86 protein-coding genes and 1 pseudogene are annotated in these 115,343 nt (G+C 62.7%); 49 read left to right on the plus strand and 38 right to left on the minus strand.

Annotation, left to right across the window (positions count from 1 at the left end; all coding sequences use genetic code 11):
* Positions 1 to 182 precede the first annotated feature (182 nt).
* From A9762_RS05520 to A9762_RS05530, 3 genes are all read right to left on the minus strand, one after another.
* Positions 183 to 737 (minus strand): hypothetical protein, encoded by a 555-nt coding sequence (locus A9762_RS05520; protein ID WP_069341040.1) that lies wholly within the window; start codon positions 735 to 737, stop codon positions 183 to 185.
* 200 nt (positions 738 to 937) lie between these two features.
* The gene (locus tag A9762_RS05525; protein WP_371442488.1) at positions 938 to 2,275 is read right to left on the minus strand and encodes an MFS transporter; all 1,338 of its coding nucleotides are present in this window, start codon (positions 2,273 to 2,275) and stop codon (positions 938 to 940) included.
* 151 nt (positions 2,276 to 2,426) lie between these two features.
* Positions 2,427 to 3,308 (minus strand): oxaloacetate decarboxylase, encoded by an 882-nt coding sequence (locus tag A9762_RS05530; protein ID WP_069341041.1) that lies wholly within the window; start codon positions 3,306 to 3,308, stop codon positions 2,427 to 2,429.
* Between the two features lie 257 nt (positions 3,309 to 3,565).
* Between A9762_RS05530 and prpR the strand changes: the two genes are divergently transcribed.
* Positions 3,566 to 5,575, plus strand: a complete 2,010-nt coding sequence (gene prpR, locus A9762_RS05535) for a propionate catabolism operon regulatory protein PrpR (protein ID WP_069341042.1) — start codon at positions 3,566 to 3,568, stop codon at positions 5,573 to 5,575.
* A gap of 146 nt (positions 5,576 to 5,721) precedes the next feature.
* Positions 5,722 to 6,564, plus strand: a complete 843-nt coding sequence (locus A9762_RS05540) for an AraC family transcriptional regulator (RefSeq protein WP_069341043.1) — start codon at positions 5,722 to 5,724, stop codon at positions 6,562 to 6,564.
* Here the strand turns inward: A9762_RS05540 and A9762_RS05545 are convergent.
* Entirely contained in the window at positions 6,546 to 7,364 is an 819-nt protein-coding gene (locus A9762_RS05545) for a class I SAM-dependent methyltransferase (protein WP_069341044.1), read from the minus strand. The two genes, A9762_RS05540 and A9762_RS05545, sit on opposite strands and share 19 nt — an antisense overlap.
* Positions 7,365 to 7,627: 263 nt before the next feature.
* On the minus strand, positions 7,628 to 8,971 hold the full coding sequence (gene gdhA / locus A9762_RS05550; RefSeq protein ID WP_069341045.1) for an NADP-specific glutamate dehydrogenase: 1,344 nt from the start codon (positions 8,969 to 8,971) through the stop codon (positions 7,628 to 7,630).
* Positions 8,972 to 9,344: 373 nt separating this feature from the next.
* Between gdhA and fmdA the strand changes: the two genes are divergently transcribed.
* Positions 9,345 to 10,583, plus strand: coding sequence for a formamidase (fmdA, locus tag A9762_RS05555; RefSeq protein WP_069341046.1), 1,239 nt, complete (start codon positions 9,345 to 9,347; stop codon positions 10,581 to 10,583).
* A 25-nt stretch (positions 10,584 to 10,608) separates the two neighbouring features.
* A complete protein-coding gene (locus A9762_RS28010) occupies positions 10,609 to 10,947 on the plus strand; it encodes an FmdB family zinc ribbon protein (protein WP_083253666.1) in 339 nt (112 codons plus the stop codon).
* A gap of 86 nt (positions 10,948 to 11,033) precedes the next feature.
* On the opposite strand, the gene A9762_RS05560 is transcribed toward A9762_RS28010, so the two are convergent.
* Both A9762_RS05560 and A9762_RS05565 read right to left on the minus strand, forming a co-directional pair.
* Positions 11,034 to 11,711: a hypothetical protein gene (locus A9762_RS05560; RefSeq protein WP_139133103.1), complete on the minus strand. Its 678-nt coding sequence runs from the start codon at positions 11,709 to 11,711 to the stop codon at positions 11,034 to 11,036.
* 19 nt (positions 11,712 to 11,730) lie between these two features.
* Positions 11,731 to 13,044: a hypothetical protein gene (locus tag A9762_RS05565; protein WP_170836188.1), complete on the minus strand. Its 1,314-nt coding sequence runs from the start codon at positions 13,042 to 13,044 to the stop codon at positions 11,731 to 11,733.
* On the opposite strand from A9762_RS05565, the gene A9762_RS05570 reads away from it, so the two are divergent.
* The gene (locus A9762_RS05570; RefSeq protein WP_069341049.1) at positions 13,045 to 14,373 is read left to right on the plus strand and encodes a S1C family serine protease; all 1,329 of its coding nucleotides are present in this window, start codon (positions 13,045 to 13,047) and stop codon (positions 14,371 to 14,373) included.
* Positions 14,374 to 14,405: 32 nt separating this feature from the next.
* Here the strand turns inward: A9762_RS05570 and A9762_RS05575 are convergent, their stop codons facing one another.
* The 6 genes from A9762_RS05575 to A9762_RS05600 form a co-directional block, all read right to left on the minus strand.
* Positions 14,406 to 15,332 (minus strand): glyoxylate/hydroxypyruvate reductase A, encoded by a 927-nt coding sequence (locus A9762_RS05575; protein ID WP_170836189.1) that lies wholly within the window; start codon positions 15,330 to 15,332, stop codon positions 14,406 to 14,408.
* Positions 15,333 to 15,453: 121 nt separating this feature from the next.
* Positions 15,454 to 16,626 carry a PLP-dependent aminotransferase family protein gene (locus tag A9762_RS05580; RefSeq protein ID WP_069341050.1) on the minus strand — a complete coding sequence of 391 codons (1,173 nt, stop codon included), beginning with the start codon at positions 16,624 to 16,626 and terminating at the stop codon, positions 15,454 to 15,456.
* Between the two features lie 19 nt (positions 16,627 to 16,645).
* Entirely contained in the window at positions 16,646 to 17,965 is a 1,320-nt protein-coding gene (locus tag A9762_RS05585; RefSeq protein ID WP_240493457.1) for an MFS transporter, read from the minus strand.
* A 132-nt stretch (positions 17,966 to 18,097) separates the two neighbouring features.
* Entirely contained in the window at positions 18,098 to 20,716 is a 2,619-nt protein-coding gene (gene acnA / locus A9762_RS05590) for an aconitate hydratase AcnA (RefSeq protein WP_069341051.1), read from the minus strand.
* Between the two features lie 32 nt (positions 20,717 to 20,748).
* Positions 20,749 to 21,444 (minus strand): RraA family protein, encoded by a 696-nt coding sequence (locus A9762_RS05595; protein WP_069341052.1) that lies wholly within the window; start codon positions 21,442 to 21,444, stop codon positions 20,749 to 20,751.
* A complete protein-coding gene (locus tag A9762_RS05600) occupies positions 21,441 to 22,448 on the minus strand; it encodes a hydroxyacid dehydrogenase (RefSeq protein ID WP_069341053.1) in 1,008 nt (335 codons plus the stop codon). The genes A9762_RS05595 and A9762_RS05600 overlap by 4 nt, the downstream gene beginning before the upstream one ends.
* A gap of 110 nt (positions 22,449 to 22,558) precedes the next feature.
* Here A9762_RS05600 and A9762_RS05605 point away from each other — a divergent pair, with 110 nt between their 5' ends.
* Positions 22,559 to 23,458 carry a LysR family transcriptional regulator gene (locus A9762_RS05605; protein ID WP_069341054.1) on the plus strand — a complete coding sequence of 300 codons (900 nt, stop codon included), beginning with the start codon at positions 22,559 to 22,561 and terminating at the stop codon, positions 23,456 to 23,458.
* Positions 23,459 to 23,505: 47 nt separating this feature from the next.
* Here the strand turns inward: A9762_RS05605 and A9762_RS05610 are convergent, their stop codons facing one another.
* Positions 23,506 to 24,966, minus strand: a complete 1,461-nt coding sequence (locus A9762_RS05610) for an FAD-dependent oxidoreductase (protein WP_069341055.1) — start codon at positions 24,964 to 24,966, stop codon at positions 23,506 to 23,508.
* A 31-nt stretch (positions 24,967 to 24,997) separates the two neighbouring features.
* Positions 24,998 to 26,476 (minus strand): aldehyde dehydrogenase, encoded by a 1,479-nt coding sequence (locus A9762_RS05615; protein ID WP_069341056.1) that lies wholly within the window; start codon positions 26,474 to 26,476, stop codon positions 24,998 to 25,000.
* 363 nt (positions 26,477 to 26,839) lie between these two features.
* On the opposite strand from A9762_RS05615, the gene A9762_RS05620 reads away from it, so the two are divergent.
* Positions 26,840 to 27,589, plus strand: coding sequence for an electron transfer flavoprotein subunit beta/FixA family protein (locus tag A9762_RS05620; RefSeq protein ID WP_069341057.1), 750 nt, complete (start codon positions 26,840 to 26,842; stop codon positions 27,587 to 27,589).
* Positions 27,590 to 27,604: 15 nt separating this feature from the next.
* Positions 27,605 to 28,540 carry an electron transfer flavoprotein subunit alpha/FixB family protein gene (locus tag A9762_RS05625; protein WP_069341058.1) on the plus strand — a complete coding sequence of 312 codons (936 nt, stop codon included), beginning with the start codon at positions 27,605 to 27,607 and terminating at the stop codon, positions 28,538 to 28,540.
* 255 nt (positions 28,541 to 28,795) lie between these two features.
* Here the strand turns inward: A9762_RS05625 and gyrB are convergent, their stop codons facing one another.
* The 4 genes from gyrB to A9762_RS28445 all read right to left on the minus strand — a co-directional run bounded on the left by gyrB (position 28,796) and on the right by A9762_RS28445 (position 34,859).
* On the minus strand, positions 28,796 to 31,273 hold the full coding sequence (gene gyrB / locus A9762_RS05630) for a DNA topoisomerase (ATP-hydrolyzing) subunit B (protein ID WP_069341059.1): 2,478 nt from the start codon (positions 31,271 to 31,273) through the stop codon (positions 28,796 to 28,798).
* Between the two features lie 180 nt (positions 31,274 to 31,453).
* On the minus strand, positions 31,454 to 32,560 hold the full coding sequence (dnaN, locus tag A9762_RS05635; protein ID WP_046290265.1) for a DNA polymerase III subunit beta: 1,107 nt from the start codon (positions 32,558 to 32,560) through the stop codon (positions 31,454 to 31,456).
* 263 nt (positions 32,561 to 32,823) lie between these two features.
* Entirely contained in the window at positions 32,824 to 34,362 is a 1,539-nt protein-coding gene (gene dnaA / locus A9762_RS05640; protein ID WP_069341060.1) for a chromosomal replication initiator protein DnaA, read from the minus strand.
* A gap of 140 nt (positions 34,363 to 34,502) precedes the next feature.
* The gene (locus A9762_RS28445) at positions 34,503 to 34,859 is read right to left on the minus strand and encodes a hypothetical protein (protein ID WP_139133105.1); all 357 of its coding nucleotides are present in this window, start codon (positions 34,857 to 34,859) and stop codon (positions 34,503 to 34,505) included.
* A gap of 319 nt (positions 34,860 to 35,178) precedes the next feature.
* Here A9762_RS28445 and rpmH point away from each other — a divergent pair, with 319 nt between their 5' ends.
* From rpmH to mnmE, 5 genes are all read left to right on the plus strand, one after another.
* Positions 35,179 to 35,313, plus strand: coding sequence for a 50S ribosomal protein L34 (rpmH, locus tag A9762_RS05645; protein WP_010806664.1), 135 nt, complete (start codon positions 35,179 to 35,181; stop codon positions 35,311 to 35,313).
* 61 nt (positions 35,314 to 35,374) lie between these two features.
* Positions 35,375 to 35,812 (plus strand): ribonuclease P protein component, encoded by a 438-nt coding sequence (rnpA, locus tag A9762_RS05650; RefSeq protein WP_170836190.1) that lies wholly within the window; start codon positions 35,375 to 35,377, stop codon positions 35,810 to 35,812.
* A 78-nt stretch (positions 35,813 to 35,890) separates the two neighbouring features.
* Positions 35,891 to 36,247: a membrane protein insertion efficiency factor YidD gene (gene yidD, locus A9762_RS28015; protein WP_083253669.1), complete on the plus strand. Its 357-nt coding sequence runs from the start codon at positions 35,891 to 35,893 to the stop codon at positions 36,245 to 36,247.
* Positions 36,248 to 36,271: 24 nt separating this feature from the next.
* Positions 36,272 to 37,927 carry a membrane protein insertase YidC gene (gene yidC / locus A9762_RS05660; protein ID WP_069341062.1) on the plus strand — a complete coding sequence of 552 codons (1,656 nt, stop codon included), beginning with the start codon at positions 36,272 to 36,274 and terminating at the stop codon, positions 37,925 to 37,927.
* 107 nt (positions 37,928 to 38,034) lie between these two features.
* On the plus strand, positions 38,035 to 39,444 hold the full coding sequence (mnmE, locus tag A9762_RS05665; RefSeq protein WP_069341063.1) for a tRNA uridine-5-carboxymethylaminomethyl(34) synthesis GTPase MnmE: 1,410 nt from the start codon (positions 38,035 to 38,037) through the stop codon (positions 39,442 to 39,444).
* A gap of 42 nt (positions 39,445 to 39,486) precedes the next feature.
* Here the strand turns inward: mnmE and A9762_RS05670 are convergent, their stop codons facing one another.
* Complete coding sequence (locus tag A9762_RS05670; RefSeq protein WP_069341064.1) at positions 39,487 to 40,266, minus strand: DUF2076 family protein; 780 nt, start codon at positions 40,264 to 40,266, stop codon at positions 39,487 to 39,489.
* A 571-nt stretch (positions 40,267 to 40,837) separates the two neighbouring features.
* Between A9762_RS05670 and A9762_RS05675 the strand changes: the two genes are divergently transcribed.
* The 5 genes from A9762_RS05675 (at position 40,838) to A9762_RS05695 (ending at position 43,381) form a co-directional block, all read left to right on the plus strand.
* Positions 40,838 to 41,191: a hypothetical protein gene (locus tag A9762_RS05675; RefSeq protein ID WP_069341065.1), complete on the plus strand. Its 354-nt coding sequence runs from the start codon at positions 40,838 to 40,840 to the stop codon at positions 41,189 to 41,191.
* Between the two features lie 110 nt (positions 41,192 to 41,301).
* A complete protein-coding gene (locus A9762_RS28855) occupies positions 41,302 to 41,817 on the plus strand; it encodes a hypothetical protein (protein ID WP_069341066.1) in 516 nt (171 codons plus the stop codon).
* A gap of 105 nt (positions 41,818 to 41,922) precedes the next feature.
* Entirely contained in the window at positions 41,923 to 42,309 is a 387-nt protein-coding gene (locus A9762_RS05685) for a hypothetical protein (protein WP_069341067.1), read from the plus strand.
* A 214-nt stretch (positions 42,310 to 42,523) separates the two neighbouring features.
* A complete protein-coding gene (gene thpR / locus A9762_RS05690; protein ID WP_069341068.1) occupies positions 42,524 to 43,108 on the plus strand; it encodes an RNA 2',3'-cyclic phosphodiesterase in 585 nt (194 codons plus the stop codon).
* 57 nt (positions 43,109 to 43,165) lie between these two features.
* On the plus strand, positions 43,166 to 43,381 hold the full coding sequence (locus tag A9762_RS05695; protein WP_069341069.1) for a hypothetical protein: 216 nt from the start codon (positions 43,166 to 43,168) through the stop codon (positions 43,379 to 43,381).
* A 169-nt stretch (positions 43,382 to 43,550) separates the two neighbouring features.
* Here the strand turns inward: A9762_RS05695 and A9762_RS05700 are convergent, their stop codons facing one another.
* A complete protein-coding gene (locus A9762_RS05700; RefSeq protein ID WP_069341070.1) occupies positions 43,551 to 44,345 on the minus strand; it encodes an MHYT domain-containing protein in 795 nt (264 codons plus the stop codon).
* 448 nt (positions 44,346 to 44,793) lie between these two features.
* Here A9762_RS05700 and A9762_RS05705 point away from each other — a divergent pair, with 448 nt between their 5' ends.
* Both A9762_RS05705 and A9762_RS05710 read left to right on the plus strand, forming a co-directional pair.
* Entirely contained in the window at positions 44,794 to 46,359 is a 1,566-nt protein-coding gene (locus A9762_RS05705) for a DHA2 family efflux MFS transporter permease subunit (RefSeq protein ID WP_069341071.1), read from the plus strand.
* Between the two features lie 272 nt (positions 46,360 to 46,631).
* On the plus strand, positions 46,632 to 47,579 hold the full coding sequence (locus A9762_RS05710) for a DedA family protein/thiosulfate sulfurtransferase GlpE (RefSeq protein WP_069341072.1): 948 nt from the start codon (positions 46,632 to 46,634) through the stop codon (positions 47,577 to 47,579).
* 80 nt (positions 47,580 to 47,659) lie between these two features.
* On the opposite strand, the gene A9762_RS05715 is transcribed toward A9762_RS05710, so the two are convergent.
* Positions 47,660 to 48,115 carry a MarR family winged helix-turn-helix transcriptional regulator gene (locus tag A9762_RS05715; protein WP_069341073.1) on the minus strand — a complete coding sequence of 152 codons (456 nt, stop codon included), beginning with the start codon at positions 48,113 to 48,115 and terminating at the stop codon, positions 47,660 to 47,662.
* 647 nt (positions 48,116 to 48,762) lie between these two features.
* Between A9762_RS05715 and A9762_RS05720 the strand changes: the two genes are divergently transcribed.
* From A9762_RS05720 to A9762_RS05745, 6 genes are all read left to right on the plus strand, one after another.
* Entirely contained in the window at positions 48,763 to 50,466 is a 1,704-nt protein-coding gene (locus A9762_RS05720) for a ClcB-like voltage-gated chloride channel protein (protein WP_371442490.1), read from the plus strand.
* A complete protein-coding gene (gene mnmC, locus A9762_RS05725) occupies positions 50,463 to 52,481 on the plus strand; it encodes a bifunctional tRNA (5-methylaminomethyl-2-thiouridine)(34)-methyltransferase MnmD/FAD-dependent 5-carboxymethylaminomethyl-2-thiouridine(34) oxidoreductase MnmC (RefSeq protein ID WP_069341074.1) in 2,019 nt (672 codons plus the stop codon). Before A9762_RS05720 ends, mnmC begins: the two co-directional genes overlap by 4 nt.
* Before the next feature lie 537 nt (positions 52,482 to 53,018).
* A complete protein-coding gene (locus A9762_RS05730; protein WP_069341075.1) occupies positions 53,019 to 54,224 on the plus strand; it encodes a cation:proton antiporter in 1,206 nt (401 codons plus the stop codon).
* Between the two features lie 3 nt (positions 54,225 to 54,227).
* Entirely contained in the window at positions 54,228 to 55,361 is a 1,134-nt protein-coding gene (locus A9762_RS05735; protein WP_069341076.1) for a YbdK family carboxylate-amine ligase, read from the plus strand.
* A 1,434-nt stretch (positions 55,362 to 56,795) separates the two neighbouring features.
* On the plus strand, positions 56,796 to 57,437 hold the full coding sequence (locus A9762_RS05740; RefSeq protein WP_069341077.1) for a MarR family winged helix-turn-helix transcriptional regulator: 642 nt from the start codon (positions 56,796 to 56,798) through the stop codon (positions 57,435 to 57,437).
* Between the two features lie 173 nt (positions 57,438 to 57,610).
* Positions 57,611 to 58,063 carry an SET domain-containing protein gene (locus tag A9762_RS05745; RefSeq protein WP_069341078.1) on the plus strand — a complete coding sequence of 151 codons (453 nt, stop codon included), beginning with the start codon at positions 57,611 to 57,613 and terminating at the stop codon, positions 58,061 to 58,063.
* A gap of 31 nt (positions 58,064 to 58,094) precedes the next feature.
* Here the strand turns inward: A9762_RS05745 and A9762_RS05750 are convergent, their stop codons facing one another.
* A complete protein-coding gene (locus A9762_RS05750) occupies positions 58,095 to 58,400 on the minus strand; it encodes a 4a-hydroxytetrahydrobiopterin dehydratase (protein WP_069341079.1) in 306 nt (101 codons plus the stop codon).
* Between the two features lie 187 nt (positions 58,401 to 58,587).
* Positions 58,588 to 59,433 (minus strand): phenylalanine 4-monooxygenase, encoded by an 846-nt coding sequence (gene phhA / locus A9762_RS05755; RefSeq protein ID WP_069341080.1) that lies wholly within the window; start codon positions 59,431 to 59,433, stop codon positions 58,588 to 58,590.
* Positions 59,434 to 59,574: 141 nt separating this feature from the next.
* On the opposite strand from phhA, the gene A9762_RS05760 reads away from it, so the two are divergent.
* Positions 59,575 to 60,069, plus strand: coding sequence for an Lrp/AsnC family transcriptional regulator (locus A9762_RS05760; protein WP_069341081.1), 495 nt, complete (start codon positions 59,575 to 59,577; stop codon positions 60,067 to 60,069).
* Between the two features lie 46 nt (positions 60,070 to 60,115).
* Here A9762_RS05760 and A9762_RS05765 read toward each other — a convergent pair whose 3' ends face one another.
* Positions 60,116 to 60,631, minus strand: coding sequence for an FUSC family protein (locus A9762_RS05765; RefSeq protein ID WP_069341082.1), 516 nt, complete (start codon positions 60,629 to 60,631; stop codon positions 60,116 to 60,118).
* A 244-nt stretch (positions 60,632 to 60,875) separates the two neighbouring features.
* Here A9762_RS05765 and A9762_RS05770 point away from each other — a divergent pair, with 244 nt between their 5' ends.
* The 4 genes from A9762_RS05770 to A9762_RS05785 all read left to right on the plus strand — a co-directional run bounded on the left by A9762_RS05770 (position 60,876) and on the right by A9762_RS05785 (position 71,363).
* Positions 60,876 to 66,893 (plus strand): MG2 domain-containing protein, encoded by a 6,018-nt coding sequence (locus tag A9762_RS05770; RefSeq protein ID WP_069341083.1) that lies wholly within the window; start codon positions 60,876 to 60,878, stop codon positions 66,891 to 66,893.
* 147 nt (positions 66,894 to 67,040) lie between these two features.
* Positions 67,041 to 67,760 (plus strand): lysoplasmalogenase, encoded by a 720-nt coding sequence (locus A9762_RS05775; RefSeq protein ID WP_069341084.1) that lies wholly within the window; start codon positions 67,041 to 67,043, stop codon positions 67,758 to 67,760.
* 172 nt (positions 67,761 to 67,932) lie between these two features.
* Complete coding sequence (gene pbpC / locus A9762_RS05780; protein WP_240493459.1) at positions 67,933 to 70,170, plus strand: penicillin-binding protein 1C; 2,238 nt, start codon at positions 67,933 to 67,935, stop codon at positions 70,168 to 70,170.
* A 221-nt stretch (positions 70,171 to 70,391) separates the two neighbouring features.
* Positions 70,392 to 71,363, plus strand: a complete 972-nt coding sequence (locus A9762_RS05785; RefSeq protein WP_069341085.1) for a delta(1)-pyrroline-2-carboxylate reductase family protein — start codon at positions 70,392 to 70,394, stop codon at positions 71,361 to 71,363.
* A 117-nt stretch (positions 71,364 to 71,480) separates the two neighbouring features.
* Here A9762_RS05785 and A9762_RS05790 read toward each other — a convergent pair.
* From A9762_RS05790 to A9762_RS05815, 6 genes and pseudogenes are all read right to left on the minus strand, one after another.
* Positions 71,481 to 72,278: pseudogene (locus tag A9762_RS05790) on the minus strand (heme ABC transporter ATP-binding protein); the annotation flags it as partial.
* Between the two features lie 133 nt (positions 72,279 to 72,411).
* On the minus strand, positions 72,412 to 73,428 hold the full coding sequence (locus A9762_RS05795; protein WP_139133107.1) for an iron ABC transporter permease: 1,017 nt from the start codon (positions 73,426 to 73,428) through the stop codon (positions 72,412 to 72,414).
* Positions 73,429 to 73,741: 313 nt separating this feature from the next.
* Positions 73,742 to 74,626 (minus strand): hemin ABC transporter substrate-binding protein, encoded by an 885-nt coding sequence (locus tag A9762_RS05800; RefSeq protein ID WP_069341132.1) that lies wholly within the window; start codon positions 74,624 to 74,626, stop codon positions 73,742 to 73,744.
* Positions 74,627 to 74,673: 47 nt separating this feature from the next.
* Positions 74,674 to 75,783: a hemin-degrading factor gene (locus A9762_RS05805; RefSeq protein WP_069341088.1), complete on the minus strand. Its 1,110-nt coding sequence runs from the start codon at positions 75,781 to 75,783 to the stop codon at positions 74,674 to 74,676.
* A gap of 155 nt (positions 75,784 to 75,938) precedes the next feature.
* Positions 75,939 to 78,362, minus strand: coding sequence for a TonB-dependent hemoglobin/transferrin/lactoferrin family receptor (locus A9762_RS05810; protein WP_083253673.1), 2,424 nt, complete (start codon positions 78,360 to 78,362; stop codon positions 75,939 to 75,941).
* 434 nt (positions 78,363 to 78,796) lie between these two features.
* The gene (locus tag A9762_RS05815; RefSeq protein ID WP_044457521.1) at positions 78,797 to 79,258 is read right to left on the minus strand and encodes an Lrp/AsnC family transcriptional regulator; all 462 of its coding nucleotides are present in this window, start codon (positions 79,256 to 79,258) and stop codon (positions 78,797 to 78,799) included.
* A gap of 261 nt (positions 79,259 to 79,519) precedes the next feature.
* On the opposite strand from A9762_RS05815, the gene A9762_RS05820 reads away from it, so the two are divergent.
* The gene (locus tag A9762_RS05820; protein WP_069341134.1) at positions 79,520 to 83,125 is read left to right on the plus strand and encodes an indolepyruvate ferredoxin oxidoreductase family protein; all 3,606 of its coding nucleotides are present in this window, start codon (positions 79,520 to 79,522) and stop codon (positions 83,123 to 83,125) included.
* A 190-nt stretch (positions 83,126 to 83,315) separates the two neighbouring features.
* Positions 83,316 to 84,356 carry a tryptophan--tRNA ligase gene (gene trpS / locus A9762_RS05825; RefSeq protein WP_069341089.1) on the plus strand — a complete coding sequence of 347 codons (1,041 nt, stop codon included), beginning with the start codon at positions 83,316 to 83,318 and terminating at the stop codon, positions 84,354 to 84,356.
* 143 nt (positions 84,357 to 84,499) lie between these two features.
* Here the strand turns inward: trpS and A9762_RS05830 are convergent, their stop codons facing one another.
* From A9762_RS05830 to A9762_RS05860, 7 genes are all read right to left on the minus strand, one after another.
* On the minus strand, positions 84,500 to 84,910 hold the full coding sequence (locus A9762_RS05830) for a hypothetical protein (protein ID WP_069341090.1): 411 nt from the start codon (positions 84,908 to 84,910) through the stop codon (positions 84,500 to 84,502).
* A 67-nt stretch (positions 84,911 to 84,977) separates the two neighbouring features.
* Positions 84,978 to 86,120, minus strand: coding sequence for a hypothetical protein (locus A9762_RS05835; protein ID WP_069341091.1), 1,143 nt, complete (start codon positions 86,118 to 86,120; stop codon positions 84,978 to 84,980).
* 238 nt (positions 86,121 to 86,358) lie between these two features.
* Entirely contained in the window at positions 86,359 to 87,597 is a 1,239-nt protein-coding gene (locus A9762_RS05840; RefSeq protein ID WP_069341092.1) for an amidohydrolase family protein, read from the minus strand.
* Between the two features lie 67 nt (positions 87,598 to 87,664).
* On the minus strand, positions 87,665 to 88,945 hold the full coding sequence (locus A9762_RS05845; RefSeq protein ID WP_069341093.1) for an MFS transporter: 1,281 nt from the start codon (positions 88,943 to 88,945) through the stop codon (positions 87,665 to 87,667).
* A 247-nt stretch (positions 88,946 to 89,192) separates the two neighbouring features.
* Positions 89,193 to 90,095, minus strand: coding sequence for a LysR substrate-binding domain-containing protein (locus A9762_RS05850; RefSeq protein ID WP_069341094.1), 903 nt, complete (start codon positions 90,093 to 90,095; stop codon positions 89,193 to 89,195).
* A gap of 27 nt (positions 90,096 to 90,122) precedes the next feature.
* The gene (gene fumC, locus A9762_RS05855; RefSeq protein WP_069341095.1) at positions 90,123 to 91,514 is read right to left on the minus strand and encodes a class II fumarate hydratase; all 1,392 of its coding nucleotides are present in this window, start codon (positions 91,512 to 91,514) and stop codon (positions 90,123 to 90,125) included.
* 265 nt (positions 91,515 to 91,779) lie between these two features.
* Positions 91,780 to 92,655, minus strand: a complete 876-nt coding sequence (locus tag A9762_RS05860; protein WP_069341096.1) for a LysR family transcriptional regulator — start codon at positions 92,653 to 92,655, stop codon at positions 91,780 to 91,782.
* A 253-nt stretch (positions 92,656 to 92,908) separates the two neighbouring features.
* Between A9762_RS05860 and A9762_RS05865 the strand changes: the two genes are divergently transcribed.
* The 16 genes from A9762_RS05865 (at position 92,909) to A9762_RS05940 (ending at position 115,308) form a co-directional block, all read left to right on the plus strand.
* Entirely contained in the window at positions 92,909 to 94,417 is a 1,509-nt protein-coding gene (locus tag A9762_RS05865; RefSeq protein WP_069341097.1) for a CoA-acylating methylmalonate-semialdehyde dehydrogenase, read from the plus strand.
* Positions 94,418 to 94,527: 110 nt separating this feature from the next.
* Positions 94,528 to 96,186: a GMC family oxidoreductase gene (locus tag A9762_RS05870; RefSeq protein ID WP_069341098.1), complete on the plus strand. Its 1,659-nt coding sequence runs from the start codon at positions 94,528 to 94,530 to the stop codon at positions 96,184 to 96,186.
* A gap of 467 nt (positions 96,187 to 96,653) precedes the next feature.
* On the plus strand, positions 96,654 to 97,433 hold the full coding sequence (locus A9762_RS05875) for an ABC transporter ATP-binding protein (protein WP_069341099.1): 780 nt from the start codon (positions 96,654 to 96,656) through the stop codon (positions 97,431 to 97,433).
* Between the two features lie 8 nt (positions 97,434 to 97,441).
* On the plus strand, positions 97,442 to 98,218 hold the full coding sequence (locus A9762_RS05880; protein ID WP_069341100.1) for an ABC transporter ATP-binding protein: 777 nt from the start codon (positions 97,442 to 97,444) through the stop codon (positions 98,216 to 98,218).
* A gap of 85 nt (positions 98,219 to 98,303) precedes the next feature.
* Entirely contained in the window at positions 98,304 to 99,497 is a 1,194-nt protein-coding gene (locus tag A9762_RS05885; protein WP_069341135.1) for an ABC transporter substrate-binding protein, read from the plus strand.
* Positions 99,498 to 99,594: 97 nt separating this feature from the next.
* Positions 99,595 to 100,479, plus strand: a complete 885-nt coding sequence (locus A9762_RS05890) for a branched-chain amino acid ABC transporter permease (RefSeq protein ID WP_069341101.1) — start codon at positions 99,595 to 99,597, stop codon at positions 100,477 to 100,479.
* 10 nt (positions 100,480 to 100,489) lie between these two features.
* Positions 100,490 to 101,488 (plus strand): branched-chain amino acid ABC transporter permease, encoded by a 999-nt coding sequence (locus A9762_RS05895; RefSeq protein ID WP_069341102.1) that lies wholly within the window; start codon positions 100,490 to 100,492, stop codon positions 101,486 to 101,488.
* A 639-nt stretch (positions 101,489 to 102,127) separates the two neighbouring features.
* Positions 102,128 to 102,910: a TSUP family transporter gene (locus tag A9762_RS05900; RefSeq protein ID WP_069341103.1), complete on the plus strand. Its 783-nt coding sequence runs from the start codon at positions 102,128 to 102,130 to the stop codon at positions 102,908 to 102,910.
* 227 nt (positions 102,911 to 103,137) lie between these two features.
* The gene (locus tag A9762_RS05905; protein WP_069341104.1) at positions 103,138 to 104,283 is read left to right on the plus strand and encodes an ABC transporter substrate-binding protein; all 1,146 of its coding nucleotides are present in this window, start codon (positions 103,138 to 103,140) and stop codon (positions 104,281 to 104,283) included.
* Positions 104,284 to 104,540: 257 nt separating this feature from the next.
* Positions 104,541 to 105,038 carry a homoprotocatechuate degradation operon regulator HpaR gene (gene hpaR, locus A9762_RS05910; RefSeq protein ID WP_069341105.1) on the plus strand — a complete coding sequence of 166 codons (498 nt, stop codon included), beginning with the start codon at positions 104,541 to 104,543 and terminating at the stop codon, positions 105,036 to 105,038.
* A gap of 383 nt (positions 105,039 to 105,421) precedes the next feature.
* A complete protein-coding gene (locus tag A9762_RS05915) occupies positions 105,422 to 106,477 on the plus strand; it encodes a branched-chain amino acid ABC transporter permease (protein ID WP_069341106.1) in 1,056 nt (351 codons plus the stop codon).
* Between the two features lie 18 nt (positions 106,478 to 106,495).
* Entirely contained in the window at positions 106,496 to 108,292 is a 1,797-nt protein-coding gene (locus A9762_RS05920) for an ATP-binding cassette domain-containing protein (protein ID WP_069341107.1), read from the plus strand.
* Positions 108,292 to 109,038, plus strand: a complete 747-nt coding sequence (locus A9762_RS05925; RefSeq protein WP_046290218.1) for an ABC transporter ATP-binding protein — start codon at positions 108,292 to 108,294, stop codon at positions 109,036 to 109,038. The genes A9762_RS05920 and A9762_RS05925 overlap by 1 nt, the downstream gene beginning before the upstream one ends.
* A gap of 3,019 nt (positions 109,039 to 112,057) precedes the next feature.
* Positions 112,058 to 114,040 (plus strand): tRNA uridine-5-carboxymethylaminomethyl(34) synthesis enzyme MnmG, encoded by a 1,983-nt coding sequence (mnmG, locus tag A9762_RS05930; protein ID WP_069341108.1) that lies wholly within the window; start codon positions 112,058 to 112,060, stop codon positions 114,038 to 114,040.
* Positions 114,041 to 114,052: 12 nt separating this feature from the next.
* Positions 114,053 to 114,730, plus strand: a complete 678-nt coding sequence (gene rsmG, locus A9762_RS05935) for a 16S rRNA (guanine(527)-N(7))-methyltransferase RsmG (protein WP_069341109.1) — start codon at positions 114,053 to 114,055, stop codon at positions 114,728 to 114,730.
* 5 nt (positions 114,731 to 114,735) lie between these two features.
* Positions 114,736 to 115,308, plus strand: a complete 573-nt coding sequence (locus tag A9762_RS05940; RefSeq protein ID WP_240493458.1) for a lipocalin family protein — start codon at positions 114,736 to 114,738, stop codon at positions 115,306 to 115,308.
* Positions 115,309 to 115,343 lie beyond the last annotated feature (35 nt).

Here is a 115,343-nt window from a genome sequence, read left to right on the forward strand (position 1 = left end):
ATCTTGAGGGGGTAGTGGCGAAAGCTGTGCGAGTTCGAGTCTCGCCGTCGGCACCAAGGTTTCAGAAGGCAGAAGATCGAAAGGTCTTCTGCCTTTTTCGTTTACGGTGCGCCTCGCTAATGAGGATGAGGAGCGGGCGAACGGCGTTCCGGCCCATGCCGACCTGCACTCGTACACCACGCTCATCGCAGCATCTCGGCCTCACGCAGCAGCCGCTGCACCACCGGCCACTGCTCCCGCGCGAACATGCCCAGCCCGATACGCTTCCAGTTGCGCCTGACGGCGGCGCGGCCCTCGGGCCCATCCGTGAGCAGGCATTCCAGCGCCAGCGGCCGCAACCTCGCATCCAGACGGCCGAAGTAGAAGATCAGCAGATGGAACAGCGCATAACGGGGGTGAAGCGGGTGAGGCTGATGCGCCCCGGACAGTTTCGCCTGCCATCGCGCGACGAATGCCCGCCACTCCAGTGTGCCGCCACCGCGCCGAACGGCCTGACGCCAATGCGCCACGATGTCCTCGGACGCTTCCTCCGCGACGCCCAGGAATTCCGACTGAAACCGGAATGCCGTGTCGGGGTCCGGCGTCACGCACGGGAACGGCAGTTGTGCCGGTGGTTCGGGAATGTTGACGACCCCCTCGATATCCTGCGCAACCTCAGGCGTCGCACTCGCGCGCGACGCCTCCTCCATATCGGAAGGCGGCACAAGACTGATATCCGGAATCGACGACGGCAACATGAACGCATCTCCGCAGCACTGAGCTGCCTAAGGCCAATGAATTGCCCAAGATGCCACGCAAAGGCTGCCGCGCTTTGCGTTTCTGTGAGCCGGTTTCGTCATTCAGGGGAACGTCGGGAATCGGCATAGAAAAAGCGCAGGAAAGGACGCAAAACGTCCCCACCTGCGCCTGTCGCGTTGCGCGTGTCGAACCCGGCAAATCAGTCGAACTTGCGTCCGCGCGTCTCCGGCATCTTCAGATAGACGGCCAGTGAGATCGCCGCGCAGATCGTCACGTACCAGTAGAAATACGACTCGTGGCCGCTCGCCTTGAAGCGCAGTGCGACGAATTCCGTCGTGCCGCCGAGGATCGCCGTCGTGAGGGCATAGGGGAAGCCCACGGCCAGCGCGCGAATACGCGGCGGGAACAGCTCGGTCTTCGCGAGCATGTGCACCGACGTAAAGCCCGAGAGCATCACGAGACCGGCGAACGACAGCGCGAACGCCACCAGCGGGTCCTTGGTGTGACTGAGCGCGGTGAAAAGCGGCACGGAAAAGAGCGTGGTGCTCACGCCAAAGATCATCAGCACCTTGCGGCGGCCGATCACATCCGAAAGCAGCCCGAACAGCGGTTGCAGCGGCATGTACAGCAACAACGCAAGCGTGGAGACGAACGTCGACGACTCCTTCGACAGCCCGACCGAATTCACCAGAAACTTCTGCATGTAGACGGTGAACGTGTAGAACGCCACGGTGCCGCCGATGGTGATCCCGATGGCCAGCAAGATCTGACGCCAGTGCGCGAAGACCTCACGCGCAATCGACGTCTCACGTTTCTTCGCGCTGTCGACGAACGCCTCGCTCTCCGTCACGTTGCGACGCATGTACAGCGCAAACAGCGCCAGCACGCCGCCGAGCACGAACGGGATACGCCATCCCCAATGCTCGATCTGCTCGGCCGTGAGCAGCCAGCGCTGCATCACGAGCATCAGGCCCAGCGCGACGAGTTGCCCCGCCACCACGCTCACTTGCAGGAAGCCAAGGAAGAAGCCCTTGCGGTTCTCGGGCGCGACTTCGCTCAGATAGGTCGCGCTCGTGCCGTACTCGCCGCCCATCGACAGGCCTTGCAGCAGACGCGCCGCGATCAGCACGATCGGCGCGAAGATACCGATGGTCGCGTAGCCGGGTGTAAGCGCGATCATCATCGAGCCCACGCTCATCGCCAGCACCGACCCCGTGAGCGCCGCCTTGCGGCCACGACGGTCGGCGTACAGGCCGATCAACCAGCTACCCAGCGGACGTGCCACGTAGCCGACCGCCGCAATCGCGGCCGTATTCATCAGCTGGACGGTCGGGTTGTCGCCCGGGAAAAACGCCTTCGCGAAGTAGATCGAGAAGATGCTGTACGCGAGAAAGTCGTACCACTCGATCAGGTTGCCCGCGAGACCGCCCACGATGGAGCCGATCTTGACGGGCGCGCGCGTGGCAGTGGAGGTGGAGGTGCTCGAAATGTTGGGGGATTGACGTGCAGCTAGGGAATCCGAGGGGGGCGTCACAATCTGTCTCCAATACTTGTTGTTTGATGCCGTAATGCAGTGTTGCTGTACTGCGGCGATGCGGTGCTGCCGGTAACACCGGCAACGCGCGTGCTGTCGCGCGTTGCCGTCATGCGGGGTAGGACTTGCAGGGACTTGCGTTGGCGCTGGCCGCTCAGTCGGCGGCGTATTGCTTGTCGAGGGCGTCGTAGAACGGCTTGTTCACGAGACGCTGGCGCTCCGCGAACGGCACCACCAGCGACGGATCTTCGTCCAGACGTCCGTTATCGCGCAGCGTGCCCAGCGCCTTTTGCATGCCGAGAACGGCGCTTTGCAGTGCGGCGTTCGCGTACAGCACGATGCCGTAGCCCAGCTCGGCCAGACGCGGCTGCGATTGCGTCGGCGTCTTGCCGCCGATGACGATGTTGATCAATTGCGGACGATCGAAGAGCGCCGGCAGACGCTCGATGTCGGCCAGCGTCTCCGTCGCTTCGATGAAGAGGATGTCGGCACCGGCTTCGATGAAGCGATGGCCGCGCTCGATGGCGGCTTCGATGCCTTCCACGGCGGCCGCGTCGGTGCGCGCGATGATTTGCAGATTGCCGTCTTCCCGCGCATCCACGGCGGCGCGGATCTTGCCCACCATTTCGTCGGCGCCGATCACGGCCTTGCCGTTGAAGTGACCGCACTTCTTGGGCAACACCTGATCTTCGAACTGGATGGCGTCGGCGCCGCTGCGCTCCAGCACGCGCACCGTGTGACGCACGTTCAGCGCGTTGCCGAAGCCCGTATCGGCGTCGACGACGATGGGCAGCGAGACGGCGTCGCGCACGCGGGCGGTGTGCTCGGCGATCTCCGCCAGGCCGATGAACGCGAGGTCGGGCAGACCGAGCGACATGTTGGTGACACCGGCGCCCGTGAGGTAGAGCGCTTCGAAACCCGCGTCTTCGATGACGCGTGCCGAAAGGGCGTTGAAGGCGCCGGGGACGAGCAGGCCGCGGCGGGCCTCGACCTTGCGGCGGAATTCGGCGCGGCGTTGTGCGGTCGCGGTAGTCATGATGACGGTCTCCGTGTGAGTTATCGGTAAATGGAGACACTGTTCGCAATCTGCGTGCCAGACGGCCTTCGACTTGAGAATGCCGCGAAAATCGTCGCCAAATCATGCGCTTGTGCTGGGCGGTCTGTTTTCCACAGATGTGGCAGAATTCGCGAAACAGTATTTGAAACGTTTCATGAAACACATTTGAAACACATCGGAAACGGTGTTGTGAAACGTTCAAGCCGTGCCGTCAGAGCCGTTCGGAGACACCCATCATGCCCCCCAGCCATACCAGTGCGGAGCCGCCGCGTCGCGTCGCGCCCACCCCCATCGATCCTCGTGCCCGTCGCCCCGGTATTGCCCTCGTGAGCATCAGCCGCTTGCAGACGCTTTGCGAGACGGTCGCGCCGCGCTACACCGACCGCGCACGCTTCTATTCCGTGCGCGAGGGTTACGGCGCGGCAGTGGCAGCGTTGCAGTCGTATGTGGAGTCGGGCGCGGTCGACGTGGTGCTGGCCGCCGGTTCGAACGGCGCGTACCTGCGCGAGAACCTGTCGGTGCCGGTCGTGACCGTGAAGGTCAACGGCTTCGACGTGCTCAGTGCGATCACGCGCGCGACGACCACGTGGCCGGACCAGCCGCTGGGACTGGTGCTGCACGAGACCGTATCGCGCGAGCTGGACGATCTCGGCCAGTTGCTCAAGATCCAGATCCGTCAGCGCGCGTATCGCTCGGTGGATGAAGTGCAGGACGCCGTCGACACGCTCGCTGCGCAGGGCTGCAAGGTCATCATCGGTCCCGGCATGGCATGCGACTTCGCGCAGGAGGCGGGGCTCGAACACGTCTTCCTGTACTCCCTCGGCGCGGTGGAGGAGGCCTTCGAGCGCTCCGTCGAACTCGCGCGTGTGAGTCGTGAGAAGGAGTCGAAGCGCATGCGGCTGAATACCATCGTGGCGCACATGCGCGATGGCGTGGCGGCGTTCGACGAGAACGGACAACTGGAAGCGGTGAATCCCGCGATGTTCACGCTGCTGGATGTGGATGGCGAGCGCATCGCCACGCATGGCGCGCGTCAGTTCGAACTGACGCGCAAGCTCGGGCCGATGTTGCGGGAACTGTCGGAGAGCGGTGTTGCCATCGAGGAGCGTCTGGAACATATCGACGGCCGGGCATTCATCACGAGTTGCGTGCCGATCTACGAGCACGGCATGCGCTCCGGTGCCGTGGTCACGGTGCAGGACGCACAGATGGCGCAGCGCATCGACCGGTCATTGCGCACGACGCAGCGTCCCCGGCATCTCGTCGCGAAGCATGAACTCGCGGAGCTGGTCGGCGACTCGCCGCAGATCGAGAAAGTGCGGCGTCTTGCGCGAGCGGGCGCATCACACGACGCGACGGTGTTGCTGACCGGCGAGAGCGGCACGGGCAAGGAATTGGTCGCGCAGGGCATTCACAATGCGAGTGCACGGCGCGGCAATCCGTTCGTCGCCTTCAACTGTGCCGCGTTGCCGGAAGGGCTGATCGAGAGCGAGTTGTTCGGGCATGACGAGGGCGCGTTCACGGGGGCGCGACGCGGCGGGAAGGCGGGCCTGTTCGAGATCGCCCATACGGGGACGATCTTTCTCGACGAGATCGGCGAGATGCCGGCAGCGATGCAGAGCCGGTTGTTGCGCGTGTTGCAGGAACGCGAGGTGATGCGGCTGGGGTCGGGGCGTCCGGTGCCGGTCGACGTTCGCGTGATCGCCGCGACGCACCGGGATCTGAACGCACTGGTCGCAGAGGGACGCTTCCGTGCCGATCTCTATTTCCGTCTGAACCTGTTACAGGTGACGTTGCCGGCGCTGCGCGAGCGACGCGACGATATGCGTCTGCTGGCGCAAACGCTGCTGGCAAGAAACGCCGTGCAATACGGACTGGATGCGCGCGTGACGAAGCCTATCCTCGACGTACTCTCGCCGCTCTTCGATCGCTACGACTGGCCGGGGAACGTGCGCGAGCTGGAGAATCTGCTTGCACGCGCGGCGATCTACCTCGATAACGACGTCGTCGCGCATGCGCAAACACTGCATGAGGTATTTCCGGAGTTGGCGCGTCTGACGGCGACACGTTCGCCGGGCCGCGATACGCAGCGCGAGATCAAGGACGATGCCGGAGAGCGTCACGAAGCCGTCACGCGTGAGGTTGCCATTGCCGCGTTGCAGGCGGCGGGCGGCAATCGCGCGGCTGCGGCGCGCTCGCTGGGCATCAGCCGGACGACCTTCTGGCGATTGATGAAAGCCGGGTAGGGAAAGAGACGGCTGGTGTCGTCACATCTGGCGACGAGAAGCCGACGTCGAGCACTACCGTCAGTCCCCCGCCACCCGCGCAAGAACGATCAAATGGGTGTTACGGCGTCGCTCTATAGTCACGTCGACATGTTCTCGGGAAAGCTATGCATCCGGTTGCCAAAGCCCTCTGGTTTATTGAAGTCCGCCTGAGCGACGCACTGACGCTCGACCATATTGCCGAGGCGAGCGAGATGACTCGTTTCTCGCTCTCGCGCCTGTTCTCCGTCACGACGGGCTGGCCGGTGATGCGCTACGTTCGGGCGCGGCGTCTGACGCGGGCGGCTTATGCGCTGACGTCCGGTACGCCGGAAATACTCGGCGTGGCGCTCGACGCCGGCTATGGCTCTCACGAGGCGTTCACACGCGCGTTCACCGAAGCCTTCGGCATCACGCCGGAGCAACTGAGGGCGCGTCAACACCTTGCAGGTCTGACTCTCGTGGAGCCCCTTCGCATGAAAGACATCGAATTCATCCCCCTGTCCCCGCCGCGATTCGAAACCCCGGCACGCAAGCTCGTCGCCGGCCTGAGCGACCGGTTCACGTTCGCGACTAATGAAGGGATTCCGGCGTTGTGGCAGGCGTTCGGCCCTCACATCGGCCACGTTCCGGATCAAGTGAGCGACGAGACGTACGGCGTGTGCTGTAACCCCGATGGCGACGGCGGGTTCGAGTACATCGCTGGTGTCGAGGTGCATCGCAAGGACCGCTTGCCCACAACGTTTCGCTGCGTGGAAATTCCGTCCGTGCGCTATGCCGTGTTCGAGCACAAAGGCCATATCTCGACGATCCACAAGACCGTCTACACCATCTGGCACCAGTGGCTACCGTCGTCCGGATTACAAGCCGCCGACGCCCCCGACTTCGAGCGTTACAGCGCGGACTTCGATCCGGTGACGGGCACGGGGACGCTGGAGATCTGGATTCCTGTTCATGGCTTCACCGCGTAAGTCGCAACGAACGTCGCCATGAAGCGATCGATGACGAATCGCGGATTGGGTTGGTCGTCTTCGATAAAGCCCTTGAGCAGGAACCCCGCTTCGAGCTGTCCGCCGATCTGCTCGCTGAGGCTGTGACCGAAAACCAGTGCGTCGCCGTTGGCTTGCTTCGCGGCGAGGGCTTCAGGCGAGAGATCACGCACGTCCGAGTACGGCACTTTGAAGCGCGGGCGGATGATGCCTCGTCCTGCGTCCTCCGGGTTGCGGTCTGCGACGAACACCACCGGGTTGAAGAAGCTGCTCAGGAGGCGTCCGCCGGGTCGCAGCACGCGGAAACATTCGCGCCACACGGGACGGATGTCCGGCACGTATTGATTCGACACCGGATGGAAGACGATGTCGAACGTGCCATCGTCGAACATCGACAGATCGCGCATATCGCCTTGCCGGGTCGTTAGCGACAGACCGTCGCGACGCGCGACCCTGTCGTCTTGCGCGAGTTGTGCGGACGAGATATCCAGCACGGTGACGTCGGCGCCCGCTGCGCTCAGTACCGGGGCTTGCTGGCCACCCGCCGAGGCGAGACACAGGATTCGCTGGCCCCGGACGTCGTCGGGCAACCAGCCGACGGGGAGCTCGGAGGGCGTGAGATGCACGCCCCATTGGCCGTCGCGTGCGGCAGCAATGACTTCAGCGCTGACCGGGCGCGACCATTCGCATTGCGTCGCCGCCTGGCGATCCCACGCGGCGCGATTGTGTTCGATAACGTCGTCGGCGTCGTCGGAACCGAAAGGGGTGTTGGTTTCGGGCATGGTGTCTTCCTGATGGAATTGCGGAAAACTGCCTCTGGGAACGCGGTGCGCGCAATGATGTGACGAAGCCGACACGAGACGACGACGCAATGTGCAGTCGTCGTGTAATCGGTGAGGCTCAATCGTCGAAATGAAAAGCAATGCGCTCGCGTGACAGGCAGCGAGGGGACGTGATGCAAAAACGCATCCGGCATTACTTGTTCATTTCGACGGACTCCGGTGGGAGGGAAGGAATAGGGCGTATGTTACGCCGGATCGCTAGCTCAGATCACACCTTGCGCGAGCATCGCGTCGGCGACCTTGACGAAGCCGGCGACATTAGCGCCGTTGACATAGCTCACCGAGCCATCGGCACGACGACCGTGCTGCACACAGACTTCGTGGATGCTGCGCATGATGTCGTGCAGACGCGCATCGACCTCCTCGCGCGGCCACGAGATGCGCATGGCATTCTGGCTCATCTCCAGACCTGATGTCGCAACCCCGCCCGCATTGCTAGCCTTGCCGGGCGCGTACAGAATGCCCTTGCTCTCGAAGCGCTTGGCAGCCTCGTTGGTCGACGGCATGTTGGCGCCTTCCGCGACGCAGATCACGCCGTTCGCGATCAGCGTTTCGGCGTCGTCCGCATTGAGTTCGTTCTGCGTGGCGCACGGCAGCGCGACGTCCACCGGGATATTCCACGGACGCTCGCCCGCGAGGAACTTGACGCCGGTACGCTTGGCGTAATCGCTGACGCGTCCGTAGTGGTGGTTCTTCACGTCCATCAACTCAGCGAGCTTTTCGGTGGTGAAACCGTCTTCGTCGACGATGGTGCCGCTCGAATCCGAGACGGTCACGACCTTCGCGCCGAGCGCCATCGCTTTCTCCACGGCGTATTGCGCGACGTTGCCTGAGCCGGAGACGCTCACGCGCAGGCCGTCGAAGCTGCGGCCGGTTTTCTTGAGCATCTCTTCGGCGAAGTACACCGTGCCGTAGCCGGTGGCCTCGGGACGAATCAGCGAGCCGCCGAATGACAACCCCTTACCGGTAAAGACGCAATCGGCACGGTTGGAGAGCTTCTTCATCATGCCCGCCATGAAGCCGACTTCACGGCCGCCGACGCCGATGTCACCCGCCGGCACGTCCGTATCGCTGCCGACGTGACGGAAGAGTTCGCTGACGAAGGCCTGACAGAAACGCATGACTTCGCCGGGGCTCTTACCCTTCGGATCGAAATCGGAGCCGCCTTTACCGCCGCCCATCGGGAGCGTGGTGAGGGCGTTCTTGAACGTCTGCTCGAAGGCGAGGAATTTGAGGATGGAGAGATTCACCGACGGGTGGAAGCGCAGGCCGCCCTTGTACGGCCCGATGGCCGAACTGTGCTGGATGCGATACCCGCGATTGACCTGTACGTCGCCATGATCGTCGACCCACGAGACGCGGAACATGACGATACGCTCCGGTTCGACGAGACGGTCGAGCAAGCCGTGCTCGGCGTACTTGGGATGCTTCGATATAAACGGCCAGAGGCTCTCCATCACCTCCGTAACCGCTTGCAGGAACTCCGGTTGACCGGGATTGCGCTCGCCAGTGGCGCGCAGAAAGTCGTCAAGTGATTGATATTTCATCTCGGATGCCCATCGATGGTGCTTATTCTTGTACAGGGAAAGTATTTTGCACCAATTAGGATCGCGATATGATCTGAAATTATAAAAATCAGTGGAAACACGGTAGTTCGTGCTGTTATTTGACGTAGTGCGAAGTGTTTATGCTTTGAAAAATGCTTGCGTATGGATGTTGCTGGACCATCTCAGTTCGTCACATTTGTACGGAGCATGTCTGTATTTATCCGCTGTAGCAGCTTGCGTTCGTTGTGCGTTGTTCGTCTGTGTAGTTGATGTCAGAAGTTGCTCGAATACCTCTCTGTGTGAATCCGACGCCGCCCGGCGTCAATTGAATCGCTGGTGCCCCCCCACTGGCGTTTGTTACCAGGAGCGAGAAATGGCAGAAACTCTCATCAAAGTCGATCTCAATCAATCCGCGTACGAGAATGAGCAGGTGCATAACCGCTGGCATCCGGACATTCCGATGGCGTGCTGGGTAAAACCTGGGGACGACTTCATTCTCGAAACGTACGACTGGACCGGCGGCTTCATCAAGAACGACGACAGCGCAGACGACGTGCGCGACATCGATCTTTCCATCGTGCACTTCTTGTCGGGTCCTGTCGGCGTGAAAGGTGCGGCGCCGGGCGATTTGCTTGTCGTCGATCTGTTGGATATCGGCGCGAAGGCGGACAGCCAGTGGGGATTCAACGGCTTCTTCTCGAAGACGAACGGCGGCGGCTTTCTGACGGATCATTTCCCGCACGCACAAAAATCGATCTGGGATTTTCACGGGCTGTACACGAGTTCGCGCCACATTCCGGGCGTGAATTTCGCGGGGCTGATTCACCCGGGATTGATCGGATGTTTGCCGGATCCGAAGTTGCTGGAGACGTGGAACGCGCGTGAGACGGGACTGATTGCGAAGGAGCCGAACCGTGTGCCACCGCTAGCGAATCCGCCGTTCGCAGCGACGGCGCATATGGGGAAATTGGCGGGCGCTGCGAGGGAGAAGGCGGCGGCATCAGGGGCACGGACGGTACCGCCGCGCGAGCATGGCGGCAATTGCGACATCAAGGATCTGTCACGCGGGTCCAAGATTTTCTTCCCCGTGTATGTGGATGGCGCCGGGCTTTCCGTCGGCGATCTTCACTTCAGCCAGGGGGACGGCGAGATCACGTTCTGCGGCGCCATCGAAATGGCCGGCTGGGTGCATATGCGCGTGAACGTGATTAAAGGCGGAATGGAGAAGTACGGCATTCGTAATCCGGTGTTCCAACCGAGTCCGATTACGCCGACCTACAACGACTATCTGATCTTTGAAGGCATCTCCGTCGATGAGAAGGGCGGCCAGCACTATCTGGATGTGACGGTGGCCTATCGTCAGGCGTGCCTGAATGCGATCGAGTATCTGAAGAAGTTCGGCTATTCGGGCGCGCAAGCGTACTCGATTCTGGGATGCGCGCCGGTGCAAGGGCATATCAGCGGTGTGGTCGATATTCCGAATGCCTGCGCAACGCTGTGGTTACCGACGCAGGTATTCGACTTCGATATTCGTCCGAATGCCGATGGGCCGGTCCGTCATGTGAAGGGCGGCATCGACATGCCGTGTTCGCCGGATCCGGTGAAGTCCTGACACGCGACTCACGACGGAGACAGCAATGCCGATATACGACTTCGAATGTGCGACGTGCGGAACGTTTGCGGTAATGCGCCGGATCGCGGACCGCGATGCACCGTGTCATTGCCCGGACTGCGGGACGGAAGGCGCGAGAGTGATCACGGCGCCGGCGCTGGCGTTGATGGGAGGTGCAAGTCGCGCCGCCCATGCGACGAATGAGCGGGCTGCGAATGCGCCACGTCAGTCATCAGACGGACCGGCGGGAGGACACAGGGCAGGGTGCAGTTGCTGCGCGGGAGGGAAGGTGAAGCTCGCCGGGACGCAGTCGGCGAGTGGCATGAAACAACCTGCGGGGAGGCCATGGATGATTAGTCATTAGCCGTTTTGCGAGCGGTCGCTACGAAATGAAAAAGCTCCCGAGAGGAGCTTTTTCATTACTGGGTCTTTTGTTATCACCTCAGGCAACTACTTCAATCGATTCTCCGGTGTCTGTTGCGCGTTCCACCAAGCTTTCCATTGATCGGGGAACAGACACGATTCGAAATGGAATCGTCGAAGCGCGTACATGTCTTCATCCGTCTTCGCCTTATAGACCATCGGCGCGGCCATATCGATGAGGCGTTGCGGAAGGACTTCCTCCGTATTCTCGCGATACATCTTCGACACCATCAGCATCGCCTCGTTTTGCGAAAGGCCCTGCTTCTTTTTCGCGTTGAGGTAGAAGAGGACATCCTGGCGAAACAGGCAGATCGACGCATTGGTCAGATTTTTCTCTACGAGCACCTTCTCGCGATCCGTGCATTCGTAGAACTTCTCCGCTGCGAATCGCGGATAGTCTGAAAACCCCTCGCTCTGCACGCGCTTGAACAGATCGTCGATCAACACGATCTGCAAGGCGCCAACGTCCGGTCCCGCCAGTAGCGATGCCTTCGTGTCCTTGAATACGATCACCTGTCGGCCGTACCCCAGTGCGACGAATGCTTCCGACTCACATATCCTAAAACCGGGTTTTCGAATGAGGTTGTCCTCCGGCTTCGGCATTCGGAAATGAAGGGGCGAGTAGGCGAGCGAAGGTTGCGTGCCTCGGTGCGCGCATGCCGCGCAAAGCAGCACGAGCGTCATCACGATCATTAACCGCTTCATGTTGTCCTCGGAACGCCGCTCATTTGGCGGGTAGCAGACCATCCAGATCGTCGAGCTTCACGCGCGTATCCGTGCGGAGATTCGTGGTGTTACCACTTGGAGCAGGTGGCGATTCCACGCGAGTGACTGTCGGTGCTACCGCAGAATTCCGCGTAGCGGCAGGTGGCGGCGATTCGGGCGCATCGATCGGAGGAAGATCGGCCAGGGACGTCGACGGCAATGCTGGCAAGGTGGATTTCACCGCCGTTTCGCGCGGCTGCGGTGCCGGCTTCTCCTCGGCTGTCCGTGCAGGTGCAGGCGTCGGAGTCGGGGCCGCGCGTGTCGGCTGGCTCGGGATAGCAGATGTCGCAGGGAGACCGGGCTTGCCTGACGTGACCGGAGCGGTCCGCGCAGATGCGTCAGCACCCGCTGTCGCCGCCGACGGCACCCCCGGAAGCACGTAAGGCGATGGCGCGGGCTTGCCCGAAGCCACGGGTGCTGCGGGCACCTTCCCGGCACCGGACTCTGTGGGCGTGACAGTGACTGTCGGACGTTTCGGCAATCGATTGCCCGCGTCGAGCTGCGTGATCGGACAATTAGGGATGAGCCCGTCGATGATCAGTTGATTCACGATATCGACCGCAAAGACCGCGCCTCGCTCGGTCTTGGAAACGTAGAGCGTGCCAACGTGGTGGACCCGGAAAATGCCACGCCAGACCGTGACGTCGCGATCCATGTCGAACATGTTGACGCGGAAATCGACGCGTAGCGGCAGATTGCCGGTGACGACACCGCCATTGGGATCTATACGCAATGTCACGTCCGGTTGAAACGCACGAAGCTTCCGCTCCACCGGCGAGGTGTCGAGCATCAGGGCACGTATTTCACCGAAATCGCTTTTGATATTGCATGACGCGAGTCGTTGTTTGAGTTCGTCGCGAAAGCCGGCGGCAAAGTCGTCGCCAAAACGCATATCCCCGTCATAGATGACGAACATGCGATCGATGTGTGCTTTGTAGTCGGTTGCGCGTGTGCTGGTGATATCGGTCGGCGTAGCGCAGCCGGCAAGCAGGGCTGCTGCCGCCAGCGTCAGAGCAACACCTGCGCGGCTCATCCATTGCCGTGCAGTCCCGTGCGGCCCCATCCCCCGATGGTCTGCGTGTTTTCTTGTCATTGTCAGAACGTCTTGTTTTTGTGCGAAATAGCATACAGGAATCCGAGCTTTTGCAGGGCGTCCGGGCTTTGGGTACACTCTCGCGAACCGGGCGCCATCGCCGCAGGACTGACGACGAAGGCGCACAAGAACGATACAAATAAAAATGGGGGTCGGCGCTTCGCGCGGCGCTTTTCGCACATGCTCAAACGTCTTCTGGCCACAGCGCTGGCCGCAACCATCTGTGTTCCGGCACTTGCCCTGGATGCCGAAAAACTCTACGAAAAGACCTCGCCTAGCGTGTGGGTTGTCATCACATACGACCGCGACGGCAAGCGTCTGTCGCAAGGCAGTGCCGTCGTTGTCGCGCCACAGCGGCTCGCCACGAATTGTCATGTCCTGCGTAAAGCGTCACGCGTGGTCGTGCAGCGACGCAACACGAGTCATCGCGCTGCGCTGGAACTGGTAGATCCGGCACGGGATCTGTGCCAACTTCGGGTCGATGAAATGACCGCGCCCGCCGTCACGCGCGCCCCGATGAACACGTTGCGTGTCGGGCAGAAGGTCTACACACTTGGCAGCCCGAGCGGTCAGGAGCTTTCGTTGTCCGACGGCATTATCTCGTCGTTGCATCTGGATACGGACGAGCGCATTTCATTGATCCAGACCTCCGCACCGGTCTCTCCAGGATCGAGCGGTGGCGGGTTGTTCGACACCGACGGCCGTCTGATCGGTCTGACCACGGCCGTGCTTGAAGACGCCCGTCATATGAATCAGAACCTGAACTACGCCATTCCGGCGAGCTTCATCGACGAGTTGCCGTCGCGCAGTCGCGCAGCCATTGCGGCGCGCGAGACCGCCGATTCGCGTGCCGCCGCCGCGAAGCAGGTAGCCCAGGCTCGCGAGGCGGCAGCCGGCACATTGGGGGCACGGTGGGAGTACACGATTACCGACGGCTTTACCGGCGTAAAGAGTCGCGTTGCGATGGTCGTGGATCGCATTGACGGCGACAAGTTGTTCTACAACAACGGCGCTCGTGTGGAGCTGGCAGACGGCAAATTGATCGAGATGTCACAGCCCCAGCTTGGCGAAATCGACAATTCGATGCCTGCTGGCGGCTGGGTTCGCGCGGACGCCAAGCCGGGACAGGCCTGGACCATGAGCTACGCTTCGTTGGGCACGCAAGGCCGCTCACTGAAACTCAACGCACGCGTTGCCTCGCAGGAGTCGCTCGTCACGCCGGCGGGAACCTTCGACGTGCTGCGCGTCGAATACCACGGCGCATTGCTCGAAGTGCCGACGCGTAACCAGGGTCGTTCGATGCAGTCGACGCCCTACGACGCGACGATCTGGTACTCACCGCAACTCAACAAGGTGATCAAGATGCGTGCCTCCAGCATGAGCGCCTTCACGCAGATCAATGAAACCATCGAGTTGACGGCACTGCCCGGCGGGCAGCGCGTCGTCGCACCTCGTGCAACGACGCAGAACAATACGCCAGAGACATCCGGGCCGGTGTCTTCGCGGTAAACGGTGTGGGCTGACTGCGTTCGCAGCGCGGATTAATAAAGACGCTTTCGGTTGACGAGGCCAAGGGGTTCCAGCCCGCGTCGTACGCGCCGGATGTTGTCTACGGCAACGGCGGCGGCCGACATCGCCGACTGGGACGTCGCGATGTGTGGCGTGATTTCGAGGTGCTCTTGCGTCCAGAGCGGGTGACCAGGCGGCAGCGGCTCGACGGATGTCACATCCAGCAGTGCGCCCGACAATCGCCCACTATTGAGCGCTTCGCATAGATGCGGCTCATTGCAGTGCCCCCCACGTCCCACATTGATGACGCAGGCGTGCGGGGCCAATCGGTCGAACAACGTGTGATTCAGAATGCCGACGGTGTCGGGCGTGAGGGGCAGCGCGCAAATCAGGATGTCCACGCCATCGAGGAAAGCATCGATCTGCTCTGCACCCGCGAAGCACTGGATCGTTGGCAGGTCTTTCAGGCTCCGACTCCATCCACGAACATCGAAGCCGAAGCTGGCCAGCGCGGTGGCGCACGGCGCGCCCATCTCGCCCAACCCCATCACGCCGATGCGCCGGTTCTGCGCCAACACCCGCGCACGCTTCTCCCAGACACCCCGTGACTGGCTGTCGCGAAAACGGGGCAGATCACGGTGATAGCCGAGTACGGCAGCGGCCACATACTCGACGAACCCGGCCACCTGGTTGCGATCGATGAGGCGCGCAAGCGGAACGTGATCGGGGATCGGCGCCGAGATGAGGTGGTCAACGCCCGCGCCCAGACACTGCACCAGTTTCAGATTCGGAAAGCGCAGTGCTTCCTCAGGCGGTGCCCAGACGAGCAGCACATCCACATCGGCGGGATCGTCGACTTCGGGCCAGCACTGCACCTTTAGCTCGGGCATATGGTGACGCAAGGCGGGCAGCCATTCGTCGGGATTCTGGAATTCGCTGGAAAAGAGTGCGGTCGGCATGGCGTTGGACAGGTGAGGCGTCGCGGCCCGGCAAGGATGAGATCTCGCCAGGGCCGAACATGAAGCGCGAGCGACGAACGGTAGCGCTGGTAGCGTGGATATCGTCAGGGTATGCGGGAGGCTACTTCGCGCCCTGATGTTCCCGAATCGTTTTCGCAAGTGCCGCGATGCCGACATCGATCTGCTCGACGCTGGCGGTCACGAACGACAGGCGCATTGTCGCCGGATCCGGTGCGTTCGAGAAGAACGGGGACCCGGCGACGAACGCCACCCCGTTGTCGACAGCATGCGGCAGAAGCCGCCCGGCATCCATGCCCGAGGGTAGTCTGACCCAGAGGAACATCCCACCGGCGGGCTCGTTCCACGTGACGTCGAGCCTCGCCATCTCCCGTTGCAATGCGGCGAGCATCGTGTCGCGCTGGGCTTTGTAGAGCGCCCTGATGGACGGGATGTGGCGCTCCAGAAACCCGCTCTCCATCAGACGCGCCACCACGCGCTGATTGAAGTTGGGCGTGTGCAGATCGGAAGCCTGCTTGGCATGCAGCAGCTTGGGGAAGATCTCACGCGGTGCAACCAGATAGCCCAGTCGCAATCCCGGTGCGAGCACCTTGGAGAACGACCCCAGATAGACGCACCCTTCCGGGTTGCGGGCCGTGAGCGGCGCCGGTGGCGGGACATCGAACCACAAGTCGCCGTACGGATTGTCCTCGACGATCGGCACACCGGTGTCCTGCGCGCGGGCGACGAGATCGCGTCGGCGCGCTTCGCTCATCGTGCGTCCCGTGGGGTTCTGGAAGTTGGGCAGCGCGTAAAGGAATCGGGCACCGTCGGCTTTACTGGCGAAGTCGCGCACGTCAATGCCGTCGGCGTCGCTATTCACGCCCACGATGTCAGGCTCCATCGGTGCAAACGCCTGCAACGCGCCGAGGTAGGTCGGCGTCTCGACAAGCACGCGGCTGCCTTCGTCGATCAGGATTTTGCCCAGCAGATCCAGCGCCTGCTGTGAGCCCGTCGTGATCAGCACGTCGGCTGGGTTGACTTGCCACGGCAACGATGCGGCCACCATTTCGCGCAGCGGCTCGAAGCCTTCGCTGGCGGAGTACTGCAACGCGGCGCGACCGTCGTCACGCAACACGGCTGCGCAGCTTTCTTCGAAGGCTTCGAGGGGAAAAGTCGCCGCCGAAGGCCAGCCACCGGCAAAACTGATGATGCCCGGCTTCGCGCTGATCTTCAGAATTTCCCGAATGACGGAGGGGTTCATCCCGAGTGCCCGCCGTGCCTGAGTCCATGCCATGAGTGAAGTCCTCTGGATGTTATAGATTGCGTTGAGGTTTGGGTTGTGCCAGCGCGACGAATGCCCCCAGCACGAGAGATGCTGCAATCGCGTACATGCCCATGTCGGTGCTGCCGAGCGTGTCTTTGAACCAGCCGATGAGCCACGGACTGATGACGCCAGCAATGTTGCCGATGGAATTGATCATCGCGATACCGGCCGCAGCGGCAATGCCGGTCATAAACGTGGTCGCCAGACTCCAGAACACGGGCGACGACGCCATGATCCCCATGTAACCCGCCGTCAGAGAAGCAATCGCGATTGCCGGATTACCCACGCTCGTCGTCGAGACGATCAGCCCTATCGCACCGATCGTGCACGGGACGGCAATGTGCCAGCGGCGCTCGCCCATGCGATCCGAATGCGAGGAGTTCACGAGCATGGCGATGACGGTAAACAGCGGCGGTATCGATCCGAGCAGGCCGATGGTGGTCGTATCGAGAATGCCGCTTGCGCGAATGATGGTCGGCATCCAGAAGCCCACGCCATACAACCCCATACACAGGCCGAAATAGATGATGGCCAGCGCCCAGAGGCGCGGATTGCGAAACGCCCCTTTGACGTCGTGCGTCTGGTGCGCGCCCACATCGTTGGCGAGGTTGCGTTCGAGCACATGCTTCTCGGCGGCGGACAGCCAGCGCGCATCGGCAATGCGGTCGTCGAGCATGCGAAGCACGACGAAACCCAGCACGATGGACGGAATAGCTTCCAGAAAGAACATCCACTGCCAGCCTGCCCATCCACCCATTTTGTCGAAATGGGACAGAATCCAACCCGTGATCGGATTGCCGACTACCCCCGAGAGCGGAATGCCGATGATGAAAAGCGCATTGAAGCGAGCACGACGGGCCGCCGGGAACCAGTAAGTCAGGTAAAGAATGACGCCGGGGAAAAACCCCGCCTCAGCTACGCCCAGCAAGAAGCGAAGCACATAAAACTGCATTGGAGTACTAACCAAACACGTCGCACCTGAGACAATACCCCAGGTGATCAGAATTCGCGCGATCCATCGTCTTGCGCCCACGCGGTGCATGATCATGTTGCTCGGCACCTCGAACAGGAAGTAGCCGACGAAGAAAATGCCCGCGCCCAGGCCATACACGGTTTCGCTGAACTTCAGGTCGTCGAGCATCTGAAGCTTGGCGAACCCGATGTTGAAGCGATCGATGAAGGCCGCCATCAGACATAGGACCAGAAGCGGAACGATGCGCCGGAATACGCGCCCGTATAAGAGGGTTTCCTCATCCGGCGATACCGGAACGTTAATCGTGGTGTCTGCGTTGCTCGGGTGCATCTTCATGTCTCCATCTGCTTTTTATGTGGCGGGCGTGTCCCGAATGTCGGGCCGCCCGCTTTGCTTGGGGGCTTGCGTATGAAATCGACGGCAATCAACCGATATCGATTGCGATCGGGGGAATCAAAAAAAGCGACATCAACAAACGTGGTGCATCACCTTGGGCAGCAGACCGCCATGTTTGAGCCAGTTGACCTCAACGTCCGTTTCGATGTGTGCATGTAGCGCATAGCGCATGCGTGCGCCGGTCGCGCGCTGGACTTCGAGTACGACCGACCCGCCGACGCGCAGACCGGCTTCGACGCCGATGAGATCGAACGTCTCGGTGCCGTCCAGCGACAGCTCGACGTTGTCGGGCAAGGTGAGCGGCAGCACACCGAAGGCAACCAGATTCGTGCGATGGATGCGCTCGAAGCTTCTGGCAATCACGGCGCGGATACCGAGCATTCGCGTGACCTTGGCCGCCCAGTCGCGCGCGGAACCGGCACCGTAACCGCGTCCGGCGATGACGACGACAGGGACCCCACGCGCCGCATAGGTTGCCGCAGCGTCGTGGATCGGCATCGTGTCGTGGTCAGGCATCAGCCGCGTGATGCCGCCCTCGGTGCCCGGTACGAGCAGGTTGTGAATACGGGGATTCGCGAAGCCGCCACGCAGCATGACGTCGTGATTCAGTCGTCGTGCGCTGAAGCTTGCGAGGTTCGCTGCATCAACGCCCTGAGACAGCAGCCATCGACCCGCTTCCGATTCTGGCGAAATGCGCGACACCGGCGAGATGTGGTCGGTCGTCACGTTATCGCCGAGCAGCAGCAGCGGGCGCGCGCCGAGGATATCAGTCGACGCGAGCGGGCGGGTGAGGGCTTCCGACAGGAACGGCGGACGGCGGATAAATCCGGCATCGTCATCCCATGGATATCGGTCGGTCGACGGTGGCTCGATAGCGATCCACTGGGCCGGGCCGTCGAATGACGAACGACGGTTGATCTCGCTCAGTTCGCGCATATCGGTGGCGTCGAGCACTGCGTCAATATCGACGTCGCTCGGCCAGATGTCGCGCAGAAACACCGAACGCTGTTGTTCATCAACGCCGAGCGGTTCGCACGAGAGATCGATGCGCACGGTGCCGGCAATGGCGAGCGCGACCACCATCGGCGGCGACGCCAGATACGAGAGCTTGCATCGCGGGTGAATGCGCCCTTCGAAATTTCGGTTACCCGACAACACGGCCGCGACGGACAGATCCTGTTCGCGTATCTGCGTTTCGATGGCGTCGGCGAGTGGCCCCGAGTTGCCCATGCAGGTCATGCATCCGTGTCCGACGACATGGAACCCGAGCGCGTTGAGCGCGCTTTGCAGACCTGCGCGCTCCAGCATGCCGGAGGCCACACGCGAGCCAGGAGCAAATGACGTCTTCGTCCAAGCCGCGCTGCGCAGGCCGCGCGCGAGTGCATTTCGCGCAAGCAATCCGGCAGCCACCAGTGCCCTCGGGTTGGAGGTGTTGGTGCAACTGGTGATGGCGGCAATGACGACGGCGCCATGATCCAGAGCGCTGCTGCTCCCTCGCGATGGCGGCACCGTCGCGGTGAGACTTGCGAGTGAGAGCGCATCGTGCGGGCGACGTGGCCCGGCGAGCGTAGGCGCCACGCTCGCAAGGTCGAAATCGATGAGCCGGTGGAAGTGTGGCTCCGGATCGGATTCACAATGCAGCATCCATTGCGCATCGAGATACGCCTCGACGAGTTGCACCTGTGCTTGCGGTCGGCCCGTGGCACGAAGGTAATCGACGGTGCGTGCGTCGGCGGGGAAGAATCCCATCGTCGCGCCATACTCGGGCGCCATGTTGGCGATCGTCGCGCGGTCGGGAATCGACAGTGTGTGCACGCCCGGGCCGCAGAACTCGACGACGCGCAGCACGAGGTCGTGCTTGCGCAACTCGGCGGTGAGCGCGAGCGCCAGATCGGTGGCGAGAACGCCGTCGGCCAGCCGGTTGCGAAGCCGGACACCGACGACCTCGGGAATCTTCATCACGACAGGCTCGCCAAGCGCAGCCGCCGTGGCTTCCACGCCCCCCACACCCCAGCCGAAAACCGACAGCGCGTTGACCATGGTCGTGTGGCTGTCGGTGCCTAGCAAGGAATCGAAGCCAGCGATCTGCCGTCCGTCCGGCGCCTGCCTGACGGCAATCACGTCGGCGAGCACTTCCAGATTGAGTTGATGGCAGATGCCCGTGCCCGGTGGCACGACGCGCAGTCGCGGCATGCGTTGCTGAACCCAGCGCAAGAAGCGATACCGGTCGGCGTGGCGATGGAACTCCAGATCGAGGTTTTGCGCACTCGCTTGCGTCGAGCCCCAGTGATCGACTTCCACAGCATGATCAACGACGAGGTCGATAGGAATGCGGGGGCTGACACGGGTCGGGTCGGCTCCCGCTTTGCGCACTGCCTCGTCGAGCGCGACGAAGTCGGCGAGCACCGGCAATCCCGACGAGTCCTGCATCATCAGGCGGCCGGGGAAGAAGGACACGTCGACATCGGTGCTGCCTGCATGGGCGGCGGTGGCGAACGCGTGTATCGCGTCGGCGGTAATCACTGCGCCGTCTTCATGACGCAACAGATGCTCGGCGAGTACCCGCAGCGAGTAGGGCAGCGTCGAGAGCGCTCCCGCGCCGGCGGCTTGCGCTGCCGGCAGGCTGAAATGGAAAACGTCCGGGTGGCCGGGGACAGGCCGCAGGCACGAAAAGCTATCGACTGCTTTCATCTTGTTCTCTGAGGAGTGGGGCGCCGCGCGCTTCAGATGCGCAATCCTCGCTGGCGCAGCATGGCGTCGAAACGCTCGACATCCGAGTGGCCCGAAGCATTTTGCGCACGAATCCCCGCCTCGCGTTTGAGGTGAGCCTGCGCGGCGCTGAGCAGATCGGATAACCCATCGGGTGAAAGTGCGATGAGACCGTCTGCGTCGCCAAGAATCAAGTCCCCCGGATTGACGACCATGCCGCCCACAGCCACGGGAATGTTGATCATGCCCGGTCCGTCCTTGCTCGGCCCGCGATGCGTGTTGCCGCGAGCGAATACGGGCATGCCGGGCTCCGCCCACTCGAGCACATCGCGAATCGCACCGTCGACGATGAATCCCGCCAATCGGCGCGACACGGCCGTGGTGCGCATCAGGCCGCCGATCAGCGCTTGCGATACATCCGCGCCGCCGTCTACCACGATGACGTCGCCCGGCTGCGCCATGAGCATCGCCTTGTGGATCATGAGGTTGTCTCCCGGACGCACGCGCACCGTGACTGCCCGACCGCAAAGCACCTCGGTGAGATCGCGGTGATACGGACGCAGGCCGGTCGTGCCAAGGCTACGTCCCGAACAGTCACCGGCGACCGGCACGGGGATTGCGCGAAACGCGTCGATGAACTCGTCGGACGGTCCCGCCTCGCGCGGGTTGATACGGTAGCCCGTCGGCCAAATAAGAGATTCTTGCTTCATTGTGCTGATGCCTCGGAATGACAAAGGATTTCGGAACGAAGGGTTTCGGGATTCACACAGGTGCGTGCATCGGGCAGGTGGCCGCTCAGGAAGCCGAGCACGTTCTGCACCGCGCCGCTCGCCATCGAGGCGAGGGCGGCCGGCGTGGAGCCGCCGACATGCGGGGTGAGCACCACGTTCGGCAGCGCGAGCAGTGGGTTATCCGCTTCGATCGGCTCGCTGGCCGTCGTGTCGAGTCCTGCGGCGAAGAGCTTGCGAGTCGAGAGCGCCTCGATCAGCGCCGCTTCGTCAACGACTTCGCCACGCGCCGTATTGACGAGGATCGCGTCGGCGGGCAACAGCGCCAGTTCGCGTCGCCCGATCATCCCGCGCGTGGTGGCCGTGAGCGGGACATGCAGGCTGAGCACATCCGCGCGTGAGAGCAACGTGTCGAGATCGGGCACGATGGCGACGCCATCAAGCGTTCTCGCACCAGGAATCGCCGGATCGTAGGCTGCGACCTTCATGCCGATGGCCATGGCCGCGTGTGCGACACGCAGGGCGATCTGGCCGAAGCCGACCAGACCGAGTGTGCGACCGGCCAGCTCCACGCCATCCTGCGCGCGCGTCCAGCGTCCTGCACGCAATTCGGCGTCCATCCAGCCGATGCGTCGCGCGGCGGCCAACATGAGGCCGAGACTCATCTCGGCGACCGATTGCGCATTCGCGCCCGGCGTGACGTAGACGGGAATGCCGCACGCCGACGCAGCGGCGACGTCGATATTGCTGACACCCACGCCGTGCTTCGAGATCACCTTGAGCGTCGGGCACGCGCGAATCGCCTCCCCGGACAGCGTCACGGTACGGGAAATCACGGCGTCCACCGGATGAGTGCGCAGCCACCGTTCGACTTCGGTCGGGTCGTTAGCGTCGCGAAGAAAAAGCGTCGTGCAGCCGGCAGCATTCAGGCGGTCGACACCTGCCTTGGCGAGCCGGGGCGCAGTGACGAGGATGGTGTGAGTCATGTCTCTCTGGTCGAGTCGGGGGTGTGAATGATTGAAATTATTGACATCCCAAAACATGAAGTCCATTCTCTAATTTTTATCAAATGATGAATCAGAGTTATTGATTAGCCATGGATCTGCGCGACCTGACGTACTTCGAAACCATTGCCGAACTGGGGCATCTGGGCCGGGCCGCAGAGGCGTTGCATCGCACACAGCCGGCGCTCTCCAAATGCCTTCAGCGTCTCGAAGAAGAGTTGAATGCGGAACTCTTCGCGCGAGTCGGGCGGCGTATCGAACTGACCCCGATGGGCACGTTATTGCTTGAGCGCGCACGTCATGTACGGCGCACGATGGAGGAGACGACGCGCGAACTGAACGATTTTGCGAACGGCGCCATCGGGCATGTGCGTCTTGGCACGGCGGCGACGACGGCAGAATTTCTCCTGCCGCGCGTGAGTGAGGTGCTACTGCAAACGGCCCCCGAAATCACGATCGAATTGCAGATCGGGATGAACGACGTGCTGCATGAGCACCTGAGAGCCGGGCAACTCGATCTGGTCGTGGGGCCGATCGCGACGGGGCGCGACGGACTGATTACGTATCCGATCACCGACGATTCTGTGGTGGTCGTCGCCAGCCGCGAGCATCCGATTTTCAAGAGCGATGCGCCAGCCAAACGGCTCGCGGACTATCGCTGGATCTTGCCCGCGAAATCCGTCGCAACCCGTCAGTGGCTCGACGCCGCAATGGAGAAATTCGGGCTGCCGCCTGCCGTCGTTCAGATCGAGACGAATTCGATTTCGTTGCTGCCGCCGCTGATCGCCCGCACGGGACTGCTCAGCTTCGTGGCGCGCCGTAATCTGGGCAAGGGCAAGTTCGATACGCTGCTGCGCGAGGTGGATGCACCCTCACTCGTGATGAAACGCCAGTTCGGCGTGGCCTACCGGGCGCAGGGGTATCTCTCCCCTGCGTCCGTTTGCCTGCTCAATCTGCTGCGCACACGCGGCAGCGAACTGATGGACGGTTGAGCGGCCGTCTGCCGCCAAACGTCCTATCGCCTTGGCGCCCGATCACCTCAACGCTGCGAGGCGGCGATGTGCGTCGCAGCGAGGCGGCCGAACACCAGACCGCGCAGCACCGAGGTCGATCCCGTGTAGACCTGGTGATACAGCCCGACGGTTTCCCCGGCGGCATAAAGGCCCTGAATCGCCTTGCCGTCGTTGTCGAGCACCTGCGCATCGACATTGACTTTCACCCCGCCGAACGTGAAGCAGTTGCCGGAGATGATCGGGAACGCGTAGAACGGTCCGTTTTCGATCGGTGTTGCCCAGTTCGACTTGGGCGGCCACAGGTCGGTCGTTGCCAGACCATCGAGTTCAAGAGGCGAGTAGTGACCTTGCGTCGGACACGCTCGGTTGTACGCCTCGATGGATTCGAGCGTGGCGTCGAGCGGCAGCCCCAGTTTTCCGATCAGCGCAGACAGCGTCTCGGCCTGAACCGGCGGCACTTCGGAGCGGATGCTCGTCTTCCAGCGGGGAATCTCCTCCACGCGAGAATCGAAGATCACATAACTGATGCCTTCGTGCTGCTCTGCAATCGCACGCGTGATGTTGTCGTAACTGGCATCGCTGGCGCCGGGGGCTTCATCGAGAAAGCGGCGTCCCAGCTTGTTCACGAGCACACCGTACGGATAGATGAAGATCACCGCACCCGGCTGGCGCGAGCGCGGGTCGATGGGTTCCGAGTGATAGGAAGAGAAGTCGCCCGCAGGCGCGGCACCCGCGTCGAGCGCCATCGTGATGCCTTCGCCCTTGTCGTAATAGCCGCCGATGGCGACCGGCCGGATATAGCGCGCACGCGTGCCCATGTAACGCGTGAGCATTTCCGGATTTCCCTGATAGCCGCCGGACGCGAGAATCGTGGCGCGTGCGCGGATCTCACGGCGAACGCCTTGCGCGTCCGTGACCACGGCCCCTTCAATGCGGCCGTTTGCCGAGCGGATCAGGCCCGTGGCGGTCGTGCGGTAAAGCGTCTGCGCGCCGAGTTTTTTGGCCTCGGCTGCCAGACGCTCGATGATTGCGAGGCCGCCGCCCTGCGCGGCAATGCGCGTGGTGTGCTGCGTGAGGTGATAGATCGGCTGCGGTTCGAAGCGCAGTCCGAAACCCTTGAGCCATGAGACCGTGGGCGGCACCGATTCGGCAAAGCGCGAGATCACCTCGGGATCGGGCAGGCCGTGCGCCTTCACGTAAGCGGGCCAGTCGGCATAGGCGTCGCTCACTGCGTCGAGGACGTTCGGATCGAGGTTTGCGCCGGCGTTCAGGGCGAACTGCTCTTCGAAGTCGTCGGAAATCTCGCTGTCGTTCTTCATCCGCACGTAAGCCTCGGTCCAGCGGCTATTGCCACCGAACTCCGCTTCGACGGAGCGTTCGAGCACGATCACGCGCAGGCCCGCTTCGAGTGCGGTGACTGCGGCGGACAACCCGGCAACGCCACTTCCCACGACAAGCACATCGGCGACGTCAACGGCTTCGGACATAGTCTTCTCTACTGTGTTTTGCATGATCGTGTCAGCCGAGGATGAAGGGATTGGCACGATCGGGCTGCGTCGTGATCCACACGCTCTTGGTCTGGTAGTACTCCTTGAGCGCTTCGACGCCACCTTCGCGCCCGAGACCGCTCATCTTGTAGCCGCCGAAGGGTGTGGTGAAGCTGGTGCTGCGGTAGTTGTTCACCCAGACAGTGCCCGCACGAATGCGGTCGACGCAGTAGAACGCGCGATGCAAATCGCGGGTCCAGACAGCGGCAGCCAGGCCGAAATCGACATCGTTGGCGATGCGAATGGCGTCGTCCTCGTTCTTGAACCGGATCACCGAAAGCACGGGACCGAACACCTCCTGTTGCGCGATGCGCATGTCGTTGGTGACGTTAGTGAAGATCGTCGGCGCGATGAACTGTCCCTGCCCGAAGCCTTCGCCTGTGAGCGGGTGGCCGCCCAGCACGCAAGTCGCCCCGTCGTCCTTGGCCATCTGAATCATGCCCAGAATTTTTTCCCACTGCGGACGTGTCGCGATCGGACCGACCTGCGTGTCCATCTGCGAAGGATCGCCGATGCGGGCCTCCGACACCATGGCGATCAGGCGCTCGACGAAGGTGTCGTAAATGTTCTCCTGAAGCAGCAAGCGCGAGCCCGCCATGCAGGTTTGCCCGGAGGCGGCGAACACGCCGGAGACCGCGCCTTTGACCGCCTGATCGAGATCGGCATCGTCGAACACGATGTTCGGCGACTTGCCGCCGAGTTCCAGCGTGACTTTCTTCAAGTCTTCGGCCGCAAGACGATTCACGGCGCGCCCGCCAATGTCGCCGCCGGTAAAGGCGACCTTCGCCGTTAGACGATGTCGGACCAGCGGTTCGCCGACTTCTGCGCCATATCCGGTAACAACGTTCACGACACCGCGCGGAAAGCCAGCCTGCTCGGCGAGTTTAGCCAGTTCAAGCAGCGAGGCCGAAGTGAATTCCGATGGCTTGAGCACGATCGTGTTGCCGGCAGCGAGTGCGGGGGCCATCTTCCATGAAGTCAGCGACAGCGGCGAGTTCCACGGCGTGATCGCCACGACGACACCGAGTGGCTCGTACTTGGTGTAGTTGAACACGCCGGGCTTGTTGATCGGCACAACACTGCCGCCGATCTTGTCGGCGAGGCCGGCGTAGTAGTGGAACCACTGCGCGACATTCTTCACCTGCGAGCTGACTTCGGCGATCAGCTTGCCGTTGTCGCGCTGCTCGATCCGCCCGAGCCGGTCCGCATTCACTTCGATGAGATCGGCGAACCGACGCAGCAGTGCACCGCGCTGTGTAGCGCTCAGCCCGGACCACTCCGGCGACAGAAAGGCGCGATGCGCGGCTTCGACGGCGCGGTTCGCATCTTCGGCATTGCCGCGCGGAATTCGCGCCCAAACTTCACCGGAATACGGTTCGACGGTGTCGAACCACTCACCCGACGAGGGGGCGCACCACTCGCCATCGATATATAGCTGGAACTGCTCCATGGAATGTCTCCTGATGTGTCTTTCACGCGCGTACCGAGATCCGGGGCGACCTCGCGTGGCTGTCGTACGAATTGTGAAATAGGTCGATTTATTTCGTCCAATCGCCTGATTTTAATAATTGATAAATGCCAGGAATGAATTGGCGGCGAATGCGCGTATGGGTTCGAAAAATCGATATCTGTCAGTTATCAAACGATAAGTATTGTGAAATGGACATGATCGATGGCGTCGAACAGAATGGCCGCCGGCATGCGTTGGGCGGCGGTGGCGCGTCGGAACGCGTGGTCAGGCATGACACGAACCACGCGATATTCCCTGCGCTTCGTTTCGTGTGCCGTCCATTTTTCAGGAAGGAGGAGCGTAGTGAAGGTATTGACCGCAGTCAAACGCGTGGTCGACTACAACGTGAACATTCGCGTGAAGGCGGATGGCACTGGAGTTGACATCGCGAACGTGAAGATGTCGATGAATCCCTTCGACGAAATCGCCGTCGAGGAGGCGGTACGACTCAAGGAGGCCGGTGTCGCGACCGAAGTGGTCGTCGTGTCCGTTGGTGTTGCACAGTCGCAGGAAACCCTTCGCACTGCGCTCGCGATGGGGGCGGATCGGGCGATTCTTGTCGAGACAGCGGACGGCACGGAGCCACTGACGGTCGCGAAACTCCTCAAGGCAATCGTCGACAAGGAGCAACCGCAACTGATCGTGCTCGGCAAGCAGGCAATCGACGACGACGCCAACCAGACCGGACAAATGCTGGCGGCGCTGGCGGATCTGCCGCAAGCGACCTTCGCCTCGAAGGTGACGCTGGAGAGCGGCAAGGCGACGGTCGAGCGTGAAGTGGATGGCGGCTCGCAAACGCTCTCGCTCACCCTGCCGGCTGTCGTCACGGCGGACCTGCGACTCAACGAACCCCGCTACGTCACGCTGCCGAGCATCATGAAGGCGAAGAAGAAGCCGCTTGAGACGATCAGCGCGGAGGCGCTCGGGGTCGACGTCACGCCACGGCTGCAAACGTTAAAGGTCGCGGCGCCGCCAGCGCGGGCGGCCGGCCAACGTGTGGACGATGTGAAGACGCTGGTCGAGAAGCTCAAGACTGAAGCGAAAGTGCTGTAAAGGAGGGGGACCTACATGACGATTCTGATCATTGCCGAACATGACGGTGCTTCGATCAAGCCCGCGACGTTGAATGTCGTGAGCGCGGCTCAACAGATCGGTGGCGAGATTCACCTGCTCGTAGCGGGACATCAGGCGCAGGTCGCCGCGAGCGCCGCGGCGTCGATTGCAGGCATCGCGAGAGTGTTGCTGGCCGACGCGCCGCAACTCGTCGGGGAGCTGGCCGAAAATTTGGCGCAGACCGTGCTGAGCATCGCTGGCACTTACTCTCACTTGCTCGTATCGGCGACGGCGTTCGGCAAAAACCTGATGCCGCGCATTGCGGCAAAGCTCGACGTCGCGCAGATTTCCGAGATCACGGCGGTGCACGGCGCCGATACGTTCGACAGGCCGATCTATGCCGGTAATGCCATCGCTACGGTTCGCTCACGCGACGCCGTGAAGGCGATAACCGTACGCGCGACGGCGTTTACACCCGTGAGCGCGCAGGGCGGTAACGCGTCCATCGAGCGCATCGATGCGGCCGCAGACAGTGGCAAGTCGACGTTTGTCAGTCGGAATGAGACGGCACTCGACCGGCCGGAACTGACCAGCGCGCGTGTCATCGTCTCGGGAGGTCGCGGCCTTGGCAGCGACGAGAATTTCGCGCGCGTTCTCGAACCCCTCGCCGACCGGCTTCAGGCCGCGCTTGGTGCGTCCAGAGCCGCAGTCGATGCCGGGTATGTGCCGAATGACCTGCAAGTCGGACAGACCGGCAAAATCGTGGCGCCGCAGTTGTACATCGCCGTCGGCATCTCGGGGGCGATTCAGCACGTCGCCGGTATGAAAGATTCCAAGATCATTGTCGCGATCAACAAGGATGCGGAAGCACCGATTTTCGGCGTGGCGGATTACGCCATCGTTGGGGATCTGTTCTCGATTGTGCCGGAACTGGTGGCGGCTCTAGCGTAAGCGCTTCACCGGTGGGCGCACGCATCATCGCTCACCGGATTAACGCCCGCGACCTGCGCCCGGATGCCGACGGCAAATTAGAGAATCGTCGAAAAAGAAAAAGGCCTTGAACCAAGGCCTTTTTCTAGTTCTCGCCCCCATCACAGCATTACTGCTTTGGCATGGCGGTAGGTCAGTCGCTTCTACTTCGTCGTCAAGTCGTAAAACTGTGGCGCCAGTCGCACTTACTCTGGCGCGCTACGTCATCCGACTGAATCAAACATCAATATTCCCAGCCCGCAGCGCATTGCTTTCAATAAACGCGCGGCGCGGCTCAACATCGTCACCCATCAGCGTCGTGAAGATGCCGTCGGCGGCGATGGCGTCTTCGATCTGTACGCGGAGCAGGCGGCGGACCGTCGGGTCCATCGTCGTTTCCCAGAGCTGTTCGGCGTTCATCTCGCCCAGGCCCTTATAGCGCTGCTTCGAGACCTTGCTCTCCGCATCGGCCATCAGCCACTTCATCGCCGACTTGAAGTTCGTCACCGCTTGCGAACGCTCGCCACGCTTGATCGTCGCACCTTCACCGATCAGCCCCTTGAACGTCTCGGCCGTCTTCTGCAACTGCGCGTAATCCGCCGATTGCAGGAAGTCCGGATCGATCACGCTGACCTTCACGTTGCCATGATGACGACGCTCCACACGCAGCGACACCACCGGGTCCGCATTCTCGACGTCTTCCGTCACCGCCGTGATCGTGATCTCCGGCGCCAGCGGGTCATTGCTCAACGCCGCTTCCAATGCCGCCGCCGATTGCTTCGCAACTTCTTCGTTGGTCAGATCGATATCGACGCCCTCGGTCACCGCCGTCAGCACCGACGCCTCATACACGCGGCTCAGACGCTCGATCACGCCATCCGACAACTGATAGCTGCGCGTCAGTTCGCCCAGTGCATCGCCCGAAATCGGGGCCGCGCCCGTCGTCGGCACCAGCTCCGCGTTGTTCAGCGCCAGCTTCAGCATGTACTGACCCAGCTCGGACTCGTCCTTGATGTAACGCTCGTCCTTGTTGTGCTTGACCTTGTACAGCGGCGGCTGCGCAATGTACACGTAGCCGCGCTCGATCAGCTCCGGCACCTGACGGTACAGGAACGTCAGCAACAGCGTACGGATGTGCGCACCGTCCACGTCAGCATCGGTCATGATGATAATGCGGTGATAACGCAGCTTGTCGATGTTGTAGTCGTCCTTGCCGATGCCGCAACCCAGCGCGGTAATCAGCGTCACGATCTGCTCGCTCGAAATCAGCTTGTCGAAACGCGCCTTCTCGACGTTCAGCACCTTGCCACGCAGCGGCAGAATCGCCTGGAACTTACGGTCGCGACCCTGCTTTGCCGAACCGCCTGCCGAGTCACCCTCGACCACGTAGATTTCGCACAGCGCCGGATCCTTCTCCTGGCAGTCCGCCAGCTTGCCCGGCAGACCCACGCCGTCAAGCACGCCCTTACGACGCGTCATTTCACGCGCCTTACGTGCCGCGTCGCGCGCACGCGCCGCTTCCACGATCTTCGAGCAAATGATCTTCGCGTCGATCGGCGTCTCTTGCAGGAAATCCTCCAGCGCCTTCGCCACGTACTCTTCCACCGGCGCACGCACTTCGGACGACACCAGCTTGTCCTTCGTCTGCGACGAGAACTTCGGCTCAGGCACCTTCACCGACAACACGCAGGTCAGACCCTCGCGCATGTCGTCGCCCGTCGTTTCGACCTTGGCCTTCTTCGCGATCTCGCTCTCGGCGATGTACTTGTTGATCACGCGCGTCATTGCCGCACGCAGACCCGTCAAGTGCGTACCGCCGTCACGCTGCGGAATGTTGTTCGTGAAGCACAGCACCGATTCGTTGTAGCTGTCATTCCACTGCATGGCGACTTCCACGCCAATGCCGTCGCGCTCGCCCATCACGTGGAAGACGGTCGGGTGCAGCACCGTCTTCGACTTGTTGATGTACTCGACGAAGCCCTTCACGCCGCCACCGAACGCGAAATCGTCTTCCTTGCCCGTGCGCTGATCCGTCAGACGAATGCGAACGCCGTTGTTCAGGAAGGACAGCTCGCGCATGCGCTTGGCGAGAATGTCGTAGTGGAATTCGACCTTGCCGAAGATCGTTTCGTCAGCCAGGAAGTGCACTTCCGTGCCGCGCTTGTCCGTGTCGCCCAACACCTTGAGCGGCGACGTCTCAACGCCGTCGACCACCTCGATCTCACGGTTCTGCGGCACGCCACGGTGGAATTCCATGAAGTGCTTCTTGCCGTCGCGACGCACGGTGACCTTGAGGTACGACGAGAGCGCGTTCACGCACGACACACCCACACCGTGCAGACCGCCCGACACCTTGTAGCTGTTCTGGTCGAACTTGCCGCCGGCGTGCAGCTCCGTCATCACGATTTCCGCCGCGCTACGCTTCGGCTCGTGCTTGTCGTCGAACTTGATGCCCGTGGGAATGCCGCGACCGTTGTCCGTCACGGAAATGGAATTGTCCGCGTGAATGATCACGTGGATGTCATCGCAGTAACCCGCAAGCGCCTCGTCGATCGAGTTGTCCAGCACCTCGAAAACCAGGTGATGCAGACCCGTACCGTCCGACGTGTCGCCAATGTACATGCCGGGACGCTTGCGCACAGCCTCCAGACCCTCGAGGATCTGAATGGAGGCTGCACCATAGCCGCTTTCGGCCTGCTTTTGCTGTTCGCTCATGACAATCTTCCGGTTACTGCGTCATTTCTGACGAATTACTGCTTCATGACCTGCCGCCCCCCGAACGCTTTTGGCGCTCCGAAGGCCGCTTATCCCGCAAAAGGATAATTCTCTAGAAACGCCAAAGGGGCGCTCGGCCCCTTCGCGCATGTGTGACGGCGCGTATGGCGGACAAGCCGCTCAAATGCGCATCGGCATGACGACGTACTTGAATTCGTCGTTGTCAGGCAGGGTGATCAGCGCGCTCGAATTGGCGTCGCCGAGGCTGACCTTCACCTGCTCGACCTTGAGGTTCGACAGCACGTCGAGCAGATACGTCACGTTAAAGCCGATGTCCACCGACTCGCCCGTGTAATCGATCTCGATTTCTTCTTGCGCTTCTTCGTTTTCGGTGTTGTTCGCGCTGATCTTCAACTGGTTTTCGCTCACCAGGAAACGCACACCCTTGAACTTGTCCGACGTCACGATCGCCGCGCGCTGCAACGAACGATGCAGCTCTTCACGGCTGATCACGAAGCTCTTGTTGTAACCCTTCGGGATCACTCGGTTGAAGTCGGGGAACTTGCCCTCGACCAGCTTCGATACCAGCTCGACGTTCGCGAAACGGAACTTGACCTGGCTCGGCGCCACGTCGATCTGCACCGGATCGTCGATGTCTTCGAGCAGACGCTGCAACTCGAGAATCGTCTTGCGCGGGATGATCACTTCCTGACGTGCGAACTTCTCGCCCGCAATCGTCGTGTTGCAGTACGCCAGACGGTGACCGTCCGTCGCCACGGCTTCGATCTTCTCGCCCTCGACCACCAGCAGCATGCCGTTCAGGTAATAACGGATGTCCTGCTGCGCCATGGCGAAGTGCACCATGCCCAGCAGTTGGCGGAACGCACGCTGCGGCAGCGCGAAGCTCGCGGCGTAGTCGTTGGCCTCAGCCACCGTCGGGAAATCTTCGGCCGCCAGCGTCTGCAACTGGAAACGGCTCTTGCCGGCCTGCACCGTCAGACGCTTGTCCGACAGCGACAACGCGACTTCGGCGTCCGGCATGTTGCGAAGGATGTCGAGCAGTTTGCGCGCAGCCACGGTCGTCGCCACATCATCGGCGCCGGCACCGCAATCAGCGGTGGTCGTGATCTGCAACTCGAGATCGGTCGACAGGAAGGAAATGTCCTGTCCGTGCTTGCGAATCAGCAAATTGGCCAGAATCGGCAACGTGTGGCGACGCTCGACGATGCCACTCACAATTTGCAGCGGCCGCAGCAGATTGTCTCGTTGAGTTTTGACCAATTGCATATTTATCCTTCGTAGTAACTGTTAACGGGTGCCAGTTTCTGCTGAAAACCCGAAGATTCCCTTATCAATCAATCGCTTGCAGATGGGATAACAGGGCGGAAAACGCTGTGGACGAGCCGGGGACGCATTGTGCGCCGATCCGCTATTGTGCCCGAAAACCCCAGTTCCCCCCAAACCGCACCCAGCTTATCCACAGGGATCCGGGCAACCCCGCCCGACACCCTGCAAATTCGTTGGCTGTGACGCCAACCCCAACCGGTCCGTTACCCCTTGAGCGTCTGCTCCAGCACGTGCAACTCGTGGTTGAGCTGCGCGTCCTTGCCCCGCTCTTCTGCAATCTTGCGTACCGCGTGCAGCACGGTCGTATGGTCGCGTCCGCCGAACAGTTCGCCGATTTCCGGCAGGCTCTTCTGCGTCAGCTCCTTCGCCAGATACATTGCAATCTGCCGCGGCCGTGCAATATTGGCAGGCCGCTTTTTCGAATACATGTCGGCGACCTTGATATTGTAAAAATCGGCGACCGTCTTCTGGATGTTCTCGACAGAAATCTGACGATTCTGAACCGTCAACAGATCTTTCAACGCTTCCTTCGTCAGCTCGATCGTGATCTCGCGACCGTGGAACTTCGAGTACGCCAGGATCTTGCGCAGCGCGCCCTCCAGTTCACGGACGTTCGAGCGCAAGTGCTTACCGACGAAGAACGCCACGTCCTCCGAGAGCCCCACACCTTCGGCCTGCGCCTTCTTGATCAGGATCGCCACGCGCATTTCGAGCTCTGGCGGCTCGATGGCCACCGTGAGACCCGAATCGAAACGCGAAATCAGGCGGTCGTCGATGCCGGTGATTTCCTTCGGGTACGTGTCGCTCGTGATGATCACCTGCGCACGGTTCGCAATCAGCGCTTCGAACGCGTAGAAGAATTCTTCCTGCGTACGGCTCTTGCCCGAGAAGAACTGAATATCGTCGATCAGCAGCAGATCGAGCGAATGGTAGTAACGCTTGAATTCGTCGAAAGCCTTGCGCTGATACGCCTTGACCACGTCGGACACGTATTGCTCGGCGTGGATGTAGCGAATGCGCGGGTTCTGCTTCTCGGCCAGCAACTGGTTGCCGATGGCATGAATCAAGTGGGTCTTACCGAGACCGACACCGCCATACAGGAACAGCGGGTTGTACGACGTACCCGGGTTGTTCGCGACCTGAATCGCCGCGGCGCGGGCCAACTGGTTCGATTTACCCGTGACGAAATTGTCGAAGGTCAGCACTGGGTTGAGCTTCGAGCGCTCATAGATCGACTCGACTTCACCGACCTGAACCGGCTCCTGCGGCGTCACTCGCCAGTTGCGACGCACCGCCTCGGCTTCGCTCGCTTCCAGATCGGGACGCTCCCCGTCGAGCGACGCCGTATCGGCCGCATGACCACCCGCGACCGCGGCCTGCGCGGCAGCGGCGGCCGGGTTGGCACGCGCGACGCTCGTCGGCACGGGGGCCGGTGCGGCGCTCGGCGTCGGGGCAGGTGCCGGAGCAGGGGTCGAGGAGGGCACACGCAGACCAGCCTTCGGATCGAGGACGAACGTCACTTCGATCGGGGCGTTCCAGTAGTCCGACGCCATGGTCTGGATTCGCCCGGAGAACTGGCTTCTCACCCAATCCAGCTTGAAGCGGTTGGGCGCGCCGATCTTGAGCGTGCGCGCCTGTTCGTCGAAGTCGAGCGGCGCCAGCGGTTTGATCCAGGTGCGGAATTGCTGGGGCGTGAGCTCTTGTTCGAGACGGGTCGCGCAGTGTTGCCAGAAATCGTTCATGCAGCGTGTATCCAGGTGGCGCGGAGCCCATCCGACGACATCGGTCTGGCACTTTATCGCCCACTATCCGTTACATCAGATATGGGGACGAAACGTGCCAAACCAAGCGGTTTCCCTGTCCCGGACTGGATCGGGACGGGTCACCGGTAGAGGTCGAGTCGGACCAGCGGCGCATTGCAGATGTCCGGCAGGACGCGAACCATGGCGCTGCGTTCGGGTTCCATCTCGCGCGTGCGGCCGGCTCCTCCGGCGCGCGCAGACGACAAAACCCGGCGCGCTATCCACATGGCGACGTCACCGGTACTCTGCTGGGAAAAAAATTGATGGGGGATTTTACCGCCAAAGCGTCGGCAAAGCGAGTTATCCACAGGAATGCCCACAGCACGCGCATCTCCGGGCGGACGCACCGCGTTAACCCGCCTGCGTTCGCACGATGCCTGCGCAAATGCCCGGCAATTGCGACGATTTGCCGCGACGCCCGGGAAATCTGCCCACATTCCCATTTATCCACTGGCACAAAATGACGACACAGGCATTTCGAGCCATTATCCACAGCCTGGAGGCTGTCGAATGGCGTATCTGCGACAACCCGGGCGACGATCGTGCGCGGGCGCAGCGGGGGCGATGGCTAACCTATTGACACACAACGGAAAAGCCGATTAAATAGCGGGTTCGTTAGAAAGATAACCGGATTCCTATCCAACTCCCGACGGCTGGGATGCGCGTGAAAGTCCTTGAATTTGCAGGTTTTCACGGTGTCCTTGTGGCGTTTTACGATGCTGCTGCGCGGGAATTTTTTCACACAGTGAGTGCATCATGAAACGTACTTTTCAGCCTTCCGTGACGCGCCGCAAGCGCACCCATGGCTTCCTGGTTCGCATGAAGACCCGTGGCGGCCGCAAGGTCATCGCCGCTCGTCGCGCCAAGGGCCGTAAGCGCCTGGCCGTTTAATCGCGGTTCTCGGTCATACCGCGGTTTGCGCGTTAAGTCCGCAAGGCGCGAAGTCCCGGCTCTGGGGTTTCCCAAAGCCGCCAGACTTCTCAAAACGGATGAGTTTTCATCCGTTTTTAGTTTGCGCCCCCTGCGTCGCAGCGCGCACTTCGTGTTGTATATGCGCTGGCGCGAAGATGCGCCGGACACCTCTGCCGATGCCACGCCTCAAGAAGGCCGCATCGGCATTGTCGTCGGCAAGAAGCACGCACCGCGTGCGGTCACTCGCAATCTGATCAAACGTCAGGCGCGCGAGATGTTCCGCCAGCGTCGTGCGGCACTCGTCGGCTGGGATTTCGTATTGCGACTGACCCGGCGATTCGACAAGGGGACGTATACAGCGGCGGCGGCGCCGGTGTTGAACACACTGTGCCAGACCGAGTTCGCGCAGCTCTTCGACGCAGCCGAAAAGGCCGCCCGCAAGCGCCGCGCCTCCGACGACAAGACGGAAGGTAGTTAGTCCCCACACGGTAGCGCCCGACCCCGGGCATGCGCCGCCCTCCCGGCCACCTCGGCCGGATTGACAGGCGGAATCGAGATGCGAAGCGTGCTGTTGTTGCTCCTGCGCGGTTACAAGCTGGTGATCAGTCCCTGGCTGGGGAACCGTTGCCGCTTTCATCCGAGCTGCTCCGACTACGCACGCGAGGCCATCGTCGAGCACGGTGCCGGTTACGGCACTTATCTCGCGGCCAGGCGTCTATGCCGCTGTCATCCGTTTCACCCCGGCGGTTTCGATCCCGTACCGCCGGCTCGACACGTCTGTAACGTTCCCGATCAAAACGCTGATGGTGCCGACAAGGCCGCCGGAAACGACACGTCGCGAACCAGGCAGACGGTCTCGTCCGGGCCCGCGGCCGCATCGGCAGTAACGCGCCGCGCGCCGGGCCATTCCTGAGTTTCGTCCACCACGAGTTACCGCATGGACATCAAACGCACCGTACTCTGGGTCATTTTCGCGCTGTCTGTCGTGATGCTTTTCGACAACTGGCAACGCGCCAATGGCCATTCGTCGCTGTTCTTCCCGACGCCCGAGGCATCCGCCCCGGCGGCAACGGGCGCCAACCAGACGCCGGCTAACGACCTGCCGCAATCGGCCAACGCCGGCGCTGCCGCAGGCAACGCACCGGGTAACGCACCGGCTGCTGCCACCGCGCAGAAGGTTCGCATCACGACCGACGTCTACGAAGCCGACATCAGCACGCAAGGCGGCACGCTGTCGTTCCTGGCGCTCACGAAGTGGCCGGATGCCGACGAAGCCGACAAGCACGTCGTGCTGTTCGACAACACCCCGAGCCATCAGTACTTCGCTCGCACGGGTCTGATCGGCGGCGATTTCCCGAACCACAACGACATCTTCACGCTGGTGCCCGGCCCGACCACGATGACGGGCGACACGCTGACCGTGAAGTTCGAATCGCCGGTCAAGGGTGGCCTGCAACTGGTGCGTGCCTACACGTTCCATCGCGGCAGCTACGTGATCGACGTGTCGAACACGATCGTCAACAAGACCGACGCCGCCATCAAGCCGACGCTGTACATGGAATTGGTGCGCGACGGCCGCGAAATCAGCGGCGCGAAGTTCTCGCACACGTTCACGGGCCCGACGGTCTACAGCAGCGACGAGAAGTTCCAGAAGATCACGTTCAGCGACATCGACAAGGACAAGGCGAAGTACATCAAGCAGTCCAGCGATGGCTGGATCGGCATGGTGCAGCATTACTTCGCTACCGCCTGGATTCCGAAGGAAGGTGTCGCACGCGACAACTACATCGGCAAGCTGGACAACGGTCTGTATCGTGTCGGCGTGAAAGAGCAGCTCGCGAGCATTCCCGCGAATGGCAGCCAGACGGTCGATGCACGTTTGTTCGCCGGCCCGCAGGAAGAGCACATGCTCGAACAGATCGCGCCGGGTCTGGAACTGACGAAGGACTACGGTTACTTCACGATTCTGGCCAAGCCGCTGTTCTGGCTGCTCTCGAAGCTGCACGGACTGATCGGTAACTGGGGTTGGGCGATCATCGCCGTGACCGTGATCATCAAGCTGGTGTTCTTCCCGCTGTCGGCAGCAAGCTACAAGTCGATGGCGCGCATGAAGGAAATCACGCCGCGCATGCAGGCGCTTCGCGAACGCTACAAGAGCGATCCGCAGAAGATGAACGCCGCGCTCATGGAGCTGTACAAGACCGAGAAGGTCAATCCGTTCGGCGGCTGTATCCCGATCGTGATTCAGATCCCGGTGTTCATTGCGCTGTACTGGGTGTTGCTCTCGTCGGTGGAAATGCGCGGTGCGCCGTGGCTGGGCTGGATTCATGACCTCTCGACGCAGGATCCGTATTACATCCTGCCGGTGCTGATGGCCGTGTCGATGTTCATCCAGACGAAGCTGAACCCGACGCCGCCGGATCCGATGCAGGCCAAGATGATGATGTTCATGCCGCTGATCTTCTCGGTGATGTTCCTCTTCCTGCCGTCCGGTCTGGTGCTGTACTACGTGGTCAACAACACGTTGTCGATCGCGCAGCAATGGTCGATCAACCGAATGCTCGGGACCAAGAAGAAGGAAAAGGCGGCCTGACGATTGACGTCTGACCGTCTGAAAGACCTAGCCGCCCGCGAGTCTCTCGCGGGCGGTTTTGTTTGGTGCATGTCAAAATAAGCCACCGTTTTTCAACGAATCGTTCCATGAGCGTTACTGCCTCCACTACTGCCGTTGCAAGCGTCCCGATCGCTGCCATCGCCACCGCCCCCGGACGCGGCGGCATCGGCGTGGTGCGCGTGTCCTTCGGCAAGCATCGCGGCGACGCCGTGCAACGTGTCATCGCGCGTCTCGTCGGGCAACCGCTCAAGCCGCGTCATGCGTCGTATCTGCCGTTCCTCGACGGTGCCGGTGACGCCCTGGATCGCGGCATCGCGCTGTACTTCCCCGGCCCGAATTCGTACACCGGCGAGGACGTGCTGGAACTGCAAGGTCACGGCGGCCCGATCGTTCTGCAACTGCTGTTGCAGCGTTGTATCGACGAAGGGGCAGCGCTTGGGGTGCGTCTTGCCGAGCCGGGCGAATTCACGCATCGCGCGTTTCTGAACGACAAGCTCGATCTGGCGCAGGCCGAAGCGGTGGCGGATCTGATCGAAGCGAGCACCGAGGCGGCGGCACGTTCGGCGAGCCGGTCGTTGGACGGTGCGTTTTCGCGCGAGATTCATTCGCTGGTGGATCTGGTGATTCATCTGCGCATGCTCGTCGAAGCGACGCTCGATTTCCCGGAAGAGGAAATCGATTTTCTGGAGGCGGCGGACGCCTTCGGTCAACTCGAACGCATTCGCGCGCAGTTGGCGCAGGTGCTCTCGCAAGCACGGCAGGGTGCGTTGTTGCGTGAGGGGATCAACGTCGTGCTGGCAGGGCAGCCGAACGTCGGCAAGTCGTCGTTGCTCAACGCGCTGGCCGGCGCCGAGCTGGCGATCGTCACGCCGATTGCCGGGACCACACGCGACAAGGTGCAACAGACGATTCAGATCGACGGCATTCCGCTGCACATCATCGACACGGCGGGTTTGCGGGAGACGGAAGACGAAGTGGAGCGCATTGGCATCGCGCGTAGCTGGAGCGAGATCGCGAAGGCGGATGCGGTCCTGCATCTGCTCGATTCGCGCACCGGCATGACGCCCGAAGACGAAGTCATCGCGACGCAACTGCCGAAGCACGTGCCCATCGTGCGCGTGTACAACAAGACGGATCTGGCGGGTGAACCGGCGACGGTCTTGCCGGCGGAAGGCACGGCGCCGCTGGGCGTGCGCTTGTCGGCAAAAGGCGGGCAGGGGATCGACTTCCTGCGTGCGGAACTGCTCAGGATTGCCGGATGGCAGGCGGGTAACGAAGGCGTGTTTCTGGCGCGCGAACGGCATTTGTCGGCCCTTCGCGCGGCACGCGATCACATCGAGATGGCAGATGCGCATGCGCGTCAGAACGCAAGCGCACTCGATCTCTTCGCCGAAGAACTACGTCTCGCTCAGGAACAACTCAGCACGATCACCGGTGAATTCACTTCGGACGATTTGCTTGGCGTGATCTTCAGTCGGTTTTGTATTGGGAAGTGATATCGGCGCGAGTGCTATTCATGCACCCGCGCCGTTGGTCGCTCAAACGTAATTCGAATCGTCGTCGTAATCGCCGGTGTCCATCAGGCCGTCGTCGATGTTCGAGAAGTCCGAGTTCGACGTGTCGAGGAAGTTGTCGCTTCCGCTTCCACCACCATTTCCGCCGCCGTTTCCGTTCTCGTAGATCGTGTTGTTGATGATCGTCTCCGAGGGCATCATGCCGCCGCCCAATCCGCCCATCGCCGGTTGGCCGAAGAAGCCGCCGCCGCTGTTGCGGTGAAACAGACTCTCGATGCCCTGGAACAGGAAAGCGCCGCCGGCAACACCTGCCGCAGTCGTCGCGATGCTGCCGAGCGTGCTGCGAGCGCCATCGCCTAACCACCCCGAGCGTTGCGCGGGCGCAGCAGCCTGTGGAGCCGGCTGAGCCTGCGCAGGGGCTTGCATCTGCGTCGGAGCCGGATACGGAGCCGGTGCCGCACCCGCTCCAGCGTTGCCGTACACCGCCGCCGTCGGTGCCGCCCCCGCTGCATACCCTCCGTTCCCCGCGTTACCCCACGTGTTGGCCCCCCCGAGGAAGCCGTCGTGCGCACCGCCGCCCTGCGCCGACTGCAATTGCGATTGCAGCGTCGCGATCTGCGCACGTGCAGACACCAGTGCGTGATCGAGCAGCAATGCACGCTGCACGAGGAGATACGCCGCGTCCGGCTGACGGCGCACGGCATCGGCGATCAACGCCTCCGCCTGCTCGTCTTTGACGCCTGCCTGCGCTTGCGTAAGTTGAGTCAGAAAGCCCTGAAGTGTCTGCAATTCCTGCTGGTTCATGATGTGCCCCTGTGAGCGACGCGAGTGGTGCGAGCGATGCGTGTGATAAGTGTCATGCGCCTCGCACAGATGATGCAGCGGGTGCGAGTCACGAGGCCAGTGTGCGTCGGCAAGCTTAAGCGGATCTTAAGACGGCCGACCGTCATGTAACGACATGTAGCCGCTCGCGCATACCGCGGCGAAATGGCGTCGTCGGCGCAGCGACGGCGCGTCGATCGCATCCCCGTGATACGCCGCCGCCGACGTCGGAACGCACCGGCCCGCTGACGCTCAGTCCCCCTCGATGAAGGCACCTCAGACAGGAAACATCCACGCAAAAACGTAATGCTTTGAAACACTTCTAACAGGCGTCGTAATTGCCCGGCAGGGGTGTCAGGCCTAGACTCTGAGGCGTCAACTCCAGGGCGGCGTTGCGTCGACTCATGTCGAAATCGGTGTGCGACGATCTTCGTCGGACGGATGGATAGATGGCTTCCAACGCCATCGCACCGGTTTCACCCAACTCGCATTCGACGCTCGTCCGCGAGGCGGAATCCACCGCGTCCGGAGTTCGTTCTTCGAGGTCTGTGTCGTGAAACGTCTTCCTGTAGTCCTCGGCTTCGTCGCCGTGGCCGCCGCGATGGCCAGCAGCAGCGCCTTCGCCTGGCATAGCGGCGTGCGCGTCTGGGTCGGCCCCGGCTATTACCCGTATCCGTACGCTTATCCCTACGCCGCCCCCACGCCTTACTACGCACCGCCGCTCGTCGTCGTCCCCAGCCAACCGCAGCAATACGTCGAGCAACCGCAACCCGGCGCGCAAGACGATCAGCCCGGGGCGAGCAGCGACACCTGGTACTACTGCGACAAGGCCGGTGCCTACTATCCCTACGTGAAAACGTGTCCTGCCGGATGGCGCGAAGTGCCCGCGCAACCGGCGTCGAACTGATCGGGAGACACGTGATGTCATTCGAATCACCCATCCAATTGACCCGGCCTGTCGCGCAGACGCGAACGACGCCAACGACACATGACGCAACACCCGCGCGCCGCATCCGCATGCCGCGCCTCGTAGCCCCCGTCGCCATCGCGATCGCCGCAGCCACACTCGCTGGCTGTGTCGTCGTGCCCACCGGGCCGAGCCTGATGGCGCTGCCCGGTACGGGGAAATCGTTCGATCAGTTCCGTCAGGATGATTTCAACTGCCGCCAGTACGCCTCCGGCCAGAACGGCGGCATCAACGCCACCACGGCAGCCAACAACAGCGCCATCGGCAGCGCCGTGCTCGGTACCGCTCTCGGCGCTGCGGCCGGTGCCGCCATCGGTGGCGGCTCAGGTGCCGCCATCGGTGCAGGTGCAGGCCTGCTCGCAGGCGGCGCCGTGGGCGCCGGCAACGCGCAGTCGTCTGCATATCTGACGCAAAGCCGCTATGATCAGGCCTACGTTCAGTGCATGTATGCCTCCGGCAATCGCGTTCCTGTGCGCGGCGACATGGTGTCGTCGCAACCCGTTCAGCGCTATGCACCGCCGCCGCCTCCGCCCCCGGGCTGGAAGCCGCCGCCCGGCAGCTACTGATCCTGTAGCGACATTAACGATATTTGCGACATGATGGACGTCGGCCGACGTCGCCCCTGCGAGGCGAGCGTGCCGGCGTCTGCGTCTTCTCGCTCGAGATACCCGATGGCCCACAAGTCGACTGTCCGCGTTGCCCCCAATGCCCGTCCCATCCCCTCGCTCGCGTGGTTGCGCAAGTCGCTGTGGTGGATGCTTCCCGCCGTTTTCGTGACGGCACTGGCCGTCACACCGCACGCTCACGCGCAAAACACGCCTGCACCGGCGAACGGCGCCACGGGTGTTGGCGGATCGGCCCCGGCAGGCGGTGCGTCGGCATTCAACCCGACGGCCGACATCTCGCGCGCCGTCTCCCGTGACAGCGCCGATGCCGCCATCCAGAACAACTGGAACAGCATCATGCGTCCGCCCGTGCAGGCCAAGCCCGAAGAGAAGCCCGCCGACACGCCGCGTCGCGGTCGCCGTGGCATCACCCCGGGTATTTCGACGAACTGATCTGCGGCCAGTAACTGGCCTGGGCGACGGAGATTGCGTGGCGTGATGTCCGGGCAGCGCCTCGCACGGCATTGCCCCGTCTGAAGTTCTCCGGCGCCTGCACAACGCCGGCACAATCCATCGCGCCGATCCACTGCCGTTTGTCCGGCTGGAATTCGCCGGATCTCCCGCCTACTATGAGAATCATCAGCAGGATCCACTCCCTGGTGTTCTCATGCGACTCTTCCTTGCCTTGTGGCCCGGGCCGGGCGTGCGTGCGCAGCTTCACGACTGGGCCCGGTCGGCCCATGCGGAATGCGGCGGACGCGTACTTCGCGCCCAGACCTTGCATCTGACGCTCGCATTCCTCGACGAGGTCGACCCCGCACGTCTGCCAGTGTTGCTCGGGCTCATGCAGCGCACGCCGCTCGATCCATTCACGCTGACGTTCGATCATCTCGGTTACTGGTCCGACCGAAAGATCGTCTGGGCAGGCGCGCCGAGCGTGCCGGACAATCTCCTCGCCACACGCGACGCGCTGCTCTCGCAGTGGCGAGCGACCGGCGCACGCGTCGTGACGCAAGCGTTTCGTCCGCACATCTCCTTGTTGCGTCACGCGCGCCGTGCACCCTCCGATCTGTCTCCGCCGCCGCTGGTCTGGCAGTGCGATGGCTATGTGCTAGTCCATTCGGTACGCACGCCGCGCGGGCCGCATTACCGCGTGCTGGCTGAGCATCACGGCGGGCAACCGGAGGGCTTTTTCGAGACCTCACCCGAGAAATCGGTAATGCCGTCAACGCAATACGGTATAGTCGGATGACGATGCACCGGCCGGCCGGTCGGCGCATCGGTTTCTCGTCATTCGCAGGAGGCTCAAGTGCAAGTCGGATCGATCGTCAAATCCAATCACATCGCAGTGCCGCGTGGTGCCGTTGGCATCGTGACCCGTGTGCTGGGTCACATGGCGATGGTTAAGTGGTACGCCGGCCAACCCGGCGCGTCGCGCGAACTCAACACTGAACCGTTCGATATCGTCGACCTGATCGAAACAGGCGATGTCATGCCCATCAGCGGAAGCCCGATTCTGCACTGATCGTGGTGCAGCGTCGTCAGACGCTCTGAAAGCCTGACCCAACAAAACGCCGGCCCATCTTACGAGGGGCCGGCGTTTTGTTTTGCGGCGACGCGCAATGCGTTCGTTCAACGCATGCCGTACGCCAATTCCGAATTCCGCGAGATGTCTTACACGTAACCGCGACCGGTCAGACGTGTCCCGCCCGTTGACGCATCAGTGCGTCCAGACGCGCCGCCATGCGTTCGCGCCGCTTGCGCGAAGTGCGATACAGCAGCACGGCCATCGCCATCAGCACCACACACGCGATCACGAACACCCCGTACGGCAGCGTATCGCCCTGCAAGCGCAAACTGACCTGCGCGCGTGTCTCCGCTGTGCAGATGATCGTGCCCGCGCGCATGCCGGTGTAATGCATCCCGCACACGGCCACCGCCATGACCAGCGCCGCCAGCGCACGTTGCAGGCTGGTCTCCAGATGGAACGCCAGCCACAGCGCCACGCTCGCCGCCACGATGGCGATGAGCACCGAGAGCGCGATGATCGTCGTATCCCATTCGAAGTACGCCTGCGTGCGCACCGCACTCATGCCGAGATAATGCATGCCCGCAACGCCCAGACCCGCACCCACGCCGCCAACGGCGCATTGCAGTGCGTTTCGATACGGCGCCCGCGCGACGTACCAGAGCGCCAGTCCGGAGACGATCACTGCCAGCACGAGACTACCCAGCGTAGGCCAGAGCGAATAGGTGACGGGGAAGGGCATGCGTTGCGCGGCCATGCCGATGAAATGCATGCCCCAGATACCGATGCCCCCGAGCGCGAACGCCGCCACGATGACATAGCCGGCGCTGATACGTCCGTCCTCATCGCGAATCCGCGACGCGGCCACCAGCGCGACATAGGCACCCAGCGCCGATATCACGAAGGACAGCAGGACAAGGAACTCGCTGTAATAAAGGGGAACGACGCTACCTGGCTGCATGGGCTTATCCTGTGGTTTTTCTTTTCGCCGGACCGCCGTTGGGCGAAGGGACGAGAGTTTCTTATTTGAGCCTGCGAGACAACGGACGGCGTGACGACAGCACCCGTGGACAGCGACGCAGCATGGCAAACGTCGGGCGCTACGGGCGATTCAATCCTGCCGCCCCTACGGCGTCAAGAGGTAAAACCGTCTGGCGTTCGGCCCTTCCGGACGAATCGCCGCGGCCGTCGCTCAGCCCATGAACCGCCCCGGCCGCAAACCCTTACGGGACGCGTGATTCACGCAAGACGTGACGAGTTGCGAGACAGTTACGAGCGCATCCTGACGATTTAGAGACTCGCTTCCAAACCTGCGTCGCACAACGCGCGGGATGTGCGGCACCATCCGGGAAAGACATCGATCGTGCGGTGCCACAGGCGCCGGCCGTCATTTCAGGGAGACGCATCACATGGCAGACGCTGCCACCGCAACCTCCGCCGCCGCACCGACCGGTGCACCGCTCACCGGCGGGCGACTGGCCATTCTGACCGTCGGGCTCGCGCTCGGAACGTTCATGGAAGTGCTCGACACCTCCATCGCGAACGTTGCCGTGCCGACCATTGCCGGGAGTGTCGGCGTCTCGAACAGTCAGGGGACGTGGGTGATCAGCTCCTACGCGGTGGCCGCCGCCATTGCCGTGCCACTGACCGGATGGCTCGCAAGGCGCGTGGGAGAAGCGAAACTGTTCGTGCTCTCGGTCACGGCCTTCACGATTGCGTCGATGCTGTGCGGCCTTGCGCCCAACATGGAGTCGCTCGTCTTCTTTCGTCTGCTGCAAGGGCTTGTGTCCGGCCCGATGGTGCCGCTCTCGCAGACCATTCTGCTGCGCAGCTTCCCCGAGAAGAAACGCGGGCTGGCGCTCGGGTTATGGGCGATGACGGTGATCGTCGCGCCGATTTTCGGTCCCGTGGTCGGCGGCTGGATCACGGACAACTACACGTGGCCGTGGATCTTCTACATCAACGTGCCCGTCGGCCTGTTTTCGGCAATCTCATGCTTTCTCCTGCTGCGCGGTCATGAAACCAGGACGCAGAAGCTGCCCATCGATCTGATCGGACTTGCGTTACTGGCCATCGGCGTCGGCTCGTTGCAGATGATGCTCGACCTCGGCAAGGACCGCGACTGGTTCAACAACAGTCTGATCGTCACGCTAGCGATTACCGCCGCGATCTGCCTGTCGTTCCTGATCTTGTGGGAGCTGACGTCGGACAAACCGATCGTCGACCTCACACTCTTCAAGGATCGCAACTTTGCGCTCGGCGTCGTGGTGATTTCGTTCGGCTTCATGACGTTCTTCGCATCGGTCGTGATCTTCCCGCTATGGCTGCAAACGGTGATGGACTACACCGCCGGCAAGGCCGGGCTGGCGACAGCGCCCGTGGGTCTGCTGGCGCTCGTACTGTCGCCGATCATCGGGCAAAACATGAACCGGCTGAATTTGCGGGCGGTGGCGTCGTTCGCGTTCTTCGTCTTTGCCGGGGTGTCGTTCTGGAACTCGCATTTCGCGCTGAATCTGTCGTTTGCGAAGGTCATCGAGCCACGGCTGGTGCAAGGCATCGGGATCGCCTGCTTCTTCGTGCCGGTCACGACCATCACGCTCTCCAGCATTTCGGACGACCGCCTGGCGGCCGCCTCCGGTCTGTCGAACTTCTTCCGTACGCTTTCGGGCGCCATCGGCACGGCGGTCAGCACGACGATGTGGGAGGACCGCGCCATCTACCATCACGCGCGGCTCGCCGAACACGTCACCCCGTATTCGGATGCCACGACGAGCTACCTCGATCAGTTGCGCCAGGGGCTGGGGCTGGCGAACGGCGCCGATCTGGGCATGCTCAACGACCTGGTGACACGCCAGTCCTTCATGCTGGCGACGAACGACATCTTCCATTTGTCGGGGTACGTTTTCCTCGCGATGGCCGCGCTCGTCTGGCTGACCAGGCCGAAGCGGGGGGCGTCGGCGGCGATGGGGCACTGATGGCGCGTCAATGACCGGCTGAACGCTCGCCGGCCGTGCCTTTGGGTCGGGTGCGTCATTGGGGTCGCCGAATCGCGCGCTATCGGGACGATTGGGGCAGGTCACCGCCGCTTTTGAGGCGATCGTTCCAGAAAAGCAACAATACTTTTCGGCTTCACGGCTTCTGGCCGTCACAGCCCGGCAGTAACATGCAACATTGCGCGCCGACTGGCGCGCGTTCGTCGTCTGCGGCCACGCTTCGGCCAACCCTCATCCGCCAACAGGTACCCGGCATGTTGTTCGATATGATCGCCCGCTTCGGGCTCTGGCTCGTCTTCCTGAATATCTTCGGACAGGCGCTGGGGCTGCCGCTGCCGGCCTATCCCACGCTCATCGTGACGGCATCGACGTCGCTGTTCTCGCCGCTGCTGATCATCGCCCTTGCGGTCTTCGCCGCATTGCTCGGCGACGCGCTCTGGTTCCTCGCCGGACGTCGCTACGGTCACCACATCCTGCGTCTGATGTGCCGTCTGTCCATCTCGCCGGACACCTGTGTGAGCCGCACGGAAGGGGCGATCGGACGTCACGGCGTGCGCGTGCTGATGTTTGCCCGCTTCGTGCCGGGGCTTTCGGCGCTGTCGGTGCCGATGGCCGGGGCGCTCGGCGTGTCGTGGCGCACCTTCCTGCTGTACGACGCCATTGGCGCGGTGCTCTGGTCGGGTGTCGCCGTGGCGCTCGGTGTGGGCTTCGCGTCGCACATCGTGGCCGTGCTCGATGCGTTCGACACGCTCGGTCGTGGCGTGCTGTGGCTGGTGGTGCTGGTCTTCGCGCTGTACCTGCTCAATCGCTGGCTGAACCGTTACCGCCTGCTGCGTTCGCTGCGCATGGCCCGTATCGGCGTACAGACGCTAGAAGGCTGGATGAAGGACGAGATCACGCCGGTCGTGATCGACGTGCGCTCCGCCGCACGCCGCGCCGTCGATCCGTTCACGATTCCGGGGGCGCTGGCCATCGAACCGGACGAAATCACCGAGAAACTGCGGGATATCCCTCGCGATCGCCGCATCGTGGTGTTCTGCGCCTGTCCCAACGAGGTGACGGCCGCCAAATTGGCCCAGCAACTGCGTCAGCAGGGGTTTGCGGAAGTGCGCCCGTTGCTCGGCGGACTGGATGCTTGGCGTGATGCCGGTTACACCGTGGAGAAAATCGACGGGATGGAAATGCTCGTGCCCGCACACTGAGTTGTCGACGATGGCGCATTAGATTGCGCACAACTGAATGACGCGCGCTTTTCCGTATGGAAGCGCGCGTTTTCTTTTTCTCAGACGTCGGTGAGCGTATCGCGCAATTGCAGAAGCAGGTTGCGCAGCGTCTTTTGCGCGGTATCGGATTGCCCCGTGGTTGCTTGAATTTGCGCCGGCACCTGACGCGCCTCACGACGCAGACTCACGCCACGCGGCGTCAGGTCGATGAACACCTGACGCTCATCCTCTTCGCCACGACGACGCGTCAAAAGTCCCATGATTTCCAGTCTTTTCAGCAATGGCGTGAGCGTGCCCGAGTCGAGACCGAGACGCGCGCCCAACTGATTGACGGCGATATCGTCCTGCTCCCAGAGCACGACCATAGCGAGGTATTGCGAGTAGGTCAGACCCAGTCTGTCGAGCATCGGCTTGTGAGCCTTTGTCATCGCCAGCGATGCCGAGTACAACGCGAAGCCCAGTTGATCTTCCAGACGCACGGGCGATTTTTGTGCGGCCTTTTTGCTAACTACCATTCGGGTATTACGCTTGAGTTCCAATTTGATTGCGCGCCATTCTATTTCACCGCGTGGAATGTGACCAGCGATGTGATGGGGCGTTGAAGGTGTCCATGAGGGGCCGGGTGGGCGATGACTCGCAATACCCAAAGCCGGAAAGGCACACCGTCACCGGATTCGTACGGAGGATGGGCAAATCGGGGGGGTACCGGCGTCAGGCCGCGAACAAGCGCCATGCCACCAGCGGCCTGGCTGAAGGGCGGTACGTCCGCCATAGCGCCCAAAGCCCTCTCACAAACCCGCTTCAGGCCTCGAAATTTACCTTTATCTGAATCATGTTCAGAAATTGGCCGTCGCTCGGCCGTGTTTTGGGGGATCTCCAAAATCCACCTGACGTGAAAAATCGGGGCAATCCGGTAAGGCCAAAATCGACCACGAATCAACGACAGCAAATCGACATCGGACGATGCGCCGAAACCGCAACGATACTCCGACGAAAAATGCCTTACCTGAGCATTATTCAGTTTCTGCGGTCAATTTGATCGTCCGGCGGTGCGCTTTCAAAAAAAGGCGTCGGTCGATACCATGAGGCCCACTACGACAACAACCGCCTCCTATCCGTGTCAGCCGTGTCCGCCTGGGCCAAATTGCCCGTCGTCGTGTGGGTGCGACGTCAATTCGCGCCGAACACCTTGCAAATCACGTTGCTGCTGGCCGGCATCGTCGGACTGCTGGGGGCGTTGGCGACCGTCGCGTTCCGTGAGGCGCTCTCGGGTCTGCAATTTCTGCTCGCCGGACACCACAGCGGCATGGTCGAGCTGGCGCAGGACCTCAACTGGTGGCAGCGTCTGCTGCTACCGACCGCCGGCGGGCTCGTCGCCGGCCTGATTCTTCAGTACGCCTCGCTGTGGGTGCCCAAGAAGGGCTCCGACGACTATATGGAGGCGATCGCCATCGGCACGGGCGTGCTCAGTCTGCGGCAAACGCTAGTCAAGAGCCTGTCGTCGCTGTGCTCGGTCGCGTCCGGGGCATCGATCGGCCGGGAAGGGCCGATGGTGCAGCTCGCCGCGATGTTCGCCTCACTCGTCGGACGCATCCTGGCGTTCCCGCCCGAGCGCCTGCGTCTGCTGGTCGCTTGCGGCGCCACCGCCGGTATCACGTCTGCCTACAACGCGCCGATTGCGGGCGCGTTGTTCATCTCCGAGATCGTCTACGGCTCCATTTCGACGGCAACGCTCGGGCCGCTGGTCGTCGCATCGGTCATCGCCAACATCGTCATCCGCCAGTTCCTCGGCTACGACGCGGTCTATCAAATGCCGCGCTTCGACTTCGTCTCCGGCTGGGAAGTCCTGTTCTACATGGGCCTCGGCGTGCTGGCCGGCGTGCTCGCACCGTTGTTCCTGCGCCTGCTCGACACCGCCAAGGCGCGCTTCGGGGCGTTGCCCATCCCGCTGTTCCTGAGGCTCGCGCTCGGCGGCCTGATCGTGGGCGTGCTCTCGTTGCAAGTGCCGCAGGTCTGGGGCAACGGCTACAGCGTGGTGAACTCGATCCTGCACACGCATTGGGCCTGGCAGGCGCTCGCAATGGTGCTGGTGTTCAAGGTGCTGGCGACGGCGTCGTCCGCCGGGTCCGGGGCGGTCGGCGGGGTCTTCACGCCCACGCTCTTCGTCGGCGCTGCCCTCGGCAGCCTTTACGGCATCGCGATGAACGCTCTTGCCCCGGCAACGGCGTCGGTGGCGAGCAGTTACGCGGTCGTTGGTATGGGGGCGTTTCTTGCGGCCACGACGTACGCCCCCCTGATGTCGATTCTGATGATCTTCGAGATGACGCTAAGTTATCAGGTCGTCCTGCCGCTCATGCTGGCCTGCGTGACCGCCTATCTGACGGCGCACACGCTGCGCGCCGACTCGGTCTACGCGAAGTCGCTGCGTCGCAATCAGGTGGCTGGCCGCTGGTTGTCGATGACGGGCGAGGGCAGCGAGATGCGGCTCTCGTCGCTGGCCGTGGATAACAAGGATAACGATGCCGTCGTGAGCGCCGCCGACAGCTCGGATGCCATTGGCGAGCGCTTCGTCGACACCGGCTACCGCAACCTCGTGGTGCGCGCGCAGGATGGCCGTCTGATCGGCACACTCGACGCCGCCAGTTGGTGGCGACGTCAGGCGACAGGCAAACCCGAACTTTGGACGGAGATCGTCACACCCTGCAAGGCGCTCGACGGCGACATGGCGCTGGTCAGCGCGTTGCGCTCGGTGGGCAAGATGCACGCCGACTGGGTCCCCGTGACGGGCGCCGACGGCGAGTGGCTGGGCGTGGTGTCGCTGCCGGGGCTGATCGAAATCGTCACCGAAGAGCGGGGAAGCGAATGAGCCGCCGTCCGGGCAGCGTCCCGATCACACCGGCGCAGCCGTCCACGACGGAAGACGGCACCCCGTATTCAGACGCCTTCGAAGACGTCTATCACAGTACGGGCGGTGCGCTCGGCCAGGCGCGGTACGTCTTTCTCGGTGGCAATGGCTTGCCTGAGCGCTGGCGGGGGCGCGAGCAATTCGTGATCGTCGAGACCGGTTTCGGTCTGGGCCTGAATTTCCTCGCGACATGGGCGGCCTGGCGCGACGATCCCCAACGTCCCGCACAGCTGCACTTCGTGTCCGTGGAGAAATATCCGTTCCGTCCGCTGGATCTGCGCCGCACGCTCGAACCGATGCTCGTGCAGCCCGGCATGACGGAACTCGCGCCGCTGGTGCAACGGCTGTGCGACGTGTGGCCTTTGCCGGTTGCTGGCTGGCACCGGCTGGAACTCGCCCCGGGCGTAGTGCTGAGCGTGGGGTTCGGCGACGCGACCGATCTGTTGCCGTCGCTGCGCGTGGGGGCGGACGCCTTCTATCTCGACGGCTTCTCCCCGTCACGGAACCCCGACATCTGGACGCCGGAGATATTCAAGTCGCTCGGTCGGCTGGCGCGCGATGGAGCGACGCTGGCGACATACACCGCCGTCGGGCAGGTCCGACGCGATCTGATCGCCGCAGGCTTTCAGGTCATCCGTCATCACGGGTACGGGCCAAAACGCTCGATGCTCGCCGGGCCCTATGCGCCGCCGTACCGCATGCGCCGTTACGATCCGCCTGCTGCCCCCGTGCCACGGGCGCAGCACACGCGTGAAGCGATCGTCGTCGGCGCGGGGATGGCCGGGGCAGCGATGGCGCGACGCCTCATCGCGCGCGGCTGGCGCGTTCGGCTCTTCGAGCGGGCGCAAGCCCCGGGGACGGCGGCGTCTGGCAATCCCGCGGGCGTCTTCCATCCGCAACTCTCCGCCGATGACAACGTGCTGTCGCGCCTGACGCGCGCCGGTTTCCTCTACGCGCTCTCGCAATGGCGAACGCTCCCGGGCGGCCTGCCCGGACACGCCGACGGCCTGCTTCAGGTCGCCACGACCGACACTGAGGCGCAGGCGTTGCAGCAGGTCATGGAAGCTCACGCGTATCCGGAAGCGTATGCGAAGTGGGTCGACGTGGCGCAAGCGTCGGCGCTCGCCGGAGAAACGCTGGCCCACGGCGGAGTGTGGTATCCGGAAGGCGGCTGGCTCGCCCCGGCCATGTTGTGCCGCGCCGAGCTGGTGGCGTCAGGGCCGTCGCTGGACGCGCGCTATGGCGTGAGCGTCGAACGGCTGGCGCGACGCGAGGACGGCCGCTGGACGGCGTTCGACGACACCGGACGCGAACTGACCACCGCCGATGTGGCGATCGTGACGGCTGCCGACCTCTCGCAAAAGCTGCTGGCGCCGTATCTCGACCCGACGTACTTGCCAGTCAGACGGGTTCGCGGGCAACTGACGTTCCTGCCGCCCGACGCGCTGCCCGAGCTTCGTGTACCGGTTTGTGGCGACGGTTATGTCGCGCCATCGCTGCTGGGCGGCGCCGGTCCTATCACCGGGGCGACCTACGGGTTCGACGATCCCGCCGAGGAAGTCCGGCTCGCCGATCATCAGGCCAACCTGCGTCGGCTAGCCGCCTTGCTGCCCGCACACGCAGCGGCCTTTGGCGACGACGGACTCGCCAGTGAAAGCGCTGCCGCCGAGCTGGGCGGACGCACGGCCTTCCGGGCACTGGTCCCGGATCGTCTGCCGATGGCGGGACAACTACCGGATGTCGCGGCCATCGAGCCGCTGCGGCGACGTCTGTCCGGGGGACATCTGCGGGATCTGCCACGGTTGGACGGCCTGTACGCCAGCTTTGCGTTCGGTTCTCGCGGGCTGGTGTTCGCGTCGCTGTGCGCGGAGCTCGTCGCCAGCCAGATCGAAGGCGAACCGTGGCCGATCGGCAGCGATCTGGCCGACGCCATTGATCCGGCACGCTATCTCATGCGGGCGCTGCGAAAGGCCTGAGACACCTTAGGCGCCGAATGCCCGGGATGGCGTTGTCTCCAAGGCCTGCGGCCTTTTGGCTAAGTTCTCGCCAGGATCATCAGACGAAACCCCGTTCAGGCCGTTATTCGCGCCCTGTCGAAGCGGTAGCGCTACGGCTCAACACGTCCATTTTCTGAAAACGATGGACCGTCTCGATAAATTGAATCTGACCCTATAGCGGTACAAAGCCCGCCCCATGCGGGGGCGGCGCGCCCTACCGGCGCTTGCCCCCGTACTTTCTGGCTCCCCCGGCATTATCAGGGGCTCGAATACTGTCGACATCCCGGGTTCGCAGCGCCGGGGGCCGACTTCCCGCGACGTACTCCCCCGACATGCCCGTACGGCGGGCCTCCGGCCATCTCGACGACCGTTTGAAGGGCGTAAAAACCGAGTGTGGCAAAATGACCCCAACCCTTCGGGTCCGTCGCGCATTTGTCCTTCATCTGCAACCCCGCGCGCGACTTTCTTTCCTTTTCACCACTTGATGCGCCGTCAAGCGGCGCAAAGCGAGCATTAATGACGTCGGAACTGTCCCTTTTTCCGGGCTGGCCGCCGGCGCCCGATCCCGTTTTCTTCGCCGGGCTGGCATTGGTATTTGCCGGTCTCGCCGGGGAAATCTGTTTCCGGAGACTGCGCCTGCCGCGCATCACCGGTTACGCCGTGGTCGGGCTGGTCGGTGGCACCCTGGGTCTGTCTTCCATGCTGGACGCGCAAACGAGCGCGGCCATCCGGCTGCTGATCGACCTAGCGCTTGGCCTGCTGCTGTTCGAACTGGGCAGCCGCCTGAACCTGAAATGGATGCGGGCCAATCCCTGGATCATCGTCACGAGTGCGCTGGAAGCTTTGCTCACCTTCATCGCGGTCTACGCGGTCTTGCGTGTCTTCAGCGTGTCGCCGCTCACGGCGGTCCTTATCGCGTCCATCAGCATGGCGACGTCGCCTGCGGTCGTGATCCAGTTGAAGAACGAGTTGCGTGCCGAGGGGCAGGTGACGGAGCGTCTGCTGGCGCTAGCGGCGCTTAACAGCGTGTATGCGGTCGTGGCCGTCAAGCTGGTCTACGGCTGGATGCACCAGGCCTATCACTCCAGCTTCTGGGTCGTGCTGTTCCATCCGCTCTACCTGCTCATCGGCTCGATCGTGCTGGCGTTCGTGCTGGCCAAGGCCTGTAATCTGGTCTTTCGCAAGTTCGGTAGCCAGGACCATCACGCCTTCGTGATGCTCATCGGCCTGATCATGCTGATGGTCGCGCTGGTGCACATGCTCAAGCTGCCGAACTCGCTCACGCTGCTGCTCGCCGGGATCATCTTCCGGAATCTGGATGAGCGCCCGCAACTGTGGCCGGCGTACTTCGGCACGGCCGGATGGCTACTCGCCGTGGTGCTGTTCGTGCTGACGTCGCTGGCGTTTCAATGGGAATACCTGGTACTCGGCGGGTTGGCGGCGCTGGCGATCATCATCGTTCGCGGCGTAGCCAAGGTCGTGGGCACGGTGGCCGTCGCCCATCAGGCCGGTATCAGTTACAAGCAGGCCATCGCGCTCGGGTTGTCGTTGTGCCCGATGGCCAGTCTCGCGTTCGTACTCGTTGCCGACACGTACGACATCTATCCGCAGTTCGACCCGATGCTCAAGGCCGTGGTGATGTGCACCATCGCGTTGCTGCAACTGGCCGGCCCGCTGGTGGTCTATTGGGCATTGGCCCTTGTCGGTGAACGGAAGGATTAAGCCATGTCATTAGAAGCATTCATTCCCTCGAAGCCCTGCACCTTCGGGGTGGAGCTGGAGATGCAGATCGTCAATCGTCACGATTACGATCTGACCAAGGCGGCGGCTGACGTCATGCGGCTGGTCGCCAAGGAGTCGCATCCGGGCGATATCAAGCCGGAAATGACAGAAAGCATGATCGAGCTATCGACCGACATCTGTCATCACCACAGCGACGCGGTCTCCCAGCTCACGCGCGTGCGCGACGTGCTGGTGGCCGCGAGCGAGCAGCTCAACGTCGGGTTGTGCGGCGGCGGTACCCACGCGTTTCAGCGCTGGAGCGAGCGGACGATCTACGATTCGCCGCGCTTTCACTTTCTGTCCGAACTCTATGGCTATCTGGCCAAGCAGTTCACCGTTTTCGGCCAGCACGTTCACATCGGTTGCCCCGATCCGGACAGCGCGTTGTACCTCCTGCACGCCATGTCGCGTTACATCCCCCATTTCATCGCGCTGTCGGCCTCGTCGCCGTACGTGCAGGGGGTGGACACCGGCTTCCACTCAGCCCGTCTGAACTCCGTTTTCGCCTTCCCGCTGTCGGGTCGCGCACCGTTCGTGCTTAAGTGGTCGGATTTCGAGACGTATTTCGACAAGATGGTGAAGACGGGCGTTGTCGAGAGCATGAAGGACTTCTACTGGGATATTCGTCCTAAACCGGGTTTTGGGACGATCGAGGTCCGGGTGATGGATACCCCCTTGTCAGTAGGTCGCGCGGCCGCTATCGCCTGTTATATCCAGTCTCTGGCCCGCTATCTGCTCAACGAGCGTCCGTTCGAGCTCAGCGAAGACGATTATCTGGTTTACACGTTCAACCGCTTCGAAGCCTGCCGGTTCGGTCTGGAAGGCGCTTACGTGGATCCGCAGACCGGTGAGCGGTCGATGCTCGGCGATCACATTACCAAGACGCTGGAGCTCATCAAACCGCATGCAGCGGCGCTTGAAGCCGAAGGTGCATGTGAGGAGATTCGCCAGTTGGTGGCGTCCGGTAAAAACGACGCCGTGTGGCTGCGTGAGGTTCATGCCGACGCCAAATCGCTCAATGAGATGGTCCGGCAGCAATGCCTGCGATGGGCGGCACCCCCTGAACGTGCTTTGTAGCCCGATACCGGTCGTTAGGCGATCGGTGTGACGAAACCCCGCCTTGGCGGGGTTTTTTCTTGCCTGGAGGGTTTGTGTCGAGCGTTTTCCGGTGTTGTCGTCTGCGGTGACGCCGCCGGCTGGTTGTGCGGCACTCCACGGGATTCGCATCCGTTTCGTGCCGCTCTCGCGGGTATTGCCCGATCACAGCCCTTTCCCGAGGACTTCAGTGGGACAGATCACGCATCGCAAGCGCTGCGTTTTCCACTGTTCAGGACGACAGGGTTTTGCCGTTTTTGCGTCGCTCGTAGCAAGGTTTTAAGGTTTTAATAGGTTTACTGTATGTATACATAGTAGTAGTTAACAAAGGCAGCCAACTCCTGTGGATAACCACAGTTAACGTTGTGTAAACAGGAAGTTGCCGGATTGAGAACTGGATGGACAAACAGCGGGTATTCGAAGAACAACTCTGAACAGATTTTGACCCCTGTGGAAAGATTCGCGACTTATCCCGAACCCATGCACAACTAGTCCGATAACTTATCCAGAAAGTTATCCACAGGCGCCTAAATATTGTGCAAGACACCCCCGAAAACACGGTTTTGTGGATAATTTTGACGTTCTCGGACTGGTTGACCGGTTCGCGGCTACAATCGCGCCACGTTGTTTTCCCGACCTGCCATACGTGGTGTAAGAAGTGAATGATGTTGGTTTTGCTGACCGTAACGAGCGACAGCGTCCGTACCGTCAAATTTCTCAATTCGCGAGTCCCGAAGCGGCTGCTTTCGGACTCGCCGATCAGTTCTTTCCCTTTTTTCTCACGCGATGCGACTGCCGACGACTGACGACCGGCGGTTGTGTTTCAAATCATTTGCGTTCTGTCCGAAACGCAGGATGGTCTGCGAGCATTCGTCGCATCGCTCGAAACGCGCGGATGTCTCGAATATCAAGAGATTTTCATTGGGGACGTAACGGGGACGTTGCGCTCACGAAATGCATCGCTAAGGGCTACGAGCCGCGTCAGGTGAGGCTTTGCGAGACAGTTGAGAATTGGTGCGGGGTACGACGCGCTTCGATGCGCCGCGATGCGTTACACCAATTCAGTGAGCGGTGTAATTCGCATGGGATGCGAAATGATTTTTTCGGTGCGTCGCTGTGCCGCGCAAGTGCACAGGACACCAATATTTTGTAAACATCATGAGTAGGATTTGGGAGATCAGTACAAGAACTGATACGCCAAAATTAAACTCAGAACACACAATGGAATCGTGGTGGGGCGGCGCGTTCAACAGCGACTCGCCGTCGAGTATCGACACGGAAGTAGCTTAGGGTTTCCCCCGGGCGGGGCGCCAAAATATACGATGCACAAGGTAGAGACGTGTGATGCACCGCCCGTGAGTTCATTTGACAAGCTGTTTTATCGACGTATAGTTTTTAGAAATCCTAACGAAAATCATGGCTACCCCGACCCCACTTGATGAAGCGCTCTCCAAGCGCGTAACGGCAGGTTTGTTGCGCATGGGAACTGCGTTACGGAGCCACGCCTGGGAAGGCGCGGCACTGTCTGGATTGACGCCGACGCAGGGTGAGATTCTCACGCTCCTGCTCATGCGCGGCGTGCCGATGCGATTGGGCGAGATCGCGGAAGACGCCGCCCTGACATCGGCCACGGTCAGTGAGGCCGTGAGTACGCTCGAGAGCAAGGGACTCGTCGAAAAGCGCCGGGACGCCAACGACGGTCGTGCGCTGGCGCTGCGTCTGACCGCGAAAGGCCGAACGTCCGCCAAGCGGGCATCGCAATGGGCGAGCTTCGTGACGACGGCCGCCGATCTGCTGAGCGAAAAAGATCGGGCACAGCTGTACCGCATGCTCGTCAAGCTCATCTCCACGGCGGAAATTCGCGGCGATATGCCACAGCAGCGCATGTGTCTGACGTGCGAGCACTTCGAGATGTCGGCGCGTGGCAAAGGCACCTATCACTGCAATCATTTCAACACCACGTACGACGATTCGCGACTCGCGCTCGATTGCAATGCGCATGTCGAAGCTTCAATCGCCACGCGCAACAAAGTCTGGAAGCTCTACAGCAAGAGCTGAGCGACGGGTTGGCATTGGCACGCTCGGGCACGATGCCTGAGCGGCGCGAATCAGGGGGAGAACGTCATCCACGACCGGGTGACGTTTTTTTTCGTCAGGGGCTGTCACGCACATGACCGTCGCGTGCCTGTACACTGCGCTTTTTTGCATCCACGAAACCTCATCGCATAGAGATGGCAGCCAAGCGCAGAATCGAAGTCAGGAAGTCAGGCGTCCACGGAAAGGGTGTGTATGCGATCAAGCGACTCAAGAAAGGGGATCGCGTGATCGAGTACAAGGGCGAGATCATTTCGTGGCGCGAGGCGTTGCGTCGCCATCCCCACGATCCGGATCATCCGACGCACACCTTTTATTTCAGCCTGGAAGACGGCCGCTGTATCGACGGTAAGGTCGACGGCAACAATGCACGCTGGATCAACCACGCCTGCGCGCCGAACTGCGAGGCGCGGGAGGAAGGGGAGCGCGTCTACATCTATGCGATGCGCGATATCGAAGCGGGCGAAGAACTGTTTTACGACTACGGTCTGGTGATCGACGCCCGCTACACCAAAAAGCTCAAACGCGAATACGCCTGCCACTGTGGCAGCAAGGCCTGTCGCGGCACGCTGCTCGCGCCGAAGCGCTGAGCGCGTGAGGGAAGGAGCGCGACAGGAAGGATCAGCGCGACGTCCGGTCGCCGGCAAACTGGTCGATGGCCAGTGCCAGCTTGACGTCGCGCTCGGTCAGGCCTTCGGCATCATGGGTCGATAGGGTGATGTCCACGCGGTTGTAGACGTTGAACCACTCCGGGTGATGGTCCATCTTTTCCGCTTTGAGCGCGACTTGCGTCATGAAGCCGAACGCTTCGTTGAAGTCGTGAAACGTGAAGCTGCGCTGGATGGCGTCGCGGCCGACCACCTGGTGCCACTCGGGCAGCACTTCGGCCAGCGTGGCGCGTTCCTCGGATGTGAGTCGTGTTGTCATGGCATTCCTTTCAAGGCACTGTGAGACTCGACCATTGTTCCACAGGCTGGCGGTGCACGTGTGTCAGCGCTTTCCGATAGCGCGTGCCAAACCGGAAAAAGTACGTTCAGGCGCTGTCGAGGGTGCGCTGAATACGGTCGATGGACGTTTTTGGATGCGATGACCCGGAACGCTACGGGCCATGCCATCATGCCGGCAGCAGAATCCGCGCGTCGTCCGGCCGACGCGCGTTGGCCTCGAACGACGGCTGTGCGGCAAACGCCTTGAACAGTGCAGGCAGATCGGCACGCATGGCGTCGAACAACTGAGCAAAGTCGTCGATCACGAAGTACGTCTGCTGGAAGGTGTCGATGCGGTATTGCGTGCGCAGCACCCGTTCGAGCGAGAACCCGATGCGATTCGGCTCGCGCGACGTCAGCGAGAATTCGGTTTCGCCCCGGCTCGAGACGATGCCCGCGCCATAAATGCGAAGCCCGTCGCCGTCGCGCATCAAACCGAATTCGACGGTGTACCAGTACAGGCGCGCCAGCAGCGGCAGCGCACCGAGCGATTGCGCGAGCGTGCCGGCTTTGCCGTACGCTTGCATGAAGTCGGCAAACACCGGATTGGCAAGCAGCGGCACGTGACCGAACACGTCGTGGAAGCAGTCGGGTTCCTGAAGGTAATCGAGCTGGTCGGGGCGACGCATCCACCATGTGGCCGGGAAACGCCGATTGGCGAGGTGGTCGAAGAAGACGTCATCCGGCACGAGTCCGGGTACCGCCACGACCCGCCAGCCGGTTGCCGCCATCAGTTTTTCGTTCAGGCGTTCGAACTCGGGCACACGTCGCGCGTCCATGTCCAGAGCACGAATGCCATCCATGAAAGCATCGCAGACGCGGCCGGGCAACATGGCCGTCTGGCGTTCGTAGAGTTGCTGCCACACCGCATGATCGACCGCGCCGTACTGTTCGACGGGTTGATCGATGGTGAAGTCGGGGCGGGTCGAGAGACCTGCGTCGAATTGCTCCTGGAGCATGGCGGTAAGGGACATGATACGAACGACTCAATCAAGCGATGACAATGTTTGAAAGTGTATTGCGCATGTCACGCGAAATGGGCGCATAATGCGCCTGTGGTGAAAGTCGTTTGCATAAATTTCGCATAAAAATGTGATTTATTGCGGAGAATCGTCATGCTTGATCTGGATAGCTTCGATTTGGCCCTTCTGGACGCCTTGCAGAAGGAAGGACGGGCCACCCATCATCAGTTGGCGGAGCATGTGGCGTTGTCGGCGTCGCAGATCGGTCGACGCCTGCAACGGCTAGAAGCCGCAGGGGTCATCGAGGGGTATCGCGTGGTATTGCGGCCCGAGGCGCTGGGCCTGGCGGTAACGGCTTTCACGACGCTGCGCTTGCAGCACCATGGCGATCAGGTCATCGAGCGATTCCAGGCAGAAATCGATCTGCTGCCCGAGGTGCTCGAATGTCACGCGGTGGTCGGCGAGGCCGATTACCTGCTGAGGATCGTCGTTCCGGATCTGAACGCCTTGTCGGCATTTGTCATGAAGCGGCTGATGCAGGTGCCGGGCGTGGAGAACGTGCGCTCGAACATCGTGCTGAGCGCCTTCAAGCGCAGCAACGCATTGCCGCTGAGCTACCTGTCGAATAACCGGCCGGCGCAGCGCTGAGCGCAGGCGGCACTCGCCGCCTCGCTTTTCGGGGCACAGCGGACCGTTAGTCCTCCGGCATCAGCAGGGGCTTCACGTAGCGTCCGTAAATCAGCGACTGAATGAGTGCGACGGTGGAGCCGACCAGCACTTCAATCACGCGCAGCATGGCGAGGCTCAGTTCTTCGTGCAGGCCTTGCCCCTGTCCGCTGAGCGCCGCCGACATCAGAATCACCACCGTGGCCGGTCCGAGTCGCCAGTTCGCCGGATAGTTCTGCACCAGCATCGCGGCCAGCGTGGCGATCGTGATTCCCACGAGCATCGCCGCCAGTCCCGGCCCCATCACCAGCAAAACGATACACGCCACGATCGCACCGGTAATCGTGTTGATCGAGCGCGCCTTGAAGTTGCTGCGTGCCTGCAATGGATCCGGCTCAGTCACGATGATGAGCGAGATCATCGCCCAGTAGGGTTCGGGAAAGCCTGCTGCACGCAGGCCAAACCAGACGATCAGCGAGCCGCTGAGGATCTTCACCAGATAGACCAGCGCGTTCTTCTTGGGATGGAGAAAGGCGACGGACATGTGTGACGCACGCGGCGAATACGGAAAGACGCCAGTGTGACATAGGCGGCTTTCGCAGCCACGATTGTCGCGACATCGATACGACGATTGAGACGAATTCCGAGAGGATCGATCAGACGTTTCCGAGCGAGGCGGGTATCCCATCCCAAATATCGATTTCCGCCCTGATTCTGTTGGGAAACGGTTCGAAATGCCAAGGACCGCGGGTTAGAATCGCCTCACCAGAACCCGGGAGGAGTCCGGCATGCATAGCCGAACGCAACGCGTCTGGCCGGCTGCGCCGTTGGCGTGGGCGGCGCTTTGTCTAGGAATGGTTACGGTGTCGCCGGCGCAGGCCGCGCGCGTCGTGAGCGTCAGCCCGCAGGGCGAAGTTGCCAGTGTGAATCAGGTCGTCGTGAAGTTCGACGAAGCGATTGTGCCAGCCGGCGACCCTCGGGCGACAGCGCCTGCCACCGTCCGATGCTCGGACGCCACGCTCACGGGCGATGGCCACTGGCTCGAACCCAAGATCTGGGTCTATGACTTCAAAGACGCGCTGCCACCGGGGGCGAAATGCGCCGTCGAGATGCGCAGCGGTCTTTCCGCCGTGTCGGGTACGGCACTCTCAGGCACTACGAAATACGCATTCAATACCGGGGGGCCGGCCGTCTCGTCCATCCGCCCGTCGTACGGTCCCATCGACGAAAACCAGATCTTCATTCTCACGCTCAACGGTACGGCCGATCCGGCCAGTGTGCGTCAGAACGCGTGGTGCGAGACCGAAGGGGTAGGCGAGCGTCTCGGCGTGAAGTGGATCGAAGGCGATACGCGCACGGCGCTGCTCAAGCGATTCAATCTCGACAAGCAAGCGTCGCGCGTGGTGATGCTGCAATGCAATCGCACGCTCGCGGCGGGTGCGAAGATGCATCTGGTCTGGGGCGCCGGGATTGCGACGCCGTCAGGCGTTGCGACTCGGCAGGCACGCCGCTTCGAATATGAGGTTCGCGAGCCGTTCACCGCGAGCTTCAGTTGTGAGCGTGAGAACGCCAATGCGCCGTGCACGCCGTTGCGTCCGCTGCGTCTGTCGTTCAGTTCGCCGGTCGCGCGCGACATGGTGACCAAGATCCGCCTGCAAGGCGCAGACGCAGAGCGTTCGCCCAAGCTTGACGATTCGGATCGTTCGTCGAGCGTGAGCGGCATCACCTTCGAGGCGCCGTTCCCGGAGAAGGCCGAGCTGACGATTTCGTTGCCGAAGGGCTTCGTGGATGACAGCGGTCGCGCGCTCGATAACGCGAGTGAATTCCCGTTGAAGACCCGGACGGCGACGATGCCGCCGCTGGCCAAATTTGCGGCGGCGCCCTTCGGCATCGTGGAGCGATTTGCCGAGCCGGGCATGCCGCCGATGCTGCCTGTCACGCTACGTAAGGTCGAGCCGGCGCTACAGATCAATGGACTGGGCGTGGCGGGCGAGGGTGCGAACGGACGGACGCTGCAACTGCGGGTGGACGATGACGCCGACGTCATGACGTGGATGTCGCGCGTACGACGCTTCGACGAGACCACGATGACGCGCAAGCAGATTGCGCAAGAGATGCCGTCGATCTTGAGCGCGCCTGCGGCCAAGGACACGTTCGGCCCCAACGCCGCAGTCATCGTTGAAGACAAGGTCACGCGCTATGACACGCGAAGCCTGTCGCTACTCTCCGGCTTGCCCGGGGTTCAGGCGCTGACGTTGCCGGTGCCCAAAGAGAAGGATCCGCGTCCGTTCGAGGTCGTCGGCATTCCGTTCCAGAAGCCGGGGTTCTATGTCGTGGAGCTGGCGTCGCAATCCCTGGGGGCGGCGCTGTTAGGCAAGTCGTTGCCGATGTATGTGCGTACCACGGTGCTCGTCACGAACTTGGGTGTGCACTTCAAGATGGGGCGTGAGAACGCCGTGGCGTGGGTCACCACGCTCGACAAGGGCCAACCTGTCGCCAATGCCAAGGTGCGCGTGCTCGATTGCGACGGCAGCGAAGTGGCGTCGGCCGTGACCGACAAAACGGGCGTGGCGAAAATCGACAAGGCGCTCGAACGTTATCGCTATTGCCAGAAGACGGGGCGCTCCGGGTATTTCGTCGTCGCCCGCACGCAGGGGAACGATCCGGACATGGCGTTCGTGTCGTCCGACTGGGATCGTGGTATCGAGCCCTGGCGCTTCCATGTGCCGACCGATGGCGGCACCACCCCGACGATTCGTGCGCAGACCGTGTTCGACCGCATGCTGTTCCGCGTAGGCGAGACGGTATCGATGAAACACTTCATTCGTCAGGAAACGATGCAGGGGCTGGCGCTGCCGGCGAGCTTGCCGTCACAACTGACGATTACCCACCAAGGGTCCGGGCAGACGTACACGCAGCCCATCACGTGGCGCAACGGTCGGCTGGCAGAGAACACTTTCCAGATTCCCCAAGGCGCGAAGCTCGGCGAGTATGCCGTCACGCTGGACTACTCGGACAGCGATTCGCGTCCGAAGACCTATCCGCAATCGCTGGATGCAGGGCATTTCCGTGTCGAGGCTTTCCGTTTGCCGGTGCTGGCAGGTTCCATCGGCGTGCGCGACGCGGCCAAGTCGCCGCTCATCAACAAGACGGAAGCGCCGGTGAACGTGCAGGTGAATTATGTGGCGGGCGGACCGGCCGGTAATCTGCCGGTTCGTGTCTCGGCGCTCATGCGGGTACGTGACCTGACGTTCGATGGCTATGACGATTTCAGCTTCACGCCCTATCGTCCGCCTTCGGCGCAGTCGGGGGCTGACGACGACGATCAGGGCAATGACGAAAGCTCAGGTTCCAGCGATCAGAAGCTGGTGGCTGACAAGCAGCGACTGGTCCTCGACCGCAACGGCGCAGGCACGCTGACGCTCAAGGATTTGCCGAAGGTGGATCGTCCCAGTGATCTGGTGCTCGAAGCCAGCTTCGCCGACCCTAATGGGGAGATTCAGACGCTTCGTGGGAATGCCACGCTGTGGCCGGCCAATCTGATCACGGGCGTACGCAGCGAAAGCTGGGTGTCGGTGACCAACAAGCTGCCGGTCAAGGCGCTGGCGCTCGATCTGCAAGGCAAGCCGAAGTCTGGCGTGGCGATGGAAGTGCGCGCCGAAGCCCGTATCACGACCAGCAGCCGTAAGCGCATGGTGGGTGGGTTCTACGCTTACGACAACCGCACGGAGGTCAAGGATCTCGGCAAGGTCTGTAGCGGCAAGACGGATGATCGCGGCCAGTTGTCGTGCGACGTCTCGCTGTCACAGCCGGGAGAAATCACGCTGATCGCGCTGGCGAAGGACGAGAAGGGCAACCTGACCACGTCCACAACGGGCGTGTGGGTAACGGGCCGGGGCGAAGTCTGGTTCGGCGGCGACAACACCGACCGCATGGACGTGTTGCCGGAGCGTCGTGCCTACGAGCCGGGTGAGACGGCCAAGTTGCAGGTGCGCATGCCGTTCCGTTCGGCCACCGCGCTGGTTGCCATCGAACGTGAGGGCGTGATGGAGACGCGCACGATGGAAATCTCGGGGAAGGATCCGAACATTTCCCTCAAGGTCGATCCGACGTGGGGCCCCAACGTTTACGTCTCCGTGCTGGCAGTGCGTGGCCGTATTCACGAGGTGCCCTGGTATTCCTTCTTCCAATGGGGCTGGAAGCAGCCGCTGGAGTGGTTCCGCGCCTTCTGGTACGAGGGCCGTGAGTATCAGGCGCCGACAGGCCTCGTGGATCTGGGCAAGCCTGCCTACCGCTTCGGTCTGACTGAGTTGCGCGTGGGAACGGCGGGACAGCGTTTGACGGTGGACGTGAAACCCGATGCGCCGACGTACCCGGTACGCGGTCACGCGAAGGTGCGCATCAAGGTCACTCAGCCCGACGGCAAGCCGGTCGCCGCCGGCTCCGAAGTCGCGGTCGCCGCCGTGGACGAGGCGCTACTGGAACTGGCACCGAACACCAGCTGGAATCTGCTCGACGCCATGTGGCAGCGCCGCAGCTACAGCGTGACGACGGCCACCGCGCAAATGGAGATCATCGGCCGTCGACATTACGGTCGTAAAGCCGTGCCCGCCGGTGGCGGCGGCGGCAAGAGTCCGACGCGCGAGCTGTTCGATACCTTGTTGTTGTGGCAGCCACGCGTGGTGCTCGACGACAAGGGCGAGGCGACGGTCGATGTGTCGCTCAACGATTCGCTGTCGAGCTTCCGTATCGTAGCGGTGGCCGATGATGGCAAACCGGGCACGCAGGCGCTTGGCTGGTTCGGCACCGGCTCCGCCACCATTCGCTCCACGCAGGATCTGCAGTTGATCTCGGGATTGCCCCCGCTGGTGCGCGAGGGCGACAACTACCGTGCGCAGTTCACGGTGCGCAATACGACGCAGCACGCCATGCAGGTGCAGTTGACGGCTCGGGCGACGCAGTTGACGTTGGCGCCGCAGCGCGTCGATGTGCCGGCGGGCGAATCGCGAGAGGTGGCGTGGGAGGTCACTGCGCCGACCGGGCTGGCCGACACGCGCGCACAGCGGGTGCTGTGGGAGGTGAGTGCGCAGGCGCCCGCCGCCGGCGGCGCACCGGCGGCCAGCGACGCGATCAAGGTGGGCCAGGACATTCAGCCCTCATTGCCCGCCAGTGTGCAGCAGTCGGTGCTGATGCAGGTCGAAGGCAGTCTGACGCTACCGATGGCGCCGCCCGCCGGGGCGGTTGCCGACAGCACGGGCAAGCTGCGTGGCGGGGTGCGGGTCAACATGCAGCCGCGTCTGTCGCAAGGGTTGCCGGGCGTGAAACGCTGGTTCGAACTGTATCCGTATGCCTGTCTGGAACAGCAGGCGTCCAAGGCGCTCGGATTGCGTGACGTCGCCCAGTGGAAGCGGGTAATGGGCACGTTGCCGTCGTATCTCGACGAAGACGGCCTCGCGAGCTATTTCCCGCCACAGGAGGGCTTCGCGAATCAGGGCAGCGATACGCTGACCGCCTATCTGCTGGCGATGAGCAACGAAGCGAAGGCGCTCGATCCGTCGTATGCGCTGCCGGACGACGCGCTCGCCCGCATGGAAGACGGTCTGACGGCGTTCGTGGAAGGGCGCCTCACGCGACGCTTCTGGGCGCCCCGGGACGACCTGACGCTGCGCAAGCTCAGTGCGATCGAGGCGCTGTCTCGCTACGGTCGCGCCAACGCCCGCATGCTCGGCTCGCTCACCATCGCGCCGAACGACTGGCCGACGTCTGCCGTGATCGATTGGTACGCGATTCTGCAACGTCTGCCCGACGCGCCGCAGCGGGCCGAGCGCATGGCGCAGGCCGAGCAGATCCTTCGGGCGCGTCTGTCTTACCAGGGCACGCGCGTCGGCTTCTCGACCCAAGGCACCGACGGTCTCTGGTGGCTCATGGTCGGCCCTGAGACGAACGCCGCACGGCTCGCATTGCTGATGAACGCGAACCCGGCGTGGAAGGACGAGATGCCGCGTCTGGTGATCGGCCTGCTGGGTCTGCAATCGCGCGGTGCATGGTCGACGACGACCGCCAATGTCTGGGGTGGTCTCGCGGTGGATCGCTTCTCGGCGCGGTTTGAGCGCGATACGCCCACGGGGCAGACGTCGATCCAGTGGCAGCGCGACAACCAGACCAGCGGTGGCGTGCAAAGTGTTGACTGGGACAAGCTCAAGGCGGGCACGGTGCCGCCACCGGTGTCGTTGCCGTGGCTCACGAACGCCGCCGCCGCCGGGGCGGACAACGGGCGCGATGTGCTGCGTCTGGAGCAAACCGGTGCGGGTAAGCCTTGGGCGACGATCCAGAGTCTGGCCGCCGTGCCGCTCAAGGCGCCGTTCGCCGCCGGCTATCGCGTAACGCGCAGCGTTCAGGTGCAGGACGCCGCTGATCGCTCGGGCGACAGCTTCGTGCGCGGTGCGGTGTTGCGCGTGCGACTCGATATCGATGCGCAGGCGGACATGCGTTGGGTCGTGGTGAGCGACCCGTTGCCGGGCGGCGCGACCGTGCTGGGCGGAGGACTGGGACGCGATTCGGTGATCGCGACGCAGGGCGAGAAGAGCGAAGGGGCGATGCCGGCGTTCGAGGAGCGCGCGCAGGACGCCTACCGCGCGTACTACGACTATCTGCCGAAGGGGCAGCATCGGATCGAGTACACCGTGCGTCTGAATAACGTGGGCAAGTTCGCGACGCCGCCCACACGTGTCGAAGCGATGTACGAACCTGCGATGTATGGCGAAACCCCGAACGCGCCGGTGCAGGTCGTGCCCGCGAAGCCGTGAGGCGTGATGAGATGCACGGCGCAATTGATCCGACGAGCCGAGGTGCTGAGGCATTGAGGTATTGAGGTATTGAGGAAGCGATGACATGGACGACGAACGTGGATAGTGGCGAGATGAAGAGCACAGACGATCGGGAGAGGGACTGACATGACGTCGAACTTCTTTGCGCCGGCGGCGGCGCTGCCGCGCGAGGCACGCCGCTTCTGGTGGCTCGCCGCCATCGCGGGCACGGCCTATGCCCTCGCACTGCGAGGGGCCCCGTACGCGGATCAGGCCGTGGCGAAGGCGTTGCTGTGCGCGTTGCTGCTGTTCGCCGCGATGTACCACCAGGACCGGCGTGAGCGTGTCTGGTTGTGGGCGGCGCTGATCTTCTCGGGCGCGGGTGATGTGCTGCTCGCGATACCGGCGCTGGAACAGGGCTTCGTGATGGGACTCGGCGCGTTCCTGCTGGCTCATCTCGCCTACTTCGCCTTGTTCTGGCGCGTGCGTCGTCCGTGGGCGCAGGTGCCCGCGTGGCATCGAATCGCCATCGTCATCGTATGGATCGCTGCGGCGCTGTCGTATGCGATGTACTGGTCGGGCATGGGCGAGCTGAAAGCGCCGGTCGCGTGTTACGTCATCGTGCTGGCGATGATGGCGTCGGCGGCGCTGCTGGCCAATCTGCGCGGAGAGTGGGCGGCTGTCGGTGCGCTGCTCTTCACCGTTTCTGACGCCCTCATCGGCACCACACGATTCGTCGGCACGATTCCCGCGCAGGAGTACGCCATCTGGATTCTGTACGCGCTCGCACAATTGCTGCTCGTCGCAGGGATCATGGCCGTGCGCACACCGGGCGTGCCACGCGCGCCGCAGGAAGCTTCGCAGTGAAATCGCAATGAACGATCGGCAACGGATGAGGCGGATGGCCGAAGTACGCCGGGAGCGCGGCGAGGTCGTGCAGAGCGGCGTCAGTGACGTTGGCGAGATTGGCAGCGTTCGTCGTCGGCACCCTGTACGTCTCGCCTCTCATGCGGTGCTGAGCGTCGTGCTGTCGCTCGGCATGCTGGTGACGTCTGCACCCGCGCAAGCCGTACCGTCGTTCGACGAGGTGCGTCGGGACTGGCGCGCGTCGGACTGGATTCTGCTGGATCGTCGTGGCGAACCGTTGCAGCGGTTGCGGGCGGATATGCAGGCGCAGCGGGGCGATTGGGTGACGCTTGCCGACGTATCGCCCGCATTTCGTCAGGCGTTGATCGTCTCCGAAGACAAACGCTTTTACGAGCACAGCGGTGTCGACTGGCGAGGTGTGGCCGCCGCCGCATGGGGCAATCTCTGGCACTCGCGAACGCGCGGTGCCTCCACGCTGACGATGCAACTGGCCGGATTGCTCGACGACGATCTGCGCCCGAGTGTGCGCAATCGCTCCGTCACACAGAAGATCGGACAGGCGGCCACGGCCGTGTGGCTGGAGCGGCGCTGGCGCAAGGACCAGATTCTCGAAGCGTATCTGAACCTCGTGCCGTTCCGTGGCGAGCTGGTTGGTATTTCCGCGGTCTCGCAGACACTCTTCGGCAAACTTCCCGTCGGACTCGATGCCCGTGAGGCCGCCTTGGCTGTCGCGTTGCTGCGTGCCCCGAATGCGCCGGCGGCACGCGTCTCGCAGCGGGCGTGCGGCATTCTGAAGGAGATGGGACAGGCCGCCGATTGCAACGGGCTGGAAGGTTACACGCAGCTTGTGTTCTCGCGTCCGGCTAGCGTGATGACGACGCGAGACGCCGTCGATCTCGCGCCGCATCTTGCGCGTCGCGTATTCAGCGCAAGTCGTCCGCCAGCGGGCACCCGGATCGTCAGCACGCTGGACGCGAACCTTCAGCGCGTCGCGGTGAGCACGCTTCAGCAGACGTTGCGCGAGTTGAGCACACCGGGACGCTCGCGCAACGTGCAGGACGGTGCGATCGTGGTGATCGACAATGCCAGCGGCGACATTCTGGCGTGGGTCGGCTCATCGGGCGCAGCGTTGTCGTCTGCGGCGCAGGTGGACGGGGTGACGTCGCTGCGTCAGGCAGGCTCGACGCTCAAGCCCTTCCTGTACGCACAGGCGATTGCCGAGCAACGTCTTACGGCAGCATCTCTGCTGGACGATTCGCCCATCGACTTGCCGACGGGCGGAGGCCTGTACATTCCGCAGAATTACGACCGTCACTTCAAGGGATGGGTGAGTGCGCGCACGGCGTTGGGCTCATCGCTGAACGTGCCTGCCGTGCGAACGCTCGTGATGGTCACGCCGCGCCGGTTTGCACAGACGCTCGTCTCGCTGGGTCTGCCACTCACGCAAAGCGGCGATTACTACGGCTTCAGTCTGGCGCTCGGTAGCGCCGATGTCACGTTGCTCACGTTGACGAATGCCTATCGCGCGTTGGCCAATGGCGGTACGGCGAGCGGTACGAATGAACTGATGCCTGAGCGGATGAATGGGCATGCGATGTCGACATCCCGCTCACCTGCCGATGACGGCAAGTCCACGACGAAAAGTCGCGCCGGGAATACCGCACGCACCGCGGTCTTTTCCCCGCAGGTGAGCTTCATCGTGTCGGACATGATCGCGGACCGTCAGGCGAGAACGCGCACGTTCGGGCTCGATAGTCCGCTCTCCACGCGCTACTGGACGGCGGTGAAGACCGGCACGAGCAAGGATATGCGCGATAACTGGGCCGTGGGGTATTCGCGTCGCTATACCGTCGGGGTGTGGGTCGGCAATGCGGACGGTGCGCCGATGTGGGATGTCTCGGGCGTGTCCGGCGCGGCGCCGATCTGGCATCGGGTGATGGACTATCTGCATCGCCGCACCGCGAGTCTGCCGCCGGCGCCGCCGCCGGGCGTCGAGCATGTCGCAGTGCAGTATGCGGAGCATGTCGAACCCGCGCGCGAAGAGTGGTTCCTGCCGGGCACGTCGCAGCCGACGATTGCGCTGTCTGCGCTCGCGACGAAGGCGCCCAGTGGCCCGCTCTGGCGCATTGCCGGGCCGACTGACGGCACCATCGTCGCGCTCGATCCGGATATTCCGCCAGCAAACCAGCGGTTGTGGTTTCAGGTCGCCGCGGCGTGGCCTAAAGGGGCGGTCTGGCGGCTCGACGGCAAACCGCTCTCGGGCACCGCGCGTGTCGGCTGGTTGCCGTGGCCGGGGCGGCATACGCTCGAACTCGTCGACGCTACCGGCACCGTTCGCGACAGCGTGCGCTTCGAGGTACGCGGTGCGACCGTCAACGACGACAAACGCATGCGCAATGCGAGCCGCTGAGCGCATGTGCGCGATGTTGCGGGCGGCCTCATAAGCAAATTCCGTCGTCGCGTGTGGACGCCATGACACGAATTGTCACGATTAAATTTTGATGTGGCAGACGCGTTCTCACGATGCGCGCTACACTGAATTCAGACTTGGCAAAAAGCGTGACGCAATGTGACGACGACGAGTGAAAGCTCTGCCGCCGGTGGCGCACGCCCTGAAGCGGAGACATATCGATGATCACGCTGGATGCGCAGCAAACTGCGCAGTTGTTGCCCTATCCTCAGTTGGCCGATGGCATCGAGGCCATGCTCATGGAGATGCGCTCGGGCACGGCCCGCGCGCCTGAGCGTCTGCATTTTCCCCTGACCGAACCCGAACGCGGCCGCCGAGGTGGCGTGCTGCTCGTCATGCCCGCCGTCAATCGCGATGTGGCGATGACCAAACACATCACAGTGCATCCCGAAAACTGTCGTGCCGGAAAGCCGTCGATCATCGGCGAGGTGATGGTGTTCGATCCGCACACGGGCGAGCGTCTGATGTTGCTCGACGGGCCGACCGTCACGGGCCGCCGCACGGCGGCCGTCACGCTGTTCGCTGCGCGCAAATTCGCGCCGAGACCGAAGGGGCCGGTGTTGATCGTCGGTGCGGGCGTGCAGGCGAAGGCGCACCTTGAAGCGTTCGCTGCGGGCATGGGCACGCGGCACTTCATGATCTATTCGCGCAGTCCGGAGCGTGCACATGCGCTGGCGGACCATGCCGCAACGCTCGGTGTCGAGGCGACCGTCGTCGATGCCATCGAGCCGGTACTCAGTACGGTGAGCATCGTCATTACGGCCACGACCAGCAGCGAGCCGGTGCTGCCCGACGCCGACGTGATGCGCTGGCGCGACGACATCTTCGTGGCAGGCGTGGGTGCGTTTCGTCCCGACATGCGCGAGTTGCCGCCACAGTTGTGTCGCGACGCCGCCGTGCGCGGCACGCTGGTGGTCGATACGTGGGAGGTCAAGCACGAAGCCGGCGATTTGCTGCATGCAGCGATCGACTGGGGACGCGCGGCGCCGCTGATGGACGCGATCATCACCCCCGACCGGTTCCGTTCGAGCGGCCCCGTGCTCTTCAAGAGCGTCGGTTACGCGCTGTGGGATCTCGCCGCCGTGTTGTGCGCGCGCGCGAACGTGGCGAAGGATGGTATTCCGTCGGTTTGATGCTGGTGCGTTCGGCGGGGCACCGCGTGATCGGTCGTGATCCGCCGACTGACGCTGACTTATGCTGATTTATGCCGACTCAAGCGACTCAAGCGATCCAAGCGATCCAAGTGTGACTTACGCGGGCAATGCGAACGGCACGCCCGCCGACGCGCCGGTCATGGCGGCATGACCCGGCAGGCCCTGCGGCGTGATCACGTGCACGGGAAGCCCGAGCGTCGTCTCGATGAGATCGGCGCGCATCACTTCCTGAGGCGTGCCGGTGGCGAGTATGCGTCCGTCGGCGAGCAGTGCCATTCGGTCGGCATGACGCGCGGCAAGATTCACGTCGTGCACGATCGCCATCGCGCCGAATCCCCAGGACTTCGCCAGTTCTCGCGTGAGTGAAAGCAAGTGATGTTGATGAGCGAGGTCGAGCGCGGCGGTTGGTTCGTCGAGCAGGAGATAACGCGGTACGGACGGCGCCGTTGCGTTGTCGTCCGGCCAGAGTTGCGCCAGCACCCGCGCGAATTGCACCCGCGCCCATTCGCCGCCCGAAAGCGTCATCACGTCGCGATGCATCAGCGACAGTGCGCCAGCCTGCTCCAGCGCGAGCATGGCGATTTCCTCGTCGCTCCTGCCCTGAATCCCCGACTTTCCCGTCTTCGCTTTCGGAAACGGCAGCCGTCCCATCGTGACGATTTCGAGCGCGCTGAACGGGAACGACAACTGCGCCGTTTGCGGCAGCACGGCACGCAGTCGCGCGAGCGCCGACGTGGTGTATTGCGACAGCAATGCGCCGTTAAGCGTGATCGTGCCGCTCATGTGTGTGCGCGGCGGCAATGGTTCGCCGGCGAGTGCCTTGAGCAACGTGCTCTTGCCCGCACCGTTGCGTCCGAGCAGCACGAGCAACTCGCCGGGACGGATGTCGAGCGACAGGCCGTCGAGAACGGGGGATTCGGTGTGGGCGATCGTCAGGTCGTAGGCGCTAAGCATGGGGATGTCCGGGTGTCGTCGATGGACGGCGCTGAGTAAGGTCGTATGTCGTATGGGAAGGCCGGTCGGGTCGTTACAACCCGAACTGTCCGCGACGTCGCCACAACAGCATGAGGAAGAACGGCGCGCCGAGCAGCGCCGTCAGAATGCCCAGCGGCAATTCGGCGGGCGCGACCCAGGTGCGCGCGACGAGATCGGCGAGCAGCGTGAGAATCGCGCCGAAGAGCGCCGCCGCCGGGAGCACGGCGCGCGGGTCGGGGCCGACGACCAGACGCACGATGTGCGGCGCGATCAGTCCGATGAACCCGATCATGCCGCTCGACGCCACCAATGCGCCCACACACAGCGCGCAGGCCACCATCACGCGTCGTTTGACTGACTGCACGGCAACGCCCAGGTGCAGCGCCTCGGCTTCACCGAGCAACAGCGCATTGAGCGAACGGCACTGCGAGGCGAGTGCGACGATGCCCAGCGCGACAGGCCAGACGATCACCGCCAGCATCGACCACTGTGCGCCGCCGAGACTGCCGAGTGTCCAGAAGGTGAGGGTACGCAACTGCGTATCGTTGGCCAGATAGGTGAGCAGTCCGATGGCCGCGCCGGAGACTGCATTGATCGCGATACCGGCAAGCAGCAGCAACGGCAGGGCGAGACGCCCGCGTCCGGCGGCAAGACGGTAGACGAGTGCCGTGACGCCCAGCGCGCCGACAAACGCAGCCACCGGCAACATCCACAAGCCGAGCGACGCAGCGAGCGCCGCCGGCAGGAGCACGCCACCGAGCACGATGACACCCGCCGCGCCCAGCGCTGCGCCGCTCGCCACACCGATCAGACCGGGATCGGCGAGCGGATTGCGAAAGAGCGCCTGCAATGCCGCCCCGGCCGCGCCGAATCCTGCACCGACGAGTATGCCGAGCACGATACGCGGCAAACGGATCTGCAACATGACGTTGCGCGCCTGATCCTGCACGAAGTCACCTGTCGCCCCCCGGAACAGCGCAGCGATGGCCTCGCCGGGCGCGATGCGATAAGCGCCGCCGCACAGGGCGGCGAGTACGGCCGCCGCGAGCAATGCGACGAGCACTGTCATCACGATCCATCGTGGCGGACGCCGACGCGCCGCGCCCCTGTCGCGAGAATGACCGCGCGGACGATCTTCGTGACGACCCGGCGAACCGGCAGGTGCGCCGGAGGCGGTGGCGAGAGAAGACGAAACCGCGTTCGACGTTGGCGTCCGGTCGTGACTGGACGACAAAGGCTTTGGAATCGGAGGAGCGGCTGACATGGCGTCGTTCACTGGCGAATGGCTGGTTTTCAGGAGGATCGGCAGGGCGGCAGGGAGGGGATGTCACGAGGGGAGCCCGCGCAACATCCGTCGTCCCTGCACGCGCCTTCACACGCCGTTATGCGGCGTGCACGCGTTTGGCCAGATCGGCGACGGCCTGCGGCAGACGTGGGCCGAAGCCGAGCAAGTACAGCGCGTCGAAACTGACGACGCGCCGGGCACGACCCGCGGGCGTGTTCGCCAGCCCCGGCTGCGCGAGCAACGACGCGGTCGGATAGGCGGCAGACGGCCCCGTCGTGGTCGTGAGCAGCACGTCCGGCTGTGCGGCCACGGCAGCCTCTGCGGTGAGCGGCCGGTAACCGTTGAAGCCCCGCAGGGCGTTCTCGGCGCCGGCGTACGCGAGCATGGCGTCGGCGGCCGTGTCCTGCCCCGCCACCATCACCTGATTGCCGGTGTGACCGAGGATGAACAGCACACGGGGACGTCGCGCGATGCCATACGCTTCCTCCACCGTGCCGCGTGCTTGCGTCCAGTCGGACATGAAGCGTGCCGCCACCCGTGCGCCGTCGTCGCCCATCTTCAGCGCGTTGGCGACGCCGCGAATGTTGTCGCGCACGAGTTCCGCCGTGTAGCCGTGCCTGAAATGCTGCACCGGCACACCGGCCGCTTCGATTTGCGTCAGCACGTTCGGCGGGCCGGCTTCCGCACCGGCGAGCAGCAGGTCCGGATGCAAGGACAGCACCCCTTCGGCGGACAACGTGCGCAGATAGCCGATCTTCGGCAGCTTGGCAGCCGCTTCGGGATAGAGGCTCGTGAGGTCGTTGGCGATCACACGATTCTGCGCACCGAGCGCGTAGACGATTTCTGTCAGCGCGCCGCCGGCGACGATCACGCGCTTGGGGGCGTCTTTGGCGACCGCCGCCGTTGCCGCGTGGACGAGCGAGGTCGGCAACAGCGCACCGAGCCACGCGCTCGTCGCGAGCGTGGCGCCGCCGGTCAGCAGGGTGCGGCGCGATACCCGCGACCCGCCGCGCGCGTCGAAAGAGGTTTTCACGCCGAGGCCTCCGCAACACCTTGCGAGCCTTCCACGCGAACCAGCGCGGCGCGCCAGTCTTCGCGCTCGGCCTGACCCGGCTTGCGCTCGCCGAAGAACATGGCGATGACCATGCCCGAGGCGTCGAGCAATTCGAGCGACGAAACGATGCCGTCGGCGGTCGGCTTGCGCACGATCCATGCGGTATCGACGAGGTCTTCACGCAGATGCAGGTTGAAGCCCGCATCGAGGACGTTGACCCACGGGCCCATGACCTTGATGTTCTGCACCGGGCCGGTGTGGATCTGAATCATGCCGGCGTTGCCGACGAACACCATGATCGGCAGCCCGGTGCCGGCAGCGTCTTCTAGCAGGGCGCGCACCGAGGTGGCCGCTACGCGTCTGGCATGGCCTTCCGGCGCGAGGCGCAGCGCTTGCGAGCGCGAGACACCGTGGCGCTTGAGCATGTCGAAGAACTGGTGCGTGTCCGTCATCGCGAGCCAGTCGCGCTGGAATGCGGCGGCGTCGATGTCGCCGTCGGGCGTTTCGGTCTTGGGCGCATCGGCGGCTACGACGTGCTGGCCCGGCGTCTGATCGTCAGCACGGAAACGGGCCACGAGTGCCTCGAAGGCGGCCACGTCGCTGTGATCGCGCAGGAACATCTTGTGTACGGCGGTGCCGGATTTGTCGAAGAATTGCAGCGAGCGGCGCGGGCCGTTTTCCGCCGGCGTTTCGACGGCATAGCCGTACGCCCACTGGTGATAGAAGATGCGCAGGTCGAGGTCTTTGCCCAGACCCAGACCGATGGTGCCCTGGTGCGAGAGCTTCTCGTACGGACCGTCCTTCTCGTGCACGGCGGCATTGTTGCGCGTGAGCGCCATGACGCGCCCGAGCGCCGGCAGCGCTTCGACGATCTCGACGAATTCGGGGCGCAGGCGCACCACATGCTCACCGACGAAGGCCGCGACGGTCTCGCCTTCAGACACGCCGAGGGCGGCGGCGGCATCGCGATCGCGCAGGTTCTGTTCGGTCTTCACACGTTGGAATTCGCTGCGCAGACGGGTGACGTCGGCGAGCGCGGGGAATGCCGGGCGGGCGGCGGAGGTGGCGTTTTGAGCGGTCATCATGGCGATTCCTTGAAAGCGTGTTGGCTGGCGTTATGGGACATTGGCTAGCGGGCGTCGGCGGGCAGACAAACAGTGTGTGCAGCGTGAGAACAGGGCTTGATGCTGCATGTGTGTTGCGTACGCGCCGGCGCGGTTCCGATAATCGATCCTCGGGATCAGTACTGAAGCTTCAGGCTCACAGCCACGCTGCGGCCCGGTGCCGAATAGGCGTCCTTGACGGTCGAGTTATCGGCGAGGTTGCGAACGTCCGACCAGTTCCAGTACTTGCGGTCGAACACGTTGTAAATACCGGCATAGATCGTCGCGTTCTTGTTGATGTGGTACCCGCCCGAGAGGTCGAGCACGATCGACGACGGCGGGGCCCAGCAGTTCTGGTTCTGCTGCGTGCCTGCCGTACAGGACTTGGCGATCTGGCTTTGCGATTTGGCCGCCTGGAACATCAGGTCGGCCTGTGCGAACCACGTGCTGTTCGGCTCGTAACGCACACCCACGACCATCGAGAACGGGTTGATGGTGTTGAGCGGCTGGCTCGCGGCGCCGTCGTCTTCGGTCGTGCCGTGCGTGTAGGCCATGGCGGTGCGCAGGGTGATGCCTCCCTTGAGCGCCCATGCGGCACGGCCTTCCCAGCCTTGAATGTTGGCGCGGCTGAAGTTCACGTACTGGAAGATGAGCGGATCGCCCGGACGCCCGGAGCCGCTGATGTTCTGCTGCGAGATGAAGTTGCGGTACTTGCCCGCGAACACGGCGGTGCTGTACGTGACGGGGCCGAGCGTGGTCGCCAGACGGCCGCGCAGACCCAGCTCGACGGTATCGCTCGTCTCCGGCTTCAGGTTCGGGTTCGCGATCGACATGTAGCCGAAGATCGGGTTCGAGAAGCCGTTGTTGACCTGATCGGGCGTCGGCGTGCGGAAGCCGCGTGCGTACTGGACATACGGAATCAGCGACGGGGCGATCTCGTACATGATCGCCAGACGCGGCGAGAACGCGGAGTCGTTCGACGACGTGGGCTGCACCAGCTTGCCCGAACTCGTCTGCGAGACGTACAGCGGGTCGTTCTGCTTCGGCGACAGCCAGTAGGCGTCGTAACGAATACCCGGCGTGACCGTGAGCGCGCCATAGCGCATCTCGTCTTGCAGGAACGCGCCGAACAGCGTGTAGTCGGTGTCCGGGAATGCTTTGTTCGGGAACGATTCACCCACGCCCGGCACGGTGCCGTTGCGATAGCTGGTGACGTAGGCGAGGCTGGCGTCGGTGCCGTACACGAGCTTGTGCGCGAGCGGGCCCGTCTCGAAGTTGCTTTCTGCCTGCAACGAGCCGCCGACGGTGCGCTCCTTGTACGTGTTGTCGCGCGTACGGTCGCCCGCAGTGCGCTTCTCGTACGAGTACTGGCTGTTCTTGGCGTCCTGGAAATAGAGCAGGGCGTGCGCGTTCTGGATGTACGACTGCGACGCATCGGCGAAGTCGTAGTCGAGGCTCACGCGGTTGCGTTCGAGCCGGTCGCTCGTGTGCAGGCCGAGCGTCGTGGGCGGCGCGATGGCGGACAGCACGTCCGAGTCGGTGCGGCGGCGCACGTTTTCTGCCGTGAGCTTGAACGTCGAGAACGGTGTCGCCTTGAAGACGAGCTTGCCGAGCACCGAGTTGCCGTTGGTGTCCTGCGGGTTCGCCGTCGTGCGCGCGGTGCTCGCCGAATCGTTGGTGCCCTTGCCGTCGAGTTCGTGACCCTTGTTGCCGTCGACGATCAACATGCCCTGCCACTGCTCGCCGCCCCACGCGGCTTGCGCCGTCGTGCCGAAGCTGCGGTCCATCGAGTTGTAGTACGGACGCAGCGAGAAGTAGGTCGACTTGCCGAACACGTCGAGCAGGTCCTGCGGATCTTTGGTGAGGAAGTTGACCACGCCGGTAAGCCCGTCGCTGCCGTAAAGCGACGATGCCGGGCCGCGCAGGATTTCGATGCGGCGCAGCAGGTCCATGCTCATGTAGTCGCCACGGCCGGCTTCGAGTGGGCCGAACGAGTAGGAGGAGGGCAGGCGGATGCCGTCTTCGAAGAGCGCGACGCGGTTGCCTTCCAGCCCCCGCACGTTGATGCTCGAATTGCCGTCGCGACCACCGCCGGCGGCGGCCGACGCGGGACGATACGGCGCGCGGCGCACGGTCACGCCAGGCTCGTAGCGTAGCGCTTCCTTGATGTCCTGCGCCTGCTGCTCTTCGAGATCCTGATCGGTGATGACCGAAATGGACGCCGGTGTGCGTTCCGCTTCGGTCGGCGTACGGGTTGCCGTCACGTTCACCTCGCGCAAATTGGCTTCGGCGAGTTGCAGCGGAGCGCCGGGCGATGCTTGCGCGAGTTGAAGGGTCTGGACGGACTGGCCGGGCCTGGCGGGTTGCGCCGAGCCGTCGGCTGGCGCCTGTTGCGCGAAAGCGGCAGGCAGCCAGAACGCGGCAAACACCGCGCCGGCGAGCGGATGCAGACGCCGACGTGGCTCGGACGCACGCTGGCGTCGCGAGGCTCCGATTCGTTGCGCCTCGATGGAGAACGAATCGGTCGTGCCCGAATCCCCGATCTCCCGACGCGTAGACATGACAAAGGCGCGGCCCCCGCCGCTCGACGACTGCTTCACTGCTGGCTCCCAGTGCAAAAAACCCCGTTGCTGGCTGGCAAGCGCTCGTGGCAATCGGCGTGTCGGCAGCGTCTCTCGACGCTTCATTACACGCTGGCAGGCGCGGCTGGCGAAAAATCTTGCGCCACCGTGCCGTCGTGATTCGGCCTTGGGACGAAGAGCGTTGATTCGTTGGTTAAATGAGAATCATTTGCATTTTTAGCGAAGATTCTCCGTTCCGTCAAGTGAAAATGTGGCGCGTTGTCAACATATGGGAACCGATCGTAAGGATCTGCGAAACGATCGGTGCACGTTGAAGGCAGGGGCTGCGCAGGCTGTGATTCCTGCACGTCGGGCGGGCGCGACACGGTGGCCCATCGGGGTCGCCAGACCCCATGTCACAGCCACAATTGGCGTCAGATCGGCAGGCTCGTGTCGAACTTGATTTCCCGCAGCACGACGCTCGTTTTGACGTTCGATACCGCAGGCAGCCGGAAGATGTGTTCGTGCAAAAACGCGTCGTAGGCCTTGATGTCCGGCGCCACGATCTTGAGGATGTAATCCGCTTCGCCGGTCGTGCTGTAGCACTCGGTGACTTCAGGGCATGAGCGAATCTCGCGCTCGAACTGCTCGGTGCCGCCTTCCGTATGGCGCGTGAGCTGCACGTGCGCAAGCGCACACACGTGCAGGCCGAGCTTTTCGCGGTCGAGCAGCACCGTGTAGCGCTGGATCACGCCGCTTTGCTCCATGTCCTTGATGCGGCGCCAGCAAGGTGTCGCGGACAGGCCGACGTTTTCAGACAGTTCCTGCGCCGAGCGGCGTGAATCGATCTGCAACAGACGCAGAATCTGGCGGGCGAAGTTGTCGAGTAATTCCATTTTCCAAAACCGCCTTTTGCGAAATAAACGTTTCTTATTGTGCGCCAGATGGAGTGAAATAGTAAAAATCTTTCTCCTGCCTCCCCATACACTGCTTCCATAACCGACGTCGATCCGAGGCGTACCTGCGCATAACCATGCACTGCGCTCCAACGTCGAAACGAACAGAACAAACGCCCCCGAAGCAGTGCCGGCCAGTCGATTCCAGGAAGATGCGACAGGCCGGCGCGGGGGATCAGGAGATACCCGATGAATGCCCCCATGCGCGCCGCGCTCGCGACGCCGACGGCCAACCCCCTGGCCCATCCCGACTACCAGCTCTCCGACGCCCTGACGGCGCGCAGCGGCCAGATCTTTCTGACCGGCACGCAGGCGCTCGTTCGCATCCTGCTCATGCAGCACCAGCTGGACGCCGCGCGTGGCCTGAACACCGCCGGCTTCATCAGCGGGTATCGGGGCTCGCCGCTGGGTGGTGTGGACCAGCAGTTGTGGAAGGCGAAGAAACTGCTCGACGCGGCCAGCGTCAAGTTCCTGCCAGCCATCAACGAAGAACTGGGCGGCACGGCCGTGATGGGCACGCAACGCGTGGAAGCCGACCCGGAGCGCACCGTCGAAGGTGTATTCGGCATGTGGTACGGCAAGGGCCCGGGCGTGGACCGCGCGGGCGACGCGCTCAAGCACGGCAACGCCTACGGTGCGTCGCGTCACGGCGGCGTGCTCGTGGTGGCGGGTGACGATCACGGCTGCGTGTCGTCGTCGATGCCGCACCAGAGCGACTTCACGATGATGTCGTGGAGCATGCCGGTGCTCAATCCGGCAGACATCGGCGAGCTGGTCGAATTCGGGCTCTACGGCTATGCGCTGTCGCGTTTCTCCGGCGCGTGGGCGGGTCTCAAGGCCATCTCAGAGACGGTCGAGTCGCGCGGTACCGTCGACCTCGACAAGATCCGCACCGACTGGACCGAGCCGCTCGACTACGTCGCCCCGGCGGGCGGTCTGCACAACCGCTGGCCCGATCTGCCGAGTCTGGCGCTCGAAGCGCGTCTGGCGGACAAGCTCGACGCCGTGCGCGCCTTCTCGCGCGTGAACAGCATCGACAAGTGGATTGCGCCGTCGCCCGAGGCCGACATCGGCATCGTGACGTGCGGCAAGGCGCACCTCGACCTGATGGAGACGCTGCGTCGTCTGGACATCACCGTCGACGATCTCGCTGCCGCCGGCGTGCGCATCTACAAGGTGGGTCTGTCGTTCCCGCTGGACATGTCGCGTCTGGACACCTTCGTTGCCGGGCTGAAGGAAATTCTCGTGATCGAGGAGAAGGGCCCGGTCGTCGAGCAGCAGATCAAGCAGTACCTCTATAACCGCGCCACGGGCACGCGTCCGGTCGTGCTCGGCAAGACCGATGCCGAAGGCCGTGCGCTGCTCTCCGCGCTGGGCGAGTTGCGTCCGTCGCGCGTGTTGCCGGTGTTCGCCGAGTGGCTCGCGAAACATCGTCCCGCACTGGATCGCCGTGAGCGCGTGGTCGATCTCGTGGCGCACGAGATTCTGTCGAATGCGGCCGACGGCGTGCGTCGCGTGCCGTACTTCTGTTCGGGCTGTCCGCACAACACGTCGACGAAGGTGCCCGAGGGCTCCATCGCGCAGGCGGGTATCGGTTGTCACTTCATGGCGTCGTGGATGGATCGCGACACCACCGGCCTGATTCAGATGGGCGGCGAGGGCGTGGACTGGGCGGCGCATTCGCACTTCACGAAGCGTCCGCACGTCTTCCAGAATCTGGGTGACGGCACGTACTTCCACTCGGGCTTGCTGGCGATTCGTCAGGCGGTCGCGTCGAAGGCGAACATCACCTACAAGATCCTCTACAACGATGCGGTGGCGATGACGGGCGGGCAGCCGGTCGATGGCTCGATTTCGGTGCCGCAGATTGCGCGTCAGGTCGAAGCCGAAGGCATCGCCAAGCTCGTGGTCGTGAGCGACGAGCCGGAGAAGTACGTCGGTCATGAAGGGCAATTCCCGAAGGGCACGACCTTCCATCACCGCAGCGAACTCGACGCCGTGCAGCGCGAACTGCGCGACATTCCCGGCGCGACCGTGCTCATCTACGATCAGACGTGTGCCGCCGAGAAGCGTCGTCGTCGCAAGAAAAACGAATTCCCGAATCCGGACCGCCGTCTGTTCATCAACGAAGCCGTTTGCGAAGGCTGCGGCGATTGCGGCGTGGCGTCGAACTGCCTGTCGGTCGAGCCGGTCGAGACCGCGATGGGACGCAAGCGTCGCATCGATCAGTCGTCGTGCAACAAGGACTTCTCCTGCGTGAACGGCTTCTGCCCGAGCTTCGTTTCGGTCAAGGGCGCGCAGTTGAAGAAGGCGCTGGCGGCGGCATTCGATCAGGCGGCATTCGAGGGACGTCTGAACGCGCTGCCGGAACCGGTTGCGCTCGCAGGCGACGCGCCGTTCGACATCATGGTCACGGGCGTGGGCGGTACGGGCGTCGTGACGATCGGTGCGCTCATCACGATGGCGGCGCATCTGGAGGGCAAGAGCGCGTCGGTGCTCGACTTCATGGGCTTCGCGCAGAAGGGCGGTGCGGTGCTGTCGTTCGTGCGGTTCGCGAACACGCCGCAGGCGCTCAATCAGGTGCGTATCGACACGCAGCAGGCTGACGTGCTGCTCGCCTGCGACATGGTCGTCGGCGCGAGTGCGGATGCCTTGCAGACCGTGCGTCGCGACCGCACGCGGGTGGTCGTCAACACGCACGCGATTCCGAATGCGACGTTCGTGCAGAACCCCGATGCGAATCTGCATGCCGGCGAGCTGCTGGAGAAGATGCGTCACGCGGCGGGTAACGACAAGCTCGACGCCTGTGATGCGCAGGCGCTCGCCCAGCGTTTCCTCGGCGACACGATGGGCTCGAACATCATCATGCTCGGTTACGCGTGGCAACTCGGGCTGGTGCCGGTATCGCTGCAAGCGCTGCAACGCGCCATCGAACTGAACAACGTGGCGGTGCCGATGAACCATCTGGCGCTGGCCATCGGCCGTCTGGCGGCGGGCGATCCCGCTGCGCTGACGGAAACCACGGCCAAGGCCGCGCATGCGCCGATGCACGCGCCCGTCGCAGACGACATGACGTTCGACGCGCTCGTCGCCCATCGCGTGGACTTGCTCACGCAGTATCAGAGCGCGGCGTACGCGTCGCAATTCACGGCCTTCGTGAAGCGCGTGGCCGAGGCAGAGACGCGTGTGGCCGGTGCGCCGGGACGACTGTCGCGCGCGGTGGCGCAGCAGCTCTCGCGTCTGATGGCGTACAAGGACGAGTACGAAGTGGCGCGTCTCTATGCGCAAACGGCGTTCACCGACGCATTGGGCGAAACGTTCGAAGGCAAGCCGGGCAGCGACTTCCGTCTCGAGTTCCACATGGCGCCGCCGCTCATCGCGCGCGGCAAGGATGGCGGCGTACCGAAGAAGGTGACGATCGGGCCGTGGCTGTGGCCGGTGCTGCGCGGCATGGCGAAGCTGCGCGGCCTGCGTGGCGGTGCGCTCGACGTCTTCGGTTACACGCTGGAGCGCCGTATGGAGCGTCAGTTGATCGCGGACTACCGCACGACGCTGGAACGTGCGCTGGCCGGTCTGTCGGCCGACACGCTGGCGGATGCCATCGCGCTGGCTGACGCGCCGGCGAAGATTCGCGGCTACGGTCACGTGAAGCTGGCGAATCTGGCGATGGTCAAGCGTGTGGAAGCGACGATTGCCGGGCGTCTGGGCATCACCGCCGCCACGGGCGACGCTGTCGAACAGGCGCTCGCGCACGCCCGCAGCCATGGCAAATCGCTCAAGGGCATTCCGGTCGTGACGTCGCGCTGAGCTTTCGGCACAAACGTCGGCAATCCGCACGGGGGCTTCGGCCCCCGTTTCTCATGGTGCGGCGTGTCATGTGCGCCTCATGCGCGAGGTGGGAACGGCATGAAGCGGCATGAAGCGGGAGGGTTTCTGTACCGTCATCGGGCCGACGCGCTACCATTCGGGGTAGTGACGCTTGATTACGGAGAGGAAAATGAGTGTTTCGAAGGCGCCTGCGGATCGCAAGGTGATCCTCACGGGTGACCGTCCGACGGGCCCGCTGCATTTGGGCCATTACGTCGGTAGTCTGAAGAACCGTGTTGCATATCAGCACGAGTACAAGCAATTCATCCTGGTCGCCGACGCACAGGCGCTGACCGATAACACCGACGACGAAGGCAAAGGCCGCGACAAGGTGCATCGCAATGTCTCCGAGGTCGCGCTCGACTATCTGGCCGTCGGCATCGACCCGGACGTCACGACCATCTGCGTGCAGACGTGGCTGCCCGAACTGACCGAACTCACGTTCTATTACCTGAATCTGGTCACCGTGGCGCGTCTGGAGCGTAATCCGACCGTCAAACAGGAAATCAGCCTGCGTAACTTCGAGCGTGATATTCCGGCTGGTTTTCTCACGTACCCCGTGAGCCAGGCGGCCGACATCACGGCCTTCCGTGCCACGCTCGTGCCCGTCGGCGAAGACCAGTTGCCGATGATCGAGCAGACCAACGAAATCGTGCGCCGCCTCAATCGCATGGCGAACCGCGAGATCCTGACCGAAGCGAAGGCCCTCGTGCCGCCGATCGGACGTCTGCCGGGCATCGACGGCAAGGCCAAGATGAGCAAGTCGCTCGGCAACGTCATCAACATTTCCTCCACGCCGGACGAAATCCGTGCCGCCGTGAAGAAGTGCTACACCGACCCGCTGCACCTGAAGGTCGAAGACCCCGGGCACCTGGAAGGTAACGTCGCGTTCGCCTATCTCGACGCCTTCGACGAAGACAAGGAAGGCCTGCAAGCGCTCAAGGATCACTATGTGCGCGGCGGGCTGGCCGACTCGAAGGTGAAGGCGCGTCTGGAGGAGCGCTTGCAGGAAATGCTGCGTCCGATGCGCGAGCGTCGCGAGCAGTACGCGAAGAACCCGGACTATGTGTGGGAAATGCTGCGCGCAGGCACCGAACGCGCTCGCGAGACGGTCTCGCAAACGCTGGACGACGTGCGTTCAGTGTTCGTCACGCCGGGTTGGAAGAAGTAAGACGAAGTCGCTGCCATGGCGTAAGCCTGCGATGGCACCGGCGGTAACGTCATCAGCCGTTCGTGCCTCGATGTGATTTGCCTCCTGATGGATCGGAACGTTCTCCGATACTCAGGGGGCAATGCTTTTTTTGGGGCATCGATTCAGTGCGCCGCAGGGCTTTGCTTCACGGTATCGTGCGCGCCATTGCTGTCGCACAGGATCTGTCGCATCGTGGCCGCTTGAAGAACCGGCGATTGCGGCGATAGTGGCGAGGACGGTGCGGACGGTGAAGCACAGGCCGGCGCGTTGGCACTCGCGGACTTGCCGGATGGCTCACAGCTCACCATGTCCCCTTTGAAGTCTTTACCCTGTTCCCGCTCGGGAGAGGTGGGAGGCGATTCCTTCGTGCTGTCGAGCGCGCGAATCAATGCAGCCTGGTCCGCTTTGAGTTGGCGCACCCTCTCAAGCGCTAACGTCAACTTCGTGTTCAGATGCATGGCCCTCGCGCGCGCGGCGTAGCCCAGCCCCGCCGGCTGTACATAGTGGATCGGTGGTTCGGATATCTTTGGCATGACGGTCAGAGTCCTGTAAAAAATTTCGAGATGAGAGATTTGACGACCGATACCTTTGGGGGCGCGCTCATTTGTGTCGGGGTCGCTGGCTGCGGTTATCGACTTGTTGCGCCATCTCGTCCTGCATGTCGCCCAGCGTGTCGATTTCTTCGCTCAACGCGTCGATCTTGCCGGTGATGTCGGTCGTCTCCTTATCGGTTTCAAAGAGCTGTCTGGCGTTGATCTGCTGATTGAGCGTCTGATACAGATTGCGCACCTTGGTAATGCAGTTTGTAAGATCGGTCCAGCCTCGATTGCGCGGGTAGCCAACGACGTTGAAGATGCTGTGCGTCGTACTGAGAATGCCGACGAACGCAGCGGAAAACTTCAGCCCCAGGCCGAGTCCGAGTACGGCCGGAAGCAGCGGAGGGAGCATGACCGACGCGACACCGAGCGCAACCGTCAGCACACAGAGGATGACGAGAACGGAAATCTTCGTTTTCCAGTACCGGCGGTCTCGCGGCATGGCCGCCGTGGCTCGTGTGAGCGATCCATTGACGAGCAGCGTTGTGCTGTTCAGCAATTTTCCAACTTTCGCAAAGGCCTGTGCGACGACGCGCCGGTTTTTGAGAATTGCCACAGAAGACATCGGAACGCCGCGCTCGACCTCCTTGTGCTGTGTTTCCGCGCATTGCGCGGCTGCCAGCGCCGTGCGCATCAATTTGACGGTCTTGTCGATGTGACTGAGCGCGGTATGGGCCGCCAGCGCGTAAGGGGTCAATGCATCGACCGACGTCATCGATTTTTGCGAGCCGACGGTTCGCCACGTCCCCCAGGGCAACTGGCGCGAGCGGTAGATCTTCCGGATAGCGGTGTCGAAGTTCGTGATCAACGTGTCGATGCTGAGGATGTCGGTGGCGTTCTCGCGTAACGCGGTATCGACTTGCGCCGCGAGGTCGTTGATCGGGCCGAAGGATTCCGGCAACGACGTATCGCCGATATCGACGCATAGTGCCGCTCCCATGGATTGCCACGTCGTCGCCATCTCACCCAGTTCGTTCAGGATGGACTTGCGAAGCCCCTCCAGCGACGCGGCATCGTTACCGTCCTCCAGAGGTGTCACGTCTTGCTGCCGGACTTTCACGGCGTGCCAGTCGCTCAACGGTGGGGCGATGTCGAACCGCGAGGTGATGCGGCGTTCGGGGAAAAGGACGAGCGAAGCGATCGTCATGGCGGGCACCCTTTTTTCAGCCTCTATGAGGCGAGACTAGTCCTCTCGGTGTGTGCGTCGCTTTTACAATTTGCGCACGCTGCGTAGAGTCGATTCCCATGGGGACAGCACAAAAAAAACGCCACGATGTGCATGACATCGTGGCGTTTTTTCATCGTCCGACAGATCTGTCGCGCTTCGCGATAACCGTGGCCTTACCGTGAGGTGACCGCGGCGTTACTGCGACGCGATTGCGATTTCACGGCTGTTTTGCGACCTTGCCGTCCTTGAAGACCCAGCGAATCGCTTCGCCCTGACCCGTGAGCACGTCGATCGATTCGAGCGGGTTGCCGTCGACGACCAGCACGTCGGCCAGCGCGCCCGGCGCAATCACGCCGAGTTCGCCCACGCGATTCAGAATCTCCGCGCCGATCACTGTTGCCGAGCGCAGCGTCTCGGCGGCGCCGAGCACGTCGGCGCGAATCGTCAGCTCGTCGGACTGGTACTTGTGCATGTCGCCGAGCAGGTCCGAGCCGAAGCCCATCTTCACGCCTGCGTCACGATAGATCGAAAGCGACTCGCGACCCGCGCGTTGCACGCTCTCTACCTTGGCCACCGATTCCGGCGGCAGGCCGAGCGAGGCGCCATCCTTGGCCAGCGCATCGTAAGTCACGAGCGTCGGCACGACATACGCGCCTTTCTCGGCCATGAGCTTCGCCGTTTCAGCGTCGCACAGGTTGCCGTGTTCGATGGTGCGCACGCCGCAACGCACGGCACGTGCGATCGCCTTCGGCGTGTAGGCGTGGGCCATCACGTAGGTCTGTGCGGCTTCCGCTTCTGCGACGGCCGCGCGGATTTCGTCTTCCGAGTACTGCGTGTTGGCGATGGGGTCGACCGGCGAGGCGACACCGCCCGACGCCATCAGCTTGATCTGCGTCGCACCCTTCTGAATTTCTTCGCGCACGGCGAGGCGAATCGGATCGACACCGTCGACCACCCGGCCGATGGCGCCCGCACGGAACGCACAGGAGCACGGCTCCAGCGTGTCGCTACGCGGGCGGAAGTCACCGTGACCGCCGGTCTGCGAGAGCGCCTTGCCCGACGGGAAAATACGCGGGCCGGGAATCACGCCTTGCTCGATGGCCTGCTGCAGCGCCCAGTCGGCGCCACCGGCATCGCGCACGGTCGTGAAGCCGCGATGCAGCATGCCCTGCATGATCGGCAGCGACTTGAGCACGGTGAGCACGTTCGGCTGACTGGCGTTCGTACCGAGGTTCGGGTGCGAGGCGAGCACGTGCACGTGGCAATCGATCATGCCGGGCATGACGGTCTTGCCGGCGACGTCGATCACCGTGGCGCCGGCGACGTCGAGCGGCGTGGCGCTCACCGCCGTGATGCGGTTGCCTTCGATGACGACGTCATGGCGTTCGAGCAGACGGCCGGCGGCCGCGTCGAGCACGTTGCCGCCGCGAAGCAAAGTAACGGTCGTGGAGGACATGTGGGAATTCCTTGAGGAAAAAAGCACAAGGCGCGCCGGGAAAGGGCGCGCCTTGTTCAGGGGAAACTCAGGCCTTCGGGAGCGGCTTGACGAAGCGCGTGCCGACGAGGCTGATGGCGGCGGCGATGATCACGTAGATCGCCGGAGCCATGTTGCTGCCCGTACGAGCGATCAGCCACGTGATGATGAGCGCTGCGAAACCGCCGAAGATCGTCACGGCGAAGTTGTAAGCCACCGACAGACCGGTCGAGAGCACCTTCGCCGGGAACAGCTCCGAGAACGCGGCGAGAATCGGACCGGTGTAGCAGGCGATCAGCAGGCCGAACACGATCTGGAACGTGAGCAGCGAGTGCAGGCCGGGGGCGACGTTGATGTACGTGAACATCGGCCATGCGAGCACCAGAATCAGCAGTGCCGAACCCGACAGGAACGGACGGCGGCCGATGCGATCTGCCAGACGTCCCACCAACGGTGCGAACACGAGAATCATCGCGCCACCGACCATGCCGGCGGTGAAGCCGTCCGAGGCCGGCAGGTGCAGCACGCGCTGGGCATACGTCGGCATGTAGAACAGCAGCACGTAGGTGCAGATCGTCCACAGCACGACCATGGAGAAGCTCGCGAGCGTTTCCTTCGGGTACTGCGAGAAGACGTCGCGCAGCGGCGTGTCGGACTTCTCTGCTTGCTGGAACGTCGGCGTTTCGTCGATCTTGTTACGGATGTAGAAACCGACCGGGCCGATCAGCATGCCGACGATGAACGGCACGCGCCAGCCCCACGATTCGAGCGATGCCTTGTCGAGTTTGGTCGTCACGAACGTGCCCACCGCGGCGCCGAGCAGCACGGCAAAGCCGATGCTCGACTGAATCCATGCGGAGTAGTACGCGCGCTGATTCGGCGGTGCGTATTCCGTCAGGAACGCCGTGGCGCCGCCCATTTCGCCGCCGGCCGAGAAGCCTTGCAGCAGACGTGCGAGCACGATGATGAGCGGTGCGGCCAGACCGATCTGGTCGTACGTCGGCGCCAGGCCGATCATGGCGGTGCCCGCAGCCATTAGCAGGATGGTGAGCGAGAGCGCTGCCTTGCGGCCCACGCGGTCGGAGTAAATCCCGAGCACGATGCCGCCGACCGGGCGCATGAAGAAGCCCACGCCGAAGGTGGCGACCGCCAGCAGGAACGACGACAGGTCGTCGCCGGTGGGGAAGAACTGCTTCGCGATGATGGCCGCGAAGAAGCTATAGACGGTGAAGTCGAACCATTCCAGACCGTTGCCGATCACCGTCGCCACGATCGCGTGACGGCGCTGACGGGCCAGGTTGTCTTGAGGCACTGCGTAGGTCGCCTGCATCTGGGTCTCCCGGAGGATGGGTGGCGTCCGTTGCGTGTCTTGCGTTCACGTCATGCGGTAATACGCCTGCTTTTTTGTCGAATCACGTCTGTCGGCATGGCCGTGCGAGAGAAAGTCGGCCATTCCCGCTGACAAAACGTGCGCGGATAGGACAGAAAGTAGTTCAGACAAAATGACAGGCAAAGCGATAATTCCGCATGTTGCCATGCGTGCAGCGCATGGCAACTTTTGAAACGTTACGTAACCCCTATGATGGGAAACGAGTTTCCGAGTAGATCCAGTTGCGGAAAATTCGCGCTGCGGCATGCTCGTGACGCTCGGCAGGCCACACGAGGTAGTAACCGCCGCCCAGACTTGCCGTCGCATCGCACGCGGGCACGAGCAGGCCGGCGTCGAGACACGGATCGATCATGTGCCGCCAGCCCATCACCATGCCACCGCCTTCGATGGCCATCTGCACGAGCAGCGGATAGTAGTTCGCGCTGACCATGCGCGGGAACTTGGGGGCGTTCACGCCTTGCAGCTCGAACCAGTCGGGCCACGACATCCACTTGCGCTGGCCGTCTTCGATGAAGAGCAGCGTTTCGCCCACGAGATCGGCCGGTGCGAGCTGGCGTCCGTTCAGATAGGCGGGCGAGCAGACGGGGAAGACTTCTTCGTCGAAGAGACGTCGCCCGGCGAAATCGGGCGGCAGATCGTTACGGACGTAATACACGCCCAGATCGAATTCGGACGCGGAGAGCGACGTGATGCCGTCCTTCACGATCACGCGGATCTTGATGTCCGGATGCGCGGCGCGAAAGCGCATGAGTTGCGGCGTCATCCAGAGCACGGCGACGCCTGATGAGCACGCGACCGTGAGTTCCAGATCGCCACGGCGTTTCATGAGATCGGCCGTGGCTTCGGCGCATTCGCCGAGCAGACGCTGAATCTGCTCGGCGTAGCGTTGTCCGGCCACCGTCAGCCGCAGCGTGCGATGCTCGCGAGTGAAGAGCGCGCGCCCGAGAAACTCTTCGAGCTGCGCGATCTGCCGGCTCACGGCGCTTTGCGTGAGGTTGAGCTCCGCTGCCGCCCGGGTGAAGCTCGCGTGACGCACGGCGGCGTCGAACGCGATCAGGCAGTGCAGCGGCGGCAGGGGCGAGATAGGCATGCGGGCAGACGGTAGTGCGGTGCCCGATTACCGCTTGCCGACCATCTGCTCGGGACGAACCCACGCGTCGAACTGTTCGGCCGTGACGTGGCCGAGTGCGAGGGCGGATGCCTTGAGCGTGGTGCCTTCCTTGTGCGCCTTCTTCGCGATCTGCGCGGCCTTGTCGTAGCCGATGTGCGGGTTGAGCGCGGTCACCAGCATGAGCGACTCTTCGAGCAGCGAGCCGATGCGGGCGCGATTCGGCTCGATACCGATGGCGCAGTTGTCGTTGAAGCTCACGGCGCCGTCGGCGAGCACGCGCACGCTTTGCAGGAAGTTGTGGATGAGCATCGGCTTGAACACGTTCAGCTCGAAGTTACCCATCGAGCCGCCGACGTTGATCGCCACATCGTTGCCCAGCACCTGACAGCACAGCATCGTCATGGCTTCGCATTGGGTCGGGTTGACCTTGCCCGGCATGATCGAGCTGCCCGGTTCGTTTTCCGGGATCTGCAATTCGCCGATGCCGCAACGCGGGCCGCTGGCGAGCCAGCGCACGTCGTTGGCAATCTTCATGAAGCTGGCGGCCAGCGTCTTGAGCGTGCCGTGCGCATGGACGATGGCGTCGTTGGCGGCCAGCGCCTCGAACTTGTTCGGTGCGGTGACGAACGGCAGGCCGGTGTCGCGTGCGAGCGTGTCGGCGACCTTCTTCGCGAATTCGGGGTGTGCGTTCAGGCCCGTGCCCACGGCCGTGCCGCCGAGCGCGAGTTCTGCCACGTGCGGCAGCGCGTCGTTTACATGCTTCAGACCGTGATCGATCTGTGCGACCCAGCCGGAGATTTCCTGACCGAGCGTGAGCGGGGTGGCGTCCTGCAAGTGCGTGCGGCCGATCTTGACGATGTCGTCGTAGGCGCGCGCTTTCGCGTGCAGGGTGTCGCGCAGTTGATCGACGCTGGGCTTGAGGTGGTTCACGAGGGCGTCGAGTGCGGCCACGCTCATGGCGGTCGGGAAGACGTCGTTCGACGACTGGCCCTTGTTCACGTCGTCGTTCGGATGCACGAGACGCTCTTCGCCACGCACGCCGCCGAGCAGTTCGCTGGCGCGGTTGGCGAGCACTTCGTTCATGTTCATGTTCGACTGCGTGCCCGAGCCCGTCTGCCAGACGGCGAGCGGGAATTCGTCGTCATGCTGGCCGGCGATGACTTCGTCTGCCGCCTTGATGATGGCGTCGGCCTTCTTGGCGTCGAGCACGCCCAGATCCTTGTTGACCTCGGCGGCGGCGCGCTTCACACGCGCGAGTGCGCGCACGAGTTCGCGCGGCATCTTCTCAGTCGAGATCTTGAAGTTCAGCAGCGAGCGCTGCGTTTGCGCCCCCCACAAACGATCGGCAGGCACGGCAATTTCACCGAACGTATCGCGTTCCATTCGCACATCAGACATGGTCGACTCCTTGAGGACAGACTTAAATTCTAGAACGTTGACGAAGATCCGACACGGCACGTCGTTGGGGGGACGTGCCACGTCATGGGAATGATTTGCGAGGAAGTGGGCCTTTCTAATGTCTCGACTGCGCTGAATTCGAAGGCCTGAGCAGGCATGGATTATGCGCCGGATTGATGACGTGAGGGGGGCTGATTCGACATGGAAACCGGACGAAAGGCGTTGCGCCGCCCGCCATCGGGCGCCGTTCGCCCGATCCAGACGCTCAGGCCCAGACGGCCGCGACCAGTTGCAGGGCGGCTGCAATGGCGGGTTCGTCCCGGCGCGAAGCAAGTGTGACGAACGTGAGTTCGGTCGGCACGCTCACGCTGTCGGCAATCGCCAGACCGTGGGCGCGCGCTTCGCGCAGCGCGATCGAGTCGCGCACCAGCGATAGCCCGATGCCCGACTTCACCAGATCGAGCATCGACGGCTCCTGATCCACTTCCGCCACCTTGACGGGCGCAACCCCCGCCTCGCCGAACACGGCCGAGAGCAGACGGTTGTGGGCCGATTCCGGCGGTGTCCAGATCCACGGCAGTGCGGCGAGCTCACGCCATCCGCGCCGGGCGACACGTTCGCGCCATCCGGCGGGCGCAAGCACCTGATAGGAGAACGGGGTGAGCGTGATGGCGTGAAATCGCGCCGGGTCGGGCGTGCCGATATAGAAGCCGACGTCCAGCTCGTTGCGCGCCAACTGGTGCAGCACGTCGCCCGACATGCTGTGCCGCAGCGCCGTCTCGATGTGGGGATATGACTCCACGAGCCGCTTCAGAAAGCCGCCCAGACGCGTGAATTCGGGATCGAGGATGGTGCCGATGCGAAGGCGTCCGCGCACGGTTTCGCGCAGTGCACCGGCGGCCTGCTGGAAGTCGGACAGCGCGGCGAGCATGCGCTCGGCCAGCGGCAGCAGCGCCTGCGCGTCGCGGGTAAGTGCCAGCCCATGCGCCGTGCGGGTAAAGAGCGTCAGACGCAAGGCCTCCTGTAACGCCTTGACCTGGAGGCTGACCGCCGGTTGCGTCAGATGCAGGCGCTGGGCGGCGCGCGTGAGATTGCCCTCGTGGGCAATGGCGACAAAGGCACGGAGATGGGCGAGTTCCATGGAGGCGCGGTCGGCAGGGTCTGAGGCCCCCGGCGACGCCGAGGGATCAACATAAGGGAATCTTATATTGCTTTTGATAATTTCTCATTGGATTGCTTCGAGGTGCGGCAGTACGCTTGGGGCTCATCGTCGCGTGTGCCGGTAAGCGCATCGGTTGGAGAGCGAGGCAGAAAGTGGGACGGCAGACAGGCGCGACAGGGCGGCAAACGATGACCGAGCGGCGATCCACGTCGCCAAATTCAAAGGAACGAACATGAGCAATGCTGATATTCCCGTCGTGCAGCACGACATCGGTGGCCAACGAGTGGCCGGTGACGGCGAACGGTTCGCCGACGTCTTCAATCCGGCGCAGGGCACGGTCAGTGCGCGCGTCGCGCTGGCGAGCGTGCAGGACGTGAATGCCGCGGTGGCGGCGGCGAAGGCCGCGCTGCCGTCGTGGTCCGAGACGGCGCCGCTCAAGCGCGCCCGCGTGCTCTTCAAGTTCAAGGCGTTGCTCGACGAACATCAGGACGAACTCGCGCGCATCATCACGCGAGAGCACGGCAAGGTGTTCTCCGACGCGCGCGGCGAAGTCACGCGCGGCATCGAGATCGTCGAGTACGCCTGCGGCGCGCCGAACCTGCTCATGGGCAAGCACAGCGACAACATTGGCGGCGGCATCGACAACTGGCATCTGCGTCAGCCGGTCGGTGTGTGCGCGGGCATCACGCCGTTCAACTTCCCGGTGATGGTGCCGATGTGGATGTTCCCGATCGCGCTGGCCTGCGGCAACACGTTCGTGCTCAAGCCGTCCGAGCGCGATCCGTCCGCCAGTCTGCTGATCGCCGATCTGCTGCGCGAAGCCGGATTGCCCGACGGCGTGTTCAACGTGGTGCAGGGCGACAAGGTCGCCGTCGATGCGCTCCTGGCGCACCCTGATGTCGAAGCGCTGTCGTTCGTCGGCTCCACGCCGATTGCCGAGTACATCTACACGGAAGGCACGAAGCGCGGCAAGCGCGTGCAGGCGCTGGGTGGTGCGAAGAATCATCTCGTCGTGATGCCCGACGCGAATCTCGATCAGGCGGTCGACGCGCTGATCGGCGCGGCGTACGGCTCGGCGGGCGAGCGTTGCATGGCGATCTCGGTGGCGGTGGCTGTGGGGCAGGTGGCGGATCGTCTGGTCGATGCACTGGTGCCGCGCGTGAAGGCGCTGCGCGTCGGGCCGGGGGTGGACGACGCCTCCGAGATGGGCCCGGTCGTCACGGCGGCCCACAAGGCGAAGATCGAGGACTATATTGGGCAGGGCGTGAGTGCGGGCGCAACGCTTCTCGTCGACGGGCGCGGCCTCAATGTTCCGGGCCACGAGAAGGGCTTCTTCCTCGGTGGCACGCTGTTCGATCACGTCACGCCCGAGATGAGCATTTATCGCGACGAAATCTTCGGACCGGTGCTGGCGGTCGTGCGCGTGCCCGATCTGGCGTCGGCCATCGAACTGATCAACGCGCACGAGTTCGGCAACGGCGTATCGTGTTTCACGAGCGACGGCGGTGTGGCGCGCGCGTTCTCGCGTCAGGTGAAGATCGGCATGGTGGGCATCAACGTGCCGATTCCGGTGCCGATGGCATGGCAGTCGTTCGGCGGATGGAAGCGCTCGTTGTTCGGCGATCATCACGCCTATGGCGAAGAGGGCATTCGCTTCTACACGCGCTTCAAGAGCGTGATGCAACGTTGGCCGGACAGCATTGCGAAGGGGGCCGAGTTCACGATGCCGGTGGCGAAGTAAATCAAAAATGAACCCGTGCGGGGTGGCGACAGTCCACCCCACTCGGGTGCCGCACCAGAGCCGGCACCGCACCATGGCGAGTGCCGCGCCATCGACGGAGACATGCGGGAATGAGCAAGCAGGCGTTGCATACAGATAAGCCTTCAGACAAACAGGAGCGCTTCGATTACGTGATCGTCGGCGCCGGATCGGCCGGGTGCGTGCTCGCGAATCGTCTGACGCAGGACCCTGACGTTACCGTGCTGCTGCTCGAAGCGGGCGGCAAGGACGACTATCACTGGATTCACATTCCCGTCGGCTATCTCTACTGCATCGGCAATCCACGCACGGACTGGCTGTATCGCACGCAGGCGGAAGACGGCCTCAACGGCCGCTCGCTCGCCTATCCGCGTGGCAGAGTGCTCGGCGGCAGCTCGTCGATCAACGGCATGATCTACATGCGCGGGCAGCGCGAAGACTACGACGTGTGGGCCGATGCCACGGGCGACGATGGCTGGCGCTGGGACAACGTGTTGCCGCTCTTCCGTCGCAGCGAAGATCATTACAAGGGCAGCACCGAGTTTCACGGCAGCGGCGGCGAATGGCGCGTGGAGCAACAGCGGCTGTCGTGGCGCGTGCTCGACTCGTTTGCCGACGCCGCCGAGCAGATCGGCATTCCCCGGACAGACGACTTCAATCGCGGCGACAACTTCGGCATCGGCTACTTCGAAGTCAACCAGCGACGCGGCGTGCGCTGGAGTGCGGCGAAGGGCTTTCTGCGTCCGGCGTCGCAGCGTCCGAACCTGACGGTGATCACAGGCGCCAGCGTGAGTCGTCTGCTCTTTGACGGCACACGCTGCACCGGTGTGGCGTATCGCGGCGGCAACGAAGACTTCACGGCGCTCGCCAACGTCGAGACGATTCTCGCGGCGGGTGCGGTGAATTCGCCGCATCTGCTGGAAGTGTCCGGGATTGGCGACGGCGAACGGTTGCGCGGTTTCGGCATCGACGTGGTGTCGCACGTGCCGGGGGTCGGCGAGAACTTGCAGGACCATTTGCAGTTGCGCACGGTGTACAAGCTGCGCGGCGCGAAGACGCTCAATCTCACCGCGAACAGTCTGCTCGGCAAACTGACGATCGGCCTGCAGTACGCGTTCACGCAACGTGGGCCGATGAGCATGGCGCCGTCGCAACTCGGCGCATTCGCCCGCAGTCGCGACGATGTCGCACGTCCCGATCTGGAGTATCACGTGCAGCCGTTATCGCTGGAGAAGTTCGGCGAGCCATTGCACAAGTTCAATGCGTTCACGGCGTCGGTGTGCAATCTGCGTCCGACGTCGCGCGGTCACGTGCATCTGAGCTCACCCGATGCACGGGTCGCGCCGAGCATCGCGCCGCATTATCTGTCGACGGAAGACGACCTGCGTGTGGCGGCCGATGCGATCAAGCTCACGCGTCGCATCGTCGGCGCGCCGGCGTTCGCCCGTTACGAGCCGCGCGAGTATCTGCCGGGGCCGTCGTTTCAGAGCGATGACGACCTCAGGCGCGCGGCAGGCGACATCGGCACGACGATCTTTCATCCGGTCGGCACCTGTCGCATGGGACGTGATGACGACGCCAACGCGGTCGTCGATTCGCAACTGCGCGTGCGCGGCGTGCAGGGGCTGCGCGTGGTCGATGCATCGGTCATGCCGACCATCACCTCCGGCAACACCAACTCCCCGACGATCATGATCGCGGAGCGCGCCAGCGACATGATTCGTGCGGCACGCAAGGCGAGGGCGGCCTGAATCCCTTGTGATGCCGCATCGAACGATGTGACCGATATCGGGCGATTGCCTCAAAAACTTACGTAGTAATACCTAATGTCCCGGCAGGTGCGCGACGATAGCCGATCGATTTCGGCTATCGCGCGCCCGTTTGCGTGTGCCGCAAAAGCCTTGTCGCACAAGGGCTGCGCACAGGCTCGCCTCATGTGACCGAACGTTCTGCAATGCGTGTGCGCATGCGTGTTTCGAGGGGTGCGAAGCCTAGTGCAAATCCCAATGATCGCGTTGCAGCAAACCACACACAATAACGATTCCTTATGGGCGACCGAACCAAGAATTCGGCGCCCCATCGGGGAACGCGGGGCCTGCTGCCGACGACGCAAACCATAGCGTCACCGGTCTGCCTTGCGGTTGTCACAGACGATGATGCTCAGGCTTGCGGCATTCGCCCATGCTTCGCACCACCAACCAGGAATGTGGCAGGAGACATGGCGAACAACGATTTCATTCTCGAAACGCGCGGACTCACCAAGGAGTTCCGTGGCTTCACTGCGGTGAACGGGGTCGACCTGCGCGTCGCGCGCGGCACCATTCATGCGTTGATCGGCCCGAACGGCGCCGGCAAGACGACCTGCTTCAACCTGCTGACGAAATTCCTCGTGCCCAGCGCCGGGACCATTACCTTCAACGGTGAAGACATCACCCGCGAAGCGCCCGCGCAAATCGCGCGCCGCGGCATCATCCGCTCATTCCAGATTTCCGCCGTGTTCCCGCACCTCACCGTGCTCGAGAACGTGCGTATCGGCTTGCAGCGCAACCTCGGCACCGCGTTCCACTTCTGGAGCAGCAGCCGCACGCTTCGCCAGCTCGACGCCCGCGCGATGGAACTGCTCGCGGAAGTCGGCCTCACCGAATTCGCGCATACGCTTACCGTGGAATTGCCCTACGGGCGCAAGCGTGCACTCGAGATCGCGACCACACTTGCTATGGAGCCCGAACTGATGTTGCTCGACGAGCCCACGCAAGGCATGGGGCACGAAGACGTCGATCGCGTCACTGCGCTCATCAAGAAGGTTTCGGCAGGTCGCACGATCCTGATGGTCGAGCACAACATGAACGTGATTGCCGGCATCTCCGACACCATCACCGTGCTTCAGCGCGGCGAGGTGCTCGCCGAAGGGCCGTATCACGAAGTGTCGAAGAATCCGCAAGTGATGGAAGCCTATATGGGCACGGCGGAAGGCGAAATGCAGGGAGCCCACGGGTGAGGACGGCTATGTACGGTAACGGTGGCAATCAGGGTGGCGAGCGCAAGAACGGGACGAACGTTCCGGCGCTGGAAGTCGAAGGGCTTCAGGCCTGGTACGGCGAGTCGCACATCCTGCACGGCGTGGATCTCACGGTCGGGCGTGGTGAAGTCGTCACGCTGCTCGGTCGCAACGGCGCCGGGCGTACCACCACGCTGCGCGCGATCATGGGCCTGACCGGTCAGCGTCAGGGATCGATTCGCATCGGAGGTGAAGAGACGATTCATCTGCCGACGTACAAGGTCGCGCATCACGGCGTGGGCTATTGCCCGGAAGAGCGCGGCATTTTCGCCAGCCTCTCGTGCGAGGAGAACTTGCTGCTGCCGCCGTATATCGGCATGAGTGGCAATCGTCGCGAGGACGGCGGGCGCGGCATGTCGCTCGACGAGATCTACGATATGTTTCCCAACCTGAAAGAGCGACGCCACAGTCAGGGCACGCGTCTGTCGGGTGGCGAGCAACAGATGCTGGCAGTCGCGCGCATTCTGCGCACCGGCGCCAATTTGTTGTTGCTCGACGAAATCTCCGAAGGCCTCGCGCCGGTGATCGTGCAGACGTTGGCGCGCATGATCACCACGCTCAAGGCGCGGGGCTACACCATCGTGATGGTGGAACAGAATTTCCGTTTTGCGGCTCCGCTGGCCGATCGCTTCTATGTGATGGAGCACGGCAAGATCGTGGAGCGCTTCGGCGCTCCGGAGCTGGAGACGAAGATGCCGGTGCTGCACGAGTTGTTGGGCGTATGAGGTGAGCTACCCGGCGCGCACGCGTAGCGCGCATGCCGGGCGATGGACCCAGGCGATCAAATCCACGAAGGAGACGAAGATGACGATGCGGATGAAGGCGTTGGCCGTTGCGGCTGCGTTCGGTTTTGCGGCAATGGCCTCGCAGGCCCATGCCGATGGCAACACGGTGAAGATCGGTTTCATCACCGATATGTCGGGCCTGTACACCGACATCGACGGGCAGGGCGGTGCCGAAGCCATCAAGATGGCCATCGCCGACTTCGGCGGCAAGGTGCTCGGCAAGCCGGTGGAACTGGTCACGGCCGATCACCAGAACAAGGCCGACGTCGCTGCCTCGAAGGCGCGCGAATGGTTCGACCGTGGTGGCGTTGACATGCTCATCGGCGGTACCAACTCCGGTACCGGTCTCGCGATGAACAAGGTCTCGGCTGAGAAGAAAAAGGTCTACATCAACGTCGGCGCCGGCTCCGACGCGCTCACCAACGACCAGTGCCAGCCGTACGGCGTGCACTACGCGTACGACACCGTCGCGCTTGCGCGCGGCACGGGCTCGGCCGTCGTGAAGGCTGGTGGCAAGTCGTGGTACTTCCTGACCGCCGACTACGCGTTCGGTCACGCACTGGAGAAGGCGACCGCAGACGTGGTCAAGGCCAACGGCGGCACGGTCAAGGGCGCGACGCGTCATCCGCTTTCGGCGTCCGATTTCTCGTCGTATCTGCTTCAAGCGCAGTCGTCGGGTGCACAAGTGCTCGGTCTTGCGAACGCCGGCGGCGACACCATCAACGCGATCAAGGCGGCGAAGGAATTCGGGATCAAGGGCAAGATGCAGATCGCCGGTCTGCTCGTGTTCATCAACGACATTCACTCGCTCGGTCTGGATAACACCGAAGGCATGTACCTGACCGACAGCTGGTACTGGGATAAGGACGACAAGACCCGCGCCTTCGCCAAGCGTTACTTCGAGAAGATGAAGAAGATGCCGTCGAGCCTGCAAGCCGGCGACTACTCGGCAACGACGACGTATCTGAAGGCGGTGCAGGCTGCCGGCACGACGGACGCCGACAAGGTCATGGAGCAGCTCCACAAGATCAAGATCGACGACATGTTCAGCAAGGGTTACATCCGCAAGGACGGCACCATGGTCCACGACATGTACCTGATGCAGGTGAAGTCGAAGGCCGAGTCGAAGGCGCCGTGGGACTACTACAAGGTAGTCGCCACGATTCCGGGTGAGAAGGCCTTCACCACGGAAGCCGAATCGACCTGCAAGCTCAAGTAAGCGCAGCAACGTCATCGCGTAGTCAACAAGTCACGATGCAACGATAGCGGCGGGACGCCTGTCCCGTCGCGACCTTTCTGCCAGAGAATCGATTTCGATGGAATTACTAGGCATCCCCCTACCGGCGCTGTTGAGCCAACTGCTGCTGGGACTTGTGAACGGCTCGTTCTACGCCATGCTGAGTCTCGGCCTGGCGGTGATTTTCGGCCTGCTCAACGTGATCAACTTCGCGCACGGCGCGTTGTTCATGCTGGGGGCCATGCTCGCCTGGATGGGCGGCAATTATCTCGGCCTCAACTATTGGGTCATGCTGATTCTCGCCCCCGTCGTGGTGGGCATCGTCGGCATTGTCATCGAGCGCACTATGCTGCGCTGGATCTACAAACTCGATCATCTTTACGGTCTGCTGCTGACGTTCGGCATCACGCTCGTGCTCGAAGGGGTGTTCCGTTCGATCTACGGCGTGTCCGGTCAGCCGTTCGACGCGCCCGAAGCGCTGTCCGGCGCCACCAACCTCGGCTTCATGTTCATGCCGAACTATCGCGCCTGGGTGGTCGTCGCGTCGCTCGTGGTGTGTTTTGCGACGTGGTTCATCATCGAGAAGACGAAGATCGGTGCGTACCTGCGCGCCGGCACGGAGAACCCGAAGCTCGTGGAAGCGTTCGGGGTGAACGTGCCGCTGATGATCACGCTCACGTACGGCTTCGGTGTCGCGCTCGCCGCGTTCGCCGGTGTGCTCGCCGCGCCCGTCATCCAGATCTCGCCGCTCATGGGGCAGTCGATGATCATCACCGTGTTTGCGGTGGTCGTGATCGGCGGCATGGGCTCCATCATGGGCTCGATCGTCACGGGGCTGATGCTCGGGGTGATCGAAGGCTTCACCAAGGTGTTCTACCCGGAAGCCTCGGCGACCGTGGTGTTCTTCATCATGGTGATCGTGTTGCTGCTGCGCCCGGCTGGGCTGTTCGGCAAACAAAAGTAAGGGGCGGACAATGCAACAACCGATGCAACAACGCGTGCTGTATTCCCTTTTGCTGCTTGCCCTGATCGTGGCGCCGTTCGCCGGCGCTTATCCGGTCTTCGTCATGAAGGTACTGTGCTTCGCGCTTTTCGCGTGCGCGTTCAATCTGCTGCTGGGCTTCACGGGACTGCTGTCGTTCGGTCACGCGGCCTTCTTCGGCAGTGCGGGCTACGTTACCGGCTATGCGATTCGCAATCTCGGCTTCACGCCGGAAGTGGGCATTCTCGCGGGCGTGGTGGCAGGGGCCGTGCTGGGGCTGGTGATCGGCTTGCTGGCGATTCGGCGTCAGGGCATCTACTTCGCGATGATCACGCTCGCACTCGCCCAGATGTTCTACTTCTTCTGTCTGCAAGCGCCGTTCACCGGTGGTGAAGACGGCCTGCAAGGCGTGCCGCGCGGCGCACTGTTCGGCCTGTTGCCGCTCGACTCGGATCTGACGCTGTACTACGTGGTGCTGGCGATCTGTGCGCTGGGTTTCCTGCTCATCATGCGTATCGTGCATTCGCCGTTCGGGCAGGTGCTCAAGGCGATCAAGGAGAACGAGCCGCGTGCCATCTCGCTCGGCTACGACGTCGATCGCTTCAAGCTGCTGGCATTCGTGCTCTCGGCGACGCTCGCCGCGCTGGCCGGCTCGACCAAGACCGTGGTGCTAGGCTTCGAGACGCTCACCGACGTTCACTGGACGATGTCGGGCATGGTGATTCTGATGACGCTGGTCGGCGGTCTGGGCACGATGCTCGGGCCGGTGGTCGGTGCCGTAGTGATCATCGTGCTGGAGAACAAGCTCGGCGATATCGGCAACTGGCTGGCGACGGCGACCGGCGTGACGTGGTTCCAGACGCTCGGCGAGTCGGTGACGATCGTCATCGGCGCGATCTTCATCATCTGTGTGCTGTCGTTCCGGCGTGGTCTGGTGGGTGAACTGACGGCCCGTAGCCGGTTCTTCAGAGCGATGTCGCAGCAGTCATAAATGAGAGGTCGGGCGTCCCGAAAAGAGCGAATTCGGGAAGACGTTTGAGCGGAAATGCACTCCTGTGGGGCGTCCGCTCATCACCCTGGCGCATGAATGTCAGAAAAAACCTAATTCGTAGGGGTAAATGCTGACTTGTGGTGCATTGGGTGCTCCTTTATTCTCTCCCTCAGTTCGCGTCACAGCAGGATATAGGGGCGAGGAACGAGGAGACAACAAGCGCGATAACGCGCACCGCCAAAAAAGAAAGCGCTGTTGGAGAAGACTCCAACAGCGCTTTTTATATTGTGCTTCGCGAGTTCGTGAAGCCTTCCCCCGGCGCCACGCCATGGCCGCCACGGTCGCATCGCTCACGACGCCGGCGAGCAGCATCCATCCCTGTCCCTTTCATCGCAGCGCCTGCTTCAGGACATCTCCCTTGGTATCCGTCAACGAACTCGCTTCGCGCGCTTCTCGTTTCGTTTCCCCGTTTTCCCGCATGAAACTGGCGTTCGGGCCGGCTTTTACGCCGTGTTGCGAGAATCGCACCGCTTTAGTACGCGCAATGCGGAATAAAAACGCTATGCTCGCCGTTTTCGTCTGGCCGGCCCCGTAGCACGGGGCGGGGCGGTGGTTCGGGGTGTCGTGTATGGGGAATGTATGTTGACGAGTTGGGCGCTGAGCGATTTGCTGATGCTCGCGGGCGGAGCTTTCCTGGCCGGACTGGTCGACGCGGTCGTTGGCGGCGGTGGACTGATTTCCGTGCCGACGCTGTTCGCCGTCTTCCCGAATGCGGCGCCGCCGCTGCTCTTTGGCACCAACAAGATGGCCGGCATCTGGGGCACGGCGTCGGCTGCGCTGCGTTACGCGCGCGGCATTCAGTTGCGCTGGGCCATCGTGCTGCCCGCGACGCTTGCTGCTTTCGTCTTCTCGTTCTGCGGCGCATACGCCGTCACGCATGTCCCGGCCGATGTGTTGCGCAAGGTGTTGCCGTTCGTGCTCGTGGCCGTGGCGGTCTACACACTGCGTAAAAAGGATTTCGGGACGGTTCACGCCCCTGTGAAGGGCGGCACGGGGGTGACCCTCATGGCGATCGCCGTGGGCGGCACCATCGGCTTCTACGACGGTTTCTTCGGCCCTGGCACGGGCAGCTTCCTGGTGTTCCTGTTCGTACGCCTGTTCGGGCAGGACTTCGTGAACGCGTCGGCGTCCTCGAAGATCGTGAACGTGGCGACGAATCTGGCAGCACTCCTGCTGTTCGGCATGAGCGGGCACGTGTGGTGGCAGCTCGGCGCGGCCATGGCGGTCATGAACGTGCTGGGCAGCCAGGTCGGCAGCCGTCTCGCGCTCAAGCACGGCGTGGGCTTCGTGCGGCGCATGTTTCTTGCCGTGCTTGCGGTGCTGATCGTGAAGACCGGTTACGACGCCTTTTTGCGCGGTTGATGTTGCGCTCGCGGGGCGGATGACGGCATGCTCGCTGTGGCGGATGCCACACGTGGGGAAACCGCACTTTACGAACTGGCATCCGTGCCCGTAAGATGGGCGACAATTTACCGACTGAGCGGTCGGTTAATGTGACGGTGGTGATGTCAAAACGCTGTCGCATCCGTCACATCGACCGCAACGACGTATCAAAAAAACGAATTCGAAATTTTTGTGAGGAGACCCAAATGAAACTGAAGTTGCTGTGCATGGCATCGGCCATGATGCTCGTCGCGGGCGTTGCGAACGCTCAGGTGAAGATTGGCGTGTCGCTGTCGGCGACCGGTCCGGCGGCTTCGCTGGGCATTCCCGAGAAGAACACGATTGCACTGATGCCCAAGACCATCGACGGTCAGTCGGTGCAGTACATCGTGCTCGACGACGCGACCGACACCACGACCGCCGTCAAGAACATGCGCAAGCTGATCAGTGAAGATCACGTCGACGCCGTGCTCGGCTCGACCGTCACGCCGAACTCGCTGGCGATGGTCGACGTTGCTGCCGAGACGAAGACCCCGGTGATCTCGATGGCCGCCGGCGCCGCCATCGTCGAGCCGATGGACGAGAAGCGCACGTGGGCCTTCAAGACCCCGCAGAACGACATTCTGATGGCCACGGCGATCGCCGAGCACATGGCCAACAACGGCGTGAAGACCGCCGCGTTCATCGGCTTTGCAGACGCCTACGGCGAAGGCTGGCTCAAGGAATTCCAGAAGGCCGCCGATCTGAAGAAGATCAAGGTCGTGGCAGTCGAGCGCTTCAACCGCGCCGACACGTCGGTGACCGGCCAGACGCTCAAGGTCATGGGCGCGAACCCGGACGCCGTGCTGATCGCCGGTTCGGGCACGCCGGCAGCGCTGCCGCAACGCTCGCTCAAGGAGCGCGGCTACAAGGGCAAGCTGTATCAGACGCACGGTGTGGCGAACAACGACTTCCTGCGCGTTTGCGGTAAGGACTGCGAAGGGACGTTCCTGCCGGCCGGCCCGCTGCTCGTCGTCGAGCAACTGCCGAACGACAATCCGGTGAAGAAGTCGGCTGCCGCCTATAAGGCCGCTTATGAAAAGGCCTATGGCGCCGGTTCGATCTCGACCTTCGGCGGCCACGCCTGGGACGGCGGTCTGCTGCTGCAAAAGACGATTCCGGTCGCACTGAAGAAGGCCAAGCCGGGCACGCCGGAATTCCGCGCCGCGCTGCGCGACGCGCTCGAGAACGTGAAGGACATGCCGGGCACTGCCGGTATCTTCAACATGAGCAAGAACGACCACAACGGTCTGGACCAGCGCTCGCGCGTGATGGTGCAAATCGTCGACGGCAAGTGGAAATTGGCGAACTGATGCGCGTCGGGGCTGCCTATAGCATGCAGGCATGCCCCGCTGTCACATCGAAAATTTCTGCGGTACTAGCGCCCGGTTTGACCAGACGGGCCGAAAGAACGGGCGTTCGCGCCCGTTTTTTTTGAGCGTGGTAGTTTCGCGCATCGCAAAGAGACGGCAGGACATGCATTTGCGAGCGGCACAAGAGAGGCCGCATTGTCCCAACCTGATCGCCGCAGCCGGGGGGCTGAACGGACGATCCTTTCGAGCGTAAATCCATGACGGGTGAATTCGAACACCGCAACCTATCCCTGGTGTTGCTGCAATCGCGTGAAGCGGTGATGGGCTTATTCCGCCCCTTGCTCAATTGCTACGACATCACGGAACAACAATGGCGTGTCATACGGGCCGTCAACGATAGCGAATCCGGGGAAATGGAGATCGGGCAGGTCGCACGCGAGTGCTGCATCCTGAGCCCCAGTCTGTCGGGCATGCTCGAGCGCATGGAGGCTTCAGGGCTCATCATGCGTCGCCGGGTGGCGGCGGACCAGCGTCGCGTGATGGTGTCGCTTACGCCGTCGAGCCGCGCCCTGTGCAAGAAGCTCGGCCCGCTGGTCGAGGAGCGCTATCGCTATCTGGAAGACAAGGTCGGGCGCGACACGCTCGCCGAAATCTACCGGCTGCTCGACGTGGTGCGCGAAGCGTTGCCGCCGGAAGTGCTGGCCGATGCGCCGTCGCTGCCGACCAAGCCGCGCCGTCGCCGCAAGGCTGCCTGAGTTGTCCTGGTCGCCCGAGTGATCACGGCAGCCGGCGGGGCTGTATGGGATCGGTCGGAGCGGGCAGGACGCGGTACGGCGAGAAGTCTTTGAAAAGGTACGTGAAAAAGTACGTGAAGTAGCGGGTGACCGGCGCACGAAGGCGCCTCCGGAGGAGACCGGGAGGCGTCGAAGCGCTCGGACGATTGCGTCATCTCAGTAGTCACCCGGGTTTTACCAATGCATAACGATTTATACAATTCATAATTCGCTGCGCTGCGACACGGGGACCGTGCGAGGTGTATCGAACTGAAGGGGAACGGGGTGGCAGCGCGCTACACCGTGCATCACACCGGCTGTGTCGCCAGCCGGTTCAAGAAGTACTCAAACGAAGTGAGAGGAGCATGGATCTTTCGATTGCAGCCATCCTGGCGCAGGACGGCATCACCACGGGTGCGATTTATGCCTTGCTGGCATTGGCGCTCGTGTTGGTGTTCTCCGTCACCCGCGTCATCTTCATTCCGCAGGGCGAGTTCGTGTCGTATGGCGCGCTCACGCTGGCGGCACTCCAGACCCAGAAGTTTCCGCTGACGAGCTGGCTGCTCCTGGCGATGGGCATCTGCACGTTCATCGTGGAGACGACCAGCCTGCTGCGTCACAGTGAGCGTCGCAAACTGGCGGGTCGCCTTGTGCCGGTGTTTGCGGGCAAATATCTCGTGTTCCCGATTGCCGTGTTCTTCGTGGTCAAGGCGCTCGCGCCGATGACCTTGCCGATGCTCGTGCAGATCGCCGTCACGCTGCTGCTCGTCGTGCCGATGGGACCGATGCTTTACCGTCTGGCGTATCAGCCGCTGGCCGAAGCCAGCACCTTGTTGCTGCTGATCGTCTCGGTCGGCGTGCACTTTGCGCTCACGGGCCTGGGTCTGGTGATGTTCGGTGCCGAGGGTTCGCGCACGCAGGCCTTCTCGGACGCGAGCTTCAACATCGGTTCGGTGATGGTGTCCGGGCAGAGCCTGTGGGTGGTCGGCGTGTCGGTCGTGATGATCCTGGCGCTGTACTTCTACTTCGATCGTTCGCTCTCGGGCAAGGCCTTGCGTGCGACGGCGGTGAATCGTCTGGGCGCGCGTCTGGTCGGTATCGGCACGGTGCAGGCCGGTCGTCTGGCGTTCACGCTGGCGGCGGTGCTCGGCGTGCTGTGCGGCATTCTGATCGCGCCGATCACGACCATCTATTACGAATCGGGCTTCCTGATCGGTCTCAAGGGCTTCGTGGGCGCGATCATCGGCGGTCTGGTGAGCTATCCGGTCGCGGCGCTCGGCGCCATTCTCGTGGGCCTGCTGGAGTCGTATTCGTCGTTCTGGGCGAGTGCGTACAAAGAGGTCATCGTCTTTACGCTGATCCTTCCGGTGCTGCTGTGGCTGTCGCTCACGAGCAAGCATGTGGAAGAAGACGAGGAATAAGCCGGGGCGGACCACAGAATGAAAAACAAATACTTCCTGATTTTCCTGGTGCTGCTGGCCGTGTTGCCGGTACTGCCGGCGCCGGTGCGTTTGCCTGAATACTGGGTGACGCTGCTCAACTACATTGGCCTGTACAGCATTGTCGCCATCGGCCTTGTGCTGCTCACCGGCGTGGCCGGCATGACGTCGTTCGGACAGGCGGCCTTCGTCGGTCTGGGCGCGTATGCGACGGCGTATCTGACGACGGCCTACGGCGCTTCGCCGTGGCTGGGTCTGCTCGTCGGTGTGGTGATTACGGCGGGTGCCGCGCTCATCATCGGCGCGATCACGATGCGGCTGTCGGGCCACTTCCTGCCCCTGGGTACGATTGCGTGGGGGCTGGCGCTGTACTACCTGTTCGGCAACCTCGAATTCCTGGGCAAGTACGACGGCCTGAACGACATCCCGACCATCAATCTGTTTGGTCTGGAGTTGGCGAGCGGGCGTCAGATGTACTACCTGATCTGGATCGTGGTCGTGCTGGCGGTGGTGTCGATCAAGAACCTGCTGGATTCGCGTCCCGGTCGTGCCATTCGCGCGCTCAAGGGCGGCGGCGTGATGGCCGAGGCGATGGGCGTGAACACCGCCTGGATGAAGGTCGTTGTCTTCGTCTACGCGGCGGTCCTCGCGGCGATCTCGGGCTGGCTGTACGCGCACTTGCAGCGTGCCGTGAACCCGACGCCGTTCAACCTGAACCACGGCATCGAATATCTGTTCATGGCGGTGGTCGGGGGCGTGTCGCATGTGTGGGGCGCGGTGCTGGGTGCGGCGATCCTGACGGTGCTCAAGGACTACTTGCAGAACATTCTGCCGGTGCTGTTGGGCGCGAACGGCAACTTCGAGACCATCGTCTTCGGCATCTTGCTGGTGTTGCTGCTGCAATATGCGCGCGACGGCGTGTGGCCGTTCTTCGGCAAGATCTTCCCGGCACGTCGTGTCGCGAAGGCGCCGGAGCAGGCAGACGCGCTGGGACATCGTCCGAAGCCGGCCGTGGGCGAAGTGGTGCTCAAGCTGGAAAAGGCACGCAAGGAGTTCGGCGGTCTGGTGGCCGTGAACGACGTGTCGTTCGAAGTGAAGGCGGGCGAGATCGTCGGTCTGATCGGTCCGAACGGCGCCGGCAAGTCGACGACCTTCAACCTCGTGACCGGCGTGTTGCAGGCCACGCGTGGCGAGATATCGTTCCTGGGTGAGCGTATCGACCGTCTGCCTTCGCGCGAGATCGTGAAGCGCGGCATTGGCCGGACCTTCCAGCACGTGCGTCTGATGCCGCATATGAGCGTGCTCGAGAACGTGGCGATCGGTGCGTATCTGCGTGACAAGAACGGGCTGCGTCGTCGTCCGCAGGGCGGTGTGTGGTCCAGCGTATTGCGTCTGGATCGTCACGAAGAAGCCATGCTGTTGCACGAAGCCAAGCTTCAGATCGAACGCGTGGGCCTTGGCGCGCACATGTACGACGAAGCGGGCAGTCTGGCGTTGGGGCAGCAGCGTATTCTGGAAATTGCGCGTGCGTTGGCGTGCGATCCGACGTTGCTGCTGCTCGACGAGCCGGCCGCTGGTCTGCGTTACAAGGAGAAGCAGGCGCTGGGCGATCTGCTCAAGAAGCTCAAGGACGAGGGGATGAGCGTGTTGCTGGTCGAGCACGACATGGACTTCGTGATGAATCTGACCGATCACCTGGTGGTGATGGAGTTCGGCACCAAGATTGCCGAGGGGCTGCCGGAAGACGTGCAGAAGAACCCGGCGGTGCTCGAAGCGTACCTTGGAGGAGTGGAGTGATGGCAGACGCGATTCTTGAGGTCAAGGACCTCGCCGTCGCATACGGCAAAGTCGAGGCGGTGCATGGGGCGCATCTGCGGGTTGGCGCGGGGCAGATCGTCACCGTGATCGGTCCGAACGGTGCGGGCAAGTCGTCGATGCTCAACGCCATCATGGGGGCGTTGCCGCACAATGGTTCGAGCAAGGGTAGCGTGGCCTATCTCGGTCAGGAGATGTCGGCGCTGACCATCGAGGCGCGTGTCTCGCGCGGTATGTGTCTGGTGCCGGAGAAGCGCGAGCTGTTCTCGACGATGACCGTTGAGGACAACCTGCTGCTGGGGGCTTATCGTCGCAAGAAGGCGGGGGAGAAGAACTTCCTGGACCAGATGGAAGTGGTCTACGAGCTTTTCCCGCGGCTCAAGGAGCGCCGTGTGCAGCAGGCCGGCACGCTGTCGGGCGGTGAGCGTCAGATGCTCGCCGTGGGCCGGGCGTTGATGGCCAAGCCGCAATTGCTGATGCTCGACGAACCGAGCCTGGGGTTGGCGCCGCTGATCGTGAAGGAAATCTTCCACATCATCAACGATCTGCGTAAGACGGGCGTGGCGACGCTCCTGATCGAGCAGAACGCCCGTGCGGCCTTGCAGGTCGCCGACTATGCCTACGTCATCGAGACGGGCGAGCTGGCGCTGGAAGGCCCTGCACAGGAGCTGGCAACCAACCCGAAGGTCATCGAGACTTACCTGGGGTTGGCCAAGAAGGCAGCCTGACGGTTTTGCCGATTTGGCTTTGATTGGAAGCGATGAAGGAGCCCGCCGTTCGGCGGGCTTTTTCTTTTCCGCCTCCCTCGATGGTTAGCGAACGGTCGTTCGTGTCGGGTATCCGTCCCCAATTATTTTGGGTGGACCCGGAAAGTTATCCCGATTGTGTGCTAAGTCACTTATTCACAGTTGCTTGTGGATATGTGTGGGTAACTCAAATCTATGGCGCACTGCCGCAATAAGGGGTTGCGGGATTTTTTCGAAAATCGAGTGAAATTGACGTGCAGGGTTATCCACAGAAAAGCAAATTCCTGAAAACGGATTTCGTGCGGTGGACTGGGATGTGGATAACGCGGCGCGTCGAGGGGTGGGGCGTTCGGTGGTGGGGCTTGCTTTGGAGTTTGCGGCGGTGGGTTTTGTTTCTTTGCTTCTGGTGTTTCACGTGGAACCACGTCCTGCTATCACGGTGTCGTTCTCTCATCCATCCGGGCAGTGGGGATCGGCAGCACCCTGACTACGCTCCAACTTTAAAGTCGCTCCGTCAGGGTGCCGCCGATCCCCACCGGTCAGATTTCCGGGGAGTGCGTCTGTGGGATTTCCGGACGTGCCTGATTTCCTGACATGCTTCGGCTGTACGAGGGTTTGCGCTTCTTCCCGCTTGCTCTAAACCACATCCCGGTATCGCGGCGTCGTTCTCTCATTCATCCGGGCAGTGGGGATCGGCGGTACCCTGACTGCGCTCCAACTTTAAAGTCGCTCCGTCAGGGCACAGCCAATCCCCACCAGTCAGATTTCCGGGGGATGTGCTCTCGCTATTTCTGGACGTGATCTGGTTTCGCGACTTGCTGTACTGGTGCGCTGTTCGTGTTTCTTCGCTCCAGCTTGAACCACATCCCGCTATTGCGGCGCGATTCTCTCATTCGTCCGGGCAGTGGGGATTGGGGATGCCCCGACTGCGCTCCAACTTTAAAGTCGCTCCGTCAGGGCATCCCCAATCCCCACCACTCAAATATCCGAGGTAGCTTGCCCGGCAACTCGACGAGCTTCAGCCTCCTTGTGATCGTGATTTCCCGGTAGCGTGCGAACGTTCATCGAAAAGGGCAGGTGAGCCTACGTCCACGGTCTCCAGACTCGCATGCCGCCCAGTGGTGCCGGATACTCCGGAACGACATCTTCACGTTCGACGTTCGAACTCACTGGATTTGTGTTTCACGTGGAACACGATTGGGCGGACCATGCACCGAGACAGAACGGCGGATTCGCGAAGGACATGCGTTCGGAGCTATCGAGGTCTGATCCAAGGAAGGACGGCAACTGGGTGTTCTCTAGGCGATACATCGGGTGATCGTTGAATTGGTGTTTCACGCGAAACGACGCATCGCCGAACGAACCTGCGAGTCGAGCGACTTCTGCCGCATCCACGATCCGGATTGGCTGCGCAGGCGGGGCGAGTGTCACCGTAAGCCCACGTTTCACGTGGAACACTCCCGGCCGGTCCTTCTCGCACCGAGTTGCTCGGTACTCCCTTATGCGGATCCACCAGTGTTGCCCGATGCGTCCGCATCGTTGAACGTACTCTTGAAAGTGCTCGCGAACTCTGGGCGGTGTCGTCCAGGACCTAAAGAGGATGCTGGCAAAGAGCCATCGTGTTATCGATGGCCAGTCGAATTCTCAACGATTGCTGTGGTCGCTCGACGGGTTATTTGCTTCGAGTAAAGCCACCCCTGTGCGCTAACGCGTAAGCGCCATCGTCTGCTGATGCATCCTCAGCTCAAAGCTCGTATGTGCGGCTTGAGTATGAGAAGGGGCGAGTGGCCATTGAGACATTCGCCCTTCGGGTGGGTAGGCAAGAGGCAGCCCGAGTCGACAGCGAGTGGACGGTGGGGCGGAAGTCTGGCGAATCCTCCGATTAGGGATGGGAGGTCTGGCGCAAATGGCACCGAATGTCGATCAAGGTGTGGCGGTCATCCGGCTCGATCTATTTGATACGAGGTTCGCAAACTGGCATTTGCGGGCGGCTGACGTCTCACGTGAAACACGAGCGTGAACACCGCGTTGGTTGTGCCCGGACGCGAGCTTGGCGGAGATTGCCGGTGCCCCGACGGAGTGACTTTAAGTTGGAACGCAGTCGGGGTGCCGGTAATCTTCGCTGCCCGGAGATCGGTGAGGGCGGGGAAGTGATCCGAGGTTGTTGTTTCGGGGAGGCATCTCCCGCCGTGCGCCTGAATACATCCCAGCCCATCAGACGTTTCACGTGAAACACGAATGGGAACACCGCGTCGGTTGTGTCCGGACGCGAGCTTGGCGGAGATTGCCGGCGCCCTGACGGAGTGACTTTAAGTTGGAACGCAGTCAGGGTGCCGGTAATTTCCGCTGCCCGGAGGTTGGAGAGGGCGGGGGAGTGATCCGAGGTTGTGGTTTCGGGGGAGGCATCTAACGCCGCGCGCCTGAAAACATCCCAGCCCATCAAACGTTTCACGTGAAACACGAGCGTGAACACCGCGTCGGTTGCACCCGGACGCGAGCTTGGCGGAGATTGCCGGTGCCCTGACGGAGTGACTTTAAGTTGGAACGCAGTCAGGGTACCGGTAATCTTCGCAGCCCGGAGGTGGGTGAGGGCGGGGGAGTGATCCGAGGTTGTGGTTTCGGGGGAGGCATCTCACGCCGCGCGCCCGAAAACATCCCAACCCATCAAACGTTCCACGTGAAACACGAACGGGAACACCGCGTTGGTTGTGTCCGGACGCAAGCTTGGCGGAGATTGCCGGTGCCCTGACGGAGTGACTTTAAGTTGGAACGCAGTCGGGGTGCCGGTAATCTCCGCTGCCCGGAGGTCGGTGAGGGAGAGGGAGCGATCCAAGGTTGTGGTTCCAGAGCCAAGGTTTCACGTGAAACAGTCCCCAAAACCGTCGCTTTCCACGCACGTTCCACGTGAAACAACTGCGTGGTTACAAATGATGCATCGCAATACCGCTATAATTCCGCAATTACCGAATCCAGAGAGTTTGCCGCCAGCGGCAATATTGCGATGCTTTATCCGACCGAGTTCGACGTGATCGTGGTGGGTGGCGGCCATGCCGGCACCGAGGCTGCGCTCGCCTCGGCCCGCATGGGCTGTAAGACACTTCTGCTCACCCATAATATCGAGACGCTCGGCCAGATGAGCTGCAATCCCTCCATCGGCGGGATCGGCAAAGGCCACCTCGTCAAAGAGGTCGATGCGCTCGGCGGGGCCATGGCTGCCGCGACCGACGAAGGCGGTATTCAGTTTCGTATACTGAATTCGTCCAAAGGCCCGGCTGTCCGCGCCACTCGGGCACAGGCCGATCGCCTTCTCTATAAGCAGGCCATCCGTCATCGCCTCGAGAATCAGCCGAATTTATGGCTGTTCCAACAAGCCGTCGAAGATCTTATCGTCGAAGGCGAACGTGTCGTCGGTGCCATCACCCAGGTCGGACTGCGCTTCCGCGCCCGGGCCGTCGTGCTGACCGCCGGAACGTTCCTCGACGGCAAGATCCACGTGGGGTTGAACAACTACGTGGGTGGACGCGCCGGCGATCCCGCAGCCATCACCTTGTCCGCTCGACTCAAAGAGTTGAAGTTGCCGCAAGGACGGTTGAAAACCGGTACGCCCCCGCGGATTGATGGGCGCTCCATCGATTTCTCCGTCCTCGAAGAACAGCCGGGCGATCTCGATCCGGTCCCCGTCTTCTCGTTCCTCGGACGTCCCGAGCAGCACCCACGCCAAGTGCCGTGCTGGGTCACGCATACCAACGAGCGCACCCACGACATCATCCGTGGCGGGCTCGACCGGTCGCCGATGTACACCGGCGTCATCGAAGGCGTCGGGCCGCGCTATTGTCCGTCCATCGAAGACAAGATCCATCGCTTTGCCGACAAGACATCGCACCAGATCTATCTTGAACCCGAAGGTCTGACGACCAACGAGTACTACCCGAACGGTATCTCCACCAGCCTGCCTTTCGACGTGCAGCTAGAACTCGTGCGCTCGATGAAGGGGATGGAGAACGCCTACATTTTGCGTCCCGGCTACGCCATCGAGTACGACTACTTCGACCCGCGCGGCCTGCGTAGCTCGCTCGAAACCCGAGTCATCTCCGGTCTGTTCTTCGCCGGTCAGATCAACGGGACGACCGGCTATGAAGAGGCTGCCGCGCAAGGTCTGCTCGCCGGTATCAATGCCGCGCTGCAAGTGCAGGGCCGCGAGGCATGGTGCCCGCGTCGCGATCAGGCATACCTCGGTGTGCTCGTCGACGATCTGATTACCCGCGGTGTTTCCGAGCCATATCGCATGTTCACCAGCCGCGCGGAGTATCGCCTCTCGCTGCGGGAAGACAACGCCGATATGCGTCTGACGGAAGCGGGGCGCGAGCTTGGCGTGGTCGACGATATTCGCTGGGAAGCGTTCTGCCGGAAACGCGACGCTGTTTCACGTGAAACAGAACGTCTCAAATCGACGTGGGTGAATCCGAAGACGTTCCCGGCGGAAGATGCCGTGCCGCTGCTAGGCAAGGCCATCGACCACGAATACTCGCTGGCCGATTTGCTGCGTCGCCCGGAAGTCGGTTACGACGCACTGATGGCAGTACAGGGCGGACGTCTGGCGCCGGAAACGGCATTGGCCGACGATACGTTGCAAGCCAGTCAGATCCGTGAGCAGATCGAGATCGCCGTGAAGTATCAAGGCTACATCGACCGTCAGGCCGATGAGATCGTGCGCAAGGAAGCCAACGAGAACACCGTGCTGCCCGCGAGCATCGACTACAACGACGTGCGTGGGCTGTCGATCGAGGTGCGTCAGAAGCTGAACGCGCAACGGCCGGAGACACTGGGTCAGGCATCGCGGATCTCGGGGGTGACACCTGCCGCGATCTCGTTGCTGATGATTCACCTGAAGAAGGGACTCGGTCGCCGTCGTGCGCCGGAGCAAGCGAATGCCGACGCCAGCGTTGCCGCCGATGGCGACGACGGCGGCCAGCACGCTGCCTGACGCGGAGACCTCATGACTGCTTCGCGTCATGCCGCCTCGGGCGGCAACGAACTGGCTACGCTGTTGGCCGACGGGATCGAGCGACTCGGTCTGTCGATCGATGCCGAACAACAGGCGCGCCTGCTCGATTATCAGATGTTGCTGGCGAAGTGGAACGCTTCGTTGCAGATGACCTCGATCCGCGACCCGCGACAGATGGTCATCAAGCATCTTCTCGATTCGCTGTCGATTCTGCCGCGTCTGGATCGCGAGCCGATTTCGCATGTGCTCGATGTGGGCTCCGGCGGTGGACTGCCCGGCGTCGTGCTCGCGATCGTGCGTCCCGACTGGCAGGTGACGGTGAACGACATCGTCCATAAGAAGACCGCCTTCCTCACGCAAGCCCGCGCAACGTTCAAGCTGACCAATCTGACGGTCGTGACCGGCCGCGTCGAATCGCTCGTCGTGGGCAAGGAAGTGCCTGCGCCGTTCGACGCCATTGTGTCGCGCGCCTTCGCCGAGTTGTCCGACTTCGTCACCCTCGCTCGCAATTTGCTCGCCCCCGGGGGCAGCTTCTGGGCGATGAAGGGTGTCGCCGCCGAGAGCGAGTTAGCATTGCCCGACGGCTGCGAGCTCGTCGAACGCCTGGCGTTGAATGTGCCATTTCTCGACGCCGAGCGTCATTTGCTCCGCGTAAAGGTAACGGGATGACCCGAATGACTCGTTGGGCCGGCGCAGTGATGGTCGGATTGTCGGTGGTTGCAGCAGTGGCGTGGGCGCAATCCGGTCAGGAATCGTTGACCACACGCGTGCGTCCCGTACAGAAGATCGATAAGGCGCGCTATGTCGGCACATGGTACGAAATAGCACGCTACCCGAATTTCTTCGAGCGAAAATGTGTGTCGGACGTGACGGCGGAGTACGCCGCGCGACCGGACGGCAGGATCGATGTCACGAACAAATGTCGCAAGGAGGACGGTTCGTGGGCGAGCGATTCCGGTGTTGCGCGCACCGACGGGCAGGGTACCGGCACGGCACGCTTCAAGGTCACGTTCGCGCCGGACTGGCTGCGCTGGATTCCCTGGCTTTGGGCGAACTACTGGGTTATCGTGCTCGACGGTGACTATCAGTATGCCGCCGTCGGAGAGCCGAGCCGCGAGTATCTCTGGATCCTTTCGCGCACACCGAAGATCGACGACGACACACTGAATCAAATGCGTGCCCAGTTGCGCAAGCAAGGCTACGACACCGACAAACTGGTGTTGACACCGCAGAAGGCCGCGCCCTGAGCACTTCGCGCCGGCGCATTGCGCACCGGCCGACA

This window comes from Pandoraea sp. ISTKB, from assembly GCF_001721285.1.
GTDB classification, from domain to species: Bacteria; Pseudomonadota; Gammaproteobacteria; order Burkholderiales; family Burkholderiaceae; genus Pandoraea; species Pandoraea capi.

Excerpts from the sequence above, each read along its gene's own strand:
- fumC (WP_069341095.1), bottom strand. The coding sequence starts at position 91,514 with ATGTCTGATGTGCGAATGGAACGCGATACGTTCGGTGAAATTGCCGTG.
- A9762_RS05570 (WP_069341049.1), top strand. The coding sequence starts at position 13,045 with ATGCTCAAACGTCTTCTGGCCACAGCGCTGGCCGCAACCATCTGTGTT.
- dnaN (WP_046290265.1), bottom strand. The coding sequence starts at position 32,560 with ATGCAATTGGTCAAAACTCAACGAGACAATCTGCTGCGGCCGCTGCAA.
- yidC (WP_069341062.1), top strand. The coding sequence starts at position 36,272 with ATGGACATCAAACGCACCGTACTCTGGGTCATTTTCGCGCTGTCTGTC.
- A9762_RS05830 (WP_069341090.1), bottom strand. The coding sequence starts at position 84,910 with ATGCCAAAGATATCCGAACCACCGATCCACTATGTACAGCCGGCGGGG.
- A9762_RS05785 (WP_069341085.1), top strand. The coding sequence starts at position 70,392 with ATGATCACGCTGGATGCGCAGCAAACTGCGCAGTTGTTGCCCTATCCT.
- mnmE (WP_069341063.1), top strand. The coding sequence starts at position 38,035 with ATGAGCGTTACTGCCTCCACTACTGCCGTTGCAAGCGTCCCGATCGCT.
- A9762_RS28010 (WP_083253666.1), top strand. The coding sequence starts at position 10,609 with ATGCCGATATACGACTTCGAATGTGCGACGTGCGGAACGTTTGCGGTA.
- A9762_RS05775 (WP_069341084.1), top strand. The coding sequence starts at position 67,041 with ATGACGTCGAACTTCTTTGCGCCGGCGGCGGCGCTGCCGCGCGAGGCA.
- A9762_RS28445 (WP_139133105.1), bottom strand. The coding sequence starts at position 34,859 with ATGTGGGCAGATTTCCCGGGCGTCGCGGCAAATCGTCGCAATTGCCGG.
- A9762_RS05795 (WP_139133107.1), bottom strand. The coding sequence starts at position 73,428 with ATGACAGTGCTCGTCGCATTGCTCGCGGCGGCCGTACTCGCCGCCCTG.
- A9762_RS05740 (WP_069341077.1), top strand. The coding sequence starts at position 56,796 with ATGGCTACCCCGACCCCACTTGATGAAGCGCTCTCCAAGCGCGTAACG.
- A9762_RS05520 (WP_069341040.1), bottom strand. The coding sequence starts at position 737 with ATGTTGCCGTCGTCGATTCCGGATATCAGTCTTGTGCCGCCTTCCGAT.
- A9762_RS05895 (WP_069341102.1), top strand. The coding sequence starts at position 100,490 with ATGCAACAACCGATGCAACAACGCGTGCTGTATTCCCTTTTGCTGCTT.
- A9762_RS05900 (WP_069341103.1), top strand. The coding sequence starts at position 102,128 with ATGTTGACGAGTTGGGCGCTGAGCGATTTGCTGATGCTCGCGGGCGGA.
- mnmG (WP_069341108.1), top strand. The coding sequence starts at position 112,058 with ATGCTTTATCCGACCGAGTTCGACGTGATCGTGGTGGGTGGCGGCCAT.
- A9762_RS05750 (WP_069341079.1), bottom strand. The coding sequence starts at position 58,400 with ATGACAACACGACTCACATCCGAGGAACGCGCCACGCTGGCCGAAGTG.
- A9762_RS05600 (WP_069341053.1), bottom strand. The coding sequence starts at position 22,448 with ATGACTCACACCATCCTCGTCACTGCGCCCCGGCTCGCCAAGGCAGGT.
- A9762_RS05880 (WP_069341100.1), top strand. The coding sequence starts at position 97,442 with ATGTACGGTAACGGTGGCAATCAGGGTGGCGAGCGCAAGAACGGGACG.
- rpmH (WP_010806664.1), top strand. The coding sequence starts at position 35,179 with ATGAAACGTACTTTTCAGCCTTCCGTGACGCGCCGCAAGCGCACCCAT.
- pbpC (WP_240493459.1), top strand. The coding sequence starts at position 67,933 with ATGCTGGTGACGTCTGCACCCGCGCAAGCCGTACCGTCGTTCGACGAG.
- phhA (WP_069341080.1), bottom strand. The coding sequence starts at position 59,433 with ATGTCCCTTACCGCCATGCTCCAGGAGCAATTCGACGCAGGTCTCTCG.
- A9762_RS05580 (WP_069341050.1), bottom strand. The coding sequence starts at position 16,626 with ATGGCATGGACTCAGGCACGGCGGGCACTCGGGATGAACCCCTCCGTC.
- thpR (WP_069341068.1), top strand. The coding sequence starts at position 42,524 with ATGCGACTCTTCCTTGCCTTGTGGCCCGGGCCGGGCGTGCGTGCGCAG.
- A9762_RS05810 (WP_083253673.1), bottom strand. The coding sequence starts at position 78,362 with ATGTCTACGCGTCGGGAGATCGGGGATTCGGGCACGACCGATTCGTTC.
- A9762_RS05815 (WP_044457521.1), bottom strand. The coding sequence starts at position 79,258 with ATGGAATTACTCGACAACTTCGCCCGCCAGATTCTGCGTCTGTTGCAG.
- A9762_RS05940 (WP_240493458.1), top strand. The coding sequence starts at position 114,736 with ATGACTCGTTGGGCCGGCGCAGTGATGGTCGGATTGTCGGTGGTTGCA.
- A9762_RS05835 (WP_069341091.1), bottom strand. The coding sequence starts at position 86,120 with ATGACGATCGCTTCGCTCGTCCTTTTCCCCGAACGCCGCATCACCTCG.
- A9762_RS05685 (WP_069341067.1), top strand. The coding sequence starts at position 41,923 with ATGGCCCACAAGTCGACTGTCCGCGTTGCCCCCAATGCCCGTCCCATC.
- A9762_RS05765 (WP_069341082.1), bottom strand. The coding sequence starts at position 60,631 with ATGTCCGTCGCCTTTCTCCATCCCAAGAAGAACGCGCTGGTCTATCTG.
- A9762_RS05920 (WP_069341107.1), top strand. The coding sequence starts at position 106,496 with ATGAAAAACAAATACTTCCTGATTTTCCTGGTGCTGCTGGCCGTGTTG.
- prpR (WP_069341042.1), top strand. The coding sequence starts at position 3,566 with ATGCCCCCCAGCCATACCAGTGCGGAGCCGCCGCGTCGCGTCGCGCCC.
- A9762_RS05530 (WP_069341041.1), bottom strand. The coding sequence starts at position 3,308 with ATGACTACCGCGACCGCACAACGCCGCGCCGAATTCCGCCGCAAGGTC.
- A9762_RS05820 (WP_069341134.1), top strand. The coding sequence starts at position 79,520 with ATGCGCGCCGCGCTCGCGACGCCGACGGCCAACCCCCTGGCCCATCCC.
- A9762_RS05760 (WP_069341081.1), top strand. The coding sequence starts at position 59,575 with ATGCTTGATCTGGATAGCTTCGATTTGGCCCTTCTGGACGCCTTGCAG.
- A9762_RS05670 (WP_069341064.1), bottom strand. The coding sequence starts at position 40,266 with ATGAACCAGCAGGAATTGCAGACACTTCAGGGCTTTCTGACTCAACTT.
- A9762_RS05905 (WP_069341104.1), top strand. The coding sequence starts at position 103,138 with ATGAAACTGAAGTTGCTGTGCATGGCATCGGCCATGATGCTCGTCGCG.
- acnA (WP_069341051.1), bottom strand. The coding sequence starts at position 20,716 with ATGAAAGCAGTCGATAGCTTTTCGTGCCTGCGGCCTGTCCCCGGCCAC.
- A9762_RS05730 (WP_069341075.1), top strand. The coding sequence starts at position 53,019 with ATGACGTCGGAACTGTCCCTTTTTCCGGGCTGGCCGCCGGCGCCCGAT.
- A9762_RS05845 (WP_069341093.1), bottom strand. The coding sequence starts at position 88,945 with ATGCAGGCGACCTACGCAGTGCCTCAAGACAACCTGGCCCGTCAGCGC.
- hpaR (WP_069341105.1), top strand. The coding sequence starts at position 104,541 with ATGACGGGTGAATTCGAACACCGCAACCTATCCCTGGTGTTGCTGCAA.
- trpS (WP_069341089.1), top strand. The coding sequence starts at position 83,316 with ATGAGTGTTTCGAAGGCGCCTGCGGATCGCAAGGTGATCCTCACGGGT.
- A9762_RS05560 (WP_139133103.1), bottom strand. The coding sequence starts at position 11,711 with ATGAAGCGGTTAATGATCGTGATGACGCTCGTGCTGCTTTGCGCGGCA.
- A9762_RS05805 (WP_069341088.1), bottom strand. The coding sequence starts at position 75,783 with ATGATGACCGCTCAAAACGCCACCTCCGCCGCCCGCCCGGCATTCCCC.
- A9762_RS05610 (WP_069341055.1), bottom strand. The coding sequence starts at position 24,966 with ATGTCCGAAGCCGTTGACGTCGCCGATGTGCTTGTCGTGGGAAGTGGC.
- A9762_RS05865 (WP_069341097.1), top strand. The coding sequence starts at position 92,909 with ATGAGCAATGCTGATATTCCCGTCGTGCAGCACGACATCGGTGGCCAA.
- A9762_RS05540 (WP_069341043.1), top strand. The coding sequence starts at position 5,722 with ATGCATCCGGTTGCCAAAGCCCTCTGGTTTATTGAAGTCCGCCTGAGC.
- A9762_RS05735 (WP_069341076.1), top strand. The coding sequence starts at position 54,228 with ATGTCATTAGAAGCATTCATTCCCTCGAAGCCCTGCACCTTCGGGGTG.
- A9762_RS28855 (WP_069341066.1), top strand. The coding sequence starts at position 41,302 with ATGCCGCGCCTCGTAGCCCCCGTCGCCATCGCGATCGCCGCAGCCACA.
- A9762_RS05850 (WP_069341094.1), bottom strand. The coding sequence starts at position 90,095 with ATGCCTATCTCGCCCCTGCCGCCGCTGCACTGCCTGATCGCGTTCGAC.
- A9762_RS05710 (WP_069341072.1), top strand. The coding sequence starts at position 46,632 with ATGTTGTTCGATATGATCGCCCGCTTCGGGCTCTGGCTCGTCTTCCTG.
- A9762_RS05885 (WP_069341135.1), top strand. The coding sequence starts at position 98,304 with ATGCGGATGAAGGCGTTGGCCGTTGCGGCTGCGTTCGGTTTTGCGGCA.
- A9762_RS05715 (WP_069341073.1), bottom strand. The coding sequence starts at position 48,115 with ATGGTAGTTAGCAAAAAGGCCGCACAAAAATCGCCCGTGCGTCTGGAA.
- A9762_RS05745 (WP_069341078.1), top strand. The coding sequence starts at position 57,611 with ATGGCAGCCAAGCGCAGAATCGAAGTCAGGAAGTCAGGCGTCCACGGA.
- A9762_RS05770 (WP_069341083.1), top strand. The coding sequence starts at position 60,876 with ATGCATAGCCGAACGCAACGCGTCTGGCCGGCTGCGCCGTTGGCGTGG.
- A9762_RS05625 (WP_069341058.1), top strand. The coding sequence starts at position 27,605 with ATGACGATTCTGATCATTGCCGAACATGACGGTGCTTCGATCAAGCCC.
- A9762_RS05595 (WP_069341052.1), bottom strand. The coding sequence starts at position 21,444 with ATGAAGCAAGAATCTCTTATTTGGCCGACGGGCTACCGTATCAACCCG.
- A9762_RS05605 (WP_069341054.1), top strand. The coding sequence starts at position 22,559 with ATGGATCTGCGCGACCTGACGTACTTCGAAACCATTGCCGAACTGGGG.
- gyrB (WP_069341059.1), bottom strand. The coding sequence starts at position 31,273 with ATGAGCGAACAGCAAAAGCAGGCCGAAAGCGGCTATGGTGCAGCCTCC.
- gdhA (WP_069341045.1), bottom strand. The coding sequence starts at position 8,971 with ATGAAATATCAATCACTTGACGACTTTCTGCGCGCCACTGGCGAGCGC.
- A9762_RS05575 (WP_170836189.1), bottom strand. The coding sequence starts at position 15,332 with ATGCCGACCGCACTCTTTTCCAGCGAATTCCAGAATCCCGACGAATGG.
- A9762_RS05585 (WP_240493457.1), bottom strand. The coding sequence starts at position 17,965 with ATGAAGATGCACCCGAGCAACGCAGACACCACGATTAACGTTCCGGTA.
- mnmC (WP_069341074.1), top strand. The coding sequence starts at position 50,463 with ATGAGCCGCCGTCCGGGCAGCGTCCCGATCACACCGGCGCAGCCGTCC.
- A9762_RS05840 (WP_069341092.1), bottom strand. The coding sequence starts at position 87,597 with ATGTCCTCCACGACCGTTACTTTGCTTCGCGGCGGCAACGTGCTCGAC.
- A9762_RS05700 (WP_069341070.1), bottom strand. The coding sequence starts at position 44,345 with ATGCAGCCAGGTAGCGTCGTTCCCCTTTATTACAGCGAGTTCCTTGTC.
- yidD (WP_083253669.1), top strand. The coding sequence starts at position 35,891 with ATGCGAAGCGTGCTGTTGTTGCTCCTGCGCGGTTACAAGCTGGTGATC.
- A9762_RS05870 (WP_069341098.1), top strand. The coding sequence starts at position 94,528 with ATGAGCAAGCAGGCGTTGCATACAGATAAGCCTTCAGACAAACAGGAG.
- A9762_RS05875 (WP_069341099.1), top strand. The coding sequence starts at position 96,654 with ATGGCGAACAACGATTTCATTCTCGAAACGCGCGGACTCACCAAGGAG.
- dnaA (WP_069341060.1), bottom strand. The coding sequence starts at position 34,362 with ATGAACGATTTCTGGCAACACTGCGCGACCCGTCTCGAACAAGAGCTC.
- A9762_RS05705 (WP_069341071.1), top strand. The coding sequence starts at position 44,794 with ATGGCAGACGCTGCCACCGCAACCTCCGCCGCCGCACCGACCGGTGCA.
- fmdA (WP_069341046.1), top strand. The coding sequence starts at position 9,345 with ATGGCAGAAACTCTCATCAAAGTCGATCTCAATCAATCCGCGTACGAG.
- A9762_RS05925 (WP_046290218.1), top strand. The coding sequence starts at position 108,292 with ATGGCAGACGCGATTCTTGAGGTCAAGGACCTCGCCGTCGCATACGGC.
- A9762_RS05615 (WP_069341056.1), bottom strand. The coding sequence starts at position 26,476 with ATGGAGCAGTTCCAGCTATATATCGATGGCGAGTGGTGCGCCCCCTCG.
- A9762_RS05860 (WP_069341096.1), bottom strand. The coding sequence starts at position 92,655 with ATGGAACTCGCCCATCTCCGTGCCTTTGTCGCCATTGCCCACGAGGGC.
- A9762_RS05545 (WP_069341044.1), bottom strand. The coding sequence starts at position 7,364 with ATGCCCGAAACCAACACCCCTTTCGGTTCCGACGACGCCGACGACGTT.
- A9762_RS05890 (WP_069341101.1), top strand. The coding sequence starts at position 99,595 with ATGGAATTACTAGGCATCCCCCTACCGGCGCTGTTGAGCCAACTGCTG.
- A9762_RS05915 (WP_069341106.1), top strand. The coding sequence starts at position 105,422 with ATGGATCTTTCGATTGCAGCCATCCTGGCGCAGGACGGCATCACCACG.
- rsmG (WP_069341109.1), top strand. The coding sequence starts at position 114,053 with ATGACTGCTTCGCGTCATGCCGCCTCGGGCGGCAACGAACTGGCTACG.